Origin of the sequence: Methylobacterium ajmalii (assembly GCF_036448855.1) — a bacterium.
GTDB classification, from domain to species: domain Bacteria; phylum Pseudomonadota; class Alphaproteobacteria; order Rhizobiales; family Beijerinckiaceae; genus Methylobacterium; species Methylobacterium ajmalii.
On sequence record NZ_JAZFXT010000031.1, the window covers coordinates 1 to 115343 of the forward strand.

The window sequence follows — 115343 nt, forward strand, 5'->3', positions numbered from 1 at the left end:
GGGCTGTTCGCGGGCCCCCTTTTCCGCCGTGGGCGGCGTGCTGGGCTTTGACGTAGGTCGAGTCGAGGGCGGCCGCTTCGCCGGACCATCCGGCTTTGGCCAGGGCCTACAGCATGCCGGTCCAGAAGCGGCGGCGCGCCCATCTGTTGAAGCGGTTGTAGACGGTGGTGTGAGGGCCGTACTCGCTCGGGCAATCCTTCCAGCGGCAGCCGGACTTGATGACGTGCAGGATGCCCGACAGGATGGTGCGGTCGTCCTTGCGACGAGCGCCGAACTGGTTGGTGGGCATGAACGGCGCCATCGCCTGCCATTGTTCGTCCGACAGCCAGAACAGCTCTGCCATAGCCTCCTCCATCTGGGAGGCGATCCGAGTCACATTTCCCTCATCCTTGCAACGCCTTGAACGGGTTTAGACCCTAGAACTGGCTGATCGCCATGCCAGACGCCATCAGTACTATCACATCCCGAACATGGGCAAACGTGTCAGCGTAAATCGCCGTTGGTATCACTCCTCCCCCTCCACCAGCGACCATTCCCGCACCCGCGCCAGGTGGTCGTAATCCGAATACGCCTTGGCGTATTTCGGGTAGGGCCGCGACAGGTAGGAGGCCTCGCCGGCCATGAAGGCGCCGACGAGCTGGCGCAGGCCCGCGACATGGGCCTCGACCAGCTCGGGCAGGCTGCGCCCGTCGCCGCGCGGGGGCTTCAGGGGGGCGGGATCGAGGGGCGTCTTGCCGCCGCCGGCCCGGACGTAGAGGAGGTCCGGAGTCTCGGCGGCGGCCTCCAGGCCCCGGAAGGCGCCGGCCTGCAGCATCGCGGCTTCCAGCGGCAGCTGCGGCGAGAAGCCGGCAAAGACCTCGCGGGCGCTCGGCGGCTGGCCGGTCTTGAAGTCGATGATGGTGTGGCCGCCGTCGCGGCGGGTCTCAATCCGGTCGGCGCGGGCGCGCAGGGTCAGGACGTGGCCGCCCGGAATGGCGAGCGCCCAGCGCCCGCCGACCTCGGGCGCCACCCGCCTCAGGCCCGGGCGGCGCTCGGCCTCCCAGGCCAGGAACGCCTCGGCGAGGCGCACGAAGCGCGGCCACCACTCGGCGTAGAGCTCCGGATAGGCGTCGGAGATCGGCGCGAAGGCGTTGGCGGCGAGCGCGTAGAGGACCTCCTCGGCCTCGTCGAGGGCCGGCAGTCCCTCGGGAAACCGCTCGGCGAAGCCGCCCAGGACGGCGTGCACGATGGTGCCGCGGTCGCTGGCGCCCGGCTGCACCGCCACCGGCTCCAGGGCGTCGAGGCCGAGCACGTGGCGGGCGAAGATCCCGTAGGGGTCGCGCACCAGGGTCTCGATCTCGGTGACGCTGAGCGAGCGCGGAAACAGGGCCGGGTCGGGCCGGGGCGCCGGTCGGCGCGGCCGCGGCAGGACCGGGAGGTCGGCAGGGCCGAGGCCGGCATCGATGGCGGCGGCGAGCGACCGGAAGCGCTGCCCGCCCTTCACCAGGCTCTTCCAGGCCGCCTCGCCGGCGAAGGCGCGCAGGCGCTGCAGGAAGCGCGACGGCACCGTCGGCGCACCTTCGCGCTTGTGGGCGCGGGTGACGATCGCATCCGGGCAGCCGAGGGCCTGGACGAAGTCGTGCGCGGTCTGGCCGAGGCGCCGCTCCGGCGGGGCCAAGCCGACCCGGGCGCGCATCGGCCGGTTGAGGAAGGCGTCGGTCTCGGCCTTGGGCGGCCAGACGCCCTCGTCGAGGCCGCCGAGCACCACCCGGTCGACGGTGAGGAGCCGGGCCTCCAGCAGGCCGAGGATGCGCAGCCGCGGGTGCGGGCTGGCGTTGCGCCGCGACACCACCCGCTCGCGGGCGAGCGCGGTGAAGAAGGCCGGGTAGTCGGAGAACCGGCCGGCGAGCAGGCCGGGCTGGGCCAGCTCCATGTCGTCGAAGAGCGCATCGAGCACCGCTACCGAGGCGTCGGGCTCACCTTCCTCCTCGGCTGCGTCCTCCTGCCCGTCCTCCTCCGGCCCCGCCATGAGGAGGTCGCAGGTGGCGCGGTGGCGCTGCGCGATGGCGATCAGGTCGTCGGGCGCATCGTCCTCGTCGGCGGCGAAGTCGCGGAAGGCGACCGCGAGGCGCACCAGCAGGGCGTCGGCCGCCTCCCAGTCCTCGGGGGTGAGGCGCCGGCGCGGCCGGGGATCGTGCGGGCGCTCCTCGGTGCGGGCGAGCCGCAGCGCGTCGGCGATGCCGTCGAACCCCTTGGCCGGGGCGGGACCGCGCAAGACGCCGATCTCGAGCGCGCTCGCCGCGCGCTCCACCTCGGGGCGGGTCAGCCCGAGGCGCACCAGCGGATGGGCGAGGAGCGCCAGCACCCGCTCGGGCTTGGCGTCCAGCGCCGCGACGTCGGCGGCAAGGCGCGCGAGCCGCCCGGCCGGGCTGCGGGCCAGCGGTTCGCCGGCCGAATCGTCGGCGACGATGCCCCAGCGCCGGAGTTCCGCGGCGACGCGCAGCGCCAGCGCCCGGTCGGGGGTGATCAGGGCGGCGGTCCGGTCCGGCCGCTCCAATGTCTCCCGCAGCGCGACCGCGATGGCGAGCGCCTCCTCGCGCTCGTCGGCGGCCTCGACCACCCGGATCCCGGCGGTCCCGTCGCGGGCCAGCCGATCGCGGAACGCCGGGTCGAGATCGGCCCAGGCATCGGTCGTCTCGGCCGGGCGCAGGGCCTGGGACAGGAGGCCCGCCCGGGCCGCGGCGGCCGGGCTCGGCGTGCCGAGCGGCACGATTTCGGCGCGCTCGACCGCGAGGAAGTCCTTGCCGACCAAGCGGTGCAGCACCGCCTGCGGGTGGGCATGGGCCGCCGCCTCGCCGTCGCCGGCAGGGTCGATCGCGCTCCAGCCGGCCTCGTCGAGGTCGCGGTCGAGGCCCGGCAGCACCACGGCGCCGCGGGGCAGACCGGCGATGGCGGCGATGAGCCGGGCGGTGGCCGGCACCGAGCCGGTCGAGCCGGCGACGATCACCGGATCGGCCGGGCGCTCGCGCACGAGGCGCGCGGCCTCTGCCAGCACCAGGGCGCGGCCGCGCTCGACCGGATCGCTCACCCCGCGATCGGCCAGGATCTTCGGCCAGTGCTCGGCGGCGATGCGGACGAAATCGAGGGTGAGGGAGAAGTAGCGCGAATGCTCGGCCTCGACGGCGCCCGCGATGTCGTCCCAGGGCAGGCCCTCGACGGTGAGCGAGTCCATCAGTCCTTCGAGGTCGGCGGCGAGCCCGACCGCATCGGCCGGCGAGGACGGCACCCGGAACGGCACCTCGTCGCCGAGCGGCAGGAGCCCGCGGTCGACGGTGCCGGCCCAGGCCTGGACCAGGCGGGCGAGGATCAGCCGGCGCTCGAGGGCGGGGATCGGCGGGCGCAGGATCTCCTCGCGGCGCTCGCCGGGCGGCGCCGACAGGAGGTCGAGCTCGGCCTCGTCGGCCTCGCCGAGCGGCACCATCCGGGGGAGCAGCGCGGCCGGGCCGCATTCCCGGGCCAGGATCGCCGCCAGCGCCCGGGCGGCGCGGCGGGTCGGCAGGTAGAGGGTGACCGCAGCAAGCCCGAACGGCCCGCCGGCGAGGTCGCCGACGAGGCGGCCCGACAGCAGCGCCTCGGCCAGGGTATCGAGGAAGGGCAGCCCCGGCGGAATGGTGAAGACGTGGCCGTCCCGGCTCACGGAAGGGGTTTCGCGAAGGCCCTTGGTGCTGCCCTTGGTGCTGCTCTTCGTGCTGCTCTTGGCGCGGCTCATGGCTTGGTCTCGCGCATCAGGTAGCGCACGGTCTTCGTCCCGCCGTGGATGTCGGCGCTGCCGACCTCCGCGAAGCCGAGGGCGGCGTGGAAGGCGTCGGAGCCCGGGTTCGGCGGCAGGCGGTTGACCTCGCAGGCGATGCGGTCGTGGCCGGCCGCGGCGGCCCGCGCGAACAGGGTCCGGTAGAGCGCCCGCGCCAGCCCACGGCCGCGCGCCGCCGGGGCGGTGACGATCCGGTCGACATAGACGAAGCGGGGATAGCGCTCCCGGAACCAGCGGAAGTTGGGGCTGGCGTAGGCGGCGTCCTGGTCGAGGGCGATCAGGAAGGCCGACAGCCCCTCGGGCCCGGTCACGGCGGCGGCGAGAAAGGCCTGGTCGCGGAGCGCCCGCAGTGCCGCTTCGTCGAGATGCGAGGTTTCGGCGACGTGGGCGGCATTGAGCGCCAGCACCGCGCCGAGGTCGTCGAGGGGGCCGATCGAGAAGCCGGGGGGCATGACGGGGTCCGTGTGGGGGGCCGGCGGGGTCGCGGCCCCGGAAGACCCGTGCCTCTTCTTTTCCAAACCGTTCTGCACGATCGAGGGATGAGCCATCCACCAAGGACGGCCGCCCTCCTCCATCCGCTCACGGCTGCGCCGCGCTCGCCTTCACCCGCTCCTCGGCGTCGCGCAGCGCCTCCGGCGTGCCGACATGGAGCCATTGCCCGTCGAGGCGGAGCCCGAACAGGCGGTCCGCCTCGATCGCGCGGTCGAACAGCAGGTTGAGGGAGAACGAGCCCTCCGGCGTGTCGGCGAACAGCTCGGGCTTCAGGATCGCGACGCCGGCATAGACGAAGGGCGAGACCTCGCGCTCGGCCCGGCGGGTCAGCCGGCCCTCCTTGTCCATGTTGAAGTCGCCCGGGCCGTCATAGCCGAGGCTGGTGGCGGCGGAGGCGAGAAGGAGCAGCATGTCCATCCGCTCCGGGTCCCAGGCGGCGACCAGCCGGCGCAGGTTCGGCTGCGGCCCCTCGAGCCAGAACGAATCGGAGTTGAGCACCATGAACGGCGCCGTCCCGAGGAGCGGCAGCGCCTTCTTCACCCCGCCGCCGGTCTCGAGCAGCTTGTCGCGCTCGTCCGAGATGGTGATGGCCGGGCCGCCGCGGCGGCGCACGAGATGCGCCTCCATCAGGTCGGCGAGGTAGTGCACGTTCACCACCGTCTCGGGGATGCCGGCCTCGGCGATCCGGTCGAGGGCGTAGTCGACCAGCGACTTGCCGGCGACCTCGACCAGGGGCTTGGGCGTGGTGGTGGTGATCGGGCGCATGCGCTTGCCGAGGCCCGCGGCCAGCACGAAGGCGCGCGTCACGGCGGGAGGCGGGGTGTCGGTCATCGGTGCGGCGCTTCGTCGATCGGTCAGGATTCGGCCGGGCAGAGGCGCGGCAGGTGCTGCGCGTACCAGGCCCGGACGCCGGAAAGCGCCGGGTGGGCGAGGTTGCGGGCGAGGTAGCCCTCGATGCGCGGCAGGTGGGCGAGGTAGCCCGGCTTGCCGTCGCGCCGGTCGAGGCGGGCGAAGATGCCGAGGATCTTGGTCGCCCGCTGCGCCGCCAGCACCGCGTAGGCGCGGGCGAAGCCCTGCATGTCGAACTCGGCGTCGCGCATCCGGCGCTCGCGGGCGTAGAGGCCGAGCAGGCGCAGCTCGAACTCGGCGCTGGCATCGACCCGGGCATCCTGCAGCAGCGAGGCGACGTCGTAGGCCGGGTGGCCGAGCACCGCGTCCTGGAAGTCGATCACGCCGATGCGCTCGATCCCGTCGCGCTCGGGCAGCCAGATCAGGTTGGGCGAGTGGTAGTCGCGCAGGGTCCAGGTCCGCGCCTCGGATTCGAGAGGCTCCAGCGCCTCGCTCCAGGCGGCGACGAAGGCCGCGCGGGCGTCCGGCGCCAGCGGCGCGTTGGCGACGAAGGGCGCGTACCATTCGGGCAGCAGCTCTGCCTCGAACAGCAGCGCCTCGCGGTCGTAGGGCGGCACCTCGTGGTCGCGGCCCTCGGCCACCGGCAGCACCGTCGGCAGCGTGGTGCCGTGCAGGCGCGCCAGCACCTTGACCGCCTCGGCGTAGCGCTCGGGCCGCGGGCCGCCCTGGTCGACGACGGGCTCGCTGCCGAGATCCTCGAGGATCAGGAGGCCGGCCTCCAGGTCCTCGCCCAGGATCTTCGGGGCCGAGAGGCCGAGCGCCCGCAGGCCGCGATCCATCGCCACGAAGGCGTGCACGCTCTCGGCGAGATGGACGATGGCGCTGTAGGGCTTGCCGTCGCGCACCGGCGGCCCGTCGGCCTTGGGCGGCGAGATCATCAGCACCGCCTTGGCGCCGTCCGGGTTGGTCAGGCGCTCGTAGGCGCGGCTTGAGGCGTCGCCCTGCATGTGGGTGCGCTCGGCCTCGCCCCAGCCGGAGCGGTCGAGGAGCACGCGCAGCGCGCGGGCCCGCATCAGCCGGCCGCCCAGGCCCCCGCCGCCGATGAGGCGCACGAGCCGGGCGTCGTCGCCGAATTCGGGCTTGAGGGAGAGGTCGATGGCGAGCGTCGGGCCGTGGCGCGGCGGCAGCCGGTCGGGCCACTCGACGAGCGCGATCGCCCGCTCGGTCAGCTCGTCGAAGCCGAGCTCGACCAGCTCGTCGGGGCCGCGCAGGCGGTAGAGGTCGGCATGGACCACGGCCTGCCCGTTCCGGCCCTCGTAGGGCTGGACGAGGGTGAAGGTCGGGCTCGGCACCTCGAGCCCGGGGTCGCCGACGATGTCGCGGATGATCGCCCGGGCCAGCGTCGTCTTGCCGCCGCCGAGCCCGCCGGAGAGCGCCACCAGGTCGCCGGGCCGCAGGATCTCGGCGAGGAAGCGGCCGAGATCCTCGGTCGCGCTCTCGTCCGGCAGCACGATCTCCCAGGGTGTGCGCTCGGCCATGCCCTCCTGGTCCACTCCGCCATCCTCGCTCACGGGCCCGTCCGGGGCCAATCCCGTCGGTGATAGCGCATGAACCTTAAACTTTCCCGGCCCTTCCCGGGGGACCGCGACGATGCGCCCGGGGCGATCCTCGCGCGCGGCCTGTTCGGACCGCGCGGCCTATTCGGCCGCCGCCAGATGGGCCTCGCCGTCGCCGACCGGGAAGGTGCAGGTCACCCGGGTGCCGGTCCCGGGCGCCGACGCGATGTCGATGCGTCCGCCATGCAGCTCCACGAAGGAGCGCACGATCGAGAGCCCCAGGCCGACGCCGCGGTGGCGGGTGCCCAGCGTATGGCTCTCGAAGCGCTCGAAGACCCGCGCCATCACCTCGGGCGGCATGCCGCGGCCCTGGTCGGCCACCTCCAGCACCAGGCTCTCGCCGTCCTTGCGGGCGCAGACCCGCACCTGCTGGCCCGGGGCCGAGAAGCCGACCGCGTTGGACAGGAGGTTGAACAGGATCTGGCGGATGCGCTTGCCGTCGGCGACGAAGCTGCCGATGTCGGCCGGCACGTCGAGGACGAGGGCGATGTCGGCCTCCGCCAGCCGGTCGCCGATGCCCCGCACCGCCGCCGCGATCGTGGTCTGCACGTCGACCCGCTCGCGCGTCAGCTCCATCGAGCCGGCATCGATCGAGGCGAGGTCGAGGATGTCGTTGATGATGACGAGGAGCGCCGCCGAGGAGCGCATGATGTGGTCGGCGTATTCGCGCTGGCGCGGATTGAGAGCGCCGACGGTCTCGTCGCCGAGGAGTTCGGTGAAGCCGATGATGTTGGTGAGCGGCGAGCGCAGCTCGTAGGAGACGTGGTGCACGAACTCGTCGCGCAGCCGCGTCGTGCGCTCCAGCGCCTCGTTCTTGTCGGTCAGCGCCCGCTCGACGTTGACGCTCGCCGTCACGTCGATGTGGGTGAGCAGCGTCGCCCCGTCGGGGAGCGGCTCGGCGGCGCAGTCGAGCATGGTGCCGTCGGCGAGCGCCAGGCGGCAGGTCAGGCCGTGGCGGGCATCGACGAGGCCGGTCACCGCCTCGCGGATCTGGGTCCAGGGCTCCTCGGCCGGGCTCAACGTGCGGCAGGCCGCGATCACCTGGTCGATATGGGGCTGGACCTCCAGCATCTCCGGGGTGATGCGCCAGACCTGGGCGAAGGCCCGGTTGGCGAATTTCAGCCGCCCGTCGGTGCCGAACACCGCCACCGGCTCGCGCAGGGTGTCGAGCGTCTCGCTCTGCACCTGCATCAGGACGTTGTAGCGCGATTCGAGGTGGACCCGCTCGGAGACGTCCTCGAACAGGTAGGTCAGCCCCCCTTGCGGGTTCGGGTCGGCGAGGACGCGGAGCGTCCGCCCGTCGGGCAGGTGCCACCAGTTCTGCTGCGCTTCCGCCGCCCGGTAGGCGCCGAGCACCCCGGCCTTCCAGCTGCGGAAATCCGCCTGCTCGGGCAGCTTGCGGGCGTTGCGCAGGGCGTCGAGGATCTCGCCGTCGAGCGGCCGGCTCTCCAGGAAGCCGGGGTCGAGATCCCAGAGCTGGCGGTAGGCGGCGTTGTGGAAGATCAGCTGCTGGCGCGCGTCGAACATCGCCACCGCGGTGGGCAGCTGGTCGAGGGTGCGGACGTTGGCGTCCATCTGGCGCTGCAGGTCGGCGCGCACGCTCTCGAGCTCCGAGACGTCGACCGCGATGCCGACGGTGCCGGAATCGGTCGCCACCTCGGTGACGTCGAGGATGCGGCGCGCGCCCGCCACCACGGCCGAGACCCGGAGCGGGTTGCCGGCGCCGCGGGAGCGGCGGCGATCGGCCTCCTCGCGGGCGGAGCGCTCCAGCAGCTCGGCGCTCTCCCGCACCGCGTGGTCGACGTCGCCGGCCTCCGCGGCGGTGACGTAGGCGGCGTTGGCCCAGGCCAGGCGGCCGTCGCGGCCGCGGCGCCAGACCGGCTGGGGAATCGCGTCGAGGAGGCCGGCGAGCGCCGACAGCCCGTGGCGGGCCTCCTCCAGGGTGGCGCGCAGCTCGACCAGCTCGCGCCGCTCGCCGGTGAGCTCGCGCAGGCGCAGCAGCGCCTGGCCGCCGACCGCCTGGCCCTGCGCCTCGACGGTGCGGCCCTGGAGGGTGTGGACGGTGCGGCGGAAGCGCTCGCCGCGCCCGCACAGCGCCTCGACCGCGGCGTCGAGGGCGGCGGCGTCGGCGGGCACCAGCCAGGACCCGAAGGCGAGCACGCGGCGGGGCGAGCCGGCCCGGGCGGCCTCGGCGGTGATGCCGACGTCGCCCTCGATCCGCGGCTCGCCGCGGGCATCCCAGGTCACGACGACCTGCGGCTCGGAGCCGAGCAGCAGGTCGGCCCGGTCGTGGGCGCCGCGCAGCTCGGCGAGCTCGGTCGTCAGGGTGTGCTCGCGCCGGGTCCAGCGGGCCCGCTCGCGCAGGTAGAGCAGCGACAGGATGGTGGCGAAGATCGTCAGCCCGATCAGCACCGCGAAGCCGACGGCGTTGTGCGCGTGCAGCCCCGGGGCCGTCTCCGCCGCCTGGGCGGCGGCCGCCAGGCCGAGTGCGCCGCCCAAAATGCCGGCGCCCGCGCGGCCGCCGAGCCGCCGCGACGTTCGTCCAACCCCCATGACCCGTCCGTCTCCACGCGAACCGGCGCGCCGGTCCTCGACCGGACCGGCACGCCTTTGCGACCTCAACGCTACGCCTGATGAACGCCGGGACCGTCCGCGACCGCGAATCGGCACCCCTCACCACAGATTCGGCGCGAGCTTAGCGCGGCGCGGATTCGGCCCGGAAGGGGTGAATTGCGGCAAGGCCGACGATGGCGGCGCGGAGCACCGTCAAGAGCACAGAAATGCCACACTGGTGACAGAACAAAGAAAGAACATTCGATAGGTTGAAAAACACACAACCGTGAGCGACGAGCGTACACGCAAAAAGAAGAGCCCGGCCTCGCGGCCGGGCTCCCACCCCGTCATTGGATGACGACGCTGCCGATCAGTAGCGGTAGTGATCGGGCTTGAACGGACCGGAGGTCTTCACGCCGATATAGGCGGCCTGGTCGTCGCGCAGCTTGGTCAGCTTGACGCCGATCTTCTCGAGATGAAGCGCCGCGACCTTCTCGTCGAGGGCCTTGGGCAGAGTATAGACCTTCTTCTCGTACTTGCCCGGGTTGGTCCAGAGCTCGATCTGGGCCAGCGTCTGGTTGGTGAACGAGGCCGACATCACGAAGGACGGGTGGCCCATGGCGTTGCCGAGGTTCACCAGGCGGCCCTCCGACAGGAGGATGATGCGGTGGCCGTCGGCGAACTCGATCTCGTCGACCTGCGGCTTGATGTTCTGCCACTTCAGGTTCTTGAGACCCGCGACCTGGATCTCGTTGTCGAAGTGGCCGATGTTGCAGACGATGGCCCGGTCCTTCATCGCCCGCATGTGGTCGAGGGTGATGACGTCCTTGTTGCCGGTCGCGGTCACGAAGATGTCGGCGCGCGGCGCGGCATCCTCCATGGTGGTGACCTCGTAGCCTTCCATCGCGGCCTGGAGCGCGCAGATCGGATCGACCTCCGAGACCATCACGCGGCAGCCGGCGTTGCGCAAGCTGGCGGCCGAGCCCTTGCCGACGTCGCCGAAGCCCGCCACCATCGCGACCTTGCCGGCCATCATCACGTCGGTGCCGCGGCGGATGCCGTCGACCAGCGACTCGCGGCAGCCGTAGAGGTTGTCGAACTTCGACTTGGTGACCGCGTCGTTGACGTTGATCGCCGGGAAGAGGAGCTTGCCCTCGTTGGCGAGCAGGTACAGGCGGTGCACGCCGGTGGTGGTCTCCTCCGAGACGCCCTTGATCGCGTCGGCGAGGCCGGCGAACCAGCCCTTCGGCTTCTCGGCCAGCATGCGCTTGAGGAGCGCGAAGAAGATCTCCTCCTCCTCCGAGCCCGGCTTGTCGAGGAAGGCGGTGTCGCCGTTCTCGGCGCGCAGGCCGAGATGCACGAACATCGTGGCGTCGCCGCCGTCGTCGAGGATCATGTTCGGCATGCCGCCGTCATGCCACTCGAACAGCTTGGCGGTGTAGTTCCAGTAATCCTCCAGGGTCTCGCCCTTGATGGCGAAGACCGGGATGCCGGCGGCGGCGATCGCGGCGGCGGCGTGATCCTGGGTCGAGTAGATGTTGCACGACACCCAGCGGATGTCGGCGCCGAGAGCCTTCAGAGTCTCGATCAGCACCGCGGTCTGGATGGTCATGTGCAGCGAGCCGGCGATCTTGGCGCCCTTCAGCGGCTGGCTCGCGGCATATTCCTCGCGCACGGCCATCAGGCCGGGCATCTCGGTCTCGGCGATCGCGATCTCCTTGCGGCCGAAATCGGCCAGGGCGATGTCCTTGACGATGTAGTCCTGCGCGCTCGGCATTGGTCCGTCTCCCGTGTCGTCCGGTTCGACGGGGCCTATAGCAGCCGCCCGGCGGGGAGGCAATCAAGATATAAAGATGTCTTTATGCGAGCGGTTCGAAGCGGCCCGGCTCGCATCCCCGCCCGTGCTTGCATGCGTTTTGCAGACGTCAGGCGCGTAACGCGGCCGGACCGGCCGCGCGCCTGCCGGGGTTCATCGATGCGTCACGCCTCCCTTTCGCGCCGCCAGTGGCTCGCCGGAGCCTCCGCCCTCGCGGCGCTCGGGCCCACCGGCACCGCGCTCGCGCAAGGGGCAGCCCCCGCCGGCCCGGCGGGGGCGCCGTCCGGCAGCCTGACCTACGGCATCTCGCTGTTCGACCTGCCGCTCACCACCGGCCAGCCGGACCGGGGTGCCGGCGGCTACCAGTTCACCGGGCTCACCCTCTACGATCCCCTGGTCGCCTGGGAGCTCGACGTCGCCGACCGGCCGGGCAAGCTGGTGCCGGGGCTCGCCACCGCGTGGGAGAGCGACGCCGCGGATCGCCGCAACTGGATCTTCCGCCTGCGCGAGGGGGTCAAGTTCCACGACGGCTCAGGGTTCGACGCCGACGCGGTGATCTGGAACTTCGACAAGGTGCTGGACGCCAAGGCGCCCCACTACGACCAGCGCCAGGCCTCGCAGGTGCGCCCGCGCCTGCCCTCGGTGGCCTCCTACAAGAAGCTCGACCCGATGACGGTGCAGGTCACCACCAAGGCGGTCGACGCGCTGTTTCCCTACCAGATGCTGTGGTTCCTGATCTCGTCGCCGGCGCAGTACGAGGCGGTCGGGCGGGACTGGACCAAGTTCGCGTTCCAGCCCTCGGGCACCGGCCCCTATCGGCTGGCCGCCCTGGTGCCGCGTGTGCGGCTCGACCTCGTGCCGAACGAGACTTACTGGAACGCCAAGCGGATGCCGCGGCTCGCCAAGCTGACGCTGGCCTGCATTCCCGAGGACCTAGCGCGGGCCAACGCCCTTCTCTCCGGCAATGCCGACCTGATCGAGCTGCCCGCCCCCGACGCGGTGCCGCGCCTCAAGGGTGCGGGCATGCGGGTGACCGGCAACGACACGCCGCATGTCTGGAACTACCACCTGTCGATGCTGGAGGGCAGCCCGTGGCGCGACCTGCGCCTGCGCAAGGCCGCCAACCTCGCCATCGACCGCGACGGGGTGGCGGCGCTGATGGGCGGGCTCGCCACCCCGGCCGTCGGCCAGGTGCAGCCCTCGAGCCCGTGGTTCGGCAAGCCGGGCTTCCAGATCAAGTACGACGTCGACCAGGCCCGCAAGCTGGTGGGGGAGGCCGGCTACTCGCCCCAGAACCCGCTGCGCACGACCTTCATCATCCCGACCGGCGGCTCGGGCCAGATGCTGTCGCTGCCGATCAACGAGTTCGTGCAGCAGAGTTGGGCCGAGGTCGGGATCGCGGTCGAGTTCCGGGCGGTCGAGCTCGAGGTCGCCTACACCGCCTGGCGCCAGGGCGCCGCCGACCCGTCGCTGAAGGGCGTCACCGGCAGCAACATCGCGTACGTCACCTCCGACCCGCTCTACGCCATCCTGCGCTTCTACGATTCGAAGCAGGTCGCCCCGACCGGCGTGAACTGGAGCCACTACCGCAACCCGGAGGTGGATCGGCTCTGCGACGCGGTGCGGGCGAGCTTCGACCCGGCCGAGCAGGACAAGATGCTGGCGCGCATCCACGAGATCGTGGTGGACGACGCGGTGCAGGTCTGGGTCGTGCACGACACCAACCCGCACGCGCTCTCGGGGAAGGTAAAGGGGTACACCCAGGCGCAGCACTGGTTCCAGGATCTGACGACCCTGGGATAGAGGCGGCCCGGAACGCATCGGCCCGTCACACGGGCCGATGATCTCGCAGACGACGCTCGTCAGCCGCGCAGGGCGGCGTAACCCCGCCCTGCCACCCGGCGGTCGGCGTCGACCTCCGCGAGGGGACCGACGAACCGCGGCCTGCGCCGGTCCGCGAGCGCATGCACCGCCATTGTCCCGCTCCGCCCGCGCAGCCGGTACGAACCGAGCGCCTCGGCCTCGATCCCCTCCGGCAGGGCCGGCAGCCGCGCGAGGACGGCCTCCGAGATCAGCACGTCGCGCTTCGTCTCGCGGCACAGCCCTTCGAGCCGGGCGGTCGTGTTCATGACGTCGCCGAAATACGCGATCTTGTGCCGGTCGACGCCCACCTCCGCCGTCACCACGCTGCCGCCGTGCAGGGCCGCGCGCAGTTCGGGCACCAGGCCGAAGCGTGCGAGCCAGCTTGCCCGGTCGCGGTCGAGAACCTGGCGGATCGCGAAGATGCAGGCAACGCAGCGCGCCCGCTCGATGCCTCGCGCGAGCGGCCAGGAGACGATCACCTGATCGCCCACGTAATCGTCGACCTGTCCGCGATGCCGACGCACCGGCTCGGCGATCGCCGAGAAGACCGCCGTCAGCAGTTCCTGCGCGGCGACGTCGCCGTTTCGATCCGCGTAGGCCGTCGAACCGACGAGATCGAGAAAAAGGAAGACGCGCTCCTCCCTGACCGGGCGGTGGTAGCGCCCGAGAATGAGGTTCACGAACGTCTCGCCGCCGATCAGGTCGCGCACCCGCAGGACCGACACGATGATGGCCGACATGACCAGGGCGAAGGGAATGGTCGAGAGCTTCGGCGTGATCGCCCCCATGAGCGGCTTGTCGACGATGCCGAGCGTCCAGAGGAGCAGGCCGGTCAGCGCCATGCCGACGACGATCACCAGCACGAGGCTGATCTCGGCAGCGACGACGTAGGCCGGCGTGGGCAGCCGCCGCAGTCGCTCGCTGTAGCCGGCGAGGAAGACGCCGCGCTGGTAGGCGATGGTGAAAAGGCCGATGAAGGTCCCGTACAGGATGCCCGCGAGCGTCGGCCCGTCGCTGAACAGGAGCCCATGCAGGGCACCGAACGAGGCGCTCACGGCGGCGATGATGATCCAGAAAGTCGCGGTGCCGCTCGACATCGTCTTCCTCGACTCGGGAACGATGTTACATGAATGAACGAGCGGCAACGACGATACAACGATCATCGGATACTTGGCAGCAGCCGGTAACGCGGCCGGTGCGGCATCGCACAAGCCGCGTCGGGCGGAGGATCGAACCCCGGAGCGGCGGCGGGTCGTGTCCGGTACGGCCGGCCGACGAAAAAGGGAGATTGGTTCGCGTGCCGACGTGGATGTGGGTTCGCCGCGCGGCGAGAGAGACGAACCGCGCCGTCTGATAGGCGGATCCGTCCTCGCCGGACGGGCGTCACCCGCTCACCCCTGCCCGAACACCCGCGCCACATCCTCCTCCCCCATCACCCGGTACTGACCGGGCTCCAGGTCCGCCGGCAGGTCCAGCGCCCCGACCCGGTCGCGGTGCAGCGCCGTCACGTGGTTGCCGACCGCCGCGAACATCCGCCGGACCTGGTGGTAGCGCCCCTCCGTCAGGGTCACGGCGGCGCTCGTCGGGCCGTGGACCTCGAGATCGACCGGCAGGAGCGGCTTCTCCTCGCCCTCCAGCATCAGGGTGCCGGAGGAGAAGATCGCACCCTCGTCGCCGCGCAGGGGGCGATCGAGTGTCACCCGGTAGCGCTTCGAGACGCTGGCCTTCGGCGAGATGATCCGGTGCAGGAGCGCCCCGTCGTCGGTCAGCAGCAGGAGGCCGGAGGTCTCCTTGTCGAGGCGGCCGACGGTGGAGAGCGGCGGCTCGCGGCGGCGCCAGCGCGGCGGCAGCAGGCCGTAGACGAGCGGGCCGGCCTCCTTGTGCGAGCAGGTGACGCCGAGCGGCTTGTGCAGCATCAGCGCCACCCCGGGGAGCGGGTCGAGGGGCCTGGTCTGGACGGTGAGACGGGCCGGCAGGTCGGGATCGAGGGCGATGCGCCGGTCGGCGTCCAGCAGGGGTGCGGCGTCGAGCACGATCGTGCCGGCGCGAGCCAGCATCTGGATCTCGCGGCGCGAGCCGTAGCCGAGATTGGCGAGCAGCCGGTCGAGCCGGACCGACGGGACCTTGGCCTTCCCGCTCATCGCGTGCGGCTCATTTGCGCGCCTCGTGGATCTTGTAGCCCTGCGCGGCGGCCCGCTGCGTGACCTCGCGAAACACCTCGCCGAGCGTCGCCTCGTAGGGCAGATGGGTGTTGGCGGTGAGCCACAGCGTGCCGCCCGGCCGCAAGGCCGCGGCGGCGCGGCGGATGAAGGCCTGGCCCAGCGCCCGGTCCTCGGCGCCGCCGTCGTGGAAGGGCGGGTTCATCACCACGAAGTCGAGGCGCTCCGGCACCGCGTCGGCGGCGCGGGCATCGGCCCATGTCACCGTCACGCGCGGCTCGTCGACGTTGCGCCGGGACGCCTCGACCGCCCGGCGGTCGTTGTCGACGAGGGCGAGCGCCGTCACCTTGGGCGAGGCCAGCACGGCGTGGGCGAGGATGCCGAGGCCGCAGCCGAGATCGGCACCGCGTCCGGACAGGGCGGGCAGGGTCTCGATCAGCAGGGCGGTGCCGGGATCGATCCGGTTCCACGAGAAGATGCCCGGCTGCGTCCACAGGCCGAGGCCGTCGTCGCGCCGCGGCGCGCCCTCGGCGATCGCCGCGTCGAGCCCGGACGGCGCGTCGGGCCGAACCGTGCGGACGATCCGGTGATGGCTCTTGGCGCTCTCGTCGAGGCGGCAGCCGAAGCCCGAGAGTTCGCGGGCGAGCCGCGAGCCGCCCTTGTCCTTCGGGGCGAGCACGGTCAGCGCCCCGCCGGGGGCGAGGGCGCGCAAGGCCAGCGCCAGGGTGTGGCGCCGCTCGAGGGTGCCGGGCGGGGCCAGCACGGTCAGGCTGTCGAGGGCGCCGGGGGCGAGGTCCTCGAGGGACTCGCTCCCGGGGACCAGGGGGGAGAGCTGCACCGCGCCGTCCGGGACGGCGGCGAGGTCGGCGGGCGGATGGCCGTAGACGCCCGGCCGGGCGATCGGGTCGGTCACGTCAGCCGCGGGGGAATTCCAGGCCCATCTCGCGGTAGCGCTCCGGGTCGTCGGCCCAGTTCTCCCGCACCTTCACGAACAGGAAGAGGTGGACCTTGGTCTCGGCCGCCTCCGCGATGTCGATCCGGGCGGCCTGGCCGATGGCCTTGATGGTCTGCCCGCCCTTGCCGAGGACGATCGAGCGCTGGCTCTCGCGCTCGACGAAGATCGTCTGCTCGATCCGCACCGAGCCGTCGGGCCGGACCTGCCACTGGTCGGTCTCGACGGTCGAGGAATAGGGCAGTTCCTCGTGCAGCCGGTCGTAGATCTTCTCGCGGGTGATCTCGGCGGCGAGCATCCGCAGCGGCGCGTCGGAGACCTGGTCCTCGGGGTAGAGCCAGGGGCTCGGCGGCATCCGGCCGGCGAGTTCCCGGCGCAGATCGTCGACCCCGTCGCCGGTGAGCGCCGAGATCATGAAGATGCGCTCGAACTTCACCCGCTCGTGGAGCGCGGCGGCGAGCGCCAGCAGGCGCTCGCGGGCCATCAGGTCGATCTTGTTGAGCACCAGGTATTTCGGGCGCTTCAGGTCCGGCATCCGGGTGAGGATCACCTCGACCTCCTCGTCCACCCCCTTGCGGGCGTCGATCAGGAGGCAGACCGCGTCGGCGTCGGCCGCGCCGCTCCAGGCCGAGGTCACCATCGCCCGGTCGAGGCGGCGCTTCGGCGCGAAGATGCCGGGGGTGTCGACGAGGACGATCTGCGCGTTGCCCTCCATGGCGATGCCGCGCACCAGCGCCCGGGTGGTCTGCACCTTGCGCGACACGATCGACACCTTGGTGCCGACGAGGCTGTTGAGCAGGGTCGACTTGCCGGCATTCGGCACGCCGATCAGGGCGACGAAGCCCGCCCGGGTGTCCTTGGGCGGCGGCGCTTCGGGCGGCGCGGTATCGGGGGCGGCGGTCTCCGGCAGGCCGGGATCGTCGGTCTCGGGTGTGGTGTCGTCGTCGATCATTCTGGTTGCTCCCCGGGCTCGTCCCCGGTCCACAGCCCCTCGCGCAGCAGGAGCGCGCGCGCGGCCGTCTGCTCGGCCAGCCGCTTGGAGCCGCCGATGCCGAGGCCGGGCTCGGTCCCGGTGACCCGGGCCTCGATGTGAAATTGCGGCGCGTGGTCGGGCCCGGACCGTTCCACCACCACGTAGGTCGGGGTCGGCCAGCCTTGCGCCTGCGCCCATTCCTGGAGCGCCGATTTCGGGTCGCGGCTGCGGGTCCCCTCGGTCTGGCGGTCGGCCTCGAAGGCACGGTCGATCACCGCCTTGGCGGCGCCGTAGCCGGCATCGAGGAAGATCGCCCCCAGGATCGCCTCGCAGACGTCGGCGAGGATCGCGGCGTTGCGCCGGCCGCCGCCATGGACCTCGCCGCCGCCGAGGTTCAGGTGCGGCCCGACCTCCCAGGCATTGGCGACGATGGCGCAGCTCTCGCGCCGCACCAGGCTCGACAGGCGGCGCGACAGGTCGCCCTCGTCGGCGCCCGGCAGCGCGTTGTAGAGCCCGTCGGCCACCGCGAGCCCGAGCACCCGGTCGCCGAGGAATTCGAGGCGCTGGTAGCTGTTCTTCCCGTTGGTCGCGCTGACATGGGTCAGCGCCCGGATCAGCAGGTCGCGGTCGGCGAAGCGATGGCCGATGCGCTCCTCAAGCACCGAGAGGTCGGGCCGCCGCCGCATCCCGCGCTTGCGCCGCGGCGGGGCCTCGCCCGGCCCCGCGGTGCCGGAAACCGGGAGGGCGGCGTCGGGCTGGGTGTCGGCCCGCTCCGCGGGCTCGGCGTCGCTCACGCTCGGGCTCCCGTCAGTGGATCGGCTTGAACAGGCGGTTCCAGCGCACCGTCCACGGCCAGTTCCAGATCTGCCAGGCGGCCGCGCCCTCGTCGATCGAGAAGAAGATCACCTCGGCCCGGCCGATCAGGTTCTCGTACGGCACGTAGCCGACATTGCCGAGATCGCGCGAATCGGTCGAGTTGTCGCGGTTGTCGCCCATCATGAAGAAGTGGTTCGCCGGCACGGTGTAGACCTGGGTGTTGTCCCACAGGCCGCGGTCGCCGTCGCGCTCGATGATCTCGTGGGTGACGCCGTTGGGCAGGGTCTCGCGGTATTGCGGCACCAGGGTCGGCTGGCCGAAGGCGTCGGTGGTCGAGTAATCCGCGATGCGCTCGCGCTTGACCGCCCGGCCGTTGATGTTGAGCACGCCCTCGATCACCTGGATCCGGTCGCCCGGCAGGCCGATCACCCGCTTGATGTAGTCGGTGGCGTTGTCCTTCGGCAGCTTGAACACCACGATGTCGCCGCGCTTGGGCTCCGCGCCCCAGATCCGGCCCTTGGCCTCGAACGGCAGGTATTCACTCAGCGGCAGCGAGTACTTCGAGTAGCCGAGCGAGTACTTCGACACGAAGAGGTAGTCGCCGATCAGGAGGGTCGGGATCAGCGAGCCGGACGGGATGTTGAACGGCTGGAACAGCAGGGTGCGGACCACCAGGGCGATCAGCAGCGCCTGGACGCCGACCTTGACGGTCTCCTTGATCGAGTCCCAGAGGCCGGCATCCTTGCCGCGTTTCAGGTCCTGGTCCGTGCGTGCGCGATCCATGCTCGTCTCTCCGGCGGTCCGTGCAGAATACGCCTGGGCACCCGCCGAGGGCACGCGGCCGGCTTTTTGCGCGGTGCGGGGGGTCTAGACCAACGCTTGCCCGCCCGCAACGCGGCGCGGCGGAGTGGGCGAATCGGTCCGTTCGGCCTTGTCCCCCGGCGACGGCGTGCCGCTCAAGCGGGACTCTGCCCCTCGGGCAGCGCCTCGATGATCACGAAGGCCTGGGCGAGCGGGGGATCGTCGGTGAGCGTCACGTGGACCACCGGGCGATGGCCCGGCGGCATCAGGGCGGCGAGGCGCTCGGCGGCGCCGTTGGTGAGCCGCAGGGTCGGGCGGCCGCCCGGCAGGTTCACCACCTCCATGTCGCGCCAGAACACGCCGTGGCTCATGCCGGTGCCGAGCGCCTTGGCGCAGGCTTCCTTGGCGGCGAAGCGCCTCGCGTAGGAGGGCGCCCGGGCGGCGCGGCGGTCGCTGCGGGCCCGCTCGCCCTCGGTGAAGACCCGGTGGGTGAAGCGGTCGCCGAAGCGCTCGAGCGAGCGCTCGATGCGGCGGATGTCGCAGAGGTCGGAGCCGATGCCGACGATCATGCGGCGCTCGCGACGCGAGCGGCGTCCATCGCGGCCCGCATCGCCCGGATCGCCGCCGGCAGCCCGTCGAAGATCGCCTCGGCCATCAGCGCGTGGCCGATGTTGAGCTCGCGCACCTGGGGCAGGGCGGCGACCGGGCCGACGCTGTCGACCGTCAGGCCGTGCCCGGCATGGATCTCGAGGCCGAGGGCGTGGCCGTGCTCGGCGGCGCGGGCGAGGCGGGCGAGCTCGGCCCGCACCGCGCCCGCATCCCCGGCGATCACCGCCTCGCAATAGGTGCCGGTGTGCAGCTCGACCACGGGAGCGCCGAGCGCCCGGGCGGCCTCCATCACGTGCACCTCCGGCTCGACGAAGAGCGAGACCCGCACCCCGGCCTCGACGAGGCGGGCGATCGCGGGCGCGAGGTGCTGGCGGCCGCCGACGATGTCGAGCCCGCCCTCGGTGGTGCGCTCCTCGCGCTTCTCCGGCACCAGGCAGGCGGCATGGGGCTGCAGCCGCAGGGCGATGGCCACCATCTCGTCGGTCGCCGCCATCTCGAAGTTCAGCGGCCGGTCGATCTCGCGCCGCAGCCGCTCGACATCGGCGTCGCGGATGTGGCGGCGATCCTCGCGCAGGTGGGCGGTGATGCCGTCGGCCCCGGCAGCGATCGCCGCGTGCGCCGCCCGCACCGGATCCGGCATCGTGCCGCCGCGGGCGTTGCGCAGGGTGGCGACGTGATCGACGTTGACGCCGAGGCGAAGGGGCGAGGCGGGCATCGGGCGGGCTCCGGACAATGCCCGCGATGTAGCGTCGTCCCTCCGGCGCCGCCACCCGCACGCTTGGGCAATCTCCCTTGGGCAATCTCCCTTGGGCGATCTCCCGACCCGTCCGGCCCCGCCCGTAGAACAACACTCCCCCGCAATCCGTGCCGGACCGTGCGCATCCGCCTGGACAACCTCGCCCGGTGCGCCGCACTGTGCGGCCTCCGCGGCGCGGGCCCGCCGGTTCGCCCGGCGCGGGCCGCACCCCGCCGCGACAACCCGACGACCGATGCTCGGGCGGGCCGCGCGGCCCGCCCCGGAGGCCCACGATGTCTGCTCGACGGCTCGACCGCGGCGGTGACGCGCCCGCCCGGCTGCCCCTGCCGCCCCGCCCCCACACCTTCGCCGCGTTCGTCCCCCATCCCGGCGCGTCGCCGGGATCCGCGCGGCCGGAACTCCCGGCCTCGGCGGCGGTTGCCCGGGGGATGCGTCGCATGACCCTGCGAGAGGCCTGCTTGCCCGGAACCCTGCGGTTGATCCTGACGGCCTGCGCCGTGCTCTCGGTCGCCGGAGCGGCCCACGCGCAGCAGGGCTCGGCGCCCGCGGATGCCGGGAAGCCGCCGGCGGCGGCGCCCGCCCCCGCCGCGCAGCCTCCCGCCGTCCAGGCGCCCGTTCCGGCGGCACAAGCCCCCGCAAGCCCGGCGCCGGCCGCGCCCGCGAACCCGCCGGCCGCGACCCAAGCCCCGATGCCACAAGCTCCCGCGGCACAGGCTCCGGCCGCCCCTGCCGCGCAGGCGCCGGCGATCCCGCCCGGCACGCCGGCGACGGTCCTCGACACCCAGGATTACGACAGCGTCATCGGCAAGCCGGTGCGCAGCGCCGCCGCCGAGGACATGGGCCGGATCATCGACATCATCGTCGACCGGGACGGCAAGCCCCGCGCCGCCATCATCGATTTCGGCGGCTTCCTCGGCGTCGGCTCGCGCAAGATCGCGGTCGACTGGCGCGCCCTGCACTTCTCGGCCGACAACAAGCCGGGCCGGGCGGTGCTGCAGCTCAACCGCAACCAGGTGCGGGTCTCGCCCGAGTACAAGCCCGGCGACCCGATCGTCGTTCTGGGTCCGGCCGGTCCGGTGCCGAGCCCGGCGGCGCCCGCCCCGACCGCAGCCGCGCCCGCCGGCACCGCGACGCCCCCGGCGGCCGCGACGGCGCCGGCCGCCCCCACCCCCGACGCCGACCAGGCCGCGGCGCGCAACCCCCCGGACAAATGACGCGCCCGCGCCAGGCCCACCGCCGCACCCTCGCCCACCGTGACCGGGAGGTCCCTCGTTCCGAGATGCGACCGGACCCCCGCCAGGACCCGAGGCAGGATGCGTCGCGCCAGGACCCGCTCCGGACCGGCGCGGCGGTCCGGCGCGGCGAGAAGCCGGCGCCCTCGCCGACCAGCAGCCGCGGCCTCGACGCCTTCACGTTCTTCGTCGCCAACCTGCAGACGGGCTTCGGCCCGTTCGTGGCGGTCTACTTCACGTCCCAGAGCTGGACCCAGTCCGACATCGGGCTGGTTCTCACCATCGGCGGGCTGTTCAGCCTGTTCGGGCAGGTGCCCGGCGGCGCCTTCGTCGACTGGGTGCGCTCCAAGCGCTTCGTCGCCGCCCTCTCGGTGGCGATCATCGGCGCCTCCGCGGCCGGGCTGGCGCTGTTTCCGACCTTCCTGATCGTCGCGCTCTCGATGGCGGCGCATTCGATCGCGAGCTGCACGCTCACCCCGGCCATCGCCGCGATCAGCCTCGGCCTCGTCGGCCATGCCGGCCTGGGCGAGCGGCTCGGGCGTAATGCCCGCTTCTCCTCGATCGGCAACGCGCTCGCCGCCGCCGGCATGGGCGCCTGCGGCTACTACCTGTCGAGCGAGGCGGTGTTCTACGTCACGGCGGCGCTCGCCATCCCGACGCTCGCGGCCCTGTGGTTCGTCCGCGCCAGCGAGATCGACATGGTGCGGCCGCAGGCGCCCGAGGGCGGCCCGGCGCCGGGCGGCTGGGCGAGCCTCAAGCTGCTGCTCACCAACCGGGCGCTGCTGTGCTTTGCCGCCTGCATCACCCTGTTCTTCGTCGCCAACGCGGCGATGCTGCCGCTGGTGGGCAGCGTGCTCACGGTGCGGGCGAGCCACACCGCCACCATCCTGATCGCCGCCTGCATCATGGCGCCGCAGGTGGTGATGGCGCTGATCGCCCCGGCGGTCGGCCGGGCCGCCCAGGCCTATGGCCGGCGCCCGCTCCTCATCCTGGGCTTTGCCGCGCTGCCGATCCGCGGCCTCCTGTTCGCCTACACGGATGCGCCCGAATTGCTGGTGGCGGTGCAGGTCTTCGACGGGATCTCGGCGGCGGTGCTCGGCGTGATGGTGCCCCTGATCGTCGCCGACTGCACCCGCGGCACCGGCCGCTTCAACATGGCGCTCGGCGCCGTCGGCACCGCCATGGGGCTGGGGGCGGCGGCCAGCACCACCCTGTCGGGCTACATGGCCGATCATTTCGGCTCGCACGCCGCCTTCGTGGGCCTCGCTGGGGTGGCGTGCGTCGCACTCGTCCTCGTGGTGGCGATCATGCCCGAGACCCGCCGTGCAGCGGCGGCGCCGGGCACCCAGGATTGAACGGGCAGCATTGAACGGAGCGGACGGGCGCGCGGTGGGTGCGGTGCAGCGCCCGCTCAACTCCCGTTCAGGAACGACGGAGTACGACGGCGCGGCACCGTTTGCCTGCAACACACTCTTTGCCTGCAACACATGGCGACGCTTGCGCGTTGCGAGAAGCGGGTGGGGCTTGCGATAGGAGCGGGACGAGGGTGCGGCGGGGTTCTTGCATCCCGTTCCTCTCCCGACCGTGGGCCGCACGCGTGCGAAGAACCGGGATCGATCGCCACGATGGATGACCTCTGCGCGTACGCCAACCGGCCCTGGGCCTTCGTGGCCCGCTACCTGCGGCGCCGCATCGTGCCCCACGCGGCCATCCTGGTCGCGGTGCTCGGCGCCGTGGCCTGCTCGGTGAGCACCCAGTACGGCCTGAAGGGCGTCGTCGACGCCCTCGGCAAGGGACCCGAGAACAACCATCTGATCTGGCCGGCCCTGACCGTGCTGATCTGCTTCATCGCCGCCGACAACATGCTGTGGCGGGTGGCGAGCCTGATCGCCAGCTTCACCTTCGTGAAGGTGACGGGCGACGTCCGCCGCGACCTGTTCCAGCACCTGACCGGCCACTCGCCGTCCTACTTCGCAGACCGGCAGCCCGGCACTCTCGCCAGCCGCATCACGGCGACCTCGAACGCGATCTTCACCGCCGAGAACATGTTCGTCTGGAACGTGATGCCGCCCTGCGCGGCGGCGTTCGGCGCGATCCTCTACGTCGGCAGCGTCAGCGTCCCGATGGCGCTCGGCCTGCTGGTGATCTGCGGCGGCGTGGTGGTGCTGATGTTCCGCATCGCCGCCGCCGGCAAGCCGCTGCACCACGACTTCGCCGAGAAGGCGGCCTCCGTCGACGGCGAGATGGTCGACCTCGTCAGCAACATGCCGCTGGTGCGGGCCTTCTCCGCCTACAAGCGCGAGTTCGCCCGCTTCGACCAGACCATCGGCACCGAGATGAAGGCGCGCCGCCGTTCGCTGCTCTACCTCGAGCGCCTGCGGATCATGCACGCCCTCATCACCGTCGCCGCGGTGCTCGGGCTGCTCTACTGGGCGATCCAGATGTGGCAGGCGGGCAGCGCCACCGCCGGCCAGGTCGTGCTGGTCTGCACGCTCGGCATTACCATCCTGGCGGCGACCCGCGACCTCGCGGTCGCCCTCGTCGACGTCACCCAGCACACCGCCCGCCTGTCCGAGGCTCTGCGCACCCTGCTGCAGCCGCACGACCTGCGCGATCACCCGGAGGCCAAGCCCCTCGTCGGCGAGGGTGCGCGCATCACCTTCGACAAGGTTGCGTTCAACTACCCCGACGGCCGCGAGGTGTTCTCTGCCTTCGACCTCGACATCCAGCCCGGCCAGCGCGTCGGCCTCGTCGGCCGCTCGGGCGGCGGCAAGTCGACCCTGTTCACCCTGCTCCAGCGGTTCTACGACCCTCAGAACGGCCGCATCCTGATCGACGGCCAGGATATCGGCCGGGTGACGCAGGAGAGCTTGCGCGAGGCGATCACGGTCGTGCCGCAGGACATCTCGCTGTTCCATCGCTCGCTGCGCGAAAATATCCGCTACGGCCGGCCGGAGGCCACCGACGAGGAGGTGTGGGCCGCGGCCGAAGCCGCCCGCTGCACCGACTTCATCAACGACCTGCCGGGCGGCTTCGACACGATCGTGGGCGACCGCGGCGTCAAGCTCTCGGGCGGCCAGCGCCAGCGCATCGCGGTGGCCCGGGCCATCCTGAAGAACTCGCCGATCCTGCTCCTCGACGAGGCGACCTCGGCGCTGGACACCGAGTCGGAGGAGGCGATCCGCGAGGCGCTCGGCAACCTGATGAAGGGCCGCACCACCATCGCCATCGCCCACCGGCTCTCGACCCTGAAGGACTTCGACCGGATCGTCGTGCTCGACGGCGGCCAGGTGATCCAGGACGGCTCCCCCGACCGCCTCGTCCACCTCGACGGATTCTATCGCGACCTGATCCAGCGCGAGACGATCAAGCTGTCGCGCGAAGCGGCCTGACACCCGCGAGGCCGGCGCTCGTCCGGTCCCGCTTGCGACGGACATGAGCGTGGCATCCTCCTCCCGGTCGAGAGGCGGGTGCCACGCTTTTTTGTTGCGGTCGCGTAATCGGCCCCCATGGCGGAACGAACGCAAGCAACGGAATCGGCGTCCCATGCAGAGGCGACGACGTGCATATCCCTGGCCCGCATCCGACGTGCCCGGTTCAATCGAGCCGTCGCGATTTGTGCGGTGCGGTGAACCATTCGCCGCGTCGGCCGTTGAGTCCGTGTGCCGCCCACCGCCAGGCGCGCGTCAGCGCGCGGCGGCGGGCAACGTCCACTCCCGACAATCGAGGACCATCGATGCTGAAGACCATCACCTATGCGATGATCGGTGTCCTGGCCTGTGGCCTCGTGGTGGCCGTCGTCGGCGCCTCCGGGACCTTGCTGCCCGGCTAGGGCATTTTCCGACGAAGTGCAAACCGGTTCGTCGCAGACAATGCGACAAGACAAAGACTCAGAGCGCTTCGCGATTGCAGCGTGATCGTGAGGCGCACTAATGCTCCGAAGGGAAACTCGCCGCGAAACCGGCTCGGTCGTCTGCTGACGAGTCGCTCGCGCGTTAAAGCGTCCCACTCTCCCACAATCCCGATCGAACAACTCGATTGCGGTGCGAAGCCGGACCGACGTCACGAAATTGCAGAATGCGCCGATCGCCCATTCCCGTATCGACGGGACTGAGATCGGTGCCCTCCGCATGAGCCCTATCCCGGCACGAACGACGACGATCCTGCATTCAGGTCCCGCGGGCAATGACGGACAGCGCCGAGGAGGGACGTGACCCCCGTTTCTTCATCCACTTGGAACTGGAGACCGGCCCTTGACGGGACGGACGGAATGAAGCGGAAGCAATTTTCGGAAGAGCAGATTATCGGCATCCCGAAGGAAGCCGAGGCGGGTACAGTGGTGACGGAGCTTTGCCGCAAGCACGGGATATCGAGCGCGACCTACTATGCAGGGTAGGCGAAGTTCGGCGGCCTGGGTGTATCGGACGCGAAGCGGCTGCGGTCGCTCGAAGAGGAGAACGCCCGTCCCAAGCGGCGGCTCGCGGACACGATGCTGGACCATGCGGCGTTGAAAGACCTGCTGTCAAAAAGTGGTGACGCCTGTCGCGAAGCGACAAGCGGTCGCTCGCCTCCAGGCGACGTTGGGCATGTGCTGCCATCGGGGCGGACCGCACGAGTATGCGGTATCGGTCGTGCCCGGCGGATGATGGCGAGGTGCGGTCGCGGCTGCGCGAACTGGCGCAGCAGCGCCGGCGGTTCGGCTATCGATGGCTGCACATCCCGCCGATCTGCGTCGGTATCGGGCCGACGAAGACCCTCGCCAAGTTCGCCAACCACATCGCCAAGATCATCTCCGAACCAAGATCGTCCCCGAACTCGGAAGCGTGTGCGGCCGCTCGGACGAGGCGGAGCGCGCCGCCTGGATGGTCGGGGTTTCGGTGGGAGAAGGGGGGGGCATCGGGCGCGCCTCGCTGGCGCGGCTCGCCGCCATGGGCGTCGACACGTTGGCGGATCGGCGCGACCTCGATCCCCGAGCGGCGCGGGCCTCGCTGCCGGTGGTAGGCGAGCGCATCATCCACGAACTGCGCGGCCGCGCCTGCCTGCCTGCCGCTCAAGATCGTTCCGGCCCGGCGCAAAGGCTGCGCGGTCACCCGCAGCTTCTCCAGCCGAATCACCGAGCGGACGGCGCTTGAGCCGGCAGTGGCCGCGCACGCGACGCGGCTCGGGGAGAAGCTGCGACGCGACGGGCTCGCGGTCTCGGCCGTCACGGTCTTCTCCCACACCAGCGAGCACGACCGGAGCGACCCGATGCGCTCGGTCTCGACGGTGGTGCACCTGCCGGAGGCGACAAACGACGGCCGCCACCTGATCCAGGCGGCGCTCCACGGTGTGGCGAAGACCTGGAAGGAGCAGGGCCCGACGCCCTGGCGCTACAGCAAGGCGGGGCTGGTCACGAAGGATCTTGTGCCGCCGAAGGCGGCGCCTCGGCCGCTGTTCGGTGCGCTCGACCGGGGGAAGTCTGGGAAGCTGATGGCGGCCATGGACGCCTGCAACAGCCGGTTCGGGCGTGGCGCCGTGGTGCCGGCGCGGGCGGGCTGGTCGAGAAGCGCATCTGGTCGACGAAGTTCGAGATGCGCTCGCCGCGGTTCACGACGCGGTTGAATGAGGTGCCGATGGTTAGCGCGGCGATCCACGCCTGAACTAATCCAGCTCTATTACTGACCGCTCTTTGTCTTCGCGCTCACTCTCTGCGCGCGCATCCTTTAATGCGTTGACGTAATCGAATATAGGAACTTGGGATTGGGATTGCCCCGGATCGGTGGACACCGAGAGCTCTTTCGCGTGAGGTGTGTTTGCCATGCCGAGAACCCGTCCCCCGTACCCGGCGGAGTTCCGCCGCCACAGATGGTCGAGTTGGTCCGCGCCGGACGCGATCCGACCGACCTCGCCCGTGAGTTCGAGCCGTCGGCCCAAGCCATCCGCAACTGGGTGGCCGAGGCCGACCAACGGGAAGGCCGCCGGGAGGTGAAGCCTCCCGCCGTGGAGGCTGCCCTGTCGGCGAGTGAGCGCGATGAACTCCTTCGGCTGCGGCGCGAGAACCGTCAGTTGAAGCTGGAGCGCGACATCCTCTCTCGCGCGACAGCCTGGTTTGCGCGCGAGACCGGAGTTCTGCCGTCGGGATCTTCCGGTTCATGAGCGAGAACCAGGCGCACTTCCCGATCGCCGTCATGGCGCGCGTGCTGGGCGTCTCGAAGGCCGGGTACTACGCCTGGTCCGGCCGTCCCCTCTCGGCGCGGGCACAGGCGGACGAGGTGCTGCTCCGGCGTATCCGCACGATCCACCTGAGCTCGCGCCAGACCTACGGCTCGCCACGCGTGCAGGCGGAGTTGCGCGACCAGGGCGAGGCCCACAGCCGCAAGCGCATCGCCCGGCTGATGCGACAGGCGGGTCTCGTCGGGGCGTGCCATCGCCGCGGCGGGCCGGTGACGACGCGGCGCGACCAAGAGGCTCGGCCGGCCCCGGACCTGGTTGACCGCAGCTTTGCGGCTGATGAGCCCGACCGGCTGTGGGTCGCGGACATCACCTACATCCCGACGAGGGCCGGGTTCCTCTACCTGGCCATCGTACTCGATGCGTTCAGCCGCCGGATCGTCGGCTGGTCCATGGCCGATCACCTGCGAACTGAACTAGTATTGGACGCGCTCGAGATGGCTGTCGGCCAGAGGAAGCCGCGAGATGTGATCCACCACTCGGATCAGGGCTCGCAATATCCGTCGCTGGCCTTCGGCAGCCGCTGCCGCGAGGCGGGTGTGCGGCCTTCGATGGGCTCGGTCGGTGACGCCTACGACAACGCCATGGCCGAGATCTTCTTCTCGACCCTGGAATGCGAGCTCCTCGCCCGCCGGCGCTTCCACTCCCGACCCGAGGCCCGCATGGCCCTCTTCAGCTACCTCGAGGGCTTCTACAACCCGGTGCGGCGACACTCCGCCCTGGGCTACCGCTCACCCCTCGTCTACGAACAGGAGCACCGCCCAAAACCCGCAACCGAGATCCTGCTCAGCCAAGCCCCGTAGCCGTCCACAGAAACGGGGCAATCCCAATCCCAGAGCGGGGCCACCAGCCCATCGCTGCGCAAACCCAATACCAGCGTGGTGCTTACCCAGGTCCCATGCGGCACGGCCATCCGGCAGCGTTGATAGCGTGGTGCTCGCCCCCGCAGTCGCGCCATCTTGGTGGTGGCGCCCGTCTCGTCCACGAAGACCAGCCGGTGCGGGTCCAAGTCGAGTTGGTCCTCGAACCACGCCTCGCGGACTTCCTTCACGTCCGGGAGCTGCTGCTCAGCCGCATGCGCCGTCTTTTTTTATATGTCAGGCCATGGCGCGTGAGCAGACGAGAGATTGCGCTGAGCGAACTCTTGATCCCACGCCGGGAGAGACGTCCCTTCAACTCAGCCAAGGTCAGGTCGGGCGTCTGCGCAACCTGATCGAGGAGAACCGAGGCGTGCTCCTCTAGGGCGACGGATCGACGATCCCCGCCCATCGCGGCGGGCGACAGGCAGCCGTGGCGGTTCAGCCGGGCGCGCCAGCGGCTCGCGCTCGCGGCACTGACGCCGAACCGCTCGGCGACTTGCGCGCAGGACAGGCCCTGCTCCAACGCAGCAACAACGCGACGACGCAGATCGACGGAGAGGGCGGTGGGCACGGAGCCTCCTGAAAGCGTCAAGCCGTTGGTCACGACGCGGCGCCCTCCACATAAGAGCGTGACCATGCCCAACCAAGCGTCACAATTTCTACCTGAACGGAAAATGCTCTAGGTGGAAGGGGCGAGCACCGCCGACAGCGTGCTCCGGACCGACGAGCGCTCGCAAGCGCAGGGCTCGCTGATCCGGCAGTGCTACGGCGACGAGCCGGGCGTGGGCGGGGGTCGATCAGGCTGAAGATAGATGTTCGCGCTGTCATGTCCCAGCGACAGGAACGGTGAATGCCGTTGCATTCGACGGCTGACGCAAGGGTGTTCTTAACAAATCGGGGCGACTGGTCTGACCGATGATGCGGGGCAGGCCGGGGCGATGATCGGACGGGGATGGTATCGGCGGTCTGCCTGCCGGGTCGACGAGGCGGGAAACGTCGCGCTCCTCGTCGCGCTCCTCGCGCCCGTGCTGTTCGGCCTGATCGGGGTCGCCGTCGATTATGGCACCTGGACCCTGCAGCTCGCCACGCTGCAGCGGGCGGCGGACGCGGCCGCCCTCGCGGTCGTCTCCGACATGCAGGTCTCCGGCGCCGATGCCCGCCGGATGCAATCGCTGGCCGAGGCCTACATGAAGGGCGGCGTGAAGCTGCGCTTCGGCGACGGCCCGGTCGCCGTCGCGACCAAGCCCGTGACCCGCGAGCGTCCGGGCGGCCCCTTCGTCGAGGCCGGCGGCCGGACCGGGCGGGCGCCGACCGGTGTGACCGTGACGCTGACGCAGCGCAAGTCGGCGATCATGAGCCGCCTGGTGACGCCGCACCTCACCGACATGACGGTGACGGCGACTGCGGAGGCGGTCGGCGGTGCGAGGCTCTGCGTCGTCGGCCTCGCGCCGTCCGGCCGGCACGGGATCCATCTCGAGGACCAGGCGCGCATCGAGGCCGGGGATTGCGCGGTCTATGCGATGTCGTCGAGCCCCAGCAGCCTCGAAGGAGGCGACCAGAGCGTGGTGTCGGCGGCGACGACCTGCACCGTCGGCGGCTATGCCGGGCGCTCCTTCAACTTCCGGCCTCAGCCGATCACCGGCTGCCCGACGCTGAAGGACCCGCTGGCCGCGCGGCCGGCCCCGCCGGTCGGCCCCTGCCTCAAGCGGGATCTCGTCCTGCGCGACGGGGCGTTCACGCTCGAGCCCGGCACCTATTGCGGCGGGATCAGGATCGAGGAAACCGCCGACGTCAAGATGCTGCCCGGCATCTACGTGATCAAGGACGGCGCCCTGGTCGTCGGGCCCGACACCGACCTGATCTTCCTCACGACCGATTGCCTGCACCCGCGCGACGAGAGCACCAAGCAGGCGTGCCACAAGGCCTTGTCGATCCACCTGATCGGCTCCCTCAAGGGGGACGGCGTCGGGTTCTACTTCACCGGCGAGGTCCCGCGGAACAAGGCCGGCGGCACCTAGCCGATGGTCTTCCTGCCGCGCTCGCTCGTCGAGCTGACGGCGCCGCGGACCGGCGACATGGCCGGGCTGCTCTTCTTCGAGGACCGCCGGTCGCCGGACGGGCGCAACTTCGACATCCTGAGCGACGGCGCCCGACGCCTGGTCGGCACCGTCTACCTGCCGCGCGGGACCTTCTCGGTCCGGGCGATGCAGGTCGTCGCCGACCAGTCCGAGTACACCGCCATCGTCGCCCACCGCATCGCGCTGAGCCGCCAGCCCCGCCTCGTCGTCAACGCCCGCTACGGCGACACCGACGTGCCGGTGCCGCCGGGAATCGGCCCGAAGAGCGGCCAAGTCGGGCTCGCGCGGTAAATCCGGGGTCGCGCGCCGGGTCGTCGTTCGGCGGCTTGTCGCGGCTCGCCGGGCCGTGGCATGACGGGTGCCCGCCCATACGCCGCCCGGAGAGGGCGGCCAGGATGACGACCGTGTCCGTGACCAGCCTGAAGCCCCGCCCCGAGGACGTCGACGCGCTGATGCGCGAGATCGGCCGGCGCGCCCGCGCCGCCGCCCGTCGGATGGCGCTGGTCCCGGGCCCGGTGAAGGACGCGGCCCTGCGGGAGGCGGCAGCCGCCCTGCGCCAGGCCGCCCCGGCCATCCTGGCGGCCAACGCCGCCGACCTCGACGAGGGCCGGGCCAAGGGCCTGACGGCGGCCTCCCTCGACCGCCTGGCGCTGAACCCCGCCCGGGTCGAGGCGATCGCGGAGGCGCTCGAGAGCATCGCCGGCCTGCCCGATCCGGTCGGGCGCGCGATGGATTCCTACGCGCGGCCGAACGGCCTCCGGATCGACCGGGTGGCGACGCCGCTCGGCGTCGTCGGGGTGATCTTCGAGAGCCGCCCCAACGTCACCGCGGATGCCGGCGCGCTCTGCCTCAAGGCCGGCAACGCCGCGATCCTGCGCGCCGGCTCGGAGAGCCACCGCAGCGCCAGCGCCATCGCGCAGGCGATGAGCGAGGGCCTGTCCCGCCACGGCCTGCCGGCCGACGCGATCCAGCTCGTGCCGACGCGGGACCGCGCGGCGGTCGGCGCCATGCTCACCGGGCTCGACGACGCCATCGACGTGATCGTGCCCCGCGGCGGCAAGAGCCTGGTGGCCCGGGTCCAGGACGAGGCGCGGGTGCCGGTCTTCGCCCACCTCGAAGGGATCTGCCACGTCTTCGTCCACGCCGCGGCCGATCTCGGCATGGCCCGCGCGGTGGTGCGCAACAGCAAGCTGCGCCGCACCGGCGTCTGCGGCGCCGCCGAGACCCTGCTGGTCGACCGCGCCTGCGCGGCCACCCACCTCGCCCCCCTGGTGACCGACCTCCTCGAGGCCGGCTGCGCCGTGCGGGGCGACGAGGCGGTGCGGGCGGTCGACCCGCGGGTGGCGCCCGCGACCGAGGCCGACTGGCGCACCGAGTACCTCGACGCGATCATCGCCGTGCGGGTGGTGGACGGGCTGGACGCGGCGATCGACCACATCGAGACCTACGGCTCGCACCACACCGACTCGATCCTGACCGAGGACGGGGCGGCGGCGGAGCGCTTCCTCGCCGAGGTCGATTCGGCGATCGTCGCGCACAACGCCTCGACCCAGTTCGCCGACGGCGGCGAGTTCGGCTTCGGCGCCGAGATCGGCATCGCCACCGGGCGAATGCACGCCCGCGGCCCGGTCGGGGTCGAGCAGCTCACCACCTTCAAGTACCGCATCCGCGGCACCGGGCAGATCCGCCCGTGACGGCCCGACGACGGGAGCCCCGGGCCGCGCGGCTCCCGTGATCGTGCGGCTTCCGGCCCTGGCGCCGGGCCTGCGGATCGGGCTCTACGGCGGCTCGTTCAACCCGGCCCATGCCGGCCACCGGCACGTGAGCCGGCTGGCGCTGCGGCGCCTCGCCCTCGACCGGGTGTGGTGGCTGGTGAGCCCGGGCAACCCCCTGAAGGACCGCCGCCACCTGCCGGACGCCGCCGCCCGCGCCGCCGGCGCCCGGGCGGTGGCGGCCGATCCGCGGATCGCCGTGACCGATTTCGAGGCGGCCCTGGGCGTGCGCTTCACCGTCGAGACCATCGCCTTCCTGACCGACCGGTACCCGCAGGTGCGCTTCGTCTGGATCATGGGGGCCGACAGCCTGGCGAGCTTCCATCGCTGGCGCGGCTGGCGCGAGATCGCCGCCCGGATGCCCTTCGCGGTGATCGACAGGCCGGGCTACACCCTGAAGGCGATGGCCTCGCCCGCCGCCCGGGCGCTGGCTTCCTCACGCCTCGACGAGGCGGCGGCCCCGACCCTGGCGGAGCGGGCGCCGCCGGCCTGGCTCTTCCTGCATGGGCCGCGCAACGGCCTGTCCTCGACGGCGTTGCGGGCCGGCACGTTCCCGCCCGCGTCCTGAGCCGGCCTTTGTCCGGGATTCGCCGTCGGCGCGCTTGAAAATCCGCCATCGGTTCGCCACTGTCCGATTCTATTGGCATCGGCACCGCGCATGCCGCGGGCAAGATCGTCTCGTGGCGCCATCGGGTGCCTTCATCGACAGGGGCCGGCACTGAACGACGCAATCTCTCACGAAGCTCAGGCCAACGAGCTTCCCGCTGAGGCCCAGGTGCAGGATTCCCGGCAAGATTCCGGGGTCGTCGCGCCCGAGGCCGCGGACATGAGGTCGGTTGCCCTCGCCTGCCTCGAGGACATGAAGGCCGAGGAGACAGTCGAGATCGACCTTTTCGGCAAGACCTCCATCGCCGACGCCATGATCATCACCTCCGGCCGCTCGCAGCGCCACGTCGGCTCGATCGCCGACAAGGTGATCCAGGAGTTCAAGAGCCGCGGCTTCGGCGCTCCCCGCGTCGAGGGCATGCCGGCCTGCGACTGGGTGCTGATCGACGCCGGCGACATCCTGGTCCACATCTTCCGGCCCGAGGTGCGCCACTTCTACAATCTCGAGAAGATCTGGGGCGCCGACCGTCCCGCCGATCAGACGGCCCACCGCCTCGCAAACTAAGTCCGCAACGCAGGAAACGGACACGCCGCCATGCGGCTCGCCCTCGTCGCGGTGGGCCGCCTCAAGCGCGGTCCCGAGCGCGACCTCGCCGACGAGTATCGCGGCCGCGCCGATGCGCTGGGCCGCGGCCTCGGCTTCTCCGCCGTGCAGATGACCGAGATCCCGGAGAGCCGGGCGCGCCGTGCGCCCGACCGCTGCGCCGAGGAGGCGGTCGCGATCCTGGCGGCGGTGCCGGCGGGTGCCGCCACGCTCGTCCTCGACGAGGGCGGCAAGGCGGTGACGAGCACCGACTTCGCCGCGCAGGTCGGGGCCTGGCGCGACGGCGGCCGGCCCGGTCTCGCGATCGTGATCGGCGGGGCCGACGGTCTCGATCAGAGCGTGCGGGCGCGGGCCGACCTGATCTTCGCCTTCGGCGCCGCCACCCTTCCGCACGGTCTCGTGCGGGTCCTCGCGTTCGAGCAGCTCTACCGCGCGATGACGATCCTCTCCGGCCACCCCTACCACCGCGGCGCCCCGTGATCCGGGCCCGCCTCCCGACCGCCGCCCGGGCGGGCCTGCTGTCGCTCGCCGTGACGCTCGTCCCGTCCCCCGGAGCGACGCCGGTCGTCGCGCAGCCGGCCCAGCAGCCGGCGGCCGAGCCCGATCCGGTGGCGAGGGCCCAGGCCGAGAAGGAGCGCCGGGCCGAGAGCCTGCGGGCGATCGAGACCGCGCTCCAGGCCAGCGCCGAGACCAAGGCCAAGCTCGAGCGCGAGGTCGCGGAGATCAAGGGTGACGGCGCCCGCCTCAACCAGGCGCTGATCGACGCCGCCCGCAAGGCCCAGGAGGCCGAGGGACGCATCTCCGATCTGGAGGCCCGGCTGCAGACCATGGCGGGCAGCGAGACGGCGCTCCGCCGGTCGCTCCAAGCCCGACGCGGCGTGATCGCGGAGGTGCTGGCCGCGCTCCAGCGCATGGGCCGGCGCCCGCCCCCGGCGGTGCTGGTGCGGCCCGAGGACGTGCTGGCGGCGATCCGCACCTCGATGCTCCTCGGCGCCGTGGTGCCGGAGCTCCAGGGAGAGGCCGAGACCCTGGCCGGCGACCTCGCCGAGCTGGTGCGCCTGCGCGGCCTGATCGCCACCGACCAGGAGACCCTGCGGGCCGACATCAAGGGTTGGGGCGCCGAGCGCCAGCGCCTGGCCGCGCTCGTCGCCGCCCGCCAGGCCCGGCTGGGCGAGGCCGAGAGCGGCATCGCCGCCGAGCGCGAGCGCGCCGCCGGTCTCGCCGGGCAGGCCCGCAACCTCAAGGACCTGGTCGACCGCCTCGACGGCGACCTGGCGAGCGCGCGCCGCGCCGCCGGGGCCGCCCGGGAGGCCGCGGAGGCCGAGACCCGGGAGACCCGAGAGCGCTTCGCCGCGGCCGCCCTGCGCGATCCCGCGCGCCTCGGCCCCAAGGTGCCGTTCCCCCAGGTGCGCGGCCTGGTGCCGCGCCCGGTGAGCGGCGAGGTCGTGCGGACCTTCGGCAGCCCCGACGGGGCGGGGGGCACCAGCCGCGGCATATCGCTCATGACGCGCCCGCGGGGCGTCGTCTCCTCTCCGGCGGACGGGTGGGTGGCCTACGCAGGGGCGTTCCGCTCCTACGGTCGTCTCTTGATCATCAACGCGGGCGACGGCTACTATCTGCTCCTGGCGGGCATGGACCAGATCAACGTCGAGGTTGGTCAGTTCGTGCTCGCGGGGGAGCCGGTCGCCGTGATGGGAGACACGGGCTCCGCACCTTCGGCTGGAGCCGGTGGGCGGAACGATCCCGTCCTGTACGTCGAGTTCAAGAAAGACGGTGGCTCCATCGACCCGGATCCTTGGTGGGCCAAAGGGTCAAGCGAGAAGGTTCGCGGATAATGCGCAAAGTTTCCCTCGTCCTGTTCGGAGCCGTTCTGGGCGCCGGGACGGCCACGGTAGCGACCCAGACCCACCTCCTCTCGAGCACGAGCGCCGTCGCCGCGTCGGCCGAGACGTACCGTCAGCTCAGCCTGTTCGGCGACGTGTTCGAGAAGATCCGCACCGACTACGTCGAGAAGCCCGACGAGGGGAAGCTGATCGAGGCGGCCGTCAACGGCATGCTGACCTCGCTCGACCCGCATTCGAGCTACATGGACGCCAAGAGCTTCCGTGACATGCAGGTGCAGACCAAGGGCGAGTTCGGCGGCCTCGGCATCGAGGTCACGATGGAGGACGGCCTGATCAAGGTCGTGACCCCGATCGACGACACGCCCGCCGCCCGTGCCGGCCTGCTCGCCAACGACGTCATCACCCAGATCGACGGCGACCAGGTCCAGGGGCTGAGCCTCAACCAGGCCGTCGACAAGATGCGCGGGCCCGTCAACTCGCCGGTGAAGCTCAAGATCACCCGCAAGGAGGCCAAGGAGCCCCTCGAGGTCACGCTCAACCGCGACCTGATCCGCATCAAGCCGGTCCGCTCGCGCACCGAGGGCGGCGACATCGGCTACATCCGCCTGACCCAGTTCAACGAGCAGACCTACGACGGCCTGAAGGCCGCCGTCGACAAGCTCTCGACCGAGCTGCCGGGCGACAAGCTCAAGGGCTTCGTCATCGATCTGCGCAACAACCCGGGCGGCCTGCTCGACCAGGCGGTGATGGTCTCCGACGCGTTCCTCGACCGCGGCGAGATCGTCTCGACCCGCGGCCGCAACCCGGACGAGACCCAGCGCTTCTCGGCCAAGTCCGGCGACCTGACCAAGGGCAAGCCGATCGTGGTGCTGGTCAACGGCGGCTCGGCCTCGGCCTCCGAGATCGTCGCCGGCGCGCTCCAGGACCACAAGCGGGCGACCGTGCTGGGCACCCGCTCGTTCGGCAAGGGCTCGGTGCAGTCGATCATCCCGCTCGGCGGCAACGGCGCCCTGCGGCTGACCACCGCACGCTACTACACCCCGTCGGGCCGCTCGATCCAGGCCAAGGGCATCGAGCCCGACCAGGAGGTGCTGCAGGACGTGCCCGACGACCTGAAGGGCAAGGACGAGACCAAGGGCGAGGCCGGCCTGAAGGGCCACCTCAAGCAGAAGGATACCGAGGAGCGCGGTGGTTCCTCGGCCTACGTCCCGCCGGACCCGGCCAAGGACAAGCAGCTGATCGCCGCGGTCGACTTCCTGCACGGCGTTCAGAAGGGTGCGGCAAACACCGTGAAGCCCGCAACGCCGGCCCCGGCCGCCCCGACCCAGAACTGATGGGCGCCGGGTCGCACCGCGACCGGCACCCGTCTTAACGTCGCGTTTACCACGAAGGCCCGCAATACCGGTCGAACGACCGGTGCTGCGGGCCTTCCGCTTCTCACGCAGCCGCCCGGTCGCGGGACTGTAACGCCTGTGCCGCTCGCGTCCGACACCATCCTGACCCGTCCCCTCGGGCTGCGGGACGAGGCGACCGCCCGCGCCGCGCGCTGGCGCGCCGCCCTCACGCCCCGCACGATCGCCGCCGCGCTCCTCGGCCTCGGCGGACTCGGCCTCGCCGCCTATCTCGTCCTCGGCGACGACCCTCTCGCCGGCGAGCCCTACGCGGTCGCGACGATCGAGGTGCGCGCCCCGGTCGCGCCTCCGCCCGAGCCCGTCGTGCCGGTCCGCCCCGACTCCGCGCGCCCCGATTCGGGGAGCCGCGGTGCCGACGAGGTCGAGCGTGCCTCAGGCGTCGTGGTGAGCCGGCCCGACGGTACGTCCGCGCCCGATTCGGTGGTGATCCGGGTGCCGGGCGCCGGCCCGATCCAGCTCAAGCCCGCGCCCGACCCGCGCCTGAGCGAGCGCGGCCGCTACGGCGGCGTGCTGCCGAAGATCGGGCCCGACGGCGCCCGCGCCCTCGACGTCTATGCCCGCCCGGAGGCCGCCGGCCTGGAGCGGGGCGGGGCGGTGGCGGGCCGCATCGCGCTCGTGGTCTCGGGCCTCGGCATCGGCCAGGCGGCGACCCAGGACGCGGTGCAGCGGCTGCCGCCGGCGATCACGCTCGCCTTCGCGCCCTACGGCGCCGACGTCACGCGCCTGGCCGCCCGCGCCCGCGAGGCCGGCCACGAGGTGATGGTCCAGGCGCCGATGGAGCCCTTCGACTATCCCGACAACGATCCGGGCCCCCAGACGCTGCTGGCGGGGGCGAAACCCGCCGAGAACGTCGACCGCCTCGCCTTCGTGCTCGCCCGGGTGCCCGGCGCGATCGGGGTGATGAACTTCATGGGCGCGCGCCTCACCGGCGAGGCCGCCGCCCTCGATCCGGTGCTGCGCGAGATCGGCGGGCGCGGCCTCGGCTTCGTCGACGACGGCACCTCGCCCCGCTCCCTCGCCCGCGAGGTCGGCCGCAAGGCGAAGGTGCCGGTGGCCCGGGCCGAGATCGTCGTCGATTCCGTGCCGCGGCCCGACGCGATCGACCGCGAACTCGCCCGCCTGGAGGAGGCCGCCCGCAAGTCCGGTTTCGTCCTCGGCTCGGCATCCGCCCTGCCGCTCTCGATCGACCGCATCGCCCGCTGGGCGCGCGACCTCGAATCCCGCGGCATCCTCCTCGTGCCGGCGAGCCGGGCCCTGCGCCAGCCGTCGTGACCGGCGGGCGGCCCCGGGGCCCGGCCCCGCGCATGCCTGCCCCGCCCGGGCAAACCCCGTAATTTCCGCGGGGGCACGGTCCACAGGGCGGCAAATTGCTCTAAGGTCGCTCCCATGGCACCGCTTCATCGCCCCGAGACCGCCCTCGCCGGGCTTCCCTACCGCCCGTGCGTCGGCATCGCCCTGTTCAACCGCGAGGGCCTGGTCTTCGCCGGGCACCGGCGGCACGACTCGGCCGATCTCGGCGCCCATGCCTGGCAGATGCCGCAGGGCGGCATCGACGAGGGCGAGGCCCCGCGGGAGGCCGCCCTGCGCGAGCTCTACGAGGAGACCAACATCGCCGCCGGCTCGGTGCGCCTGCTGGCCGAGGCGCCGGGCTGGTACTCCTACGACCTGCCCACCTTCACCTCCGGCAAGCCCTGGAAGGGGCGCTATCGCGGCCAGACCCAGAAGTGGTTCGCCTTCGCGTTCGAGGGCGACGAGCGCGAGATCGACATCCTGCGGCCCGGTGGCGGTGCCCACAAGGCGGAGTTCGACGGCTGGCGCTGGGAGCCGCTGGCGAACCTCGCCGAGCTGGTGATCCCGTTCAAGCGCCCGGTCTACGACCAGGTGATCGCCGCCTTCGCCCACCTCGCGCGTCCGGCGTGACGGGTCGCGTGCGCCTGACCGGCCGGTTTCCCCACCCCTCGGGCGGGCCGGCATGACGCGCTGGTGGCTCGCGGGCCTGACGGTCCTGGTCCTGTGGATCGCCTACGGCATCTCGCCCTATGTCGCGCTCTACCGCCTGTCGCAGGCGGTGCAGGCGCACGACGCCCAGGCCGTGGCCCAGCGGGTGAACTTCCGCACCCTGCGGCTCTCCCTCACCCGGCAGGCGACCGCGGCGGCCCTCGACGCCATCGCGGCGCGGCGCGACCTCTCGGCCCGGGACCGTGCCATCCTGACCGAGGCGAGCGGGGCCCTGGCCGAGCCCCTGGTCGAATCCCTCGTCACGCCCGAGACCCTGATCGACCTCCTCGACGACGGCTGGCCGGTGCGCGCCGGCCTCGCGCGGCAGTCGGGCCCCGGCAAGCCCGCGCCCGACGCGCCGCCCGCCGGCGACGCCGCGCCCGACCAGGCCGCCCGCGACCCGGACGTGCCGGCGACGACCGGCGAGGCGGGGCGGCGGGGCGCGGGCCTCGGCCTGCACGCCTCGACCCTGTCGCAACTCTTCTCGCTCTTCCGCTCGTCCGAGCCGCGGGGATTTCGCGGGATGGTGGTGAGCTACCCGCCCGACCGGCCGCTCGAGAACCGCTTTCGCCTGCGCCTTCGCCTGCGCGGCTGGACCTGGCGCCTCGTCGACCTCGAGCTGCCCTCGGCCCTGCGCGAACGCATCAGCCAGCGGCTCACCGGTGCGATGCAGCGCTGAGGCTCACGGCCGGCGCATCCCCTTGATGCGCCGGATGCCCCTCCTCATATCTGGTTCCGGGCCGGCGGAGTTGCGGTCGGCCTCGACGGGTGCTGCGCTGGCGGGCCCGGATTGACCGAAGTGCCTCTCGCAACAGGGCTTCGCCGAGACCATGACGCGTCCTTCGCCGTTCGGGCATCCGTTCCTCCTGGGCTTCGACGAGATCGAGCAGGCGCTCGACCGCGTCGCCAAGGCGGCCAACGACGGATACCCGCCCTACAACATCGAGCGCCTGCCCCGCACCGAGCGCGAGCCGGAGCGGCTCAGGATCACGCTCGCGGTGGCGGGCTTCACCCGCGACCAGCTCGACGTGACCCTCGAGGAGAGCCAGCTCATCGTCCGCGGCCGCCAGGCCGACGACAAGAGCCGGACCTTCCTGCACCGGGGCATCGCCGCCCGGCAGTTCCAGCGCGCCTTCCTGCTCGCCGACGGCATGGAGGTGCTGGGGGCCGACCTGTCGAACGGCCTCCTGTCGATCGACCTCGCCCGGCCCGAGCCCGAACGCATCGTGCGACGGATCGACATCGGCGCGCGCGACGGCGACTGACCGTCCCCATATCGTCTTCATCGTACCGGCCAGCCGCTTCGGGGCTCTCTCGGCCGGTACCGTCCTGCCGCCTTTGAGAGGAGGGCGCATCATGTCCGACACCACCCTGAATCCCGACCTCGACCCGTCGGCGCTCGCGGCGCTCGGCGAGGGCCATGTGGCCTATGTCCGCGCCATGCGCTCGGAGGAGGTCAAGCGCCTCTTCCCCGAGGCGCCGGACCTCACCCCCGGCCTCGACCTGTTCGCCCTCCTGTCCGCGAGCGGCGCGCCGATCCTGCTCACCGACAGCCGCGACGCGGCCTTCGCCAATGCCTGGGCGCACGACCTCCAGGCGATGAGCGTCCATTAGCGAAGTCCGGAAGGCCGCCGCGGGCGCGACGGCCTTCCGCGCGGGCTACGCGGTCCGCGGCGCGATCCCCTCGACCGCCGCGACCAGGCGGTCGAGGTCGGCCGGGCCGGAGAGGCGGTGGTCGCCCTCCTTGACCAGGGTCACGACCACGCCCTTCTCGGGCAGCCGCTCGACGAGCCGCATCGCGTGGGTCCAGGGCACGTCCGGGTCGGCCATGCCCTGCAGGATATGCACCGGGCAGCCCGGGTCGATCGGCCGGTCCAGCATCAGGTGGCGCCGCCCGTCCTCGATCAGGGCGCGGGTCACCGGTGTCGGCTCGGGCGAGTATTGCGACTCGCGCTGCCACACCCCGTCCTCCATCACCTGCCGGCGGATCGCCTCGGGAAACTGCGCCCACATCAGCGCCTCGGTGAAGTCGGTGGCCGGCGCGATCAGCACCAGCCCCGACGGCTTCACCCGAGCGGCGGCGAGCAGCGCGATCCAGCCGCCCATCGAGGAGCCGACCAGGATCGGGCGCTCGGGCGCCAGGGCGGCCACGACGCCCCCGGCGTCGGCGAGCCAGTCCGAGATCGTGCAATCGGCGAAGGCGCCGTCCGACTCGCCGTGGCCGGTATAGTCGAAGCGCACGAAGGCCCGGCCCCGCGCCGCCGCCCAGGCGTCGAGCGCCTCGGCCTTGCTGGCGCGCATGTCCGAGCGGAACCCGCCGAGCCACACCACCGGCGGCCCGGCGCCGGGGCGCACCAGGGTGGCGAGGCGGCGCCCCCGCACATTCAGCATCGTGGCGGGGACAGGCAAGGGCACCCCCGGGGTCGCCTCCGACGTCGATCCCGCAATGGTTCCCGGTACGGTTCGCGATTTGGCGTCCTGCATCGGTGTTATCCCCGCTATTCCGGCCGCCGCCCTGGTCACGGACGGGCGGCGCCCAAGGTTTACCGATCCGCAACGGGGTCGGGCGACTTTGACCCATCGTCCCGGTGCGGATCGTGTCCGGCGGCTTCTACACCGGCGGCCGTCGGCGCACCCTCACTTCCTGCGTGGAGCAGGCACCGTCATGCCGCGAGCGCTGCGATCAGAACCCTGACCCGGAGTCCCATGCCGTCGAGCCAGGCCACGCCGTTCCCGGCCGCGAGCCACCCGTTGGCCGGCCGCACCGTGCTGCAGATCATCCCGGAGCTCGACGCCGGCGGCGCCGAGCGCACCGCCGTCGACGTGGCGGCGGCCCTCGCCGCGGCGGGCGCCCGGGCGCTGGTCGCCACCGAGGGCGGCCGCCTCGTCGGTGAGCTGCAGGCCAAGGGCGGCGCCTGGGTGCCGTTCCCGGCCCGCAGCAAGAACCCGTTCGCGATGGCGGTCAACGTCGGACGGCTCGCCCGCATCTGCCGGGCGGAGGGGGTCGAGCTGATCCATGCCCGCTCCCGCGCTCCCGCCTGGGTCGCGCTCGGGGCGGCGCGCCGCCTCGGCCTGCCCTTCGTCACCACCTATCACGGCAGCTATGCCGGCCGCTCGCCGGCCAAGCTCCTCTACAACTCGGTGATGGCGCGGGGCGACGTGGTGATCGCCAACTCGCACTTCACCGCCGACGCGATCCGCAGGCTCTTTCCGCAGGTGGCCGGCGACCGGGTGCGGGTGATCCATCGCGGCACCGACCTGTCCGCCTTCACGCCCGGCCAGGTCGCGCCGCAGCGGGTCGAGGCCCTGCGCCGGGCCTGGGGCGTCGCCCCGCACGAGCGGGTGGTGCTGCTCGCCGCCCGCCTTACCGCCTGGAAGGGCCACCGCGTGCTGATCGAGGCCGCTGCCGCGATGCGCGCCCAGGGCCTCGGCGACTTCACGGTGGTGCTCGCCGGCGATCCCCAGGGGCGCACCGGCTACCTGCGCGAGCTCGACGCGATGATCGCCGCCCACGGCCTCTCGGACCAGGTCAAGCGCGTCGGCCATTGCAGCGACATGCCGGCGGCCTACCGGGCCGCCTCGGTGGTGGCGGTGCCCTCGACCGAGCCGGAGGCCTTCGGCCGCGCGGCGGTCGAGGCCCAGGCGCTCGGCACGCCGGTCGTGGTCTCGGATCTCGGCGCCGTGCCCGAGACCGTGCTCGCGCCCCCGGAGGTGCAGGCCTCCGAGCGCACCGGCTGGCGCGTGCCGGCCGGCGACCCCCAGGCGCTCGCCGGCGCCCTCTCGGATGCCCTGCGCCTCGGCGCCAGCGCCCGCGACGCCCTGGTGCGCCGCGCCCGCCGCCACGTCGAGGCGCATTTCTCGCTGGAGATGATGCTCGCCGACACCCTGGCGATCTACGCCGACCTCCTCGGCGCGGCACCGGCAGGGGAGGGGAGGTAGACGCGGGCGGCGGGGAACCGGGCCGCAACCAAGTCCGCCTGCCGCGAGTTGACAAACCGGGCGATCTCGCCAAGGTGCTAGTGTACACCCGAGTATGCCCGCGCGGTGGTTCGGGGCCGCCCCTCAGGGGGATGCGGCCCACGGGCCGCCGCCGGACGACGTGACTGAGGAGATTGAAGCCATTCGCAGACCTATGAGAGCCATGCCGGCCCCGCAGAAGGACGGGCCGCGCGCGAACCGGGACATCCGCGGCGTCCGCGAGGTGCAGCTCATCGACGATACCGGGCAGAACCGCGGCGTCATGGGCTTCTTCGAAGCGCTGCAGGTCGCCGAGGAAGCAGGCCTCGACCTCGTCGAGATCGCGCCGAACTCCGTGCCTCCGGTCTGCAAGCTTCTCGACTACGGCCGCTTCCGCTTCAACGAGCAGAAGAAGCAGGCCGAGGCGCGCAAGCGGCAGAAGACCGTCGAGGTCAAGGAGATCAAACTCCGGCCCGGCATCGACAAGCACGACTACGAAGTCAAGATGAAGGCCGTGCAGCGGTTCTTCGAGGAAGGCGACAAGGTCAAGGTGACGCTCCGCTTCCGCGGTCGCGAGATGGCGCACCAGGACCTGGGTCTGCGCCTGCTCGAGCGCGTGAAGGCCGAGACGCAGGAGATCGCCAAGGTGGAGAGCGAGCCGCAGCTCGAAGGCCGCCAGATGATCATGATCCTGGCGCCGCGCTAACCAGCGCACGGCGCCTCGCCGCGCGTCTCGCGCGGCCGGGATCGGTTGACCGCTCCGGGCGCGGGCGTCTCCTTCGGAGAACCCGCGCGGGGAGCATCGAAGGGCCGGGCATGTCCCGGCCCATCGCTTTTTTGCGGGCTACTTCAGCAGCACCACCTGCGCGTCGCCGGTCCGGCGCACCACGTTGACGGTCACGTCCTGGCCGTGGCGGTGCAGCAGCAGGTCGACGTGGCTGTCGCCGAGCTTCAGGTTGCGGATCAGCACGTCGTCGAGGAAGGACGGCAGGATCGGGTCGCGGAAGCGGATTCGGTTGCGGTCGTGGCGCAGCTCCAGCCCGAGGCAGGCCGCCAGGAACGCGAAGGGCGCGGCCGCCGCCCAGGCCTGCGGGCTGCAGGCGACGGGATAGTTCGTCGGCCCGCGCTGCTTGCGCTGGATGAAGCCGCAGAACAACTCCGGCAGGCGCCGCCCCTCCTGGTAGAGCGAGGCGCCGTGCTGACCCTCGAACACCCGCGCCGCCTCCGCCTTCAGGCCGTAGCGGGCGAGGCCGAGAGCGACGAGCGCGTTGTCGTGCGGCCAGATCGAGCCGTTGTGGTACGACATTGGGTTGTAGCGCGCCTCGCCGACCGCGATGGTGCGCACGCCCCAGCCGTTGAACCCGTCCTTCGACATCAGCACCGCGGCGACGCTCTCGGCCCGCTCCGGATAGGCGATGCCGGTGAACAGCGCGTGGCCGGCATTCGAGGAGCGCACCGCGCAGGGGCGCTTCTCGCCGTCGAGCGCGATGGCGTAGGTGCCGATCTCCGGCAGCCAGAACTTTTCGTCGAAGGCCTTGCGCAGCCGCTCGGCCTCGCCCTTCAGCCGCTCGGAGAGCGCCTGGTCGCCCATCAGCGCCGCGAGTTTCGCCGCACCCTTCTTGGCGGCGTAGACGTAGCCCTGGACCTCGCACAGCGCGATCGGCCCCTGCGCCATCCGGCCGTCGGCGTGGAAGATCGAATCGTGGCTGTCCTTCCAGCCCTGGTTGGCCAGGCCCTTCTCGGTCTCGCGGGCGTATTCGACGAAGCCGTCCTTGTCCCGGTCGCCGTACTCGTCGATCCAGTTGAGCGCCGCCAGGATATTCGGCCAGATCTTCTCGATCGTCGCTTGGTCGCCGGTCTGCTCGTAGTACTGCCCGGCCAGCATCACGAAGAGCGGCGTCGCGTCGATGGTGCCGTAATAGAGCTTGAACGGCACCTCGCCGAGGATCGCCATCTCGCCGTTGCGGGTCTCGTGCAGCACCTTGCCGGGCTGGGCGTCGGCGGCCGGATCGACGGTGGTCGCCTGCGTCGCCGCGAGGTGACGCAGCACGCCCTTGGCGATCTCCGGGTCGATCCACAGCGTCATCATGGCGGTGATGATGCCGTCGCGCCCGAAGACCGTGCTGTACCAGGGGATGCCCGCATAGGGGTAGATGCCGTTCGGCGTGCGGCTCAAGAGCATGTAGAGGTCGGCCGTCGCCCGGCAGGCGGCCTCGTTGAACTGGTCGTTCGAGCTCTCGATCGTGGTGATGTTGGCGGTGGCCTTGCGCAGGTCGCGCCGCGCGTCGCGGTAGGCGAGCGCGAAGGTCATGCCCTCGCCCTTCGGGTGGCCCTCCTCGCGGCGCGGGTTCGGGTAGGCCGCGTGGGTGAACGGGAGCGCGCTGCCGATCACCGCCTCGCCCTCGCGGCCGAGATCGACCGTGTCGCAGATCGCCCGCACGAAGATCGAGGCCCGCCCGCCGGGGGCGAGCTTGACCTCGAACTCGGCCTTGTTCGCCTCGAGCCGCGCCGGCTTGGGGCCGAAGCGCAGGCGCGTGGTGCGCCGCCGCGCGTCGAGCCCGTCATAGGTGAACGTCACCTCGTCGGCGGCCGTCACCTCGACGCTGCGCTTGCCGCGATGCGCCCGGTCGCTGCCGCGGACCTCGAACAGGTCGCGAAAGTCGGCGTCGAAGCTCAGGGACACGCGCAGGTGGCGGGGCTTGGTGTCGTAGTTGCGCAGGCCGATGCGGTCGTAGCAGGTGCCGCGGAAGAGAAACTTGGTCCGCTCCAGCGCGATGATCTCGCGCGGGATGCTGGTCTCGTCGTTGGCGTCGAGCCGGATGTCCGGCGTCGTCAGGTCGACCGAGAGGGCGCCGTTGTCGTCCTGCACCACGGAGCCGAGCAGCATCGGCCGCTGGCCCTCGACGGTCAGCTCCAGCCGCGACAGGAAGCGCGTGTCCTGGAAGTACAGCCCCTCGGGCCCCGGGAAGACGCCGATGTCGCCGTAGCTGTCGAGCACCGCGAAGGCGTCGCCGTGCTTGAGCGAACGCAGCTGGCGCTCCACCAGCGAGGTCTGGGCCTCGATATGGTATTGCGGCAGCGTCTCGTCGTCGGGGGCGGTCGCGACCATCGGCACAGCTTCACTCCTGGGGTCTTCGCTGCGCGACGCGGGGCGGGGCGTCGCGGGGATCGGGGCGAGGTCTCGGGGCTCCGGGCGGAGCGCCCGGACGGCAGCGGGAGGCGGGACCCGCGGCGATTCGCGGGTCGGACCCCACGCTAGAGCGAATGTGGGCCATCGTGCGGCGGGCGCCAGGGGGATGCGGCGCGGGTTCGGCACGGATTTCGGGCAGCACGCTCCCGTCCCGGACAGCCGTGCGGCAAACGCTCCGGCCGCACCGGCCGGCGATGCATCGCGCAAGGCAAAGGCCCGGCCCCCTCGCGGGGACCGGGCCTCGTCGTCGTCAGAACGTCGCCGGGCGGATCAGACCGCGCGCAGCACCGGGTGGGAGACGCCGTTGGTCGCCCCGTTGAGGGCGGCCGGGGCACCGATCGTCAGGCCCGGGATCTTGATCGCGTCGAGGTCGCCGGCGAGCAGCGACTCGTAGGCGGCGACGTAGGAGCGGGCCATGACGCTCGCGGTGAAGCGGGTCTCGAAGTAGCGGCGCACGCCCTCGCGGCTCATCGCCTTGCAGGTCTCGACCGCCGCGATGGCCTCGTCCATCGACTCGACCACGACGCCCGAGACGCCGTCCTTGATGACCTCCGGCACGGAGCCGTTACGCCACGCGATCACCGGGGTGCCGGCCGACATCGCCTCGATCATCACCAGGCCGAAGGGCTCCGGCCAGTCGATCGGGAAGGCGAGCGCCAGGGCGTTGCCGAGGAATTCGTGCTTCTGGTCCTCGTTGATCTCGCCGATATACTCGATCAGCGGGTGATGGGTCATCGGCTCGATGACCTCGTCCCAGTATTCCTGGTCGGCCTTGTCGACCTTGGCGGCGATCTTCAGCTTCACGCCGGAGGCCTTGGCGATCTCGATCGCGCGGTCGGGGCGCTTCTCGGGCGAGATGCGGCCGAGGAAGGCGAGGTAGCCGCCGTCCTTCGGGTTGGGCGAGAAGCGGCAATTCTCCGCCGGCAGGCCGTGATGGATGGTCTGGAGCCAGTTGGCGTTCCCGGGCATCGGCCCGCGCTGGTGGTCGGAGATCGACACGAGCGGCATGCCCGTGAAGGTCCGGTAGACCGGCATGAAGTCCGGCACGTCGAGCCGCCCGTGCAGGGTGGTGACGCACTTGTGGTTGAACTCCTCGAACAGCGGGTACTGCAGGAGGTCGATGTGGAAGTGGATGACGTCGAACTCGTCCGCCCGCCGGCGCAGGTGGTAGAGCATGGCGAGGTGGCTGGCGACGTGGTCGCGGATGCCGGCGAGCCGCAGGCCCTCCGGGCAGCAGGCGACCAGCTTGGCGCTCGTCTCCGAGTCGCCGCTCGCGAACAGCGTGACGTCGTGGCCCTGGCGGACCAGCTCCTCGGTGAGCCACGACACGACACGCTCGGTGCCGCCGTAGAACTTCGGCGGAACGGCCTCCGCGAGGGGGGCTACCTGGGCAATGCGCACGAGGAAATCTCCTGAGACGCCAAACGGGCGGATCAACGTTGGCGGGGATCAAGCAGGATGGGGCCTGAGCGGCACATGAACGAAACCGCGCACCGGAGCTTATTGTTCCGGTGCGGCGCACAACGCCAGGGCGAGCCGGGCTCTGTTCCCGCCACACACAGGAGACGGTCGTCGCCGCCGCGACGATTGCGTGACGCCGCGGTCCCTGCTATGGCACGCGCCTCGCTGAACCGCCCGGCCGTGAGGGCTGCCGTGGCGGTTCGTGTCGCTCCACCATCGATCGATCGACGATCGTCGGGATCCGCCCCGTGGCGGGACTCGGGAGGTGGAGTTCGCGTCAGGAGAGCAAAATGCCCAAGCTGAAGACCAAGTCGGGCGCCAAGAAGCGCTTCAAGATCACCGGGACCGGCAAGGTCATGTACGCCCAGGCCGGCAAGCGCCACGGCATGATCAAGCGGACCACGAAGCAGATCCGCAACCTGCGCGGCACGACCACCCTGTTCGAGGGCGACGCCGCCAACGTGAAGAAGTACTTCCTGCCGAACGCCCGCTGAGAACCGGCTTCGACAAAGAAGACGCTTCGTCCCGCATCTGTTTCGTAGACATCCCAGGAGATCACCATGGCCCGCGTCAAGCGCGGCGTGACCAGCCACGCCAAGCACAAGAAGGTTTTCAAGGCCGCCAAGGGCTATTACGGCCGGCGCAAGAATACGATCCGGATCGCCAAGCAGGCGGTCGAGAAGGGCATGCAGTATGCCTACCGCGATCGTAAGAACAAGAAGCGCAACTTCCGCGCCCTGTGGATCCAGCGCATCAACGCCGCGGTCCGTCCGCACGGCCTGACCTACTCGCGCTTCATCGACGGCCTGGCCAAGGCCGGCGTGCAGGTCGACCGCAAGGCGCTCTCCGAGCTCGCCATCCACGAGCCGGCGGCCTTCGTCGCCGTGGTCGAGAAGGCCAAGTCGGCCCTGCCGGCCGAGCTCGTCAAGGCGGCCTAACGCGGTCGCCTCCCGGGCCGGCACCCTCGCGCGGGCCCTTCGAAGAGACCACCATCACGGCCCGCCCGCGCGGGCCGTTTTGCGTTGCGCGGGTCGTTTCCGGCGCCCCGGGTTGACGGGGCGGGGCGGCGCGTTGCAGGGCATCCGCGAGCCCGATTGAGCAGACCATGACCGATCTCACCAGCCTCGAAACCGATCTCCTCGCCCAGGTCGCCCATGCCGCCGACGAGGCCGCGCTCGAGGGCGTGCGCGTCGCCGCCCTCGGCAAGAAGGGCGCCGTCTCCGAGCTGCTGAAGACTCTGGGCGCCATGTCGCCCGAGGCGCGCAAGGAACAGGGCCCGCTGATCAACGGCCTGCGCGACAAGGTCCAGGGCGCGATCCAGTCGCGGCGCGAGACGCTGGCGGAGGCCGCGCTGACCGCGCGTCTCGCCGCCGAGCGGATCGACGTGACGCTGCCGGTGCGCGAGGGGCCGGAGACGCGCGGGCGCATCCACCCGATCACCCAGGTGATGGACGAGATCACGGCGATCTTCGGCGACATGGGCTTCTCGATCGCGGAAGGGCCCGACGTCGAGACCGACGACCTCAACTTCACGGCGCTCAACTTCCCCGAGGGCCATCCGGCCCGGGAGATGCACGACACCTTCTTCCTGCGGCCCGACCGGGACGGGAAGCGCAAGCTCCTGCGCACCCACACCTCGCCGGTGCAGGTTCGCACCATGCGCTCCGTGCAGCCGCCGATCCGGGTGATCTGCCCGGGCCGCACCTACCGGCACGATTCCGACCAGACCCATACCCCGATGTTCCACCAGGTCGAGGGCCTGGTGATCGACAAGCAGGCGAATATCGCCCACCTGAAGTGGGTCCTGGAAGAGTTCTGCAAGGCGTTCTTCGAGGTCGACAGCGTCAAGATGCGCTTCCGGCCGTCGTTCTTCCCCTTCACCGAGCCGTCGGCCGAGGTCGACATCCAGTGCTCGCGCAAGGGCGGCGAGATCCGCTTCGGCGAGGGCGACGACTGGCTCGAGATCCTCGGCTGCGGCATGGTCCACCCGAACGTGCTGCGCAATTGCGGCCTCGACCCGGACTCGGTCCAGGGCTTTGCCTGGGGCATGGGCATCGACCGGATCGCGATGCTCAAATACGGCATGCCGGACCTGCGCCCGTTCTTCGAGGCGGATGTCCGCTGGCTCGAGCATTACGGCTTCCGTCCCCTCGACATCCCGAGCCTGGTCGGCGGCCTGACCGGCTGAGCGCATCCGCTTCGCCTCCGGTGACGGGCGGGCCGGGTCGCTCCCGGTGATGCCCGTCTTCGTGCCCGACCGCCCTCCGCATCACGAAGACCCGGCTCGCCTGAGCCGAGAGGTTTAGCCCCATGAAATTCACCCTCTCCTGGCTCAAGGACCACCTCGACACCGACGCTTCCCTCGACGTGATCGTCGAGACGCTGACCCGCATCGGGCTGGAGGTCGAGCGCGTCGAGGACAAGGCGGAGGCGCTCGCCGCCTACCGCATCGCCGCCGTGCTCACCGCCGAGCAGCACCCGAACGCCGACCGGCTGCGGGTCTGCACCGTCGACACCGGCGAGGGCGCGCCCGTGCAGGTGGTCTGCGGCGCGCCGAACGCGCGGGCCGGCATGAAGACCGTGTTCGCGCCCCCCGGCACCTACGTGCCGGGCAAGAACATCACCCTGTCGGTGGGCGTGATCCGCGGCGTCGAGAGCCGCGGCATGCTGTGCTCGGGCGCCGAGCTCGGCCTGTCGGACGACCACGACGGCATCCTGGACCTCCCGGCCGACGCCGCCGTCGGCCAGGCCTACGCGGCCTTCGCCGGGCTCGACGACCCGGTGATCGAGATCAACCTGACGCCGAACCGCCCCGACTGCACCGGCATCCACGGCATCGCCCGCGACCTCGCGGCGGCCGGCATCGGCACGCTCAAGCGCGGGCAGCTGGCGCCGGTCAAGGGGGAGGGGGCCTGCCCGGTCGCCGTCACCCGCGACTTCGCGCCGGAGGACGCGCATCTCTGCCCGCTCTTCGGCCTCCGGCTGGTCCGCGGCGTCAAGAACGGTCCGTCGCCCGAATGGATGCGCCGGCGCCTGACCGCGATCGGCCTGCGGCCGATCAATGCGCTCGTCGACATCACCAACTACGTCACCTTCGACCGCGGCCGGCCGCTGCACGTCTTCGACGCCGCCAAGGTGAAGGGCGCCCTCACCGTGCGGCGCGCCCGCGACGGCGAAGAGATCGTGGCCCTCGACGGGCGGACCTATCGGCTCGACGACAACGCGATCGTCATCGCCGACGAGGCCGGCGTCGAGTCGATCGCCGGCATCATGGGGGGTGAGCATTCCGGCTGCGACGAGGGCACGACCGACGTGCTGATCGAGTCGGCCCTGTGGGACCCGCTCACCATCGCCCGCACCGGTCGCCGCCTCGGCATCGTCACCGATGCGCGCTACCGGTTCGAGCGCGGGGTCGATCCGGCCTTCGCCCTGCCGGGGCTCGATCTGGCGACGAAGCTCGTGCTCGACCTCTGCGGCGGTACCCCGAGCCAGGCCACCGTCTCGGGCGAGGTGCCGGACACCGACCGCATCATCGACTTCCCGTGGACCGAGGTGCGCCGGCTGTCCGGCCTCGACCTGCCGCGGCCCGAGATGAAGGTGACGCTGGAGTCGCTCGGCTTCCACGTCGCCGGCTCGGGGGATCGCGCCAAGGTGCTCTCGCCGTCCTGGCGCCCCGACGTCGAGGGCAAGGCCGATCTCGTCGAGGAGATCGTGCGCATCGCCGGCCTCGACCGGATCGAGCCCAAACCGTTGCCGCGGATCGACGCGACGGTGATCCGCCCGGTGCTGACGGTGATGCAGAAGCGCACCCGGCAGGCCAAGCGCGAATTCGCCGCCCGCGGCCTCGTCGAGGCGGTGACCTGGTCGTTCATCGCGCATGACGACGCGACGCTGTTCGGCGGCGGCAAGCCGGAACTGGCGCTGGCCAATCCCATCGCCGCCGACCTCTCGGACATGCGCCCGAGCCTGGTGCCGGGCCTCGCCCGCGCCGCGCAGCGCAACGCCGACCGCGGCTATGGCGACGTCGCCCTGTTCGAGGTCGGGCAGTGCTTCGCCTCCGACCAGCCGGAGGGCCAGACCACCAAGGCGACCGCGCTCCGCCGCGGCTCCGCCCGTCACGGCGGTGCCGGCCGGCACTGGGACGGCGCGGCAAAGCCCGTCGACGCCTTCGAGGCCAAGGCCGACGCGCTGGCGCTGCTCACCTCCCTCGGCGTGCCGACTGGCGGCCTCCAGGTCGTGGCCGGCGGGCCGGACTGGCTGCATCCCGGCCGCTCCGGCACGCTCCAGTTCGGGCCGCGCAACCAGGTCGGGTTCTTCGGTGAGCTGCACCCGCGGGTGCTCAAGGCCCTCGACATCAAGGGCCCGGTGGTGGTCTGCGAAATCACGCTGGACGCCCTGCCGTTGCCGAAGCACCGGCCGACCAAGATGAAGCCGGCCGCCACCCTGCCGGACTTCCAGCCGCTGACCCGCGACTTCGCCTTCGTGGTCTCCCGGAGCGTGGCGGCGGGCGACATCCTCAAGGCGGCGCAAGCCGCCGAGCGCAATCTCGTGACGGGCATCGAGGTGTTCGACGTCTACGAGGGCGCGGGAATCGGCGAGGACCAGAAGTCCGTCGCCGTGGCAGTGCGGCTCCAGCCGACCGACCGCACCCTCACCGACGCGGAGATCGAGGCGGTGAGCCAGAAGATCGTCGCCGAGGTGACGCGCAAGACCGGCGCGACGCTGCGGGGCTGAGCCCGACCAAGCCGGCGGCGCGCCCCGCGCCGCCGGGCGGCAGGAACGAGGAGGCGGGCATGGTGGACACCGATCTGGTCCGGGAGCTCTCGGCGGCGACCTACCTGCCGGAGAAGGCGATGGAGCGGGCGCTGGCGGCGCCTGGCTCGATCGCCGAGCCGGTCCTGGCGATCCTCGACCAGGCCGCCGACCGCGAGGGCGAGGCGCTGACCGAGCCCGAGCGCAGCCTGCTGTTCTGGGGCATCCACGTCCTGGCCTCGGCCCGCGACACCCGCATCCATCAGCCGCTGATGCGCCTCCTGCGCCGCGACGACGACGCGATCGCGGCAGCGCTCGGCGAGGATTACCCGAATACCCTCGCGTGCCTCGTCATCGGCTCGTTCGAGGGCGATGCCGAGGGACTGCTGGCGGCGATCGGCGGCGAGGCGCCGGTCGGCATCGCCCGGATGCAGCTTTTCCACGCGCTGGCGCTGCTCACCGTCGACGGGCGCATCGACCGTGAGGCGGCCAAGGCCTTCCTGGTCCGGTTCGATACCGAGCGTCTGGCCCCGCCCGAGGCCGAGGAGGTCTGGCAGGGCTGGGAGGACGCGGTCTCGCTGATCGGCTTCGACGACCTCGTTCCCCGCCTCAAGGCGGCGCGCAAGGACGGCCGCAACGCCGGCAACGTCATCGACTGGGAGACGGTGCAGGAGACCCTGAAGGAGGCCCGCCTGCGGCCGAAGAGTCGCGCGCGCTTCGACAACCTGCTGATCGGCCATCTCGACGACCCGGTCGGGGCGCTCGCCCACACCCGCGAGGGCGCACAGACCTTCCAGCCCGACCTCGACGAGGACGGTTTTCCGATCCCCGAGCGCAATCCCTACCGCGACGTCGGCCGCAACGATCCCTGTCCCTGCGGCAGCGGCAAGAAGTTCAAGAAGTGCTGCCTCGACAAGGTCGAGCAGGGATTCGCGGCCCTGCCGCCGCTGCCGCCGGGGCGCTGACTGCTGGCGGGTCCAGATAGCCGTCGCGCCCCGGCGGTACCCCGCCGGCGCCGCGCGACGCGGGCCAACCGGTCTTGCCATGTCATGACAACCGCTGCGGGAACGACTTGCTCCGGCGGCGGATCATATTTTATGCATTCTGCCCTGATATCAGGCAGGGGCGTGACTGGCGGATATCCGTTCTCATCCCGCAGATGCTCGGTCTCGCGCGCCGTGCCGGCCGCCTCGTCGGGCGAATTGATGTCGCGGCAGTCTTGCGCGATGATTTAGTCGTGGTTTGAAATGTCGCTGTTCATTTGTTGCAGCTTGCGACACATTTACGAAACGTTCCGGAATGTGCCGTAACGTCCATTCGATTGTAGTGGTCGATGGGACGGACGATCCGATGAGAATTCCCCTGCGTGCGCGACTGTACGGCGGTTTCGCGCTCCTGGCGGTGCTGGTCGCGGTGATGGGCGGTTTCTCGTACCGGCAGACCGACAGCCTCGACGACCTGTTCACGCAGAAGGCGCAGCTCGAGCAGGCGGCGCGCGAACTCTACACGCTGAACGGCCTGACCGACCGCTTCGCGGCCCAGAGCCTGAAGTACCGCACGACCCAGACCGACGAGATGGCGGCCGGGATGCAGGCGAGCCTGTCGGACGTCGCGCAGCTCGCCGAGGGGCTGATGCAGCGGGCGCTCTCGGAGGATCGGCGCGTCCTCTATGCCGGCCTGCGCGACCAGGCGAGCCGCCTCATCGCCGAGATGCCGCGGTTCGCCGCCCTCGGCGTGCAAATCCGCGAGAACAAGGCCGGCGTCTACACCTCCGGCGACGACCTGACCAAGGCCTCGGGCGCCCTCGTCGCCCAGCTGCGCGCGGGCGGCGACGATGCGGTCCTCGTCCAGGCGGTGGAGATCGAGCGGACCCTGCTGCTGTTCCGCGTGATGAACTGGCGCTTCCTCGCCACCACCGATCCGAAGACCCGCACGCTCTCGGCCGCGCAGTTCACCAGCGCCGAGGCGACGATCGCGAAGCTGAAGACCCTCGACCTCAGCCCGGCGCAGCGGCGCGACCTCGGGGCCGTGGAGGAAACGCTCCATCGCCTCAACCGCCACATCACCGCGGCGGCCGCGGCGATCCTGGAGAGCGAGGCCCTCTACGAGCGGACCCTGAAGCCCCAGGCCGAGGCGATCGCCGCCGCCGGCGGCGTCGTGCGCGGCAAGCTCGATGCCGCGCTCCAGGAGGTCGCGGCCCGCAGCAGCGAGACGATGGACTCCGCCAAGCGGGTGCAGGCCGGGCTCCTCGGCGTGATCCTGGCAATCAGCCTCGCGCTCGCGATCCTGATCGCCCGCGGCATCACCCGCCCGATCTCCGGCATGACCCGCGCGATGAGCCGCCTGGCCGCCGGGGAGACCGCCGTCGCGGTCCCGTCCCAGGACGCGACCGACGAGATGGGCGAGATGGCCCGCGCCGTCGAGGTATTCCGCCAGAACGCGATCGCGCGGATCGAGCTCGAGGCCGACCAGGCGGCGCAGGCCTCCGCCCGCCAGCGCCGCGCCGACCGGGTCGACGCCCTCGTCGCCGCGTTCCAGCAGCGGGTCGCCGGCTCGCTCGGGATCGTGACCTCGGCCGCCACCGAGCTCGACGCCACCGCCCGCTCGATGAACCAGGTCGCCGACGGCACCAACGCCCAGGCGGTCGCCTCCAGCGCCGCCGCCGAGGAGACCTCCGCCAACGTCCAGACCGTCGCGGCCGCCGCCGAGGAGATGGTCGCATCCCTGCGCGAGATCGAGCGCCAGGTGATCCAGTCGCGCGAGGTCGCCGGCCACGCCGCCCACGAGGCCGCGGCCACCAACGGCGCCATGGCGAGCCTCGGCAATGCCGCGACCCAGATCGGGGCCGCCGTCACGACGATCTCGGCCATCGCCTCGCAGACCAACCTCCTGGCGCTCAACGCCACCATCGAGGCGGCCCGCGCCGGTGACGCCGGCCGCGGCTTCGCGGTGGTCGCCGCGGAAGTGAAGGAGCTCGCCGGCCAGACGGCGCGGGCGACCGAGGAGATCGGCGGCCAGATCGCGGCGATCCAGGCCGCCACCGATCAGGCGACCACCGCCATTCGGCAGATCGGCGGCACGATCGCGGCGTTGAACGAGATCAGCGGCGCCATCGCGGCGACGGTGGTGGAGCAGACGGCGGCGACCGCCGAGATCTCCCGCAACGCCTCCGAGGCGGCACGCGGCACCCAGGACGTCTCGTCGAGCGTCGCCCGCGTGCGGTCGCTCGCCGACCAGACCGGCGGCGCCGCCTCCCAGGTGCTCTCGGCCGCCGCCGAGCTGGCGACCCAGTCGCTGACCGTCAAGCAGGAGGTCGACGGCTTCCTGGGCGAGATCCGGGCGGCGTGAGGACGGCGCGGGGCGGACCTACCGGTCCGTCCCGCTCAGCGGGTTGCCCGGGTCCCAGGCGTAGGACAGGGTCTCGAAGCGCAGGGAGCGGGCGTCGACCATCAGCAGGCGCCCGACCAGCGGCTCGCCGAAGCCCGCGACGGCGCGGATCACCTCCAGCGCCATCAGCGATCCCATCAGGCCTGCGAGCGCGCCGAGCACCCCGGCCTCGGCGCAGGTCGGCACGGAGCCCGCGGGCGGCGGGCTCGGGAAGAGGCAGCGATAGGTCGGGTTCGGCCGGCCGTCGGCTCCGGTCTCGTGGGCCCGGATCGTGGTGAGCGAGCCGTCGAACTGGCCGAGCGCCGCGGTCACCAGCGGCCGGCCGGCCCGGTAGCAGGCATCCGAGACGGCGTAGCGGGTGGCGAAGTTGTCCGAGCCGTCGGCGACGAGGTCGTAGGCGGAGATCAGCCCCTCGGCGTTCTCGGGGTTCAGCCGCAGGGCGTGGGTCTCGACCCGGACGTTCGGGTTGAGCCGCGCGATGGCCTCCGCCGCGCTCTCGACCTTCGGCCGGCCGAGATCCGGCGTGCCGTGGATCACCTGGCGCTGGAGGTTCGACAGCGAGACCGTGTCGTCGTCAACGAGCCCGATCGTGCCGATGCCGGCGGCGGCGAGGTATTGGATCAGCGGCGCGCCGAGGCCGCCGGCGCCGATCACCAGCACCCGGGCCGCCTTGAGCCGGACCTGGCCGGGGCCGCCGACCTCCCGCAGCACGATGTGGCGGGCGTAGCGTTCGATCTCGTCGGGGCTGAGCGCGGTCATGGGCCCTGGTTAAGCGAGAGGCGGGGCGCGGGGAAGGCCCCCGGGATGCGCGGTTCTCACGCGTGGCGTTCGGCGCTAGGGCTCGCGGCGATCCACTCCTCGCCTTTCTGCGGATGCGCCCCGTGACCGATGCCCATTCTCCCCTCGCCCTGGCCCAGGGGCTGATCCGCTGCCCCTCCGTGACGCCGCAGGAGGGCGGGGCGCTCGCCTACCTGGCGGAGATCCTGGCCGCGGCCGGTTTCACGGTCGAGCGGCCGGTCTTCTCGGAGCCGGGCACGCCCGACATCGAGAACCTCTACGCCCGCCTCGGCGAGGGGCCGTGCCTGCTGTTTGCCGGCCATACCGACGTGGTGCCGCCGGGCGACGTCTCGGCCTGGCGCCACGACCCGTTCGAGGGCGTCATCGAGGGCGGCGAGCTGTTCGGCCGCGGCGCGGTCGACATGAAGGGCGGCATCGCCTGCATGCTGGCGGCGGTGCTGGCCTTTCTCGGCCGGCGCGGGCCGGATTTCGGCGGCGCCATCGCGTTCCTGATCACCGGCGACGAGGAGGGGCCTGCGGTGAACGGCACCGTCAAGCTCCTCGACTGGGCGCGGGCGCGGGGCGAGCTTTTCGCCCACTGCCTGCTGGGCGAGCCGACCAACCCGGACGCGCTCGGCGAGATGATCAAGATCGGCCGGCGCGGTTCGCTGACGGCGAACCTCACCGTGCACGGGGTCCAGGGCCACGTCGCCTATCCGCACCGGGCCGAGAACCCGATTCCCGGCCTCCTGCGCTTGGCGCAGGGGTTGCTCGCCGAACCGCTCGATGCGGGAACGGCGCATTTCGACGCCTCGAACCTCGAATTCACCACGATGGATGTCGGCAATCCGGCAACCAACGTGATTCCGGCCGAGGTGCGGGCGACCTTCAACATCCGCTTCAACGACCTCTGGACGCCCGAGACCCTGGCCGCCGAGCTGGAGCGGCGCCTGGCCGCCGCCGCCGGCAACGCGGTGCGCTACAGCCTCGACGTCCGCCCGACCAACTCCGTCGCCTTCCTCACGCAGCCCGACGCCTTCGTCGAGCAGGTGGCGGATGCGATCGAGGCCGAGACCGGCCGCCGGCCGGCCCTCTCGACCACCGGCGGCACCTCGGATGCGCGCTTCATCAAGGATGCCTGCCCGGTGATCGAGTTCGGCCTCGTCGGGCGGACGATGCACCAGGTCGACGAGCGGGTGGCGATCGCCGACCTCGATCGGCTGGCGGCGATCGTCGGGCGGGTGCTCGACGCCTATTTCCCGCCGATGCTGCGACGCAGCGACAGGCTTGACCGGTCTTAGACGAAAGTTGAATCTGGCGGCCTCGATCCCGGAGGCCGCCGATGTTCCTGAGTGCTGACGAGGTGGCCCGCTCGCTGCGCGGCACCGCCGGGCTGATCGGCCGCCGGCCCGACGCCCTGCGCCATTTCGACGTGAGCGAGCGCGGCTTCTGGCGCTCCTTCGGGGCGGTCTGGCTCACCGCCCCGGCGGTCACGGTGGCGCTCGCCCTGGAGCGCGGGACCGGCACCGCGCTCTTTCAGCTCGACCACGTCACCCTGGCGGCGGTCGCCGGGATCGTCGCGGGGTTCCTCGCGGTGCCGGTGGCGATGATCGCGGTCCTGCGCCGTCTCGGCCGGACCCGGGCCTACGTACCCTTCGTGGTCGTCACCAACTGGTGCCTGGCGGCGGGGCTGACGGTGCTGGCCCTGCCGGGCTGCCTGCTGCTCCTCGGCCTCGCCACGCCGGGCCTCGCGGAGCTCTACGCCGCCGCCTTCGGGGTGGTGGTGCTGTGGCTGCACGCCCGCGCCACCCGGGCGATCCTCGGCCTGCCGGGGCCGGTCGCGGCTCTGATCACGCTCGCGTGCTTCGGGCTCGTCCTTGGCTTTGCCGCAGGGGCGCACGTTTTGGTGTAAGCGGAGTCCAGGCCGTGACGGCAGCGTTCAATGGCCGGCGGGCGGCAAGTAGCGGAAGGCGGCGATCATGATACCGATGCCGGCTGCGACCGATGTGCCGAGCTTCACCGTCATCTGCTGTTCCAGGAGTTTCATCTCGGCTCGGACATTGGCCGAGCCGAGGTCCACCTAGAGCACTTCACGATCGAGTTGCAATCGCGAAGCTCTCTATGTCTTTGTTTTGGCGCATTTTCTGCGACGAACCGGTGTCCACTTCGTCGGAAAATGCTCTAGTGGGAAAGACCTGCGATTTTGGCGTCCAGGCGAGCTTCGGTCTCCCGCAGGTCCGCCTTCACCGCAGAGATGTCTTCCCGCATGTCGGTCCGCAGCGCAGCCGCGGTCTCCCGCAGGTCGGCCTTGGTCGTGAGCAAAGCCAAATCCGTTTCGCACCCGTCCCTGAGCACGCCCGTGATCGCTTCGGCCTGATCTTCCGACAGGCCGGACGCCTTGAGACGGCGGACCAGGGCATAGGTACCGAAGGCAACCGCGGTCATGGTCGGGTGCCCGGCTCTCGTATCACCGACGATGTCAGAAACGTCGGACCCGGACACGCGGCGCGATGACGCTGGGTCAGACGAGGTCCGCCGGATAATCCACCCCGATCAACGTCAGCCCGCCCGAGGGCGCCAGCGGCCCGCAACGGGTGCGGTCGCGGGAATCGAGGACGTCGCGCACGCCCTGCGGCGTCAGCCGCCCGCCGCCGGCGAGCATCAGGGTGCCGACCATGCCGCGGACCTGGTGGTGCAGGAACGAGCGTGCCGCCGTGACGACGACGATCTCCTCGCCCTCCCGCGCCACGTCGAGCCGATCGAGGGTGCGCACCGGGCTGTTGGCCTGGCACTCCGCCGCCCGGAAGGCGGAGAAATCGTGCCGGCCGAGCATCAGCTGCGCCGCCTCGTGCATCAGGCCGGCATCCAGCGCCCAGGGCACGTGCCAGACGAAGCCGCGGGTGAGCGCCGGGGGTGAGCGGCGGTTGAGGATGCGGTAGCGATAGTGGCGCTTGATCGCCGAGTGGCGGGCGTCGAAGTCCGGGCCCACCTCGGCGGCCGCGATCACCGCCACCGGCTCGGGGCGCAGGTGGGCGTTGGCGGCGTCGCGCACGGTGTCGGTGCGCCACGGCTTGTCGAGGTCGAGATGGACGACCTGATGGGTGGCGTGCACGCCGGCATCGGTGCGCCCGGCGCAATGCACCCGCACCGGTCCGCCGACGAAGCGGGCGATGGCCTCCTCCAGCGCCTGCTGCACCGAGCGGTCGGCGGCCTGGCGCTGCCAGCCGGCGAAGGCGGTGCCGTCATACTCGACGACGAGCTTGTAGCGGGGCATCAGGCGAGGCGGGCGCCCGGGGCGAGCTGCCGGCCGCGGGAGAAATCCTCGAACGGCATGGCGCCCTTGCCGGCGGGCTGGACGGTGACGAGGCGTAAACAGCCCTCGCCGCACGCGACCGTGCCGGCGGCGTCGAGCAGCGTGCCGGGTTCGCCCGAGCCGTCCGCCCGGCGCGCCCGCAGTACCTTCACCCGCTCCGGCCCGCGGCCGAGATCGGCCATCAGGTAGGCGCCCGGGAACGGCGACAGGCCGCGGATCCGGTCGTAGAGGTCCTTGGCCGGCTGCGAGAGGTCGAGCCGTGCTTCCTCGTTGGTGATCTTGTGGGCGTAGGCGATGCCATCCGGGTTCTGGGCCCGGAACTGCAGGTTGCCGCGCTCGAGCGCACCGAGCGCCCGCGCCATCAGGTCGGCGCCGAGCGGCATCAGCCTGTCGTGCAGATCGCCGGCGGTCATGTCGGGGGTGATGCCCACCCGCTCCAGCATCCCGACCGGGCCGGTATCGAGGCCCGGCTCCATCTTCATCACGGCGACGCCGGTCTCCTCGTCGCCCGCCATCACGGCGCGCTGGATCGGCGCGGCGCCGCGCCAGCGCGGCAGCAGGGAGGCGTGGAGGTTGAGGCAGCCCAGGGCCGGCGCATCGAGGATCGCGGGCGGCAGGATCATGCCGTAGGCCACCACCACGGCGACGTCGGCCCCGTGGGCGCGAAACGTTTCCGCCGCCTCCTCGGTGCGCAAGGTCGTCGGCGTCAGCACGGGGAGCCCGAACTTCTCGGCGAGCGCCTGGACCGGCGAGGGCCGCAGGGCCATGCCGCGGCCGGCAGGGGCCGGCGCGCGGGTATAGACCGCCGCGACCTCGTGGCCGCCGCCGACGATCTCGGCCAGCGTCGGCACCGCGAAGTCCGGGGTGCCCATGAACACGACCTTGAGCGGCATGTCAGGCGGCTTCGCGCTTGGCCGCCTTGGCGAACTTCTTCATCACCCGGTCGCGCTTGAGCTTCGACAGGTGGTCGATGAACAGCACGCCGTTGAGGTGGTCGATCTCGTGCTGGAGGCAGGTGGCCAGCAGCCCGTCGGCCTCCTGCTCCACGGTCTCGCCGTCGAGGGTGCGGAAGCGGACCCGCACCCGGTCGGGCCGGATCACCTCGGCATAGTAATCGGGGATCGACAGGCAGCCCTCCTCGTAGGGGCGGGTCTCTTCCGATGACCAGACGATCTCGGGATCGAGGAGGACGAGCGGCTTGCGGTCCTCCTTCTCCTTCGAGGTGTCGATGGTGACGATGCGCACCGCCTCGCCGATCTGGATGCCGGCCAGCCCGACGCCGGGGGCGTCGTACATCGTCTCCAGCATGTCCTCGGCGAGCTTCCGCACGTCGCCGGTGATCGTGCCGACCGGCGCCGAGATCTCGCGCAGGCGCGCGTCCGGCAGGATGACGAGGGGACGGATGCTCATTCGGGCGCCAGCAAAGTCGGGGGGCCGGGCGCCGCAGCGGCGCCCGTGAAGTGTCCGGGAGATAAGGATTCGTCTCTCCGGGGTCAAACCCGATGTGGCGGCGCGGTCAGAACGCCGTGCGCTGCCGGATCGCCGCCGAGAGCGTGCCCTCGTCGAGGTAGTCGAGCTCGCCGCCGACCGGCACGCCGTGGGCGAGCCGCGTCACCTTGATCGGCAGGTGGGTCAGGAGCTCGGTGACGTAATGGGCGGTGGTCTGGCCGTCGACGGTGGCGTTGAGCGCCAGGATCACCTCGCGCATCTCCGGCGCGCTCACCCGCTCGACCAGGCGGCCGAGATTCAGGTTCTCGGGCCGCACCCCGTCCAGCGCCGAGAGCACGCCGCCGAGCACGTGGTAGCGCGCCGTCACGGCGCCCGAGCGCTCCAGGGCCCAGAGGTCCGACACGTCCTCGACCACCACCAGCATCGAGGGGTCGCGGCTCTGGTCGCGGCAGATCGTACAGGGATCCTGCGTGTCGACGTTGCCGCATTCGTGGCAGACGACGATCCGGTCGGAGGCGACCTTCATGGCGTCGGCGAGCGGCGCCAGCAGCGTCTCGCGCTTCTTGATGAGCTGGAGGGCGGCCCGCCGGGCCGAGCGCGGCCCGAGGCCGGGCATGCGGGCCAGGAGCTGGATCAGCCGCTCGATCTCCGGACCCGCGACGGCCTGGGGCATGGGGTGTGGGACTTTCGTGGTTCGTCTCTCCTCCCCCTTGTGGGGAGGAGCCGGAGGTGGGGGTGGTGCCGGATGAAGCTCGCGCTCTACGCGGCACCACCCCCACCCCTACCCCTCCCCACAGGGGGGAGGGGGAAAGACCCTAGAACGGCAGCTTCATGCCGGGCGGCAGCGGCAGGCCCTTGGTCAGATCCTGCATCCGCTCCTGGGCCGCCCGCTCGGCCTTGGCCTTGGCGTCGTTGAGGGCGGCGACGATCAGGTCCTCGAGGATTTCCTTCTCGTCCGGCACCAGCAGCGCGGGATCGAGGGTGAGGCCCTTCACGTCGCCCTTCGCGGTCATCGTCACCGAGACGGAGCCGCCGCCCGACGCGCCCGTGACCTGGACGCCGTCGAGCTCGGACTGAAGGTCGGCCATCTTCTGCTGCATGGCCTGGGCCTGCTTCATCAGTCCCATGATGTCCATGGCGGCGTCCTCGCGGTGTGAGAGAGAAGTACGTCGAACGGGATGTGGGGCGCCGAGGGCCCGCCGGCTACAGGTCCGGGTCGTCGGAATCCGGCGGCGGGATGTCGTCGGGCTCCGCCGGGTCGGCGGCCTTGTCGCGCACGTCGACGATCTGGGCGCCCGGGAAGCTCTTGAGCACCGCCTGGACCAGCGGGTGGCTCGCCGCGCCCTGGTGGCGGCTCGCGACCGCGGCCTTGGCCCGGGCGTCGAGCGTCGCCTCGCCGGTCTCCTGCGACAGGGCCACCACCCAGCGCCGGCCGGTCCAGGCATGGAGCGCGTTGGCGAGGTCGGTCGCCAGCGTCGCCCGTCCGCCCTCGGCGAGGCGCAGCTCGATCCGGCCGTCCTCGAACCGGACCAGATGCGCCTCGCGCTCCAGCGCCATCTTGAGGCCGATGTCGCGGCGCTCGTCGGCGAGCGCCACCACGTCCTCGAACCGGCGCAGGCGCGGGCCGGTCTCCGCCTTCGGCGCCGCCTGCGGGACAGGCCGGGGCTCCGGCGCCGACGGCACCAGGGTCGGGCGCGGCATCGCCGGGGCCGGGGCGGGCGCGGGCGGCATCTCGGCGCGCGCCTCCGGCAGGGCGCGCAGGGCCGGCGCGGCCGAACCCGTGGCCCGCAGGGCGGTGACCGGTGCGGGAGCCGCCTGCATCGCGGGCGCCGCCGCCCGGACGGGGGCGCCCGCCGTCGCGGAGGCGCCGGACGGGGCCGCGCCCGGCGCCCGGGCCGGCAGGGCGAGGCTGCCGCCGTCGCGGATCTGGCGCAGGGCCTCGTCGGGGGTCGGCAGGTCGGCGGCGTAGATCAGGCGCACCAGCGCCATCTCGGCCGCCGCGAGCGGCCGGGCCGCGGCCTGCACCTCGGGGATCGCCTTGAGCAGGATCTGCCAGGCGCGCGACAGCGCCCGCACCGAGAGCCGGTCGGCGAAGTCGCCGCCGCGCACCCGCTCGACCTCGCTGAGCGAGGTGTCGGAGCGCGCGGAGTCGGGCGCGAGCTTCAGCCGGGTGACGAGGTGGGTGAACTCGGCGAGGTCGGCGAGCACCACCGCCGGGTCGGCGCCGGATTCGTGCTGGGAGCGCAGCTCCGAGAAGGTCGCCGGCACGTCGCCGCGCATCGCCGCCTCGAACAGGTCGACGACCCGGGCGCGGTCGGCGAGCCCGAGCATGTCGCGCACCGTCTCGGCGGTGACGTGGCCGGCGCCGTGGGCGATCGCCTGGTCGAGGAGCGACAGCGAATCGCGCACCGAGCCCTCGGCGGCCCGGGCGATGGCGGCGAGCGCCTCGGCCTCGGCCGAGACGCCTTCCGCGTCGCAGATTTTTTGCAGGTGCGCGATCAGGGCCCCGGCCTCGACCCGGCGCAGGTCGAAGCGCTGGCATCGCGACAGGATGGTGACCGGAACCTTGCGGATCTCGGTGGTGGCGAAGACGAACTTCGCGTGCGGCGGCGGTTCCTCCAGCGTCTTCAGGAAGGCGTTGAACGCCTTCTCGGACAGCATGTGGACCTCGTCGACGATGTAGACCTTGTAGCGCGCCGAGACCGGGGAATACCGGATGCCGTCGATGATCTGGCGGACGTCGTCGATGCCGGTATGCGAGGCGGCGTCCATCTCCAGCACGTCGATGTGCCGGGATTCCATGATGGCGGCGCAGTGCAGGCCGAGCGTCGGCAACCGGATCGTCGGCCCGGCATTCGGGTCGTCGGGGAGCGCGTAGTTGAGGCCGCGGGCGAGGATGCGGGCGGTGGTGGTCTTGCCGACCCCGCGCACGCCGGTGAGCATCCAGGCCTGCGGGATGCGGCCGGCCTCGAAGGCGTTCGCCAGGGTGCGCACCATGGCGCCCTGGCCGATCAGGTCGTCGAAATCCTTGGGGCGGTACTTGCGCGCCAGGACCCGGTAGGCGGGGGCCGGCGGCTGGCCGGCGCTCTGCTTCGGCGCGGCGCCGAACCCGGGGAGACCCGGCTCGTCGATCGAGGGCGTGCCGGAGGTCTCGTCCATGCGCTCGCAGGGTCGTGAGGGCGGCCCCCGGAGAGGGGGCGCACGCGCTCCTGAAAGGGGAGGGGTGGGAGGCTGGACGAAAACCCGCTCGGTCTCGTTAGGGCTGCTTCCTTCCGGACCTGACCCGGTTGGCGAGTGAAACGTCCCTCGCCAACCTCCCGAGGCCTATATGGCGGGACGACGCCGGAAACGCAAGCGCGCTCCGGCGCTCCGGATTCCGCCGGTTCAGCGCGCCTTGCGCCAGGGAGCGTCGTGCTCCCAGTCGCCGGCCATGATCGAGCCGCAGGGCTCGATTTCGTCGACGATCTCGGCGAGGTCGTACTTGGCGATCTGGGCCCGTACCGAGGCGGCGTTCTTGTAGGCGCTCGGCAGCTCCGAGTGGTCGGGGACGCCGCAATAGGACCGGATGTCGAGGCCGCGAGCCTGCAGGGCCGCCAGCTCGGCGGCCAGCGCCTCGCCGTTCTCCCGCAGGTGCTGGGTGCGCGAGGCGTTGCGGCCGGCCCCGTGCGGGGCAAAGCCGAGCGACCCCCCGTGGTCGCGATGCCGTGCGATCAGGATCGGTTCGCTCATGTTGAGCGGGATCAGGGTGCGGCCGTCGTCGTCCGCAGCGTAGCCCGACCAAGACGGCGTCGCGCCCTTGCCGTGGTAGAACAGCCCGTCGTCGCGCCGGAACACGAAGTTGTGCTCGTTCCAGAACGCGTCCAGGACCTGGTTGCCGATCTCCTGGCGCACCATCGCGTGGATGATGCCGTGGTTGGCCTTGGTCCAGTTCCTCGCGATCTGGAGCGCCTGCCAGTAGGCCTCGCCGTCCGGGCTGTCGGCCTTGATCCAGGCGTTGTGCGCCGGCACGCGCGGGGCGACGATCCCGGTATGGCGCCGGGCCGCCGCCATGCCGCGCTTGTAGAGCTGCGCGCCGAGGCCGCGCGAGCCGTGATGGGTCACGAGCGCGATCCGGCCGCTCGACTTGAGCCGGCCGACGAAGGCGAAGTGGTTGCCGTCGCCCTGGCTGCCGAAATGCCCGAGCGCCATGTTCTCGAGGCCCTTCAGGAACGGGTTGTCGGAAAACGCCGCCTCGCCCTCGAAGACCGGCCGGATCGGCTTGTCCCGTCCCCCGGGCCCGAAATGCGTCACCCGCTGCACGGCGTCGAGCACCTTCGCGGGGTCGTCGTCGCGCTTGAACACCGTGACGGCGACCGAGCAGCAGATATCCGCCGAGTGGAAGCCGGGATGAATGGCGTCCTCGCACGCCACCACGCCGCCCACCGGGATGGTGCCCGGCTGCGTCCCCGACGGACAGGCATCCGGCATCACGGCACCGGCCTTGATCGTCGGCACGCGCATCAGGGCATCCATATGGGCCGCCACGGACGCGGCATTCGCCCGCTCGGCCGGGGTCTCGGCATCGAGAAACAGGCGGTAGGGCAGGCCGTTCGTGCGCATCAGCGTCTCGGGCGGCACCAGAGTCTGCAGCTGGGCGAAGATCGCATCGTCGCTCCCGCCGGCGGCACGCATGGCGTTGGCCGTCTCCAGCCCCTGCTTGAACCAGCGGCCGGGCTTGAAGCCCCAGGCGATCAGGGTCGCTCCGTCGATCACGGTGTCCTCTCCTGTCGTGACGGCCGGCGGCGCGGGCCCGGGCACCCGGGGCGGGCGCGATCCACCGCGACGGGCCCTCGCCGCCCGGACTTGCCCTAAGGTTAACCGCGATGCCGACCCGCGGCCACCCCGCTATCCGAGGGCGGAACGACCGTCGCGCGACCACGCAAGCTCCTGCGGTGCGGTCGGCGACGGTGTAAGAGCCTGCCACCGTCCGGGAGATCCGCTCGATGCGCTATCCGCTCCTCGCCCTCTGCCTCCTGTCCGCGAACGCCGCCGCGGCCGCTCCCTCCTACGGGCCCGAGCTCGAAGGATTCGACTATCCCTATCCGGTGAAGCGCCACGCCGTCGCATCGCAGGGGCAGGACCTGTCGATGGCCTACATGGACGTCGTGCCGGAGCGCCCGAACGGCGGCACGATCGTGCTGCTCCACGGCAAGAACTTCTGCGCCGCGACCTGGGGCGACACGGCCGGCGTCCTGGCGCGCGCCGGCTACCGGGTGCTCGCCCTCGACCAGATCGGCTTCTGCAAGTCCTCGAAGCCCGCCGGCTACCAGTTCAGCTTCCAGCAGCTCGCCACCAACACCCACGGGCTGCTCGCCTCCCTCGGCATCGCCAAGGCGACGATCGTCGGGCATTCGATGGGCGGGATGCTGGCCGCCCGCTACGCCCTGATGTTCCCCGAGGCGGTCGACCAGCTGGTGATGGTCGATCCGCTCGGGCTCGAGGACTGGCAGGCCAAGGGCGTGCCCTACCAGACGATCGACGCGGCCTACGCCGCCGAGCGCAGGACGAGTGCGGCGAGCATCAAGGCCTACCAGCTCAAGTTCTACTACGACGGCCAGTGGAAGCCGGCCTACGACCGCTGGGTCGACATGCAGGCCGGGCTCTATGCGGGCCCGGGCGCGGAGCGGGTGGCCCTCAACCAGGCCCAGACCTCCGACATGGTGTTCACCCAGCCGGTGGTGCACGAAGTCGACCGCCTGCGCGTGCCGACGGTGCTGATGGCCGGGACCAAGGACCGCACCGCGCCGGGCGCCAACCGGGCGACGCCGGAGATCGCCGCCACGCTCGGGCGCTACGACCGGCTCGCGCCGGAGGTGGCGGGGCGGATCAAGGGCGCCCGGCTGGTGATGTTCGAGGGGCTGGGCCACGCCCCGCAGGTCGAGGCGCCGGACCGGTTCCACGAGGCGCTGCTGCGGGAACTCGCGGCGCGCTGAGCCTCCCGCCCTACCCTCGCAGCAGCGCCGACAGATCCTCCGGCAGGTCGCCCCGCCGGGCCCGCTCGGCGAGGCACAGGAGCAGGGCGACGCTCGGCCCGTCGGTGATCGCGCCCGACAGGGCCTCGTCGAGGGCCGCGGCGAAGGGCAGGCGGCGCAGGCGCAGGCTCTCCTGCGGGTCGGGATGCGAGGGCCCGCGCGTGAGGTTCCAGGCGACGAAGCCCGGGACCCGCTCGCTCGAGATGCCCGGCGAGGCGTCGAGCCGCATCAATTCGAGCCAGGATCCGGCCTCGTCCCCGGTCTCCTCCGACAGCTCGCGCCGGGCCGTGGCCAGCGCGTCGTCGGAGACCGAGCCCGAGCCGCGCGGCAGCTCCCAGGTGAAGCGGTCGAGGACGTACCGGTACTGCCCGATCAGCGTCACCCGCCCCGCGGGATCGACCGGCAGCACCGCGACGCCGAACACCTTGAAGCGCAGCGCGACGTGCGGGTGCTCGCGGCCGGATTCGTGGCGCAGCTGGTCGAGGTCGACGCCGAGGTAGCGATCCTCGTAGCGGCGCTCGCGGGAGAGCGTCACCCAGGGGTTGGTGCGGTCGGTCATGCGCGGGTGTCATCCGTGGCGGTCCCGCATCCGTGCAGGATGCGGGCCGGCAACGCGGGGAGGGCGCGAAAGATCGCCGTCCCGGGCGCGATCACAGCGTCTCCAGCAGCCGCCGCATCAGCCGCAGGCGCGGCGCGATCGAGGAGATCAGGCCGTATTCCTGGAGCGTGTGCGCGCCGTCGCCGTCGATGCCGAGGCCGTCGAGGGTCGGGATGCCGAGCGCCGCGGTGAAGTTGCCGTCCGAGCCGCCGCCGGTGAGCGGCACCGCGCCGAGGTCGAGCCCGAGCTCGTCGCGGGCGAGCGCCTTGGCGTGGGCGTAGAGCGCGGCGCCGGCCTCCGCGTCGTAGGGCGGCCGGTTCATGCCGCCGGTCACCGTGACGCGGAAATCCGGCGAGGCGCGCAAGCCCAGGATCCGGCCGGCATAATCCTCGCCGTCGGCGGCGGTGACCACCCGCAGGTCGACGGCGAAGCGGCAATGCTGGGGCACGACGTTCTCGGCGGTGCCGCCGAGAATCGTCCCGACCGTGGTGGTGACGCCGCGGGCGTAATCGGTCAGCCCCTCGATCTCGAGGATCAGCCGGGCGGCCTCCCGGATGGCGTTGCGGCCGTCGGCGTGGCGGGTGCCGGCATGCGAGGGACGGCCCTCGACATGGACGTCGAAGCGGCCCACCCCCTTGCGCCCGGTCACCACCTTGCCGCCGTCGCGGCCGGGCTCGGTGACGAGCACCGCGGCGCTCGTGCGGCCGAGATCCTCGATCAGCCCGCGGGTCGATTGCGAGCCGGTCTCCTCGTCGCTGCTGAACAGGAAGGTGAGGGGGCGCCGCGCGAGGCCGCCCCGCGCCGCCGCCGCGAAGGCCTGGAGCGCCAGCCAGGCGCCGCCCTTCATGTCGTAGACGCCGGGCCCGTAGAGCCGGTCGCCCTCGACCCGCACTGGCAGGTCGTTCGCGAGCGTGCCGACCGGGTGCACGGTGTCGAGGTGGGACAGGACCAGGATGCCGGGTTCGCCGTTCCGGGGGCCGGCCCGCAGGATCAGGTTGTCGCCGAAGCCGTCGCGGCCCGGCACCCGCTCGGCGGTCAGCCCGAGGCCGGCGGCCTCCCCGGCGACGAGGTCCATCATCCGGTTGACGCCCTCGACCGAGTCCGTCGGGCTCTCCACCGCGAGCCAGCGCGAGATCGTCGCGACGGCATGCTCGGGCGACAGGTCGGTCGGATGCGGGGAGGGGGTCATCGGAGGCCTCGGTGGGAATGAACTAACAGCGCGGACGCGCCACCGCTTCGGCGCGCAGATTGCGGCGCAATCAAGAAGCGCGTCTCAGGTCTCCACCAGCCCGGTCGTGCTGCCCGAGGCCTCGGAATCCGGCCGTCCGTGCGGCAGGGCGAGGTATTCCTCCGAGCGCATCTCGATCAGGCGCGAGACCGTGCGCTCGAACTCGAACGCCTCGCGGCCGGAATCCGCCAGGTACAGCCCGGTCGGCTCGGCGGCGGCGGAGGCGAGCAGCTTGGTGCGGGTGTCGTAGAGCGCGTCGACCAGGATGATGAAGCGCTTGGCCTCGTTGCGCTGCGCCAGGTCCATCACCGGGATGCCGTCCACGATCACGGTGTGGAAGCGCTCGGCCAGAGTCAGGTAGTCGGCCGCACCGAGCGGCCGGGCGCAGAGATCCGCGAAGGTGAAGCGGGCGACGCCGCCGGCGGCCTCGGGGATCGCCACGTCGTGGCCCTTGACCTGGATCGCCGTCGGCCGGCCCTGCGCCTCGCCGGACAGGGCCCGGAACGCGCCCGTGAGGGCGGCCGCCGCCGCGTCGTCCGCCGGGACGTGGTAGACCGGGCTGCCGCCGAGCTTCTCCAGGCGGAAATCGGTGCGCGAATCGAGCCGCACGACCGCGACCCGCTCCTTGAGCTGGTCGATGAAGGGCAGGAACAGGGCGCGGTTGAGGCCGCCCTCGTAGAGCCGGTCGGGCTCGACGTTCGAGGTCGCCACCATCACGGTGCCGCGGGCAAAGAGCGCCGTGAACAGCCGCCCGAGGATCATCGCGTCGGCGATGTCGGTGACCGTGAACTCGTCGAAGCAGAGAAGCCGCGCCTCCGCCGCCAGGGCCTCGGCCACCGGGGCGATCGGGTCGTCGCCCCGTGCCGTGCCCTGCTTCACCGCCTGGCGGTGGCGGTGGATGCGCTCGTGCACGTCGCCCATAAAGGCGTGGAAATGCACCCGGCGCTTCGGGGCCGGGGCCTCCTCGTGGAAGAGGTCCATCAGCATGGTCTTGCCGCGACCGACGAGGCCCCAGACGTAGAGGCCGCGCGGGCCCGCCACCGGCTCGGGCTTGCGGCCGAACAGCCGGCCGAGCACGCCCGGACTCGCCGGCGGCGGCACCGCGGCGAGGTCGCGGATCACCCCGTCGAGGCGGGCGACGAGGTCGGTCTGGGCGGGATCGCGCTCGATCGCGCCCGACGCCACCAGGGCGTCGTAGCGGGCGGCGACCGGGCCGGCGGCGGCGGAAGCGGGGCTTTGGGTCACGGCATGGGGCTTATCCCGCGGGGCCGGCCCGCGCAATGCGGTGAGATCATGGCGGCCGCATGCGCCCGGGGCACGGCCGTCGTGCCGTGCAGCCCCGGAACGGCGTCCCTATCTGCTGCATTGCACAATCCCGGTTTCGGCCGGGGTGGGGAAACGCTCGAGATCGTGCCGTCCTTGTCCGGAGTGCACCTCGAGAATGCCAGACACCCGAAACATCCCCGCCGGCACCCTGGTCCGGCGCCTCTGGTCGAGCGACCGCGACGCGGTCGTCACGCTGTTTCGCGACCTCGACCCCGAATCCCGCTTCGACCGCTTCATGGGCACGGTGAGCGAGGCGGCGGCCGCGGCCTACGCCTCGCACGCCGTGTCCGCCGAGGGCCTGGTCTTCGGCGCCTTCGCGGATGGAATCCTGCGCGGCGTCGGCGAATTGCGGCCGACGGGCGCCTCCGCGGAGGCCGAGATCGCCTTCGCGGTGGCGCCCGGCCATCGCGGCCGCGGGCTCGGCGGCGCCCTCGGCGCGCGCCTGGCCGAGGCCGCCCGCAACGCCGGCACCCGGAGGATCCACCTGCGCTGCCTGCCGGGCAACCGGCGGATGCGGGCCCTGGCCCGGCACCTCGGTGCCGAGCTCCGCCTCGGCGGCCGGGAGGTCCATGCCGTCCTGGCGCTGAGCCCGCCGACGTTGTTCTCGCTCTGGCGCGAGGGCGTCGACGGCCTATTCGACGCGGCCGCCGCGGTCTCGGCCGCGTGGCCGACGGTGCCGCTCGCCTGACGGCCGCACGCCGCGGCTCCGGGGCGGGGATGGTGAATGAAATCCGAAATCAAGGCCGGATGCCGCCACCATCCGGCCCCGCCCGCGCCGGATTGTCCGGGTCAAACCGGATCCGAGACAGCAGGAGGGGAGATCCCGATGCAGCCCGTCCGATCCACCCGCGGCGACGAGACCGCCGCCCTCGAACGCTCCGTCGCGGCGGCGCTCCGCACCATCGCGGCGGTCCAGGCCGAGCGCAGCGCGCCGCAGGTCCGCTCCGCCCGCCTACGGCTCGCGACGATCTACGGCGTCACCCGCCTGCAGCGACGGCGCGAGCGCGAGCGCGCCGCCGGCTGAGTCCGGCCGGCGGTAGGCGCGCGACCCCGCGGCCGCCCTCTGTCAAGCCTGGCTGCGCGCCAGTTCCCAGCCCCGCTCGGCGAGCGCGATGCCGAGCGCGCCCTTCTGGCTCGCCTCGTCGCTCGACGCGTTGCCGGCCTTCGAGCGGGCCAGCACGCCCTCCAGGATCACCGCCAGGCGAAACAGCGCGAAGGCGACGTGGAACGGGGTGATGCCGTCCTTGCGCCCGGTCCGCTCGCAGTAGCGGCGCACGTACTCGTCCTGGGTCGGGATGCCCAGCGCCGGCAGGTCGCGCCCGAGCATGCCCCGGTAGGCGGTCGGGTCGGTGTTGTAGGCGATGCAGTTGTACCCGAGGTCGGCGAGCGGGTGGCCGAGGGTGGCGAGCTCCCAGTCGATGATGCCGATCACCCGCGGCTCGGTCTTGTGGAAGATCATGTTGTCGAGCCGGAAGTCGCCGTGGACGATCCGGGTCTCGTCGCTGTCGGCCGGGATGTGGGCCGGCAGCCACTCGGCGAGGCGGTCGATCGCCGCGTTCTCGCGGGTCTTCGAGGCGGTCCACTGCTTCGACCAGCGCTCGACCTGACGCTGGAAGTAGTTGCCGGCGCGCCCGAAATCGGAAAGCCCGATCGCCGCCGGATCGACGAGGTGGAGCCGCGCCAGCGCCTCGTTCATCCCGTGATAGATTCCGGCCCGCTCCTCGCGCGGCAATTCGGGCAGCATCGGGTCCCAGAACACCCGGCCGTGCAGCCGCTCCATCAGGTAGAACGGCGTGCCGATGACGGACGGGTCGGCGCAGAAGCCGACCGCCTGCGGCACCGGCACGTCGGTGCGCGACAGGGCCTGCAGCACCCGGAACTCCCGGTCGACCGCGTGGGCCGAGGGCAGGAGCTTGCCCGGCGGCTGCTTCCTCAGCACGTACTCGCCGGCCTCGGCCATCACCAGGAAGGTCGGGTTCGACTGCCCGCCGCGCATCTGCCGCAACTCGTGCAGGGCGCCCAGCCCCTGCTCCCGCAGGAAGGCCTCCAGGGCCTCGGTCGGGAAGCGGTGCGCCTCGCGCACCGGAATGGTCTCGGGCAGGTCCGACGGGGATGGGGCAGTCATGCGACCTTCGCGGCCTCTCGCGTGCGTTTCCGGGGCCGGACCTTGCCCCACCGGCGCGGCGGGGTCATTCCTGCACCGCAGCAATTCGGCGAAGCGGCGGTGTAGCCCACTGATTTCGCCGCATTTTCCGGCAATCGGGTGGGCAAGCGCACCGCCCGCGACTAGAGTTCCCGCATGATTCGCGCATTCCTCCTGGCCGCCGCCGGCCTGTCCCTCCTCGTCCTGCCTGCCGCGGCCAAGCCGAAGCCCAAGGCCGAGGCCGCCCCCGCCAGCCTTCAGGCGAGCCCGATCGGCACCTTCGGCGACTGGAACGTCTTCGCCGCCGGCGAGGGCAAGGCGCGCCTCTGCTACGCCATCAGCCAGCCGCAGGTGCGGCTGCCCAAGAGCCTCAAGCGCGATCCGGCCTATCTCTTCGTCACCGTCCGCAAGGGCGAGAAGGTCAACAACGAGGTCGCGGTGATGCTGGGCTTCGCGCCCAAGCCCGGCAGCGCCCAGGCCACCACGGCGGCGGCCAACGGCGCCGTGCCGAGCCCGAGCGCCGCCGATCCCAGCCTGACGATCGGCGCGGCCCGCTACGCGCTGGTGGTGAAGGGCAGCAACGCCTGGGTCCAGAACCCCGCCGACGAGAGCAAGGTCGTCTCCGAGATGGGCCGGGGCAAGAAGGTCGTCGTCAAGGCGGTCTCGCAGCGCGGAAACGCCTCGATCGACGAATACGCCCTCGACGGCTTCGGCGAGGCGATGAAGCGCACCCGCGAGGAGTGCAAGTAACCCCACAAGTAATGCCAACGGTCGCTTGAAGCCCCGTTGGTTCTGTTCACGGGATGGGACGGCCGAGAGGGTGACCCCTCCCCCTCTGTGGGGGAGGGTGCCCCGCTAGGTCAACAGTCTAATGCGTCGGCGTCCCAGCGCCTGTTTGACCGATCGACATATTCTGGACCGCCAGCAACTTCATCCTGAGGTGTTGGTCGATCAACGATCGACTAACCTCGAAGGAGGGCTCCAGAAGTCTCCGAGATCACCGGATCTCTCCTTCGAGGCTCACTGCGTTCGCACCTCAGGATGAGGTGGAGGGTAGGATGGAAAATCCACTCGCGATTGCGTCGTCACAAGTCAAACAGGCTTTCAGGCTGTTGGTATGTAACGTCCCGAGTCATCCATCCCAGGAAGCGGGCCGGCGAGGCCCGTCCGGACGAGCGCCTTAAAGCGCTTCACGATCGCGATGCGATCGCGAAGCTCTCTAAGTCTTTGCTTTGTCGCATTTTCTGCGACGAACCGGTTTCCACTTCGTCGGAAAATGTTCTAGTCGGCGAATTCCCGCTTCAGCCCGCGCCGCGTCCGGTGGCGCTCCAGCGCTAGGTCGATCAGGCGGGTCAGCAGCTCCGGATAAGGGATGCCGGAGGCCTCCATCATCTTCGGGTACATGCTGATCGAGGTGAAGCCCGGCAGGGTGTTGACCTCGTTGAGGTAGAACTCGCCGCTCTGGCGGTCGAGGAAGAAGTCGATCCGGGCCATGCCGCTGCATTCGAGGGCCTCGAAGGCCAGCAACGCCAGCGCGCGGACCCGCTCCATCTGCTCCGGGCCGATCCTGGCCGGCAGGTCGACGCTGGCGCCCTCGGGGTCGAGGTACTTGGCGGCGTAGGAGTAGAAGTCGTGGTGGGCCTGCGGGTTCAGCTCGCTGGCGACGCTGACGAAGGGCGGGGCGCCGTCGAGCACCGCCACCTCGACCTCGCGGGCATCGATGCCCTGCTCGACCAGGACCTTGACGTCGTACCGGAACGCGTCGGCGAGGGCCGCCGGCAGGTCGGCCCAGGCCTTCACCTTATGGATGCCGACGCTGGAGCCCATGTTGCAGGGCTTGACGAAGACCGGGAGCGTCATCGCGCGCGCGATGTCGTCGAGGGAGACCGCCCCGCGCTCGTAGGCGCTGCGGGTGAAGGCCCGGTAGGGGGCGATCGGAATGCCGGCGAGGCCGGCCAGCCGCTTGGTCACGTCCTTGTCCATGCCGACCGCCGAGGCCAGCACGCCCGAGCCGACATAGGCCGTCTCAGTCAGCTCGAGCAGCCCCTGGAGCGTGCCGTCCTCGCAGAGCGGCCCGTGCAGGACCGGGAACACCACGTCGACCTCCGCGCGCTCCGGCGCGCCGCCAAGGCTCGCCACGGCGGCGCGCCCGTCTGCGGCGGCGGCGAGGCGCACCTCGGGGCTCTCCGGCGGGATCGCCAGGGATTCGTCGCCGGTCTGGGTGATCCGGCGCAGATCGTGGCGCTGCCAGCGCCCGGCCTTGTCGATGCTGACCGGGATCACCTCGAACCGGTCCCGGTCGAGATGGCGGATCACGGAGGCCGCCGAGCGCAGCGAGACCTCGTGCTCGCCGGATCGGCCGCCGTACAGGACGGCGACTCGGGTCTTCTCGGTCATGCGCACACCCTCGGTCACCTGCAACCACGCCTGCCCGCCGCGGGGGATCGCGGGCGGGGGCCTGATTATCGCCTGGGGAAGATTTCAGAAACCCGAAGATTTCGGAAACCCTACGAAGCGGCGGGGCCCGCCCCGGCCGGCGGGCCGATCTCGTCCCGCATCAGGGCCAGGATGTTCTCCGTCACGGCGCCGGCCCGGGCCCGGTACAGGGCGCAGACGTCGGCGGTCGGGGCCGGACCGGCGAGGGGCCGGTAGGCGACGTCCGGCCGCGTCACGGCGCAGGCCGATTCCGGCACCAGGGCGACGCCGAGGCCCGCCGCCACCAGATTCACGAGCGAGGCCGATTCGACCACCTGCTGCACCAGGCGCGGCTCGAACCCCGCATCCCGGCAGGCCTCCCACAGGTCGGTGGCGAAGCGCGAGTCGCGCAGCCGCAGGGACACGAAGGGCTCGTCGCGCAGGTCGGCCAGCGCGATCGCCGCGCGGGCCGCCAGGCGGTGCCCCGCCGGCAGGGCGACGCCGACCGCCTCGGGCCAGGCCCGCACCACCGTCAGGGACGGATCCTCCGGCGGCCGGCGCAGGAAACCGAGATCGATGCGCTGCGCGTGGAGCGCCGCCGGCTGCTCGCCGGGCGGCATCTCGTGCAGGCGCACCAGCACGCCGGGATAACGCTCGCCGAAGAGCCGGATTAGACGCCCCAGCGGGCCGGCCAGGATCGAGCCGGTGAGCCCGATATCGAGGGTGCCGGTGCGTCCGGCCCCGACGGCGCGGACCTCGGCACAGGCTTCCGCGACCTCGCCCAGGATGCCGCGCGCCCGGGCCAGGAAGGCGGTGCCCGCGGGGGTGAGGGCGACGCTGCGGCTGGTGCGCCACAGGAGCGGCGTGCCGAGCTCGGCTTCGAGGTCGCGGATCTGCTGGCTGAGCGGCGGCTGCGACACGCCGAGCCGCTCCGCCGCGGCGGTGAAGCTCAGGGATTCGGCGACCGCCACGAAGTAGCGCAGGTGCCGCAGCTCCACGGCGACCGCTCCGGCAGCAAGGGGGAGGATGCTTCGGCGGACGGCCCGGCGGCCGATCGAGACGCGAAACGACTGGATCATACGCAACGCGATATTGGACGTCCAGCACGGGCGAGGGCAGGGGTTGGCGGCGCGGCCCCGCCGGAGCGCGAGGCTGGACAGGCCCGCGGACCGGCCATACCCGGGGCCTCGATCGGAGCCCACCGCCATGCAGCACGACCGGCCGCCCGCCGCCTCCGAGAGCCCCGGAACCTCCGAGACCTGCGGCGGCGCCGTGATGGCCCGCCTCGCCGAGCTGGCGCGCTTCAGCGCCGATCCCGACGGGCTCACCCGCCTCTACCTCACCCCCGCCCACGCGGCGGCGGCCCGGCAGGTCGCCGCCTGGATGGAGGAGGCGGGCATGAGCGTCCGGCTCGATGCCGCCGCCACGGTGGTCGGGCGCTACGAGGCCGCCACGCCCGGCGCCCCGACGCTCCTCGTCGGCTCGCACATCGACACCGTGCGCGATGCCGGCCACTACGACGGCAACCTCGGGGTGGTGGTCGGCATCGCCGCCGTGCGGGCGCTGCACGAGGCGGGCGAGCGCCTGCCCTTCGCGGTCGAGGTGCTGGCCTTCGGCGACGAGGAGGGCGTGCGCTTCCCCGTGACCCTCACGGGCTCGCGGGCGCTCGCCGGCCTCGTCCGGCCCGACTTCCTCGACGCCCGCGACGGCGACGGCATCACCCTGGCGCAGGCCCTGCGCGACTTCGGCGGCGATCCCGACGGGCTGCCGACGCTCGCCCGCGACCCGGCCTCGGTGCTGGGCTACCTCGAGGTCCATATCGAGCAGGGGCCGGTCCTCGAAGCGGCCGACCTGCCGGTCGGGATCGTCACGGCGATCTCGGGCGCGAGCCGCCTCGTCGTCACGGTCGAGGGCCGGGCGGGCCATGCCGGCACCGTGCCGATGCCCCTGCGCCGCGACGCGCTCGCGGCGGCGGCCGAGATGGTGCTGGCGGTCGAGGCCGAGGCGCAGGCCACTCCGGACCTCGTCGCCACGGTCGGCCGGATCGAGGTGCCGCGGGGCGCCGTCAACGTCATCCCGGCCATGACCCGGTTCAGCCTCGACCTGCGCAGCCCGAGCGACGCGGTGCGCCACGCCGCGCTGGCGCGGCTCGGCGCCACCTTCGCGACGATCTCCGAGCGCCGCGGCGTCGCGGTCACGACGGAATCGAGCTACGACGAGCCCGCCGCCGCCTGCGCGCCGGCCTTCCGGGACGCGCTCGCCGAGGGCATCGCCCGGCTCGGCCTGCGGCCCCTGAGCCTCCCGAGCGGCGCCGGCCACGACGGGCTGGCGCTGGCGGGCCTGTGCCCGATCGGCATGGTGTTCGTGCGCTGCGCCGGCGGGCTCAGCCACTCGCCCGCCGAATCGGTCGCCGAGGCCGACGTCGACGTGGCGGTGCGCCTGCTCGTCGACGTGCTGCGCCACCTGCGGCCGGAGGCCCTGGCCCGGTCCTGAGCGGACTTGCGTCGGCAGGCCAGCGCCTCGCCCGCTCGGGTTCTCGTGCTGCCGCAGATCTTCGGCGCCGAACCAGTAACCACTTCGGCGAGATCCGCTTAGCTTGGCGCGTCCCGGCCCCCGAACGCCCCGTCCTCCTCTCCCCACCACATCAGGAGATCCCCCGTGAAGGAACTGAAGATCAAGGCCGGCCCGTTCGACCTCGTCGGCCGTCTCGAGCTCGAGAAGGCGCCCCAGACCTGCGCCGCCTTCCTCAAGGCGCTGCCGTTCGTGAGCGAGGTCATCCACGTCCGCTGGAGCGGCGAGGGCGTGTGGATGCCCCTCGGCGACCTCGATTTCGGCGTCGGCTACGAGAACCACACCAGCTACCCGGCGCCCGGCCAGATGATCCTCTATCCCGGCGGCATCAGCGAGACCGAGATCCTGCTCGCCTATGGCGGCGTCCACTTCGCCAGCAAGGTCGGCCAGCTCGCCGGCAACCACTTCCTCACCATCACCACGGGCATCGAGCACGTCTACGACCTCGGCCGCATGACCCTGCTCAAGGGCGCCCAGCCGATCCGCTTCGAGGCGATGTGACGCGCTCCCCTCCGGCCGCTTCGGCGGCCGGAGGGGGTGGGCCCGGCCTCCGCCGAACGGGCCGGCCGGGCACCGGCAAGAAACCCTTGCGGCCGGCCCGCCCGCCCCGTACCCCTTCAGGCTTGCGGCCCGCCCGGGATGCCCGAAGGGGTGCCGGGCGGAGCGTGGGGCGCGAGAGATGAACCTGAAGCGGTCCTACCGCAGTCTCATCGGCGGCGTCTGGGCGGGCGTGCTGACGACCTGCCTCGGGCTCGCCACGGTCACGGTCTGGACCGATACCCGCGACTACGAGCGCACGATCCGCGACGCCCGCAGCACCGCCGAGGCGGTGGTGCAGGCCCTCGGCCAGGAGGCGAACCGCCTCGTCTCCTCGGTCGACATGCTGCTCAGCGCCGCCGCCGCCCGGGTCGACGCCCACACCTTCGGGGCGAACCCGAGCTACACCCGCCAGCTCCTGTCCGGCCTGATGGCTCACGTCCCGGCGGTGATGGGCGTGCGGGTGCTCGACGGCACCACCGCGGGCGTCCTGTACGGCCAGGGCGGCGTCGGCACCGAGGGGCGCCCGTCCGATGCCGAGCTCGTGCGCTCAGCCCTCGCGATGGGCCAGTCCGAGCTCGCGGTCGGCTGGCCGACCCGGATCGGGCCGGCCGATTCCTGGTTCGTGAGCGTCGCCCGCCTGGTGATGCCGCGCCCGGGCGAGACGCCGCTCGTCGCGGTGGCCGACCTCTCGCTCACCGAGCTGCAGCGGCTCTACGGCCGGCTCGACCTCGGCCCGAACGGCGCCATCGGGCTCCTGCGCAGCGACGGCGTGATCCTGGTGCGCCACCCCTACGCCCCCGACAAGGTCGGCCTGAGCGTCGCGGGCGGAGCCCTGATGCGCGCGGCCGCCGGCGTCGCCGGCGGTACCTACGACGGCAGTGCCTCGCCGATCGACGGCGTCTCGCGCTACGGCAGCTTCCAGCGCGTCGCCGGCGCCCCGCTCCTCGTCACCACCGGCGTCTCCAAGGACGAGACCCTGGCGGCCTGGCGCGAGGGCGTGCGCCAGGACGCCGCGGTGGTGCTCGGCATCAGCACCGTGCTGGTCGGCCTCGGCTTCGGGCTGACCCGGGCGATGCTGCGCCACCGCGACCTCGAGGCGGAGGCGAGGCGCGCCGCCGGCATGCTCTCGGCCGGGGAGGCGCGCTACCGGCTGCTCGCCGAGAACACCAGCGAGCTGATCGTGCTCGCCCATGACGACGGCCGGCGCAGCTACGTCTCGCCAGCGGTGCGGCGCCTCCTCGGCTACACGCCCGAGGAGGTCGTCGCGATGCGCCTGCGCGACTGCGTCCACCGCGAGGACCTCGCCCTCCTGGTCACCCAGGCCCGCCGCCTCGCCGCCGGCGAGCCGCAGGTCAGCGTGGTCTGCCGCGCCCGCCACCGGACCGGGGCGTGGATCTGGGTCGAGGGGGCGTTCCGGCGCATCCCGGGGGCGGCGCCGGGCGAGCCCGCCATCATCGCGACCTTCCGGGACGTCGGCGAGCGCCAGCGTCACGCCCGCGCCCTCGAGGAGGCGCGGATCGCCGCCGAGCGGGCGAGCCAGGCCAAGAGCGACTTCCTGGCCTCGATGTCCCACGAGATCCGCACGCCCCTCAACGGCGTCATCGGCTATGCCGACCTGCTGCTGGCCGACCGCACCCTGCCGGGCCGGCACCGGCGCTACGTCGACCGGATCGCCGCGGCGGGCGGGGCGCTGCTCACCGTCGTCGACGACATCCTCGACTTCTCGCGCATCGAGGCCGGCGGCATCGCCTTGTCCGAGGTGCCCTTCGCCCCGGCGGCGCTCGTCGACAACGCCGCCTCGATCGTGCGCGGCCTGTCCGAGCCCAAGGGCCTCGCCCTCGACGTCGCCCTCGATCCCGCCGTGCCGGACTGGGTCCGGGGCGATCCCGACCGCCTGCGCCAGATCCTGCTCAACCTCCTCAACAACGCCGTCAAGTTCACCCCCGCCGGCCGGGTCGCGGTGCGGGTCGAGGCGGAAGGGGGGAGCCTGCGTTTCTGCGTCAGCGATACCGGCATCGGCATCGCTCCCGAGCAGCACGGCCGGCTGTTCCAGCGCTTCAGCCAGGTCGACGGCTCGATCCGGCGGCAATACGGCGGCAGCGGCCTGGGGCTCGCCATCTGCAAGGGCCTGGTCGAGCTGATGGGCGGCACGATCGGCGTCGAGAGCCGGACGGGCGCCGGCTCGACCTTCTGGTTCCGGGTGCCGCTGCCGGCCTGCCCGGCCCCGGCCGCGGAGGCCGCGGAGGGCCGGCCCCGGCCGGTGCACCCGGCCCGCCTGCTGCTGGTCGAGGACGTGCCGATCAACCAGGACCTCGCCCGGGCGGTGCTCGAGGCGGAGGGCCACAACGTCGACGTCGCGGGCGACGGCGCGGCGGCGATCGAGGCGGTGCGGGCCAAGACGTACGACCTCGTGCTGATGGACGTGCAGATGCCCGGCATGGACGGGCTCACCGCCACCCGGACGATCCGGGCGATGCCGGGACCCGCCGGCACCGTGCCGATCGTCGCGATGACCGCCAACGTGCTGCCGGCCCAGATCGAGACCTTCCGGGCCGCCGGCATGGACGGCCATGTCGGCAAGCCGTTCAAGCGCGCCGAGCTCGCCGCGGCGATCGCCCGCCACCGCGCCGACGGCGGCGAGACCGCCCCGGTCCCGACGCTGGTCGACGTCGAGGCCTTCGCGGCGGCCCGCTCGCTGATGGGACGCGAGCGGATCGACGGCCTGCTCGGGATGCTGGCGACCGAGCTCGATCAGCGCTTCCGCTCCCGCAGCAGCGATCGCGCCGGGCTGGCCCACGACGCCCACGCGATGATCTCGGCCGCCGGCCTCCTCGGCTTCACCGGCCTGTCCGACCTCTGCCGCGAGATCGAGGAGGCCTGCCTCTCGGGCGCCGACCTGCCCGACCTGCAGCGCCGGATCGACGCGGCGCGGGCGGCGGCGCTCGACCAGATCGAGACCTTGCGGGCGGCCTGACCGCGATCCGCGCCCCGGGGTTCCTCCCCGCGCCCTCCCTCGGATGCCGACGCGGCCGTCATCCGGGAGGCGGGAGGGTGGAGCGGGTCTGTCAGCCCGCGCCGTCCCGCACCGCCAGATCGTGACGCACCGCCGCGGCATCGGCCACCCGGCCCCCCGCCGCCTCGATCGCCCGGCGCGCCGCCGCCACCCAGGCCCGGTTGCCCTGCGGGCTGCCCCAGGGCGCGTCCTCGAGCCCGACCCGGACATGCCCGCCCCGCGCCACCGCCGCCGGCACCAGCGGCAGGATGTCGACGCCGAGCCCCGCCACCATCCAGGGTGCGCAGGGCGCGCATTCGGCGAGCAGCGCCAGATGCGCGTCGAGATAGGCCGGCCGCGGCGGGAAGCCCCAGGCGAACTCGTCCGAGAACATGAAGCGGTAGACCGGCACCGGCGGGCGCGGCTCCAGGGCGGCGAGCGCCGCGCCCAGGCGGGTGAAGCCCGGCTCGTAGATGGCGTAGCCCGGCCGGATGCGGTGCGTGCGGGCGATGCGCAGGCCCTCGCGGATGTCGGGCATCGGGTTCTGGTAGAGGAAGCCGCTCTCCGGGGCCGACGCCTCGTCGTAGCGCAGGAAGGTGGTCGAGCCGGGATCGCACACCGCCCACTCGATCAGGCCGCGGCGGGCCAGCTCCTCGGTGTGGGCGTAGCGGCTCGCCGCGCTCGCGGCGTAGTCCGAGCCCGCCAGCGGGATCGTCGGGTAGACGATCACGTCGGCCTTCGCCCGGATGCCCTCGATGATGCGGGCATAGGTCTCCCAGGCGTCGTTCTGGCGCCCGGTGGCGGGATCGTAGGCGTGGACGTGGACGATCGCGGCTCCTTCCGCGGCGGCCGCCAGCCCGTCGGCCACCACCTCCGCGACGGTGATCGGGATGCCGGGCTGGCGCTCGCGCCCCCACGGCCCGTTGAGCGCCGCCTCGATCCAGATCTGCGCCATCGCGCGCCTCCCCCGCTTTTGCCGGCATCATGCGCCGGCCGCGCGCCGCTGTCTCCCGTGACGGCTCGGCTCTTGCAGACCATAAGGCGCTAACAACCCCGGGAGGATTCCGATGCCGACGCACCGCGCAAGCGCCACCTCGTTCGACGGGACGCGGTGAGCCGATGGAGCTGCGTTTCGACGACCTCTCCTCCCGCGACCGCTACCGCCTGCTCACCGCCCTGGTGACGCCCCGGCCGATCGCCCTCGTGACCACGCGCTCGGGCGCCGGCCTCGACAACGCGGCGCCGATCAGCTTCTTCCAGGTGCTCGCCGAGGAGCCGCCGGTCGTGGCGCTCAGCTTCAACCTGCGCTCCGACGGCACCCTGAAGGACACGCCCCGCGCCATCGCCGAGACCGGCGAGTTCGTGGTCAACCTCGTCGACGAGGCGCTGATTCCGGCGATGACCGTCTGCGCCGCCGAGTTCCCGCCCGGCGAGAGCGAGATCCCGGCCTCGGGTCTGACGCTCCTGCCCTGCACCGGCGTCGCGCCGCACCGGATCGCCGAGGCGCCGGCGAGTCTGGGCTGCCGCACCCACACGGTGATCGACCTCTCGCCCGAGCGCCGGATCGTCCTCGGGCAGGTCGTGTCGCTGCACGCCCGGGACGATCTCTTCACCCCGGACGGGCGCCACCTGCGCGACGGCGCCTTCCTGCCGGTGGGGCGTCTCTACGGCGACCTCTACGTCCGCACCGGGGACCGCTTCGCGGTGCCCCGGATCGCCTACGAGGATCTCACGCCCTGACCGCGTCCGGCACGCCGAACACTGCGAGCGTGGTCTCGCCGGCCGAGAGGCGCGTCTCCCAGCCGATCTCGGCCCGGGCCCGCTCCTCGGCCTTGTCGATCAGGCCCTCGGCGGCGTCCCGCGGGATCACCACGACGCCGTCGTCGTCGCCGAGGATCAGGTCGCGGGGATGGACCGTGGCGCCGCCGATCGTCGCGACCGCGTCGACGGTGCCGCCGTCCTTCGAGGCCGGGCCGCGCGCGGTGACGTGGCGGGTGAACACCGCGAAATCGCCCCAGCCGCCGAGGATGCCGGTGTCGCGCACCGCCCCGTCGGCGACGAGCCCGACGATCCCCTTGCGGCGCGCCGCCGTCGAGAGCAGGTCGCCGATCATCGCGACGTCGCTCCGTCCCCCGGCATCGATCACCACCACGTCGCCGGCCTCGGCCACCGCGATGGCGTGGTGGACGGCGCCGTAATCCTTCGGATCGCACACGGCCGTCACGGCGCTGCCGAGGAGCGCCGGTCCCCCGGCGATGCGCCGCAGCGGCCGGATCGCCGGATCGACCTGGGTGCGGCCCTCCAGGAGATCGACCACCACCGCCACCGGCACGGCGGCAAAGCGCGCGATCAGGTCGGCGTCGAGGCGGGGCGGGGTCTTCGCGATGATGCGGGTCGGCATGGCGTCTCCTCCTCGGCCGTCCTCGGCTGCGCGGCCGTCTCGGCCTTGTGCGCGTCTTGGCTTTGCGGCCGGTGCCCGATCTCTATAGGCTGCCCGTCAACGCGCCGACAGGCGCGACGACACGAGGGCCCCCGCGCGAGGGGCACCGGGGAGGAATGCGATGGGGGAGGGCGGATACGCCCCGGGCGTGCGGCGGCTCGAGGGCAAGGTCGCGCTGCTGTTCGGCGCCGGCTCGTCCGGGCCCGGCTGGGGCAACGGCAAGGCCGCGGCGGTGACCTTCGCGCGCCACGGCGCCCGGGTGGTCTGCGTCGACCTGCGGCGCGAGGCGGCCGAGGAAACCGCCGAGATCATCCGGCGCGAGGACGGGGCCGCCACGGCCGCCGCCTGCGACGCCACCGATTCGGCCGCGGTCGCCGCCCTCGTCGCCGAGGTGATGGCCGCGCAGGGGCGCATCGACATCCTGCACAACAATGTCGGCTACGCGCAGATGGGCGGGCCGATCGAGCTGACCGAGGCCGAGTGGCACCGCGCCCTCGACCTCAACCTCACCACCTGCTTCCTCACCTGCAAGCACGTCCTGCCGCACATGCTGGCGCAGCGCGCGGGCAGCATCGTCAACATCTCCTCGACGGCGGCGATCCGCTACACCGGCTACCCTTACGCGGCCTACTACGCCGCCAAGGCGGCGGTGAACAACTTCACCCTCGGGCTGGCGCTGCAATACGCGGGCGACGGCATCCGGGTGAACGCGATCATGCCCGGGCTGATGAACACCCCGCTGATCCACCACCAGATCTCGGGCCAGTACCGGGATGCCGACGAGATGGTGCGGGCCCGCGACGCCGCCTGCCCGATGGGCCGGATGGGCACCGCCTGGGACGTCGCCAACGCGGCGCTCTTCCTCGCCTCCGACGAGGCGGCCTACATCACCGGCGTGGCCCTGCCCGTCGACGGCGGCCTGACCGGGAGGGCGGCATGACGCATCAGGCCGCCTCCGACCTGCTCTGGGACCACTGGCGCGAGGGCCGCCTCCTCGCCGCCCTGCCGCCGGACCTCGCCCCCGCCGACCGCGCCGCGGCCTACCGCATCCAGGCCCTGCTGGAGCCGCGCAGCGCCGAACCCCTCTACGGCTGGAAGATCGCCGCGACGAGCCTCGCCGGCCAGCGCCATATCGGCGCCGACGGGCCGCTCGCCGGGCGGCTCCTCGCCGAGCGGGTGCTGCCGGCGGACGCTCCCGTCCCGCTCGCCGGCAACCAGATGCGGGTGGCCGAGCCCGAGGTGGCCTTCCGCATGGGCGCCGACCTGCCGCCCCGCGCGGAGCCCTACGCCGTCGCCGAGGTGATGGCGGCGGTCGACACCGCCCACCCGGCGATCGAATTTCCGGATTCGCGCCTGGAGGCGTTCGAGCGGGCCGGGGAGGCGGCGCTGATCGCCGACAATGCCTGCGCCCACCTCTTCGTCCTCGGCCTCCCGGCGCCGGAGGGCTGGCGCGCGCTCGACCTCGCCGCGATGCCGACCCGGATCGGCGCCGAGGGGCGGGCGCCCTATGAGGGCCGCGGCGGCAACGCCCTCGACGACCCGCGCCTCGCGCTCACCTGGCTCGCCAACGCCCTGTCGGGGCAGGGGCTGAGCCTGCGCCGGGGCGAGGTCGTGACCACCGGCACCACCACGGTGCCGCTGCCGGTCGAGGCGGGGGATGTCGTGCGGGCGGAGCTGGTGGGATTGGGGGAGCTGACGGTGCGGGTCGGGGTGTAGTCTTGGGCGCGCGAGGGTTGCAGCGGTGCGCGACCCTCGATCGGTCATCCGCTGGCGCCCCGTGCCGCGCTAACATCGATCATCATCCTCTGAAGCGATCCGAAGCCGGGCATCCATCGCAATAAAAAAAGGGGGGATGCGGGCTTGCCCGCATCCCCCCTGCTTCATCCCCTCCGGTCAGAACCGGCCTCAGGCCGCCTTCACCCCCTTCAGGAACACCGCCACCTCCCGCTCCAGCTCGCCGGCATAGCGCCCGAGCCGGTCGGCGGCGCCGAGCACCTCGGCCGCCGCCGCCCCTGTGCTGCCGGCCTCGCGCTGCACCGCGCCGATGCCGGTCGTCACGGCCTGCGTCCCTTGTGCCGCGTGCTGGACGTTGCGGGCGATCTCCTGGGTCGCCGCGCCCTGCTGGTCGACGGCGCCGGCCACGCCCTCGGCGATCTCCGACATCCGCTCGATCACGCCCGAGATCTCCCGGATCGCCTGCACGACGCCGCCGGTGGTGTCCTGGATGTGGCCGATCTGCTGGGCGATCTCCGCGGTGGCGCGGCTCGTCTGGCTCGCCAGGTCCTTGACCTCGGCGGCGACGACCGCGAAGCCGCGGCCCGCCTCGCCGGCCCGGGCCGCCTCGATGGTGGCGTTGAGCGCGAGCAGGTTGGTCTGGGAGGCGATCGAGGAGATCAGCGCCACGATGTCGCCGATCTGGTCGGCGGATTTCACCAGCCGCTGCACCGTCTCGTCGGTGCGGCGCGCCTGGTCGACCGCGTCGCGGGCGATGTCGGAGGACTGGGCCACCTGGGCGGCGATGCCGCCGATCGAGACCGAGAGCTCCTCGCTCGCCGCCGCCACCATCTGGACGTTGGCGAGCGTCTGCTCGGCGGCGCCCGCCACCTCGGCGGAGCGGCCGTTGGTGGTCTCGGCGGCCTCGGTCATCGCCCGGGCGGTCGCCTCCATGCCGGTGGCGGCCTCGCCCAGCGTCTCGGTCATTGCCACCACGTTGGCCTCGAACGAGCGGGTCACGGCCTCGAGGCGCGCGGCGCGCTCGGCCTTGGCGGCGGCCTCCTCGGCGGCGGCCCGGTCGGCGTCCCGCTTGGCGAGCAGGGCCTCGCGGAACACCCGCACGGTGGCCGCCATGGCGCCGATCTCGTCGCGGCGTCCCTGCGCCGGCACCTCGGTGGCGAGGTCGCCGTCGGCGAGCTTGCGCATCGCGCCCGAGAGCTGGTCGACCGGCCGGGTGATGCCGCGCCCGATCAGGAGGGCCAGCGCCGCCCCGATGGCGCAGGCCAGCGCCACGCCGCCGGCGAGCAGCCACAGCGCCCGGTCGCGCTCCGCCGCGAGCTGCGAGAGTTCGCCGGCGCCGATGCCCTCGGCGGCCGAGACCAGCTCGCCCGAGCGCCGGTCGAGGTCGGCGAGGATCGCCGCCTGCGCGGCGTTGGCCTTCACGATCTCCGGGATGCTGTCCTTGAAGCCGCGCACCTTGGCGCCGAGGTCGCGCAGGACGGCCTGGGCGGCGGCGTCGATGTCGCCGTACAGGATGGTCTCGGCGTGGTCGATGAGGGCGGCGGCGGTGGTGTCGAGGTCCTTGGCGGCCGCGGCATCCCGCGCGAGGATCAGGCGCTGCTCCAGGACCTGCGCCTCCTTGGCGGCGGTGATCGCCTTGCCGCTCGCGGTGAGCAGGCCGGTCGCGGAGGCGACCCGGTCCTGCTGGGTGCGCAGGGTGACCTGGGCGGCCGTCTGGGCGTTGTTCTGGGCCTGCTCGATCTGGCGCAGGCCGACGATCAGGCTGCCGAACAGCGGCGCGAGCTCCTCGGCGCGCTCGGCCTTGCCGCCCGGTCCCATCGGGCTTTCGATCTTGGCCTTGTACTCGTCGAGGGCCGCCAGCGCCGGCTCGACCGCCTCGGTCGAGGTCATGGCGCCGAGGCGGCGCAGCAGCACCGCGACGGAATTCACCTTCGATTGCAGCTCCAGCGCGCCGTCGTCGCCCTCGCCCGACAGGAAGCCGACCTGCAGCACCTGCATCTCGAGGGCCGAGCGGATCGCGAAGGCGACCACGACGCCGGTGCTGGTGGCGCTCTTCTGGTCGGCCAGGGCGCGGTCGAGGGCCTTGCCGGCATCCGCCAGCTGGCGCTCCTGCGCCGCGCCGATGCCGGCGGCGGTCGCCTGCAGCTCGGCGATCAGGGCGGCGTGGCGGTCCTGGAGCGAGCGCGTCTCGGCCTTCTGGCTGCCGAAGGCCTTGATGGCGGCCTCGAACCCGTCGAGGGCCGTGCCGATGCCGGCGGCGGAGGCGGCGGCCTTCGGATCGTCCGCAAGGCGGCCCGCGAAGGCGACCGCGCGCTCCCGTACCCGCGCGATCGCGGCCCGCAGGGCCTCCTCCCGGCGCGTGTCCTCGCTCTTCAGGGCCCGGTCGGTGGCCAGCGCGAGATCGCCGATCTCGCTCGCCAGCATCTGTGCGGCATTGGCCGTATCGACCCGCCGGGCGAAGCCCGTCAGGGTGTGCCAGCCGGTCGCCGCAACCGCGACCGTCAGCAGGAGGATGAGGCCGAATCCCCCGAATACGCGCGCCCTGATGGACATTCTTTTGTATCTCCACGTCGTGGAGACGCTAACTGGGAGTCCTGAAGCAATCCCTACTATACAGTCGCAACCAGGGATTGATCCACCGGTTCTCGATTTGTCGTCGCCCGGCCGCGGCGCGGCGGGGCGACGGTGTGTCAGGGTATCAGGCGGTCGGCCCGCAGGCGGCCGAACAGGTCGCGGAAGGCGTCGTCGGTGGGCTGGTAGTCGAGGAAGCCGAGGCGGCGGCTCTTGCCCATGTCGGTGACGACCTCGATCGGCCGGCCGAGATCCGCGTCGGTGTGCCAGGGCGAGGCGAGACGCTCGAGCCGCGGCTCGGCGAGGCCGTGCCTCTCCGCGATCTTCGCCCAGAGCGGGGCGTCGCCCTCCATCTGCCGCTCCAGCGGCCGGACCGTCCCGTCGAAGGGCGCCGGCTCGATCCCGAACCAGGCGGCGATCCGGCCCCACATCCAGCTCCAGCGGAAGACGTCGCCGTTCACCACGTTGAAGTCCTGGTTCCGCGCCTGCGGCGCCGTCGAGGCCCAGAGCAGGTGGCGGGCGAGAAGCCGCGCGTCGGTCATGTCGGTCAGGCCGTTCCACTGCATGGCCGAGCCGGGGAAGCAGAACGGCCGCCCGGTCTCGCGGCAGAGCGTGGCGTAGACGGCGAGCGTGGTGCCCATGTTCATCGCGTTGCCGACCGCCTTGCCGATGATCGTGTGCGGGCGATGCACGCTCCATGAGAACCCGTCGCGCTCGGCCGCGGCGAAGACCTCGTCCTCCTGCGCGTAGTAGAAGTTCTCGACCGGCAGCCGTCCCTGCTCCTCGCGGAACGGGGTCTGGGGCACCGCGCCCTTCCCGTAGGCCTCGAACGGCCCGAGATAGTGCTTGAGGCCGGTCACCAGCGCGGCGTGGCGCAGGGTGCCGGCCGGCCGCAGGGCGTCGAGGAGGTTGCGCACCATCGCGCCGTTGACCCGGATCATCTCGGCCTCGGTCGGCCGGCGCATCCAGGTCGACAGCACCAGGCGGGTCGGGCGGTGCGGGGCGAGCGCCGCCCGCAGGCTCTCCGGGTCCTGCAGGTCGGCGACCACGGGCGTCACGCCCTCCTGCGCGCTCGGGCTGCGGGCCAGCCCCAGCACCGTCCAGCCGGCCTCGCGCATCACCGCCGCGGCAGCGCTGCCGACGATGCCGCTGGCGCCGGCGATCAGCACGGTTTCCGTCATGTCCACGTCCTTTGTGAGAGCTTTCTCGCCGGGACAACGCGGGCGGGGCGGATGGGTCCCTTCGGGCCGTCCGGCCGGTAGCGCTCCCATCAATGGCGGTGGCCGGGGAACGGACCGCTCGAATGCGAGCGATGTCCTGAACCATGTCGCCATGCATCCGCGGTACGCTTCCGGCCTTGGGAGACTTCCGATGAACGACGCCCTCCGTACCGCGACCTCCGGCCTCCTGGCCGCATCCCGCCGGTTCGACATGGCCGCCGGGCGCCTCGCCCGGGCCGGGACCAGCCTTGAACCGGCCGGAAACGACCTCGCCACCGCCGCCGACTTGGTAGGCGCTCGCATGCAGGTCCGCCTCAACGCCGCGACCTTGAGGGCTGCCGACGACGTCGCACGCCGCCTTCTCGACGTGAGGGCATAACTTCCTCGCCTAAGCCGCGGAGGGGGTGGAGCCCCGCGCCCCGATCCGCGTTCCTCGATGCGGCAGCGGGGCCCGGGGCGCCCGGGCGTGCCGGCGGAGGCGCCCGTGGGTCAGCTCGTCACGGCGGATGAAGACACCGCATCGAAACCGGCGGCGCAGGAGCCGGCCGGGCGCCTGAAGCCCGCCCTGGTGCTCGGCGCCCTCGGCGTCGTCTACGGCGATATCGGCACGAGCCCGCTCTACGCGTTCAAGGAGGCGGTCCGGGCGGCCGGCCACGGCCAGGCCGAGCCCGCCGCGGTGGTCGGCGCGGTATCGCTGATCCTGTGGGCGCTCCTCGTCGTCGTGTCGCTCAAGTACGCGGTGCTGATCCTGCGCGCCGACAATCACGGCGAGGGCGGCATCGTGGCGATGCTGGCGCTGCTGGGCGCCCGCCACGCCGAGCCGCGCAGCCGGGCCGGGCTCCTCCTGGTCGTCGGCCTCGTCGGCGCCGCGCTGCTCTACGGCGACGGCGCGATCACCCCGGCGATCTCGGTGCTCAGCGCCGTCGAGGGGCTGAAGGTCGAGGCGCCGGGCCTCGCCCGCGCGGTGGTGCCGATCACCCTCGTCATCCTGGTCGGGCTCTTCGTGATCCAGAGCAAGGGCGCGGCCTTCATCGGGCGGATCTTCGGGCCGGTGATGCTGGTCTGGTTCGCGGTCCTGGCGCTGCTCGGCATCGGCGGCATCCTGCACGCGCCGCAGATCCTCGCGGCGCTCAATCCGCTCAAGGCGGTCGAGTTCCTGACCCATGCGGGCTGGCACGTCAGCTTCGCGATGATCGGCGCCGCCTTCCTGGCGGTCACCGGCGGCGAGGCGATGTATGCCGATCTCGGCCATTTCGGCGCCCGGCCGATCCGGCTCGCCTGGTTCGGCCTGGTGCTGCCGGCGCTGGTGATCAACTATTTCGGGCAGGGCGCCGTGCTGCTGGCCAAGCCCGACGCGATCGAGAATCCGTTCTATCACCTCGCCCCCGACTGGGCGCACTACCCCCTGATCGGGCTGGCGACGCTCGCCACCGTCATCGCCTCGCAGGCGATCATCTCGGGCGTGTTCTCGCTGACCCAGCAGGCGATCCAGCTCGGCTTCCTGCCCTTCATCCGCATCGTCCACACCGCCCGCGACGCGCAGGGCCAGATCTACGTGCCGGCGGTGAACTGGCTCCTCGCCGCCGCCACCCTGAGCGCCGTCCTGATCTTCGAGACCTCGGACGCGCTCGCCGGCGCCTACGGCATCGCGGTCTCGCTGCTGATGGCGATCACGACGTTGCTCGCCGCCCTCATCGCCCGGCGCTGGGGCTTCAACCCGCTGCTGGTGCTCGCGGTCAACGGCGTGTTCCTGCTGATCGACCTCGTGTTCCTGGCCGCCAACAGCGTGAAGGTGTTCGAGGGCGGCTGGTACCCGCTCGTGCTCACCGCCATCGTCGCCGTGACGATGCTGACCTGGCTCCAGGGCACGCGGCTGATCGAGGCCCACCGGGTCGGCGCCCGCCAGGACGAGGGCGCGTTCCTGGCCGCTCTGCAGGCGCAGCCGCCAATCCGCCTGCCCGGGGCGGGGGCGTTCCTGTCGGCGGCGACCAAGGGCATCCCGCTCCACATGACCCGGTTCCTGGAGCGCAGCCACGCCCTGCCGGCCCGCTGCACCATCGTCACCGCGCTCTACGAGGAGACGCCGGTGGTGCCTGCATCTGAGCGCGCCGAGGTGACCCGGATCGCCCCCGACCTCTACCGCGTCACGCTCCGCTACGGCTTCATGGAGGACGCCTCGATCCCCGACGGCCTCGCCTGCGCGGTCGCCCATCGCGGCCTGCCGGCCGACTTCGTCGAGGACGTCACGGTCTTCGTCGGCCACGAGACGGTCATCCCCAAGCGCGACCACCGCGGCATGGCGGCATGGCGCGAGACCCTGTTCGCCTTCATGATGCGCAACGGTGAGCGCACCGGCGCCTTCTTCTGCGTGCCGGCCCGGCAGGTGGTGGAGGTGGGGACGGAGATCGAGATCTGACGCGGATCCGGGGTCAAGGCGCCCGCCCGCTCGCGGGCCGCTCACCGAGCCTTGCGGCAAGGCGCAGCAGGTACCCATCCGGGTCCTGCACCAGGAACTGGCGCTGGCCGACCTCGACCTCGCCGGCCCGGTCCCACTTGTCCTCGACCGCCATGAAAATCGGCCAGCCCGCGGCCTTGAGCCGGTCCAGGATCGGCTCCACCGCCCGGACCCCGATCTCGAAATTGATGCCTCGGCCCAGAGGCGCCTCCAGCGACCCGGTCTCCCATTGCCGCGAGGCGGGGTGGCGCGTCTCCAGCATCACCTGCGCCCCGTCGAGGTCGAGATAGGCGAAGCCGTCCTCCGGCCGGTCGTAGGCGACGCGGAAGCCGATCAGGTCGACCCAGAAGCGCAGGCTCGCCGCGAGGTCGGCGATCAGGAGCTCCGGGGTCAGCCGCGCGAAGGTAAAGGCCATGTCCGTACCCCATCCCCGCCCGGCCATCCGCGCCGGTTGACCTCATGCTGCCGATCCGTGACGCTTGCCGCAACGGCGCCCGCAACGTGCGCCGAGGGAAACGCCGAGGGCGGCCGGCGGCCGCCCGGGGGAGGGGACATGAGCCTGTACCACAAGCTCGCCGCGCGGGCGGAAGCCGGGAATCCGGTGCGGATCGGGGTGATCGGGGCCGGCAAGTTCGGCTCGATGTTCCTGTCGCAGGCGCCGCGCACGCCGGGGCTGCACGTCGTCGGGATCGCCGATCTCGATCCGCAGCGGGCGCGGTCCGCGCTCGCCCGGGTCGACTGGCCGGCGGAGCGCTACGGCGCGAGGAGCGTCGCCGAGGCGCTGCGCGAGAGCACGACCTTTATCACCGACGACGCGGAAGGGCTGATCGCGTCCGACGGGATCGAGGTGATCGTCGAGGCGACCGGGCATCCGGGCGCCGGCATCCGCCACGCGCTCGCCTGCTGCCGGCACAAGCGCCACATCGTGATGGTCAACGTCGAGGCCGACGCGCTGGCCGGCCCGCTCATCGCCCGCCGGGCGGCGGAGGCCGGGATCGTCTATTCCTTCGCCTATGGCGACCAGCCGGCGCTCATCGCCGAGATCGTCGACTGGGCCCGCACGGCGGGGTTTCGCGTGGTCTGCGCCGGCAAGGGCACCAAGTACCTGCCGGTCTACCACGCCTCGACCCCCGACACGGTGTGGGGCCATTACGGCTTCACCGAGGAGCAGGTCGCGGGCGGCGACTTCAATCGGCAGATGTTCAACTCCTTCCTCGACGGCACCAAGTCGGCGCTGGAGATGGCGGCGGTGGCCAATGCCTGCGAGCTGACGCCCCCGCCCGCCGGCCTCGCCTTCCCGGCTTGCGGCGTCGACGACCTGCCGACCCTGCTGCGCCCGCGATTGGCCGGCGGCATCCTGCCGGTGGACGGGACCGTCGAGGTGGTGTCGTCGCTGGAGCGCGACGGCCGCCCGGTCTTCCGCGATCTGCGCTGGGGCGTCTACGCCACCTTCGAGGCGCCGTCCGACTACGTCCGCAAGTGCTTTGCGGAGTACGGCCTGAAGACCGACCCGAGCGGACGCTACAGCGCGATGTACAAGCCCTACCACCTGATCGGGCTCGAACTCGGCCTGTCGGTCGCCAGCATCGCGGTCCGGGCCGAGCCCACCGGCACCACGCGGGGTTTTTCCGGCGACGTGGTGGCGACCGCCAAGCGCGACCTGAAGGCCGGCGAGCGCCTGGACGGGGAGGGGGGCTACACCGTCTACGGCCGGCTGATGCCGGCGCGGGACTCGCTCGCGGCCGGCGGCCTGCCGATCGGGCTGGCGCACGGCCTCACCCTCATCCGCCCGGTCGCCGCCGGGCAGCCGGTCGCTTGGGACGACGTGTCGTTCTCGGGAGACGACCCGGCGATCCGGTTCCGGCGGGAGATGGAAGACGTGTTTCGCGGGGAGGCCGGCGCGGCCTGATCCGGGGCCTGGCGTCATTCCGTGCAGGAATGATGTCGGTCCGCAACGGTCTTGGACAGTGGGGCGCCGCGTCTCCAAGATCGCGGCCAAGATCGCAGGCGAAAGGTCGGCCGGGGCGCCGCCCCGGCCGACGCCGCACCGGGGGGCTCCTGCGTGAGGCTTGCGAGACGACCGGAGGAACGACCCCATGAGTCTCATCACCCTACGCGCGGATGCGCGGTCCGAAACCCCGCCCGCGGCGGTACTGGCCCCACCCGACGAGGCGGCGCGCCGGCGCGGCGTCGTCGCCGCGGTGATCGGCAACACCCTCGAATTCTACGACTTCACCACCTACGCGTTCTTCGCCGTCGCGATCGGCCGGACCTTCTTCCCGGCCGGCGATGCCTGGGTCAGCCTCCTCGCCTCGGTGGCGACCTTCGGCATCGGCTTCGTCACCCGGCCGATCGGCGGCGTCGTCATCGGCGCCTATGCCGACCGGGCCGGCCGCAAGCCCGCCATGATGCTGACCATCGCCCTGATGGCGGTCGGCATGCTGATGCTGGCGCTGACCCCCGGCTACGCGACGATCGGCATGGCCGCGCCGGTCCTGGTGGTGATCGGGCGCCTGATCCAGGGCTTCGCGCTCGGCGGCGAGGTCGGCCCCTCGACCGCCTACCTCATCGAGAGCGCGCCTGCGGGCCGGCGCGGCCTCTATGCCAGCTGGCAGATCGCCAGCCAGGGCCTCGCGACGCTCTGCGCCGGTACGGTCGGCGTGCTGCTGTCGCTGGGCCTGAGCCCCGACCAGATGCAGGACTGGGGCTGGCGGATCCCGTTCCTCCTCGGCCTGCTCATCATTCCGGTCGGACTCTACATCCGCCGGGCGATGCCCGAGACCGCTGGCGAGAGCGCCGGCCCCGCCGAGGCGACCACCGGTGCGGTGCTCGCCCGGCTGCTGCGGGACCACGGCCGCATCCTGGCGCTGGTCGTGCCGATCCTGCTCTGCGGCACGGTCTCGACCTATGTCGGCAACTACATGACCACCTACGCGATCACGACGCTGAAGCTGCCGGCGGGCCTCTCCATCGCCGCGACGGCGGTGGTGGGCGCCTGCATCCTGGTCTTCGCCGTGCTGGCGGGCCTCCTCTGCGACCGCTACGGTCGGCGCCGGGTGATGATCGTGCCGCGGGTCCTGCTGCTCGTCGCCGCCTATCCGGCCTTCCTGCTGATGACCCGGGTGCCCGGCCCGGCGACGCTGCTCGGCATGTCGGCGCTGCTGGCGGCCCTCAGCGCCATGAGCGCCGCCGCGAGCCTGGTGGCGATCCCCGAACTGCTGCCGCGCAGCGTGCGCAGCGCCGGCCTCTCGGTGGCCTACGCCTTCGTCGTCACGGTGTTCGGCGGCACGACGCAACTGGTGGTGACCTGGCTCATCGGTGTCACCGGCGATCCCCTCGCGCCGGCTTGGTACGTCATCGCGACGAGCGTGGTGGGCGTCGGCGCGATGCTCGCCACGCCCGAGACGAAGGAGGCGGCGCTCGCCGCATAGGTTGGTGCGTGGCGGCCCGGGCCAGAATCCGGTCGATGGTGGCCATAGGACAGGCCGCTCTCCGCCCACAATGACCATTTCGGATGCCGCGATTGAGTGTCGGAAAACAGGTATTTTACGACATACGAGATGCATACCTATGAAGGCACCAGCCTCCCACCGTTCATGTCCAAAGCTCTCACCTCGGGCCACGCAAAGCTATCTTCCTCATCGGATAAGACCTCGTGCATGATGCCATGATGCCAAGAAGGACCACTGCACGGGCCTACCAGCCAATGCCTGAATAGGGGGTGCCCGGTCGGACAGCCAGTTCGAGAATGAGGCGGCGGATGCCTATCATAATCCAACGGCTTGCTTGAGTTACGCTCAAACCCCGCTGCACGCTCACAAAATTGCGGTGGGTCAGGCGCTGCGGGCACGAGGGCGTGCTCGATGCGATGCAACGCTCAATCAGATGCCAAAGGCGATGATCCGTCGTTAAAACGTGAAGTATCCGTGCTTCGCGATAAATGCCTGAATAAGGGCAACACACTTCCTGATACAAAAATAGCACATCACAAATTATATTATTTTGATTTCCCAGTGAATGATGTAGATCTTATGATCTATAATTTATACTACATAGTGCCAATTATGCTAATTATGATATGAATTACGCGTGTGTAAATTTTCTTGCGAAGCTCATAAATTATTTATAGTGGGAAAATCCACGTTCTTACACCGCTTTCAACCCTCATATCATGCGATTAAATTGTGCGTCATAATATTTCTTTTTCACATATATCATAAAATACGTATTTTTAATACTATAAATTTGATATTTGTCTTAATGAGATAACCTGGTAGTATTTTATATATTCAATTATATATTGAAATATTGTTGATAATAACCCGCATTTGCTATCTCGCCTCTGAAGTTAAAGCATGAAAATTCTGCCAGATCCGCTATGAGTTGCATAAGTTGCGAGTCGGCGTAAAAGCAGTTAGCAATCTGGTTGCCACCTTTTGTGACTTGAGGGATTCCGATGCGCCAACGGGTAGTCATAATATTACCTTGCTTGGCCTTCCTCATAATTGTTGGATTTATGTTTTCATTTATATTTTTCACTTATGGCTCCTATTTGAATAGCGAAATAAGTGATCATTATTTTCAAGACGGTAAAGGCGCGTCTGATCAAGCACAAACATTTCATACTTCTATCGTTTTATCTTGTGGGGCAGTTCTAGGAATTTTTTCTAAGATAATTTTTGATTTACTTGAGGCATCAGATGATTATATAGATCACATACTAAGTAGTAAAATACATATGATACGGTCGTCTCTTAGGCTTGTATTCTACCCAATTATACTGACTCCTGTTGTTTTGATCGCATTATACTCAAGGATTGAAAATAATTCTAGCGATATAATCAGCTTTTTACTTTCTTATCAAAGCGGCTTCTTTTTTCAAACGGTACTCGGAAGAAAGACAATCCCACCTCTATCTACAGATTAAGGGTTTCTATTATGTGGAACATCTTGATAGTAATTATCTTTTCGATAATATCGTTAAAGGCCACCGATGCTTTCGCTCAGTTTGCAGAACTCCATCAAAAAGATCGCTTAGCTTCAACGCATGCTCCGATCGTACAAAATATGCTTGAGAGCACGCCAACCATTGCTTCGCGATTTCAATCCATACGTGTAAATCAGCCATACAAATCGGGTAGTTTGAATATATATTTAATAAATAATGATGCAGATTTTAGTGATATAACTGACCATACAACAAAAAGATATCTAAACAATATTCGAAAAAACGCTCGTGCCATACCTCCAGATAGCATATTTATAGATAACGACCTATTATCCATTCTTGCTTTTAATGCTCAGATTGATGTTTGGTACAGAGCTGAGTCTACTCGAATTGGTATTGACATGATTACAAAGAAAAAACCGCCTATGGACCGATCAAAAGTACTTTTTCTAGCGTCGCGCGCTGGGAGGATGGCCGGAATACTTTCAGATATTGATAGATATGATGCGCTGTTTTCCAAAAAACGTGACTTACCTGATCCGACGGTTCTTGGAACAGCTACGTCGATTGCAGGGCAGGTTTTTAATCTTCCAAACTCGAAATTCAGTAGTAATAGATTTCTAATTCAAGCATCTCTCGCTCCTCTTTTGTTCCATGAAGTTGGTCATTTAACGGCTGGAGCAGAAGGAGATTTTTATTCACTTATTGCTGATTTTTTTGATAGACGGGCACGAGAGAAGATTAAAATTATGGAACAAAAAGCTGATGAATTTTCCGTTCGTGCGATTGCGGATCTATACAATGCCCAAAAACTTTCAAATGAACCTTTGCTAAAAATGTATCAAACGGTCTATCTTCGTCAACCTGCAATAGCATCCATTAAATATATGAGAGATGACGCTATAATCAAGTTATTTGATGGCTATCGAGGTCTAAAATATGAAGATCTGTTTTTTGAAATTTATCATCGCGCATGTGGTATAGCTTATAACTCTTCATATGAAGATTCACGAAATATAATTTATGGGAAGTTTGGCTATGTTCCGATTTTGAGACTAAAAGAAAGAGAATTTATAAAGCAACAAGTCAACAAATATTTATCGTCTAGCACGCATATTCATGGGATTATTCGTAGCAATGCATTTTTTGAAATGCTTCAATCTATTACAACAGAAGATTTATCTGGACTTAGTTATTTATATAGCCGAATGCTCGATAGACTAATAAATGATGAAAAAGAACTTTTTCCTGGCTATTTTCCTGATAAAGGCCTTGGTGTTTCATCATCGGACGTTTTGTCGATACTTGGTGCCGCCAACGTTGAGATGGGCCAATCGTGCGAAAATTGCAAAGTCGGTGAGTTGAAGGATGGTTATGTCGAAGTACTAGGTGATGACAATAACCTCGGGGTTATTAGATTAATATATTATAACAACCCTGAAGCGGCAGACCGAGTTGATAGAAGTTTAGTCTTGCTATATACATTAATTGCTTCTATAAACAAAAATGTTAAGGAAGAGCGTCGCTTTATGGAAAAAATACTTATGGTCAATCGAATGGATAGTGATATTTGTGGATATTCTGATAATATTCAATCTCTTGGTGGTATAACAATTAAAATGCGAAGATCTTTTAGAGAGCGTGCGCACATGATAACAATCATGGCTGGCGAAGACGCCGATGAAAATTTTTTGATTGGGAAATATAGACCAAAGGATCCTCTGACTGAAGCCGGTATAAGAGGCATAACGCCAAATTTAGTTATTAGACCTCAAGAAATCTATAAATAGATAGTTGTTATATTAATTTTATAACAAAACAAATACTGAATATTGCATTGATATAATGGATATTCCATCAGTCCGGGTTAGATGTTTCTGACTCCAAGCGGTCATCCAGCTTGTAACGCTCGACTGTACGGAAAACATGTGTTTGACGGTGAAATGCCGGCCAGCCGGATAGCCGACCCATCTCCACCATGAGACCCGCGCGACAAACCCTGTCGGATTGATGCCGTATACGGAAACCTAGCTCGGAGGGTTTTTCGGACAGGCCGGCCGGGCACGTCCGGACGTCAACCGCCGATCTCCGCCCTCTGAAGCCGCTCGCATGGTCGAACCCTCCATGGTTGAGCCCTACACCTCGAACTCCCGGTCCACCGGCACCTGCATGCCGGTGACGAGCGCGTTCGTGGTGTTCGCCATCCCGATCACCGCCAGCAATTCCCCATACTGCGCCTCGGTCATGCCCTTGGCCCGCGCGGCGGCGGTGTGGGAGTGGATGCAGTAGCTGCAGCCGTTGGCGGTCGAGACCGCGATGTAGATCAGCTCCTTGGTCAGCGGGTCGAGGGCGCCGTCGGCGGCCATCACCTGCTTGAGGTCGGCCCAGGTCCGCTCCAGCACCGTCGGCTGGTTGGCGAGCGCGCGCCAGAAATTGTTGATGAAATCCGAGCGGCGCAAAGCCCGGATGTCGTCGAACACCGCCTTGACGCGGGGATGGCCCTCGGCCTCCGCGTCGCTCCACAGTCTCACGGTCGCCATGCCGGTTCTCCCGAGGAAACCGGCATGGTCGGTGAGGGCGCGGCCGACGTCCAGGGCGTCAGCGCCGGGCCGCCGCGTCGAACCCGTCCGGCACCCGGCCCGACGGCGTGGCGAGCGCGTAAGGCCCGCGGGCGAGGAACCGGCCCGAGCCGGGTTCCGCCAGCACCTGTCCGTCCCGCACCGCCACCTCGCCGCGCCGGATCGTCATCGTGGGCAGGCCCTTCAGGCGCATCCCCTCCCAGGGGGTGTAGTCGATCGCGTGGTGCAGGTCCGAATTGGTCAGCACCCGCTCGGCGTCGGGGTTCCACAGCACGAGATCCGCGTCGGCGCCGGGCGCCAGCGTCCCTTTCCGGCCGGCCAGCCCGAACAGGCGGGCGGCGTTGGTCGAGGTCAGGCGCACGAAGGTCGGCAGGTCGATCCGCCCGGCCGAGACGCCCTCGGAGAACAGCACCGGCAGCCGGGTCTCGATCCCCGGCACGCCGTTCGGGATCGCGTTGAAGGCCGGCATCCCGTCGGGCCGGGCCTTCGCGCCGCCCTGGCCGTAGCCGCTGCTGCCGGGATCGCGCTTGGCGGTGGCGAAGGAGAAGCCGCAATGGTCGGAGGAGACGACGTCGAGCGTCCCCTCGCGGATGCGGGCCCAGATCCGCTCGGATTCGCCGGGCGCGCGCAGGGCCGGCGAGCACACCACCTTTGCGCCCTCGAAATCGGGCTTGGCCAGGTCGTCGGTCGAGAGGGTCAGGTATTGCGGGCAGGTCTCGCCCCAGACCTTGACGCCCCGGGCCCGGGCCCGGGCGATTTCTTCGGCCGCCTCGTCGCAGGAGACGTGGAAGACCTGGATCGGCTGGTCGACGAGTTCGGCGAGCGCGATGGCCCGGTGGGTCGCCTCGCGCTCGACCACCGGCGGCCGGGCCCAGGCGTGCTGGAGCGGGTCGGTGAGGCCGGCTTCCAGCAGCGCGCGGATGCGCCAGCCGATGGCGTCGTAGTTCTCGCAATGCACCGTCACGAAGGCGCCTAAGCGTCGGGCGGTCGCCAGCACCTCCAGGAACTGCCCGTCGGTGAGCCGCAGGGGATCGTAGGTCAGGAAGACCTTGAGGCTGCGGATGCCGCGGGCCACCAGCGCCGGCACCTCCCGCTCCAGCACGTCGGGCGTCGGGTCGGTGATGATCTGATGGAAGCTGTAATCGGCCCGCGAGGCCCGCGCCCGGGCCTCGTAGCCGGCCGCGGTGGCGGCGATCGGGTGCCCCTTCCATTGCGGCACGAAGCAGATGAACGAGGTGGTGCCGCCAGCCAGCGCCGCGGCCGAGCCGCTCGAAAAACTCTCCTCCTGCACGCCGCCGTCCTCGGACGGCTCCTCGATGTGGCAGTGGGGGTCGAGGCCGCCGGGCGTGACGATCATTCCCCTGGCGTCGATCTCCTCCGCCCCGCGCCGGAGGTTCCGGCCGACGGCCGCGATCACCCCGTCGCGCACCCCGAGATCGGCCTCGAACACCTCGGCCGGGCCGGCCAGCGTCGCCCCGCGGACAACCAGGTCGTAGTCGAAATCGTGGCTCGGCATCGCGGTTCCTCCCCGCGGGCGGGTGTAGGAAGCGCCTCGAAACGCTGTCAATTCCGCCAGCGCGGCGACCGGCGCGGTTGCCGTCCGGTTGGGCAGGGGGCCCGCAATTCGGGCGGGGAGGGCGCCGGCCGTGCCCGGGCGGGAGGCACCTGACCCGACGGCCGGTTTGACAACCCGTCCGGGCCGGCGGACAACCGTCGCACCGCAGAGGTTCCGGCCGCGCCGAGCCGACGGGGATCCCGCCGGCCCGGCGCGCGCATAAAGGCGCCCGCGGCCAGACGCGTGGAGGAACCCCAATGACGATTCGCCAGGATGGCCCGAGCCGGCGCGGCCTGATGCTCGGTGCGGCGGCGGCCGCGGTGGCGACCGGGCTGCCCGGCCCGGCGGGCGCCAAGGCGCCGATGCTGCGCAGCCAGAGCCCCTATTTCTACCGCTTCGCCCTCGGCGACGCCGAGGCCACCATGGTCTCGGACGGCACCCTGCCGCTCGGCGACCCCCATGCCAACTTCCTCGGCCTGACCCCGGCCGAGATGGACGCCCAGCTCAACAGCAACTTCCTGCCGCTGTCGAACGCGGTGCTGGAGCAGAACATCCTGATCCTCAACACCGGCAGCAAGCTGGTGCTGTTCGATACCGGGATGGGCGCGCTCAAGCTGTTCGGGCCGACCACCGGCAAGCTGCTGACCACGATGCGCCAGGCCGGCATCGACCCCAACGACATCGACGCCGTGGTGATGAGCCACGCCCATGTCGACCATTGCGGCGGCTGCGTCGGCGACGACGGCAAGCCGCACTTCCCCAACGCCCAGTACTACATCTCGCAGGCCGATTTCGACTACTGGACCGACCCCGCCAAGGTGCCGGCGTCGTTCGGCGCCTTCCTCGACACCGCGCGCAAGAACCTGCTGCCGATCCGCGACCGGCTGGTCTTCGTCAAGGACGGCCAGGAGTTCCTGCCCGGCATCCAGGCGATCGCGGCGCCGGGCCACAGCATCGGCCACACGATGTTCATGATCACCTCGGGCAAGGACAGCCTTTGCTACCTCGGCGACCTGACGCACCATCCGGTGCTGCTGATGGAGAAGCCGCTGACCGAGTTCGCCTACGACACCGACCCGAAGCAATCGGCCCAGACCCGGCTCAAGATGCTGACCATGCTGGCCAAGAACCGCATCCCGGTGCTGGCCTACCACTTCGCCTGGCCGGGCATCGGCCACGTGGCGGAGAACGGGCAGGGCGGGTTCCGGTACTATCCGCAGGCGATGAAGATGGAGCTTTAGGAGCGGCGTCGGGGCCGGCGCGTCATGCGCGCCGGCTCACCCCGCCTTCGGCCGCGGCCCGTACGACTTGAACCGCTCCATCGCCTCCGTCACCTCGGCCTCGCTCAGGATGTGCGGCCGGCCGACCTGGAGCGCGACCGCGTATTGCCGGCACAGGGTCTCGAGCTCGACCGCGAGCCACAGGGCCTTGGCGAGAGTGGGCCCGGTGGCGATCATGCCGTGATTGGCGAGGAGGCAGCAGGTGCGGTCCTGCAGCGCCTCCAGGGCCCGCAGCGACAGCTCTTCGGTGCCGAACAGCGCGTAGCCGCCGCAGCGCACGGTCGGTCCGCCGGCGGCGGCGATCATGTAGTGGGCCGCCGGGATGTCCTTCCGGCACATCGCGAAGGCGGTGCAGTAGGTCGGATGGGCGTGGACGATCGCCCGGACGTCGGGGCGGGCCTGCAGGATGTCGCGGTGGAAGCGCCACTCGGAGGAGGGGGGCAGCGGGTGGTCGGACCGGCCGTCCATGCCCATCGGCACGATGTCGCCGGGCGTCATCTCGCCGTAGGGCAGCCCCGAGGGGGTGATGAGCAGCCCCTCGCCGAACCGCACCGAGACGTTGCCGGAGGTGCCCTGGTTCAGCCCCTGCTCCGCCATCTCGCGGCAGGCCGCCACGACGGCTTCGCGCAGATCCGCTTCGGTCTCAGCCATTCCTCGCCTCCGCCGGCGCCTCCGTCCCGTCCCCCGCCATAGCCTCCTGCCGGCGCCCGAGCCAGAGGCCGTTGACGAGCCAGGCGAGCGACAGGGGCACCGCCACGACCGAGAGCGCGGTGGCGCTCAGGCCGAGCCAGGCGACGAGGGCGTAGGACCAGGCGCCGACCTGGTCGCCGAGGCGGTACACCACCGTGTCGATGAAGGCCTTGGCCTTGTAGCGGTCCTCCCGCGGCAGCACCGTGAACAGCACCTCGCGCACCGGCCGGGCGATGGCGAAGTTGCCGGCCCGGCGCAGCACGCCGAACACCACCACGCTGGCGATGGTGGGCGCCACCGCCAGCAGCCCGAAGCCGAGCGCGCTGACGAGCGGCAGGATCGCCAGCGTCACCCCGACGCCGAGGCGCCTGACGATGCGCCCGGTGAGGAAGAGCTGCACGCCGAGCGTCAGCACGTTCACGGCGAGATCGACCGAGGCGAAGAACGTCGTCTGCGAGGCCCGGTCGGGGAAGCTGCGCTTCGCGATGCCGGCCTGCTCGAAGTACAGGAAGGTCGTGGTGATCGAGAACAGGAGCAGGAACAGGCAGATGCCGAGCAGGTAGGGCGACGCGAAGACCCGGCCGATCCCCGCGAACGGGCTGCCGCCGATCGCCTGCGTGGCCGCCCCGGGCTCGCGCGACAGCGCGTCGGAGACCCGCGACAGGCCCCGCATGCTGAAGACCGCGACCTCGAGGAGGGCGGCCGCCGCGAGGAGCAGGAACGGCGTGGGCACGTCCCGCGCCAGCACGGCGGTGACGGCCGAGCCGGTGATGGCCCCGAGCGTCGCGCCCGCCGCGATGAAGCCGAACAGCCGCTTGCCCTGCTCGGTGTCGAACACGTCGACGATGGTGGCCCAGAAGATCGAGACCACGAACAGGTTGAAGATCGACAGCCAGACGAAGAACACCCGGCCGATCCACACCGCCTCCTCGGGCCCGCTGCGATAGAGCACCACGGCGAAGACCAGGATGTTGGCGGCGAAGAAGCGGTAGGTGAGCGGGACGAAGCGGGACCGCGGCAGGGTGCGGACCAGCCAGCCGAACGGCACGTTGAGCACCAGCATGCCCACCAGCGTGGCGGTGAACAGCCAGGGCAGGTTCTCGAGCCCGCCGGCCAGCCCCATCTGGTCGCGGATCGGCCGCATCACGTAGTAGGACGAGAGCAGCGCGAAGATGTAGAGCCAGGCCCAGCCGAGAGCCGGCACCTCCTCGGGCCGCACGTCGGTGAGGCGCCGGAGCCAGGCCGGCACCTTCAGGCCGGCCTGCGCCGCGTCAGGGGTCATTCGGCGACCCCGAAGGCCTTGCGGGCCTCCGGGCCGGTGGCGTCGCGCTGGAAGCCGGGGCTGCCCATCTGGAACTTTTTCGCCGCATCGAGGCCGCCGACCACCACCGGGTCGAAGCCGGCATCGCGCACCAGCGCGGCCGCCACCGCCAGGGCCTGCGTGTCGTCGCCCGCGATCGGCACCGCCATCGGGGCGCCGCCGCGATGGGCGTTCTGGGCGAAGAGCCGGTAATTGGCGGCGTTGAAGGCCCGCACCAGCCGGGCACCGGGCAGGTACCTGGCCGAGACCGCACCGATCCCCTCGTTCTCGGCCTCCGTCGCCAGGTCGCCGTCGCGCGCCTTGGTGGCGTTGCCGGCATCCAGCACGACCTTGCCCTTCAGGGAAGCGCCGTAGGTCTTCCCGAGGTCCGGATAGGCTTTGTACGGCACCGCGATCAGCACCGCGTCGCCGAAGGCGAGGGCCTGCTCGACCGTGCCGGCCTTGGCGAGCGGCCCGAGCTTCTCCACCAGCGGCTTCAGGTCCTCCGGATGGCGCGAGGCGAACATCACCGGATGACCCGCCTTGACCCACAGCCCCCCGATGGTCCCGCCGATGTTGCCGCCGCCGATCACGGCGATCGGGATTTTCGCATCCTGGGCGAAGGCGTCCCCCGCGGACCCGGCGGCGAGCGCCAGGGCCATCGCTCCGGCGAGCAGCGTGCGACGATCACAGGCCATCGATGAACTCCTCCATCTTGCGGCGTAGGGCGGCGTCCGGCAGGCGCCCGCGTGCGGCGCCGAGATTGTCCTCGGCGTAGCGCAGCTGCGCGGTGCCGGGCACCGGGCAGGTCACCGCCTCGTGCGACAGGACGTACTTGAGGAAGAATTGCGGCCAGCTCCTGCAGTCGAACTCGGCGGCGAAGGGCGGCAGCTCACGGCCGCGCACCAGATTGAACAGCCGCTCGCGCCCGAACGGCACGTTGACCATCACGGCGATGCCGCGCTCGCGGGCCAGCGGGAGGATGCGCTCGGCGGCCTTGCGGGCATCGACCGCGTAGTTGACCTGGATCACGTCGAGTTTTTCGGTGTTCATCAGGGCTTCGAGATCGCCGTACTGCCCCTCGGCCCAGGTCGTGGCGCCGAGGTAGCGGATGCGCCCGGCCGCCTTCATCTCGCGCAGGAGCGGCAGCTGCACCGCCGGATCGATCAGGTTGTGGACCGCGATCAGGTCGATCCGGTCGGTGCCGAGGCGGCGGAAGGACTGCGCGATCTGCGCTTCTCCCGCCTCGCGCCCCCGCGCCGCCACCTTGCTGCACAGGAACACCCTGTCGCGCAGCTTCGTCTCGGCGAGGATCCGGCCCAGCACCTCCTCGGCCCGGCCGTAATCGGGCGCCGTGTCGATGACCGTGCCGCCGAGCGCGACGAACCGCGCCACCGTCTCGCGCAAGGGCGCCATCGCGTCCGAATCCGGCGCCACGTCGTAGCGCCGCGAGGTGCCGATGCCGACCGCCGGTACCGTCTCGCCGGTGGAGGGAATCGGACGCCGGATCAAGCCGGGCTCCTGCGCGAGAAGCCGGCCCGGATGCAGGCTCGCGGCCAGGGAGCCGGCAATTGAGCCGGCCAGCACGGCGCGGCGATGGGGCAGCATGCGGCGTCTCCTCGGTCGACCTGCCCGTCACGAGCTAGGGCGACGCCGCGCATCCACCATGCCCGGCCCGGACACGACCGCTTGAGGCCCGCCCACACCGCAGCGGGCGAGACCCGGCACGGATGAGGGGATGTGCCGATCGTTTTCCTCAACCGGCGATTGACAAGACTGGGATATGTAACCGTTATTCAGACGATTTCAAATAATGCTAAGAACACGTGCGGCCCGCTGTTAATCCCGATGGCGAAGCGTGGGCTCGCGCTTCTCGGCGCCGCCGACCCGCGCTCCGCCCCGACCATGAGACGTCCGATGCGCCTGCTCAAAAACCTGAAGATCCTCCCCAAGCTGGTCGTGGCCTTCGGCAGTCTCGTGGCGATCACCCTGACGGTGAGCGCGGTGAGCTACGCCAGCCTCCACTCGATCAAGGATCGGATCGCCTGGACGGACCACACGCAGGAGGTGCTCCACACGGTCTCGGCCATCCTCGCCGCGATGGTCGACCAGGAGACGGGCGTACGCGGCTACCTGATCTCGGCCGATCCGCAGTTCCTGGCGCCCTACCGCCAGGGGCGGACGACCTACCGGTCCGCCTTCGGCGAGGCCAAGCGCCTCACCGCCGACAACCCGGCGCAGCAGGCCCGCCTCGACGAGCTCGACCGCAGCGCGACCGCCTGGATGAGCGAGATCGCCGAGAAGGAGATCGCCCTGATGGCCGAGCCGGGGACCCGCGAGCGCGCTCGCGCCCTCCAGGCGAGCGGGTCCGGCAAGGCGATGATGGACGCCCTGCGGGCGAAGGCGTCGGAGATCCGCGCGGTCGAGGTCGGCCTGATGGCGAGCCGCATGAAGGAGCAGGAATCCTCCTTCGCCCTCGCCTTCGCGATGAACCTCGTCGGGATCCTCGCGAGCCTCGCCGTTGCCACCGTGATGGCGCTGATGGTGTCGCGCACTCTGGTGTCGCCCCTTCGGGCGATCAGCGCCGCGATGGGCCGGCTCGCCGAGGGCGACAGGACGGTGGTGGTCGCGGGCGTCGAGCGGGGCGACGAGGTCGGCGAGATGGCCCAGGCGCTCGAGGTGTTCAAGCGCAACGCCGTCGAGGCCGAGCGGGCGGCGGCCGCCAAGGAGATCGAGGACGAGGCGCGGATGCGGCGCGCCCGGGCCCTCGACGAGATGGCGCTGGACTTCGAGCGCACGGTCTCGGGGCTGACCACGGCCGTTGCCGGCGCCGCGACCGAGATGGAGGCGACCGCCCGCGCCATGACCGGGGTGGCCGAGGAGACGACCCGGCAGACCGTGACCGTGGCGGGCGCCGCCTCGCAGACCTCCGCCAACGTGCAGACGGTCGCCGCGGCGAGCGAGGAGATGACGGCCTCGATCCAGGAGATCGTCCAGCAGGTGACCCAGTCGTCCCGCCTCGCCGCCCGGGCAGTGGAGGATGCGGCGCGCACCAACGCGGCTGTGCAGCGCCTCGCCGGCACGGCGGAGCGGATCGGCGACTTCGTCGCCACCGTGTCGAGCATCGCCGGCCAGACCAACCTCCTGGCGCTCAACGCCACCATCGAGGCGGCGCGTGCCGGCGATGCCGGCCGCGGCTTCGCCGTGGTGGCGGCGGAGGTGAAGGACCTCGCCGGCCAGACCGGCAAGGCGACGGATGAGATCGGCGCGCGAATCGGCGAGATCCAGGGGGCGACCCGCGAGGCGGTGGGGGACATCCGCCAGATCGCCAAGGTGATCGAGGACATGTCGAGCTACGCCGCCAGCATCGCGGCGGCGATGGAGCAGCAGGGCAGCGCCGTTCAGGAGATCACCCGCAACGTGCAGCAGGCGGCGCGCGGCACCGAGGAGGTCACCGGCAACATCGTCGGCGTGCGCGACGGCGCCGGCCAGACCAGCGCCGCGGCGTCCCAGGTGCTCGGCGCAGCCCAGGACCTGGCGCGCCGGTCCGAGCGGCTGACCCACGAGGTGACGACCTTCCTGGCCCGGGTCAAGGCGGCCTGAGGGGCCGCAGCTCCCCGGTCCGGCCGTCAGGCGAGCCGGGCCGGCAGGTGCAGGAAGCCGCGGAAGCGCACCCGCGGCGAGCGCTCCGGCATCCCGTCGAGGCGGTAATCCGGAAAGCGCGCGAGGAAGCGGGGGAGCGCGATCCGGCCCTCCAGCCGGGCCACCGCCATGCCGACGCATTGGTGGATGCCGCTCGCGAAGGCGAGGTGGCGGTTGGGGTCGCGGGCGACGTCGAACCGGTCGGGGTCGGGAAATTGCGCCGGGTCGCGGTTGGCCGCGCCGATGCAGAGCGTGATCTGGGTGCCGGCCGGAAAGACCTGCCCGTCGATCGCGAAATCCGTCGTCGCGACGCGGTTGCCGAGCTGGTTCGAGCTTTCGAAGCGCAGCACCTCCTCCACCGCCTTGCGCATCAGCTCCGGCTCGGCGAGGAGCCGCGCCCGGGCCGCGGGATGCTCGGTCAGGAGGTGCAGCGCGTTGCCGATCAGGTTTGTGGTGGTCTCGTGGCCGGCATTCAGGATGAAGATGCAGTTCTGCAGCAGCTCCTCGGGCGAGAGCCGCTCGCCGCCGACCTCGCCCTGGATCAGCCGGGTGAGGATGTCCTTGTCCGGGTCGCCCGGATGCCGGCGCCGGTCGTCGACGAGGCGGTCGAGATAGGCCAGGAACGCGGTCACCGCCCGGTTGCCGTCCGCCTCGACCTCCGGCGGCAGGACGGGCTCGAGGGCGCCGAGGATCGCCAGCGACCAATCCCGCAGGGGCCCGCGCTCGTACCGCGGCACGCCCAGCAGGTTTCCGATCACCTCGACGGGGATCGCGGCGGCGAAATCCTCGATCAGGTCGATCGTGCCGCGCGCCGCAGCCCGGTCGAGGAGATCGTCGACCAGCGCCACGATGCCGGCCTCCATCGCGGCGACCGCCCGGGGGGTGAGGGCGCCCGCGATGATCCGCCGGACCCGGGTGTGGCGCGGCGGATCGTTGAAGACGAGGCTCGTGGTGTGGTGGCGGTAGAGCGGGGAGGGGGCCTCCCCCGCCCCCGACCCGGCTCCGAACTTGGCTCCGAACTCGACGGTCTTGTCCGAGCTGAAGGTCGCAGCGTCCTTGTAGACCCGCTCCAGGTCGGCGTAGCGCGAGAGCAGGATTTGTCCCTCGCCGAGCCGATGCACCGGGGCGTGCTCGCGCAACGCCGCGTAGACCGGATAGGGGTTCGCGATGAAGCCGTCCGGCAGGCGCCGGAGGTCGAACCCCTCGGCGAGGGCGGGGTCGCTCATGCGGTCCACGCCCGGGTCACCCGCGCCCGTTCGGCGCGCAGGCCGGGTTCATCGGCAGGAAGGCCTCCCCCTGCGGGATGGTGCGCAAGACCTCGTAGAGGTCCCACGGGCCCTTGCTCGCTGCCGGGTCCTTGGCCCGGTAGAGCACCGGATCGTAGAGGAGCCGCCCGTCGGCCCGCAGGGTGGCCGGGTGGTCGAAGAACGCCACCGGCAGGCTCCGCATGGCCGCGTTGGCGGCGACCGCCTCGTCGGTTCCGGCCTTGTCGACCGCCTTCAGGTAGTGGGTGACGGCAGCATAGATCAGCGCCTGGTTCTTCGTCGGCATCGCGCCGGTGCGGTCCTGGAAGCGCTTGGCGAAGGCCCGGGCGGCGTCGTTCTGGTCCCAGTAGAACGCAGACGAGAAGGTCAGGCCGCGCGCCACCGGCAAGCCGAGGCCCTTGATGTCGGTGACGTAGACGAGGAAGCCGGTCAGCGTCTGGCGGCCCCCGGTCAGGCCGAACTCGTCGGCCTGCTTGACCGCCTTGGTGAAGTCGTCGCCGACGCTCGCGAAGGCGACCACGTCCGCCCCCGAACTCTGGGCCTGGAGCAGGAAGGACGAGTAGTCGGCGGTGTTGATCGGGTGGCGCGAGGTGCCCACCACCTTGCCGCCGAGCGACTCGACCACCGTGGTCGCCTCCTTCTGCAGGGCGTGGCCGAAGGCGTGGTCGACGGTGATGAAGTACCAGGACTTGCCGCCCCGCTCGAACACCGCCCGGGCGGTGCCGGCGGTCAGCGCGTGGGTGTCGTCGGTCCAGTGGGAGCTGACCGGCGAGCAGGTCTTGGCGGTGAGGTCTGAGGTCGCTGCCGCGGTGATCATCACCGTGCGGTTCTTCTCCTTGGCCACCGCCTGGACGGCGAGCGCGATCGCCGTCACCGGCAGGTCGACGATGGCGTCGACCCTGTCGACGTCGTACCAGCGCCGCGCCAGGCTCGAGGCGACGTCGGGCTTGTTCTGGTGGTCGGCCGAGATGATCTCGACCGGCTTGCCCCGGACCTTGCCGCCGAAATCCTTGGCCGCCATCTCGGCCGCCGCCACCGAGCCGCGCCCGCCGCTGTCGGCATAGGGCCCCGAGAGGTCGGTGAGCACGCCGATGCGCACCACGTCGTCGGACATCTGCGCCGCGGCCGGCGCGCACAGGACCGCCAGTGTCAGGGCGGCCGCGCACAGGCCGGTGGTGAAACGGTTCATCGTGGTCTCCTCCCGGGCGCCCGCGTCGTTCCCGCGCGTGGTCGCCCGTTGTCGTCACTTATCCCTTCACAGCCGATCCGCGGCGGGCTGGCAAGGGCAGTTCTGCGGGCCGTTCCCCGTCGGGCGCCGAGCCCGATCTCTTCCTCTGCGGCAGAAGACGGCGCCCCACAAAAAAGAAAGACGGCGTCAATCAGGTCATGCGAGCTTGAGATGCGGTGATGCGCAGGATATCGCCGGAGACGGTCCAGACCCGCTCCAGGCCCGCTCCAGGCCCGGTGCGGGTCCGTGAAGGTCCGGCGCGGACGGTGCCGCACGACAGATCGGGGTCGACAGCATGCAGAAGCCCAACCCGCGCATCGGGCTCCTCGCCGACCTGCTCGACGGCCTCGATATCGGCCTGTGCGTCTTCGATGCCGACGATTGCGCCGTGGGCTGGAACCAGACTTTTCTCTATCTTTTTCCCGAGCATGACGGACTCGTCCATCTCGGCGAGCATTACGGCGAGAACCTGCGTCGGTTCTACGGCAACCGCCTGACCTCCGACGAAGCCCGCTACATCGACGAGTACGTCGCCAGCGGGCTCGCCCGCCACCAGGCCCAGAGCCGGCCGTTCGAGTTCGAGCATCGCGGCACCTGGCTGCGGGTGGCGGCCCAGACCATCCCGGGTCTCGGCCGGGTGCGGCTGTGGCGCCGGATCACCCAGGGTGCGGACGGCGTCGGCGCCCGCACGCCGGCGGAGGCCGACACGCCGGACGGCATCGTGGCGGCGAATGCCGACGGGCGCATCGTCTCGGCCAATCGGCAGTTCGCCCAGCTCTACGGCCTCGCACCGGGCGAGGCCGTCGGCCTCACCTTCGAGGCGGTGGTGGCGCGCGCCTGGCAGGACACCCACGGCGATGCCCCGCCCCAGCTTCTGGCCCATCTGCGCGAGGCCCAGCGCTTCGCCGGGGCGCCGTTCGAGGTGCCGCTGCCGGGCGAGCGCTGGATACGGGTGATCGAGCACGCCCGCGAGGACGGCCGCACCGGCGCGCATTTCGACATCACCGCGCTCAAGCGCGAGCAGGCGGCGTTGCGGGCCGCCGAGGCCGAGGCGCGCCGCAGCGCCAGCCACCTGCGCGGCATCATCGAGCGGATGCCGGCCGGGATGCTGGTGGTCGGCGGCGCCGGCGACCTGGTCGAGGCCAACCGCGCCTTCCTGCACGCCCTCGGCCGCGAGGCCGCCGACCTCGTCGGGCGGCCGCTCGCGGTCCTCGGCCTGCCCGAGGAGGCGGGCCTCCTCGACCGACTCCTCGCCGGGGCCGGCGAGGCCGGGGAGCCCGCCGTCTGCGAGATGCGCTTTCCCCGCGCCGATGGCGGCACGATGTGGGCCCGGGTCTCGGCGGTGCGCCTCCCCCTGCCGGCCGACCCCGCCTCCACCCTGCTCCAGGTCGAGGACATCACCGCCCGGCGCGAGGCCGAGCGGCGGATCGCCCACATGGCGGCCCACGACGCGCTCACCGACCTGCCGAACCGCACCCTGTTCCGCACCCGGCTCGACGCCCTGCTCTGGGACGGCCGGGCCTGCGCGATCCTGTGGCTCGACCTCGACCGGTTCAAGGTGGTCAACGACACGCTGGGCCACGCCGCCGGCGACGCGCTCTTGTGCGAGGTCGGCCGGCGCATGCGGGCGGTCCTGCGTGGCGAGGACACCCTGGCGCGGCTCGGCGGCGACGAGTTCGCGGTGCTCCTCGCCGGAGGGGATTCGCCGGCGGCGTCGCAGGTCGCCTCGCGCCTCGTCGAGGCGATGCAGGCTCCGATCGCCGTCGCCGGCCGGTCGATGCATGTCGGCGTCAGCATCGGCGTGGTGCTGGCCCCGGGCCACGGCGCGGACGCCGACACCCTGATGGCCCGGGCCGACCGGGCGCTCTACAGCGCCAAGGCCGCCGGGCGCAGCACCTTCCGGCTCTACGACCCGGCGATGGACGCGGCGGCGGCCGAGCAGCGCGGCCTCGAGCTCGACCTGCGCCTCGGCCTCGATCGCGGCGAGTTCGTCCTGCACTACCAGCCGATCGTCACCGCGGCCGAGCGGCGGACGGTGTGCCGCGAGGCCCTGGTGCGCTGGCACCACCCGACCCGCGGCCTCGTTTCGCCCGGGGCCTTCATTCCCCTCGCCGAGGAGACCGGCCTGATCGACCGCCTCGGTGCCTGGATCCTGCGCCAGGCCTGCCGCGACGCCGCGACCTGGACCGACGGTGCCCGCGTCGCCGTCAACGTCTCGGCCGCCCAGGTGCGCCACGGGCCCCTGGTGGCCGCGATCCAGGCGGCCCTGCGCGAATCCGGTCTCGGCCCCGACCGGCTCGAGATCGAGATCACCGAGAGCCTGCTCGTCGACGGCGACGCTGTCGACCTGCTCCTGGCGCTGCGCCGCCTCGGCCTGCGGATCGCCCTCGACGATTTCGGGACCGGCTATTCGTCCCTGAGCTACCTGCGCCGCTTTCCCTTCGACGCGATCAAGATCGACCGCTCCTTCATCGCCGACATCGCCAATCCCGGCACCGCCGCGATCGTGCGTGCCGTCGTCGGCATCGCCGCCCAGCTCGGGGCGACGGTCACCGCCGAGGGGATCGAGTCCGAGGACCAGTGCGCGGCGGCCCGGCGGGAAGGCTGCACCGAGATGCAGGGCTACCTCTTCGGGCGGCCGGTGCCGCTGGATGCGGCAGCCTGACGATCCGCCTTGCCGGCATCGTCGTCGGTGGGGCGCCAGCGCCGGCTTCCCCCCGGACTGGCCGCCGCCCCCCGTAGCGGTCTCACCCGATCGCCAGCGCCACGCTCCCCAGTCCCGGAAGCTCCGCCACGATCCGCGTCGGCGCCGTGACGAAGTCCGTGCCGGTGCAGGAGCCGGTGGTGACGACCTGCCCCGCCTTGATCCCGCCGAGGGAGCGCGCTCCCTCGTTGGCGAGCCAGACCAGCAACCGCACCGGATCGACCGCCGAGTTGCCGCCGACGTGATCGTGCAGGACCGTCCCGTCGATCGCCAGCCGCACCGGCTGGGTCACCGGGTCGAGGCCGTGCCAGTCGGTCAGGCCCGGCCCCAGCACCAGGACGCCGTGATTCTGCTGGTCGGCGCGCTGGCTGTGCGCGTCGACCGCGCCGAACGTCGCGAAGCGGGTATCGGCGATCTCGATCGCCGGATGCATCGTGACGACCGCCGCCAGCACCGCCTCGCGGTCGTAGGGCCCGGCTTCCGGCGGCAGGTCGCGGCCGAACCGGTAGGCGATCTCGGCCTCCGCCCCGATCACATGGAACAGCGAGGCCGGCAGCGTCTCCGCCTCGACGAAGATCGTGTCGGCGTGCAGCGCGGCCCGGGCCGGGGCGGCGGCGGGGCCGGGGGCTCCCACCTTCCAGCCGGCCACCGGGCCGAGGATGCGCGCGATCGCATCCTGCACCGCGTAGGCCTCCGCCTCGCTGCCGGGCCGCGCGCCCTCCGGCAGGGCGTCGAGGCGTTTCCCCGTGCGCCGTGCCTCGACGAGGGCGGCCGCGGCGGCGTCGATGTCGAACGGCATGGTACGCCTCCTCAATAGCCGAGCGCGCTGCCATCCTTGCGCGGGTCGGACCCCGCCGCGAGGACGCCGGCCTTGCGGTTGATCCAGATGATCTGGCCGCCGCCGATCGGGCCGGAGGCCGGGATGGTGCGGTGGCCGCGGGCCTGGAGGCCGGCGACGACGCCCTCGCCGAAGCCGGGCTCCATCTCGACCCCGCCGCCATAGGCGAAGCTGCGGGGAGCATCCAACGCCTCCTGCACGTCGAGGCCGCGGTCGATGATGCCGGTCAGGAGCTCGACATGGCCCATCGCCTGGTAATGACCGCCCATCACGCCGAAGGGCGCCACCGTCTCGCCGTCCCGCATCAGCATGCCGGGGATGATGGTGTGCATCGGGCGCTTGCGCGGGCCGATCGTGTTCGGGTGGCCCGGATCGATGCGGAAGGACAGGCCGCGATTGTGCAGCAGCACCCCGCTCTCCGGGGCGGTGATGCCGCTGCCGAAGCCCTGGAAGATCGAGTTGATCAGCGACAGCGCGTTGCCGTCCCGGTCGACCACGCTGAGATAGACCGTGTCCTTGTGGACGTGCTCCGGGTTGGGGAGCTCCGGCCAGATCACCGGCTCCTGGGCGCGGCCCATGTCGATGGCGCCGTGCGCGCTCGCCCGCCAGGCCTCGGAGAGGAGGTGCTCCACCGGCACCCGGTTCAGGACCGGATCGGCGAAGAGCGCGTCGCGGTGGTGGTAGGCCTGCTTACAGGCCTCGGCGAAGAGGTGGACCCGGTCGAGCTCGGACAGGCGGGCGACGTCGTGATGCGTCAGCACGTTGAGCATCATCAGCACCGCGAGGCCCTGTCCGCTCGGCGGGCATTCGTAGACGTCGTAGCCGCGGTAGCGCGTCGTCACCGGCGTGACGATCTCGGGCGCGGCGGTGGCGAAGTCGTCGAGGGTGTGCAGCCCGCCAAGGTCCCGCAGACGGGCCACGATGTCCTCCGCGACCGGCCCCTCGTAGAAGCCGCGCGGGCCGTGCTCCGCGATGCGCTTGAGCGTGGCGGCGAGCTTCGGATGGCGCATGATGGTGCCGACGCCGGGCGCCCGCCCGTCGATCAGGTAGGTCGCCGCCGAGGCCGGGTCGCCGGCGACGCGCTCGACGCTGCGCGACCAGTCGAGGGCGACCCGGGGCTGGACCGGGTAGCCGTCCTCTGCGTAGCGGATCGCCGGCTGCAGCAGCTCGCCGAGGCTGCGGGTGCCGTGGTCGTCCAGGAGCTTCGCCCAGGCGGCGACCGCACCCGGCACCGTGACGGCGTGGGGCGAGGTCGGCGCGAGGGCGATGCCGCGCTCGAGGTACCAGGCATCGTGCGCCGCCGCCGGGCTGCGGCCCGAACCGTTCAGCGCGATCGGCGCACGCGCGCCCTTCGGCGCGTAGAGGGCGAAGCAGTCGCCGCCGATGCCGGTCATCAGCGGGTCGACCACGCACTGCACCGCCACCGCGGCGATGCCGGCATCGACCGCGTTGCCGCCGGAGCGCAGGACCTCGATGGCCGCCAGGGTCGAGAGCGGATGGGACGTCGCGACGGCGGCGTTGGCGGCGTAGACGGGCGAGCGCCCGGGCGTCGAGAAATCCCTCACCGAACGGTTCCTTCCTGGTTCGTCTCTCGTTTCGCGCCGGCCGGTCCGCCCCACGGGCGAGAGCTCGACCGCGATGGGCCGCCATCCGGGCGGCTTTGTCTCCGCGCGGAGACGTTCCGGCCCCGCACGACGCGGTGATCCCAAACGGCGCCCGGCGTCAAGCAGGCTCTGACAAGCGGCGCCATAACACGCGGACCGATCGGCCGCGGGAACTGCAGCATCCGTGCCAGTCGGCCGGGCCCTGCGACATGACGCAATGCAGGCCCGCCCTGCTGGCGATGCCGGTTCCGTGCTATGGAGAGATGACGCGGGGCCGGTTCGGAAGGGCTCGCGCACCGCGGCGGCGACCGTTTCGCCGCATCGAGACGAGGTTCCAGGACTACGCCATGCAGGCTGAGATCCCCATGCGCCGCGTGACGGCGATCCGCTGCTATCCGTCCGGCGAGCGCGACGACCCCGACCAGCGCGTGCTCAACGTGCTCGAATGCGGCCACGTCGTCAGCTTCGAGGGCGCGAACGCGGTCTCGGCTCTGCTTGCCAAGCGCCAGCTCTGCCTG

Annotated in this window: 96 protein-coding genes, 1 other RNA gene and 4 pseudogenes (1 of these 101 running past the window's edge); 50 read left to right on the plus strand and 51 right to left on the minus strand. The window is 71.1% G+C overall.

From position 1 onward, the window contains the following. The 7 genes and pseudogenes from V3T34_RS15530 to ahcY all read right to left on the minus strand — a co-directional run. Window positions 1–343: pseudogene (locus tag V3T34_RS15530) on the minus strand (transposase); the annotation flags it as partial. A 162-nt stretch (window positions 344–505) separates the two neighbouring features. Then, window positions 506–3748: a double-strand break repair protein AddB gene (gene addB / locus V3T34_RS15535; protein ID WP_331369228.1), complete on the minus strand. Its 3243-nt coding sequence runs from the start codon at window positions 3746–3748 to the stop codon at window positions 506–508. Next, a complete protein-coding gene (locus tag V3T34_RS15540) occupies window positions 3745–4242 on the minus strand; it encodes a GNAT family N-acetyltransferase (protein ID WP_305077458.1) in 498 nt (165 codons plus the stop codon). The genes addB and V3T34_RS15540 overlap by 4 nt, the downstream gene beginning before the upstream one ends. Window positions 4243–4369: 127 nt before the next feature. Then, window positions 4370–5113: a nucleotidyltransferase family protein gene (locus V3T34_RS15545; protein WP_305077459.1), complete on the minus strand. Its 744-nt coding sequence runs from the start codon at window positions 5111–5113 to the stop codon at window positions 4370–4372. A 23-nt stretch (window positions 5114–5136) separates the two neighbouring features. Beyond that, on the minus strand, window positions 5137–6669 hold the full coding sequence (gene tsaE / locus V3T34_RS15550; protein WP_305077516.1) for a tRNA (adenosine(37)-N6)-threonylcarbamoyltransferase complex ATPase subunit type 1 TsaE: 1533 nt from the start codon (window positions 6667–6669) through the stop codon (window positions 5137–5139). A 159-nt stretch (window positions 6670–6828) separates the two neighbouring features. After that, complete coding sequence (locus tag V3T34_RS15555; RefSeq protein ID WP_060847224.1) at window positions 6829–9300, minus strand: sensor histidine kinase; 2472 nt, start codon at window positions 9298–9300, stop codon at window positions 6829–6831. A 370-nt stretch (window positions 9301–9670) separates the two neighbouring features. Continuing rightward, the gene (ahcY, locus tag V3T34_RS15560; protein WP_060847225.1) at window positions 9671–11077 is read right to left on the minus strand and encodes an adenosylhomocysteinase; all 1407 of its coding nucleotides are present in this window, start codon (window positions 11075–11077) and stop codon (window positions 9671–9673) included. A 198-nt stretch (window positions 11078–11275) separates the two neighbouring features. Here ahcY and V3T34_RS15565 point away from each other — a divergent pair, with 198 nt between their 5' ends. Further along, window positions 11276–12919 (plus strand): ABC transporter substrate-binding protein, encoded by a 1644-nt coding sequence (locus V3T34_RS15565; RefSeq protein ID WP_305077460.1) that lies wholly within the window; start codon window positions 11276–11278, stop codon window positions 12917–12919. 59 nt (window positions 12920–12978) lie between these two features. Here V3T34_RS15565 and V3T34_RS15570 read toward each other — a convergent pair whose 3' ends face one another. From V3T34_RS15570 to V3T34_RS15605, 8 genes are all read right to left on the minus strand, one after another. After that, window positions 12979–14190, minus strand: coding sequence for an adenylate/guanylate cyclase domain-containing protein (locus tag V3T34_RS15570; protein WP_305077461.1), 1212 nt, complete (start codon window positions 14188–14190; stop codon window positions 12979–12981). A 180-nt stretch (window positions 14191–14370) separates the two neighbouring features. Continuing rightward, window positions 14371–15120, minus strand: coding sequence for a pseudouridine synthase (locus V3T34_RS15575; RefSeq protein WP_305077462.1), 750 nt, complete (start codon window positions 15118–15120; stop codon window positions 14371–14373). A gap of 10 nt (window positions 15121–15130) precedes the next feature. Beyond that, complete coding sequence (locus V3T34_RS15580) at window positions 15131–16051, minus strand: class I SAM-dependent methyltransferase (protein ID WP_305077463.1); 921 nt, start codon at window positions 16049–16051, stop codon at window positions 15131–15133. A gap of 1 nt (window position 16052) precedes the next feature. Beyond that, a complete protein-coding gene (gene era / locus V3T34_RS15585; RefSeq protein ID WP_305077464.1) occupies window positions 16053–17042 on the minus strand; it encodes a GTPase Era in 990 nt (329 codons plus the stop codon). Next, on the minus strand, window positions 17039–17749 hold the full coding sequence (gene rnc, locus V3T34_RS15590; protein ID WP_091882050.1) for a ribonuclease III: 711 nt from the start codon (window positions 17747–17749) through the stop codon (window positions 17039–17041). The genes era and rnc overlap by 4 nt, the downstream gene beginning before the upstream one ends. Window positions 17750–17870: 121 nt before the next feature. Continuing rightward, window positions 17871–18662 (minus strand): signal peptidase I, encoded by a 792-nt coding sequence (gene lepB / locus V3T34_RS15595; RefSeq protein WP_060847231.1) that lies wholly within the window; start codon window positions 18660–18662, stop codon window positions 17871–17873. Between the two features lie 173 nt (window positions 18663–18835). After that, the gene (acpS, locus tag V3T34_RS15600) at window positions 18836–19249 is read right to left on the minus strand and encodes a holo-ACP synthase (RefSeq protein WP_305077465.1); all 414 of its coding nucleotides are present in this window, start codon (window positions 19247–19249) and stop codon (window positions 18836–18838) included. Continuing rightward, window positions 19246–20004, minus strand: a complete 759-nt coding sequence (locus V3T34_RS15605) for a pyridoxine 5'-phosphate synthase (RefSeq protein WP_060847233.1) — start codon at window positions 20002–20004, stop codon at window positions 19246–19248. The genes acpS and V3T34_RS15605 overlap by 4 nt, the downstream gene beginning before the upstream one ends. A gap of 479 nt (window positions 20005–20483) precedes the next feature. On the opposite strand from V3T34_RS15605, the gene V3T34_RS15610 reads away from it, so the two are divergent. The 7 genes and pseudogenes from V3T34_RS15610 to V3T34_RS15635 all read left to right on the plus strand — a co-directional run bounded on the left by V3T34_RS15610 (window position 20484) and on the right by V3T34_RS15635 (window position 28291). Next, entirely contained in the window at window positions 20484–21260 is a 777-nt protein-coding gene (locus tag V3T34_RS15610) for a PRC-barrel domain-containing protein (protein WP_305077466.1), read from the plus strand. Continuing rightward, entirely contained in the window at window positions 21257–22633 is a 1377-nt protein-coding gene (locus V3T34_RS15615; protein WP_305077467.1) for an MFS transporter, read from the plus strand. The genes V3T34_RS15610 and V3T34_RS15615 overlap by 4 nt, the downstream gene beginning before the upstream one ends. Window positions 22634–22903: 270 nt before the next feature. Then, entirely contained in the window at window positions 22904–24670 is a 1767-nt protein-coding gene (locus V3T34_RS15620) for an ABC transporter ATP-binding protein (protein ID WP_060847235.1), read from the plus strand. Window positions 24671–25548: 878 nt separating this feature from the next. Next, a pseudogene (locus tag V3T34_RS15625) lies at window positions 25549–25997 on the plus strand (transposase); the annotation flags it as partial. Continuing rightward, a complete protein-coding gene (locus V3T34_RS28580) occupies window positions 25985–26410 on the plus strand; it encodes a hypothetical protein (protein ID WP_407942717.1) in 426 nt (141 codons plus the stop codon). The pseudogene V3T34_RS15625 and the gene V3T34_RS28580, both read left to right, overlap by 13 nt. After that, window positions 26388–26917 (plus strand): annotated as a pseudogene (locus tag V3T34_RS28585) (DUF4113 domain-containing protein). Before V3T34_RS28580 ends, V3T34_RS28585 begins: the two are co-directional and overlap by 23 nt. 158 nt (window positions 26918–27075) lie before the next feature. Next, window positions 27076–28291 (plus strand): annotated as a pseudogene (locus tag V3T34_RS15635) (IS3 family transposase). Window positions 28292–28535: 244 nt separating this feature from the next. Here V3T34_RS15635 and V3T34_RS15640 read toward each other — a convergent pair. Continuing rightward, window positions 28536–28919: a helix-turn-helix domain-containing protein gene (locus tag V3T34_RS15640; RefSeq protein WP_305077468.1), complete on the minus strand. Its 384-nt coding sequence runs from the start codon at window positions 28917–28919 to the stop codon at window positions 28536–28538. Between the two features lie 367 nt (window positions 28920–29286). On the opposite strand from V3T34_RS15640, the gene V3T34_RS15645 reads away from it, so the two are divergent. From V3T34_RS15645 to V3T34_RS15705, 13 genes are all read left to right on the plus strand, one after another. After that, on the plus strand, window positions 29287–30366 hold the full coding sequence (locus V3T34_RS15645; protein WP_305077469.1) for a pilus assembly protein TadG-related protein: 1080 nt from the start codon (window positions 29287–29289) through the stop codon (window positions 30364–30366). A gap of 3 nt (window positions 30367–30369) precedes the next feature. Beyond that, window positions 30370–30717 carry a hypothetical protein gene (locus V3T34_RS15650; RefSeq protein ID WP_305077470.1) on the plus strand — a complete coding sequence of 116 codons (348 nt, stop codon included), beginning with the start codon at window positions 30370–30372 and terminating at the stop codon, window positions 30715–30717. Window positions 30718–30821: 104 nt separating this feature from the next. Next, entirely contained in the window at window positions 30822–32120 is a 1299-nt protein-coding gene (locus V3T34_RS15655; protein ID WP_407942711.1) for a glutamate-5-semialdehyde dehydrogenase, read from the plus strand. A gap of 37 nt (window positions 32121–32157) precedes the next feature. Next, window positions 32158–32766, plus strand: a complete 609-nt coding sequence (locus V3T34_RS15660) for a nicotinate-nucleotide adenylyltransferase (protein ID WP_060848387.1) — start codon at window positions 32158–32160, stop codon at window positions 32764–32766. 291 nt (window positions 32767–33057) lie between these two features. Next, the gene (gene rsfS, locus V3T34_RS15665; RefSeq protein WP_407942715.1) at window positions 33058–33369 is read left to right on the plus strand and encodes a ribosome silencing factor; all 312 of its coding nucleotides are present in this window, start codon (window positions 33058–33060) and stop codon (window positions 33367–33369) included. A gap of 30 nt (window positions 33370–33399) precedes the next feature. Beyond that, window positions 33400–33888 (plus strand): 23S rRNA (pseudouridine(1915)-N(3))-methyltransferase RlmH, encoded by a 489-nt coding sequence (rlmH, locus tag V3T34_RS15670; protein WP_060848388.1) that lies wholly within the window; start codon window positions 33400–33402, stop codon window positions 33886–33888. Beyond that, window positions 33888–35243 carry a murein hydrolase activator EnvC family protein gene (locus tag V3T34_RS15675; RefSeq protein WP_407942716.1) on the plus strand — a complete coding sequence of 452 codons (1356 nt, stop codon included), beginning with the start codon at window positions 33888–33890 and terminating at the stop codon, window positions 35241–35243. Before rlmH ends, V3T34_RS15675 begins: the two co-directional genes overlap by 1 nt. Next, on the plus strand, window positions 35243–36586 hold the full coding sequence (locus V3T34_RS15680; RefSeq protein ID WP_060848390.1) for a S41 family peptidase: 1344 nt from the start codon (window positions 35243–35245) through the stop codon (window positions 36584–36586). Before V3T34_RS15675 ends, V3T34_RS15680 begins: the two co-directional genes overlap by 1 nt. Before the next feature lie 138 nt (window positions 36587–36724). Continuing rightward, window positions 36725–37936, plus strand: coding sequence for a divergent polysaccharide deacetylase family protein (locus V3T34_RS15685; protein WP_305077472.1), 1212 nt, complete (start codon window positions 36725–36727; stop codon window positions 37934–37936). Between the two features lie 114 nt (window positions 37937–38050). Further along, a complete protein-coding gene (locus tag V3T34_RS15690) occupies window positions 38051–38584 on the plus strand; it encodes an RNA pyrophosphohydrolase (RefSeq protein ID WP_305077473.1) in 534 nt (177 codons plus the stop codon). Window positions 38585–38636: 52 nt separating this feature from the next. Then, a complete protein-coding gene (locus V3T34_RS15695) occupies window positions 38637–39341 on the plus strand; it encodes a DUF2939 domain-containing protein (RefSeq protein WP_305077474.1) in 705 nt (234 codons plus the stop codon). A gap of 151 nt (window positions 39342–39492) precedes the next feature. Continuing rightward, window positions 39493–39927: an Hsp20 family protein gene (locus V3T34_RS15700; RefSeq protein ID WP_060848394.1), complete on the plus strand. Its 435-nt coding sequence runs from the start codon at window positions 39493–39495 to the stop codon at window positions 39925–39927. Window positions 39928–40018: 91 nt separating this feature from the next. Then, window positions 40019–40276: a BQ00720 family protein gene (locus tag V3T34_RS15705; RefSeq protein ID WP_060848395.1), complete on the plus strand. Its 258-nt coding sequence runs from the start codon at window positions 40019–40021 to the stop codon at window positions 40274–40276. 45 nt (window positions 40277–40321) lie between these two features. On the opposite strand, the gene V3T34_RS15710 is transcribed toward V3T34_RS15705, so the two are convergent. After that, window positions 40322–41053 carry an alpha/beta hydrolase gene (locus V3T34_RS15710; RefSeq protein WP_305077518.1) on the minus strand — a complete coding sequence of 244 codons (732 nt, stop codon included), beginning with the start codon at window positions 41051–41053 and terminating at the stop codon, window positions 40322–40324. Window positions 41054–41368: 315 nt separating this feature from the next. On the opposite strand from V3T34_RS15710, the gene V3T34_RS15715 reads away from it, so the two are divergent. Beyond that, window positions 41369–42601 (plus strand): glycosyltransferase family 4 protein, encoded by a 1233-nt coding sequence (locus V3T34_RS15715; RefSeq protein WP_305077475.1) that lies wholly within the window; start codon window positions 41369–41371, stop codon window positions 42599–42601. A gap of 202 nt (window positions 42602–42803) precedes the next feature. Beyond that, window positions 42804–43325 carry a translation initiation factor IF-3 gene (gene infC, locus V3T34_RS15720; protein WP_063920055.1) on the plus strand — a complete coding sequence of 174 codons (522 nt, stop codon included), beginning with the start codon at window positions 42804–42806 and terminating at the stop codon, window positions 43323–43325. 138 nt (window positions 43326–43463) lie between these two features. On the opposite strand, the gene V3T34_RS15725 is transcribed toward infC, so the two are convergent. Then, window positions 43464–45728, minus strand: coding sequence for an amylo-alpha-1,6-glucosidase (locus tag V3T34_RS15725; RefSeq protein ID WP_082742632.1), 2265 nt, complete (start codon window positions 45726–45728; stop codon window positions 43464–43466). 351 nt (window positions 45729–46079) lie between these two features. Then, window positions 46080–47210: a glycosyltransferase family 4 protein gene (locus V3T34_RS15730; protein ID WP_060848399.1), complete on the minus strand. Its 1131-nt coding sequence runs from the start codon at window positions 47208–47210 to the stop codon at window positions 46080–46082. 350 nt (window positions 47211–47560) lie between these two features. Here V3T34_RS15730 and rpmI point away from each other — a divergent pair, with 350 nt between their 5' ends. The 6 genes from rpmI to V3T34_RS15760 all read left to right on the plus strand — a co-directional run bounded on the left by rpmI (window position 47561) and on the right by V3T34_RS15760 (window position 55370). Next, window positions 47561–47764: a 50S ribosomal protein L35 gene (gene rpmI / locus V3T34_RS15735; RefSeq protein ID WP_007561407.1), complete on the plus strand. Its 204-nt coding sequence runs from the start codon at window positions 47561–47563 to the stop codon at window positions 47762–47764. 66 nt (window positions 47765–47830) lie between these two features. Beyond that, a complete protein-coding gene (gene rplT / locus V3T34_RS15740) occupies window positions 47831–48208 on the plus strand; it encodes a 50S ribosomal protein L20 (protein WP_048428158.1) in 378 nt (125 codons plus the stop codon). Window positions 48209–48375: 167 nt separating this feature from the next. After that, entirely contained in the window at window positions 48376–49458 is a 1083-nt protein-coding gene (gene pheS, locus V3T34_RS15745; protein WP_060848400.1) for a phenylalanine--tRNA ligase subunit alpha, read from the plus strand. A gap of 122 nt (window positions 49459–49580) precedes the next feature. Further along, window positions 49581–52004, plus strand: coding sequence for a phenylalanine--tRNA ligase subunit beta (gene pheT / locus V3T34_RS15750; RefSeq protein ID WP_305077476.1), 2424 nt, complete (start codon window positions 49581–49583; stop codon window positions 52002–52004). A 59-nt stretch (window positions 52005–52063) separates the two neighbouring features. Continuing rightward, entirely contained in the window at window positions 52064–52987 is a 924-nt protein-coding gene (locus V3T34_RS15755) for an SEC-C metal-binding domain-containing protein (protein WP_305077477.1), read from the plus strand. 385 nt (window positions 52988–53372) lie between these two features. Next, on the plus strand, window positions 53373–55370 hold the full coding sequence (locus V3T34_RS15760; RefSeq protein ID WP_305077478.1) for a methyl-accepting chemotaxis protein: 1998 nt from the start codon (window positions 53373–53375) through the stop codon (window positions 55368–55370). 18 nt (window positions 55371–55388) lie between these two features. Here V3T34_RS15760 and V3T34_RS15765 read toward each other — a convergent pair whose 3' ends face one another. After that, complete coding sequence (locus tag V3T34_RS15765; protein WP_305077479.1) at window positions 55389–56168, minus strand: HesA/MoeB/ThiF family protein; 780 nt, start codon at window positions 56166–56168, stop codon at window positions 55389–55391. A 113-nt stretch (window positions 56169–56281) separates the two neighbouring features. Between V3T34_RS15765 and dapE the strand changes: the two genes are divergently transcribed. Next, a complete protein-coding gene (gene dapE / locus V3T34_RS15770) occupies window positions 56282–57487 on the plus strand; it encodes a succinyl-diaminopimelate desuccinylase (RefSeq protein WP_305077480.1) in 1206 nt (401 codons plus the stop codon). 41 nt (window positions 57488–57528) lie between these two features. After that, entirely contained in the window at window positions 57529–58098 is a 570-nt protein-coding gene (locus V3T34_RS15775; RefSeq protein WP_305077481.1) for a hypothetical protein, read from the plus strand. A 27-nt stretch (window positions 58099–58125) separates the two neighbouring features. Here V3T34_RS15775 and V3T34_RS15780 read toward each other — a convergent pair whose 3' ends face one another. The 10 genes from V3T34_RS15780 to V3T34_RS15825 form a co-directional block, all read right to left on the minus strand. Next, window positions 58126–58266, minus strand: coding sequence for a hypothetical protein (locus V3T34_RS15780; protein WP_305077482.1), 141 nt, complete (start codon window positions 58264–58266; stop codon window positions 58126–58128). A 101-nt stretch (window positions 58267–58367) separates the two neighbouring features. After that, complete coding sequence (locus V3T34_RS15785; protein WP_060848407.1) at window positions 58368–58631, minus strand: CCDC90 family protein; 264 nt, start codon at window positions 58629–58631, stop codon at window positions 58368–58370. A gap of 76 nt (window positions 58632–58707) precedes the next feature. Then, window positions 58708–59460: a tRNA pseudouridine(38-40) synthase TruA gene (truA, locus tag V3T34_RS15790; RefSeq protein WP_060848408.1), complete on the minus strand. Its 753-nt coding sequence runs from the start codon at window positions 59458–59460 to the stop codon at window positions 58708–58710. After that, entirely contained in the window at window positions 59460–60392 is a 933-nt protein-coding gene (gene fmt / locus V3T34_RS15795) for a methionyl-tRNA formyltransferase (RefSeq protein ID WP_305077483.1), read from the minus strand. The genes truA and fmt overlap by 1 nt, the downstream gene beginning before the upstream one ends. 1 nt (window position 60393) lies before the next feature. Further along, window positions 60394–60909 (minus strand): peptide deformylase, encoded by a 516-nt coding sequence (gene def, locus V3T34_RS15800; RefSeq protein WP_060848410.1) that lies wholly within the window; start codon window positions 60907–60909, stop codon window positions 60394–60396. Between the two features lie 106 nt (window positions 60910–61015). Beyond that, a complete protein-coding gene (gene recR / locus V3T34_RS15805; protein WP_058620712.1) occupies window positions 61016–61621 on the minus strand; it encodes a recombination mediator RecR in 606 nt (201 codons plus the stop codon). A 142-nt stretch (window positions 61622–61763) separates the two neighbouring features. Further along, window positions 61764–62084 (minus strand): YbaB/EbfC family nucleoid-associated protein, encoded by a 321-nt coding sequence (locus V3T34_RS15810; RefSeq protein ID WP_048431602.1) that lies wholly within the window; start codon window positions 62082–62084, stop codon window positions 61764–61766. Window positions 62085–62151: 67 nt separating this feature from the next. After that, a complete protein-coding gene (locus V3T34_RS15815; RefSeq protein WP_091888803.1) occupies window positions 62152–64107 on the minus strand; it encodes a DNA polymerase III subunit gamma/tau in 1956 nt (651 codons plus the stop codon). 63 nt (window positions 64108–64170) lie between these two features. Next, an RNA gene (ffs, locus tag V3T34_RS15820) (signal recognition particle sRNA small type) lies at window positions 64171–64267 on the minus strand. Window positions 64268–64332: 65 nt separating this feature from the next. Beyond that, on the minus strand, window positions 64333–65697 hold the full coding sequence (locus V3T34_RS15825; RefSeq protein ID WP_462677506.1) for an RtcB family protein: 1365 nt from the start codon (window positions 65695–65697) through the stop codon (window positions 64333–64335). A gap of 233 nt (window positions 65698–65930) precedes the next feature. Here V3T34_RS15825 and V3T34_RS15830 point away from each other — a divergent pair, with 233 nt between their 5' ends. Continuing rightward, window positions 65931–66920, plus strand: a complete 990-nt coding sequence (locus V3T34_RS15830) for an alpha/beta fold hydrolase (protein WP_305077485.1) — start codon at window positions 65931–65933, stop codon at window positions 66918–66920. A gap of 10 nt (window positions 66921–66930) precedes the next feature. On the opposite strand, the gene V3T34_RS15835 is transcribed toward V3T34_RS15830, so the two are convergent. The 3 genes from V3T34_RS15835 to zapE form a co-directional block, all read right to left on the minus strand. Then, on the minus strand, window positions 66931–67518 hold the full coding sequence (locus V3T34_RS15835) for an NUDIX domain-containing protein (protein ID WP_305077486.1): 588 nt from the start codon (window positions 67516–67518) through the stop codon (window positions 66931–66933). Window positions 67519–67609: 91 nt separating this feature from the next. After that, a complete protein-coding gene (locus V3T34_RS15840) occupies window positions 67610–68746 on the minus strand; it encodes a M20 family metallopeptidase (RefSeq protein WP_305077487.1) in 1137 nt (378 codons plus the stop codon). Window positions 68747–68830: 84 nt separating this feature from the next. Next, window positions 68831–70030 (minus strand): cell division protein ZapE, encoded by a 1200-nt coding sequence (zapE, locus tag V3T34_RS15845; protein ID WP_305077488.1) that lies wholly within the window; start codon window positions 70028–70030, stop codon window positions 68831–68833. 196 nt (window positions 70031–70226) lie between these two features. Between zapE and V3T34_RS15850 the strand changes: the two genes are divergently transcribed. Together V3T34_RS15850 and V3T34_RS15855 are read left to right on the plus strand one after the other, a co-directional pair. Further along, complete coding sequence (locus V3T34_RS15850; protein WP_305077489.1) at window positions 70227–70799, plus strand: GNAT family N-acetyltransferase; 573 nt, start codon at window positions 70227–70229, stop codon at window positions 70797–70799. A 138-nt stretch (window positions 70800–70937) separates the two neighbouring features. Then, window positions 70938–71135, plus strand: coding sequence for a hypothetical protein (locus V3T34_RS15855; RefSeq protein ID WP_060848418.1), 198 nt, complete (start codon window positions 70938–70940; stop codon window positions 71133–71135). A 42-nt stretch (window positions 71136–71177) separates the two neighbouring features. Here V3T34_RS15855 and V3T34_RS15860 read toward each other — a convergent pair whose 3' ends face one another. Further along, entirely contained in the window at window positions 71178–72236 is a 1059-nt protein-coding gene (locus V3T34_RS15860; RefSeq protein ID WP_331369229.1) for a phosphotransferase, read from the minus strand. Window positions 72237–72410: 174 nt separating this feature from the next. On the opposite strand from V3T34_RS15860, the gene V3T34_RS15865 reads away from it, so the two are divergent. Then, on the plus strand, window positions 72411–73004 hold the full coding sequence (locus tag V3T34_RS15865; RefSeq protein WP_060848420.1) for an invasion associated locus B family protein: 594 nt from the start codon (window positions 72411–72413) through the stop codon (window positions 73002–73004). A gap of 531 nt (window positions 73005–73535) precedes the next feature. Here the strand turns inward: V3T34_RS15865 and V3T34_RS15870 are convergent. Beyond that, complete coding sequence (locus tag V3T34_RS15870) at window positions 73536–74651, minus strand: D-alanine--D-alanine ligase family protein (RefSeq protein ID WP_305077491.1); 1116 nt, start codon at window positions 74649–74651, stop codon at window positions 73536–73538. Between the two features lie 110 nt (window positions 74652–74761). Then, window positions 74762–75667, minus strand: coding sequence for a LysR family transcriptional regulator (locus tag V3T34_RS15875; protein ID WP_305077492.1), 906 nt, complete (start codon window positions 75665–75667; stop codon window positions 74762–74764). 208 nt (window positions 75668–75875) lie between these two features. Here V3T34_RS15875 and V3T34_RS15880 point away from each other — a divergent pair, with 208 nt between their 5' ends. The 3 genes from V3T34_RS15880 (at window position 75876) to V3T34_RS15890 (ending at window position 80754) form a co-directional block, all read left to right on the plus strand. Beyond that, entirely contained in the window at window positions 75876–77162 is a 1287-nt protein-coding gene (locus V3T34_RS15880) for an allantoate amidohydrolase (RefSeq protein ID WP_305077493.1), read from the plus strand. A gap of 165 nt (window positions 77163–77327) precedes the next feature. After that, window positions 77328–77741 (plus strand): DUF3830 family protein, encoded by a 414-nt coding sequence (locus V3T34_RS15885; RefSeq protein WP_048450618.1) that lies wholly within the window; start codon window positions 77328–77330, stop codon window positions 77739–77741. Window positions 77742–77919: 178 nt separating this feature from the next. Further along, a complete protein-coding gene (locus V3T34_RS15890) occupies window positions 77920–80754 on the plus strand; it encodes an ATP-binding protein (RefSeq protein ID WP_060848421.1) in 2835 nt (944 codons plus the stop codon). Window positions 80755–80845: 91 nt separating this feature from the next. On the opposite strand, the gene V3T34_RS15895 is transcribed toward V3T34_RS15890, so the two are convergent. Next, window positions 80846–81727, minus strand: coding sequence for a 3-keto-5-aminohexanoate cleavage protein (locus V3T34_RS15895; protein WP_305077494.1), 882 nt, complete (start codon window positions 81725–81727; stop codon window positions 80846–80848). A 164-nt stretch (window positions 81728–81891) separates the two neighbouring features. On the opposite strand from V3T34_RS15895, the gene V3T34_RS15900 reads away from it, so the two are divergent. Continuing rightward, the gene (locus V3T34_RS15900) at window positions 81892–82512 is read left to right on the plus strand and encodes a flavin reductase family protein (protein WP_305077495.1); all 621 of its coding nucleotides are present in this window, start codon (window positions 81892–81894) and stop codon (window positions 82510–82512) included. Here the strand turns inward: V3T34_RS15900 and V3T34_RS15905 are convergent. Next, window positions 82502–83173 carry an RraA family protein gene (locus tag V3T34_RS15905; protein ID WP_060848424.1) on the minus strand — a complete coding sequence of 224 codons (672 nt, stop codon included), beginning with the start codon at window positions 83171–83173 and terminating at the stop codon, window positions 82502–82504. The two genes, V3T34_RS15900 and V3T34_RS15905, sit on opposite strands and share 11 nt — an antisense overlap. 160 nt (window positions 83174–83333) lie before the next feature. On the opposite strand from V3T34_RS15905, the gene V3T34_RS15910 reads away from it, so the two are divergent. Both V3T34_RS15910 and V3T34_RS15915 read left to right on the plus strand, forming a co-directional pair. Further along, the gene (locus V3T34_RS15910; RefSeq protein WP_060848425.1) at window positions 83334–84152 is read left to right on the plus strand and encodes an SDR family NAD(P)-dependent oxidoreductase; all 819 of its coding nucleotides are present in this window, start codon (window positions 83334–83336) and stop codon (window positions 84150–84152) included. After that, window positions 84149–84928: a 2-keto-4-pentenoate hydratase gene (locus V3T34_RS15915; RefSeq protein WP_305077497.1), complete on the plus strand. Its 780-nt coding sequence runs from the start codon at window positions 84149–84151 to the stop codon at window positions 84926–84928. Before V3T34_RS15910 ends, V3T34_RS15915 begins: the two co-directional genes overlap by 4 nt. Window positions 84929–85117: 189 nt before the next feature. Here V3T34_RS15915 and V3T34_RS15920 read toward each other — a convergent pair whose 3' ends face one another. Continuing rightward, a complete protein-coding gene (locus V3T34_RS15920; protein ID WP_305077498.1) occupies window positions 85118–87499 on the minus strand; it encodes a methyl-accepting chemotaxis protein in 2382 nt (793 codons plus the stop codon). Window positions 87500–87636: 137 nt separating this feature from the next. Then, on the minus strand, window positions 87637–88698 hold the full coding sequence (locus V3T34_RS15925) for an SDR family oxidoreductase (RefSeq protein WP_305077499.1): 1062 nt from the start codon (window positions 88696–88698) through the stop codon (window positions 87637–87639). A 190-nt stretch (window positions 88699–88888) separates the two neighbouring features. On the opposite strand from V3T34_RS15925, the gene V3T34_RS15930 reads away from it, so the two are divergent. Beyond that, window positions 88889–89116, plus strand: a complete 228-nt coding sequence (locus tag V3T34_RS15930; protein WP_060848429.1) for a hypothetical protein — start codon at window positions 88889–88891, stop codon at window positions 89114–89116. Between the two features lie 57 nt (window positions 89117–89173). Beyond that, entirely contained in the window at window positions 89174–91153 is a 1980-nt protein-coding gene (locus V3T34_RS15935; RefSeq protein WP_407942712.1) for a potassium transporter Kup, read from the plus strand. A gap of 13 nt (window positions 91154–91166) precedes the next feature. On the opposite strand, the gene V3T34_RS15940 is transcribed toward V3T34_RS15935, so the two are convergent. After that, window positions 91167–91607, minus strand: coding sequence for a bleomycin resistance protein (locus V3T34_RS15940; protein ID WP_305077500.1), 441 nt, complete (start codon window positions 91605–91607; stop codon window positions 91167–91169). Between the two features lie 138 nt (window positions 91608–91745). On the opposite strand from V3T34_RS15940, the gene V3T34_RS15945 reads away from it, so the two are divergent. From V3T34_RS15945 to V3T34_RS15955, 3 genes are all read left to right on the plus strand, one after another. Then, window positions 91746–93101 (plus strand): NAD(P)H-dependent oxidoreductase, encoded by a 1356-nt coding sequence (locus tag V3T34_RS15945; RefSeq protein WP_305077501.1) that lies wholly within the window; start codon window positions 91746–91748, stop codon window positions 93099–93101. A 187-nt stretch (window positions 93102–93288) separates the two neighbouring features. Next, a complete protein-coding gene (locus V3T34_RS15950) occupies window positions 93289–94623 on the plus strand; it encodes an MFS transporter (protein WP_305077502.1) in 1335 nt (444 codons plus the stop codon). A 1507-nt stretch (window positions 94624–96130) separates the two neighbouring features. Then, the gene (locus V3T34_RS15955; RefSeq protein WP_305077503.1) at window positions 96131–97930 is read left to right on the plus strand and encodes a hypothetical protein; all 1800 of its coding nucleotides are present in this window, start codon (window positions 96131–96133) and stop codon (window positions 97928–97930) included. Between the two features lie 345 nt (window positions 97931–98275). Here V3T34_RS15955 and V3T34_RS15960 read toward each other — a convergent pair whose 3' ends face one another. Together V3T34_RS15960 and hydA are read right to left on the minus strand one after the other, a co-directional pair. Continuing rightward, the gene (locus V3T34_RS15960) at window positions 98276–98680 is read right to left on the minus strand and encodes a carboxymuconolactone decarboxylase family protein (protein ID WP_305077504.1); all 405 of its coding nucleotides are present in this window, start codon (window positions 98678–98680) and stop codon (window positions 98276–98278) included. A gap of 58 nt (window positions 98681–98738) precedes the next feature. Further along, complete coding sequence (hydA, locus tag V3T34_RS15965; RefSeq protein WP_305077505.1) at window positions 98739–100235, minus strand: dihydropyrimidinase; 1497 nt, start codon at window positions 100233–100235, stop codon at window positions 98739–98741. A 296-nt stretch (window positions 100236–100531) separates the two neighbouring features. On the opposite strand from hydA, the gene V3T34_RS15970 reads away from it, so the two are divergent. After that, complete coding sequence (locus V3T34_RS15970) at window positions 100532–101515, plus strand: MBL fold metallo-hydrolase (RefSeq protein ID WP_407942713.1); 984 nt, start codon at window positions 100532–100534, stop codon at window positions 101513–101515. A gap of 36 nt (window positions 101516–101551) precedes the next feature. Here V3T34_RS15970 and V3T34_RS15975 read toward each other — a convergent pair whose 3' ends face one another. The 4 genes from V3T34_RS15975 to V3T34_RS15990 are packed head-to-tail and all read right to left on the minus strand — an operon-like array spanning window position 101552 to window position 105152. Beyond that, window positions 101552–102205, minus strand: a complete 654-nt coding sequence (locus V3T34_RS15975) for a class II aldolase/adducin family protein (RefSeq protein WP_305077507.1) — start codon at window positions 102203–102205, stop codon at window positions 101552–101554. Beyond that, a complete protein-coding gene (locus V3T34_RS15980) occupies window positions 102198–103526 on the minus strand; it encodes an NTP/NDP exchange transporter (RefSeq protein WP_305077508.1) in 1329 nt (442 codons plus the stop codon). The genes V3T34_RS15975 and V3T34_RS15980 overlap by 8 nt, the downstream gene beginning before the upstream one ends. Next, window positions 103523–104242 carry an NADPH-dependent F420 reductase gene (locus tag V3T34_RS15985; RefSeq protein WP_305077509.1) on the minus strand — a complete coding sequence of 240 codons (720 nt, stop codon included), beginning with the start codon at window positions 104240–104242 and terminating at the stop codon, window positions 103523–103525. Before V3T34_RS15985 ends, V3T34_RS15980 begins: the two co-directional genes overlap by 4 nt. Further along, entirely contained in the window at window positions 104232–105152 is a 921-nt protein-coding gene (locus V3T34_RS15990; protein ID WP_305077510.1) for an aldo/keto reductase, read from the minus strand. Before V3T34_RS15990 ends, V3T34_RS15985 begins: the two co-directional genes overlap by 11 nt. A 309-nt stretch (window positions 105153–105461) precedes the next feature. Between V3T34_RS15990 and V3T34_RS15995 the strand changes: the two genes are divergently transcribed. Continuing rightward, the gene (locus V3T34_RS15995; RefSeq protein WP_305077511.1) at window positions 105462–107147 is read left to right on the plus strand and encodes a methyl-accepting chemotaxis protein; all 1686 of its coding nucleotides are present in this window, start codon (window positions 105462–105464) and stop codon (window positions 107145–107147) included. Between the two features lie 26 nt (window positions 107148–107173). Here the strand turns inward: V3T34_RS15995 and V3T34_RS16000 are convergent, their stop codons facing one another. Both V3T34_RS16000 and V3T34_RS16005 read right to left on the minus strand, forming a co-directional pair. Beyond that, the gene (locus tag V3T34_RS16000; RefSeq protein WP_305077512.1) at window positions 107174–108412 is read right to left on the minus strand and encodes a cytochrome P450; all 1239 of its coding nucleotides are present in this window, start codon (window positions 108410–108412) and stop codon (window positions 107174–107176) included. Between the two features lie 16 nt (window positions 108413–108428). After that, window positions 108429–109640, minus strand: a complete 1212-nt coding sequence (locus V3T34_RS16005; RefSeq protein WP_305077513.1) for an ABC transporter substrate-binding protein — start codon at window positions 109638–109640, stop codon at window positions 108429–108431. Window positions 109641–109974: 334 nt separating this feature from the next. Between V3T34_RS16005 and V3T34_RS16010 the strand changes: the two genes are divergently transcribed. After that, window positions 109975–112344, plus strand: a complete 2370-nt coding sequence (locus V3T34_RS16010) for an EAL domain-containing protein (RefSeq protein WP_331369230.1) — start codon at window positions 109975–109977, stop codon at window positions 112342–112344. Window positions 112345–112426: 82 nt separating this feature from the next. Here the strand turns inward: V3T34_RS16010 and V3T34_RS16015 are convergent, their stop codons facing one another. Next, window positions 112427–113182, minus strand: a complete 756-nt coding sequence (locus tag V3T34_RS16015; RefSeq protein WP_060848444.1) for a 2-keto-4-pentenoate hydratase — start codon at window positions 113180–113182, stop codon at window positions 112427–112429. An 11-nt stretch (window positions 113183–113193) separates the two neighbouring features. Continuing rightward, window positions 113194–114786: a gamma-glutamyltransferase family protein gene (locus V3T34_RS16020; protein WP_305077515.1), complete on the minus strand. Its 1593-nt coding sequence runs from the start codon at window positions 114784–114786 to the stop codon at window positions 113194–113196. Window positions 114787–115172: 386 nt separating this feature from the next. Here V3T34_RS16020 and V3T34_RS16025 point away from each other — a divergent pair, with 386 nt between their 5' ends. Then, on the plus strand, window positions 115173–115343 hold the 5' portion of the coding sequence (locus tag V3T34_RS16025; RefSeq protein WP_139235002.1) for a hypothetical protein. The gene runs 48 nt beyond the window's last position; 171 of the gene's 219 nt are visible here — the first part of the coding sequence; it begins with the start codon at window positions 115173–115175; its stop codon lies off the right edge, out of view.

Coding starts and splice junctions, on each gene's coding strand:
- addB (WP_331369228.1), bottom strand. CDS start 3,748: ATGAGCCGCGCCAAGAGCAGCACGAAGAGCAGCACCAAGGGCAGCACC.
- V3T34_RS15540 (WP_305077458.1), bottom strand. CDS start 4,242: ATGCCCCCCGGCTTCTCGATCGGCCCCCTCGACGACCTCGGCGCGGTG.
- V3T34_RS15545 (WP_305077459.1), bottom strand. CDS start 5,113: ATGACCGACACCCCGCCTCCCGCCGTGACGCGCGCCTTCGTGCTGGCC.
- tsaE (WP_305077516.1), bottom strand. CDS start 6,669: ATGGCCGAGCGCACACCCTGGGAGATCGTGCTGCCGGACGAGAGCGCG.
- V3T34_RS15555 (WP_060847224.1), bottom strand. CDS start 9,300: ATGGGGGTTGGACGAACGTCGCGGCGGCTCGGCGGCCGCGCGGGCGCC.
- ahcY (WP_060847225.1), bottom strand. CDS start 11,077: ATGCCGAGCGCGCAGGACTACATCGTCAAGGACATCGCCCTGGCCGAT.
- V3T34_RS15565 (WP_305077460.1), top strand. CDS start 11,276: ATGCGTCACGCCTCCCTTTCGCGCCGCCAGTGGCTCGCCGGAGCCTCC.
- V3T34_RS15575 (WP_305077462.1), bottom strand. CDS start 15,120: ATGAGCGGGAAGGCCAAGGTCCCGTCGGTCCGGCTCGACCGGCTGCTC.
- era (WP_305077464.1), bottom strand. CDS start 17,042: ATGATCGACGACGACACCACACCCGAGACCGACGATCCCGGCCTGCCG.
- rnc (WP_091882050.1), bottom strand. CDS start 17,749: ATGCGGCGGCGGCCCGACCTCTCGGTGCTTGAGGAGCGCATCGGCCAT.
- lepB (WP_060847231.1), bottom strand. CDS start 18,662: ATGGATCGCGCACGCACGGACCAGGACCTGAAACGCGGCAAGGATGCC.
- acpS (WP_305077465.1), bottom strand. CDS start 19,249: ATGATCGTCGGCATCGGCTCCGACCTCTGCGACATCCGCCGCATCGAG.
- V3T34_RS15605 (WP_060847233.1), bottom strand. CDS start 20,004: ATGCCCGCCTCGCCCCTTCGCCTCGGCGTCAACGTCGATCACGTCGCC.
- V3T34_RS15610 (WP_305077466.1), top strand. CDS start 20,484: ATGACCCTGCGAGAGGCCTGCTTGCCCGGAACCCTGCGGTTGATCCTG.
- V3T34_RS15615 (WP_305077467.1), top strand. CDS start 21,257: ATGACGCGCCCGCGCCAGGCCCACCGCCGCACCCTCGCCCACCGTGAC.
- V3T34_RS15620 (WP_060847235.1), top strand. CDS start 22,904: ATGGATGACCTCTGCGCGTACGCCAACCGGCCCTGGGCCTTCGTGGCC.
- V3T34_RS28580 (WP_407942717.1), top strand. CDS start 25,985: ATGGCTGCACATCCCGCCGATCTGCGTCGGTATCGGGCCGACGAAGAC.
- V3T34_RS15645 (WP_305077469.1), top strand. CDS start 29,287: ATGATCGGACGGGGATGGTATCGGCGGTCTGCCTGCCGGGTCGACGAG.
- V3T34_RS15650 (WP_305077470.1), top strand. CDS start 30,370: ATGGTCTTCCTGCCGCGCTCGCTCGTCGAGCTGACGGCGCCGCGGACC.
- V3T34_RS15655 (WP_407942711.1), top strand. CDS start 30,822: ATGACGACCGTGTCCGTGACCAGCCTGAAGCCCCGCCCCGAGGACGTC.
- rsfS (WP_407942715.1), top strand. CDS start 33,058: ATGAAGGCCGAGGAGACAGTCGAGATCGACCTTTTCGGCAAGACCTCC.
- rlmH (WP_060848388.1), top strand. CDS start 33,400: ATGCGGCTCGCCCTCGTCGCGGTGGGCCGCCTCAAGCGCGGTCCCGAG.
- V3T34_RS15680 (WP_060848390.1), top strand. CDS start 35,243: ATGCGCAAAGTTTCCCTCGTCCTGTTCGGAGCCGTTCTGGGCGCCGGG.
- V3T34_RS15690 (WP_305077473.1), top strand. CDS start 38,051: ATGGCACCGCTTCATCGCCCCGAGACCGCCCTCGCCGGGCTTCCCTAC.
- V3T34_RS15695 (WP_305077474.1), top strand. CDS start 38,637: ATGACGCGCTGGTGGCTCGCGGGCCTGACGGTCCTGGTCCTGTGGATC.
- V3T34_RS15700 (WP_060848394.1), top strand. CDS start 39,493: ATGACGCGTCCTTCGCCGTTCGGGCATCCGTTCCTCCTGGGCTTCGAC.
- V3T34_RS15705 (WP_060848395.1), top strand. CDS start 40,019: ATGTCCGACACCACCCTGAATCCCGACCTCGACCCGTCGGCGCTCGCG.
- V3T34_RS15710 (WP_305077518.1), bottom strand. CDS start 41,053: ATGCTGAATGTGCGGGGGCGCCGCCTCGCCACCCTGGTGCGCCCCGGC.
- V3T34_RS15715 (WP_305077475.1), top strand. CDS start 41,369: ATGCCGTCGAGCCAGGCCACGCCGTTCCCGGCCGCGAGCCACCCGTTG.
- infC (WP_063920055.1), top strand. CDS start 42,804: ATGCCGGCCCCGCAGAAGGACGGGCCGCGCGCGAACCGGGACATCCGC.
- V3T34_RS15725 (WP_082742632.1), bottom strand. CDS start 45,728: ATGGTCGCGACCGCCCCCGACGACGAGACGCTGCCGCAATACCATATC.
- rpmI (WP_007561407.1), top strand. CDS start 47,561: ATGCCCAAGCTGAAGACCAAGTCGGGCGCCAAGAAGCGCTTCAAGATC.
- rplT (WP_048428158.1), top strand. CDS start 47,831: ATGGCCCGCGTCAAGCGCGGCGTGACCAGCCACGCCAAGCACAAGAAG.
- pheS (WP_060848400.1), top strand. CDS start 48,376: ATGACCGATCTCACCAGCCTCGAAACCGATCTCCTCGCCCAGGTCGCC.
- pheT (WP_305077476.1), top strand. CDS start 49,581: ATGAAATTCACCCTCTCCTGGCTCAAGGACCACCTCGACACCGACGCT.
- V3T34_RS15755 (WP_305077477.1), top strand. CDS start 52,064: ATGGTGGACACCGATCTGGTCCGGGAGCTCTCGGCGGCGACCTACCTG.
- V3T34_RS15760 (WP_305077478.1), top strand. CDS start 53,373: ATGAGAATTCCCCTGCGTGCGCGACTGTACGGCGGTTTCGCGCTCCTG.
- V3T34_RS15765 (WP_305077479.1), bottom strand. CDS start 56,168: ATGACCGCGCTCAGCCCCGACGAGATCGAACGCTACGCCCGCCACATC.
- dapE (WP_305077480.1), top strand. CDS start 56,282: ATGCGCCCCGTGACCGATGCCCATTCTCCCCTCGCCCTGGCCCAGGGG.
- V3T34_RS15775 (WP_305077481.1), top strand. CDS start 57,529: ATGTTCCTGAGTGCTGACGAGGTGGCCCGCTCGCTGCGCGGCACCGCC.
- V3T34_RS15785 (WP_060848407.1), bottom strand. CDS start 58,631: ATGACCGCGGTTGCCTTCGGTACCTATGCCCTGGTCCGCCGTCTCAAG.
- truA (WP_060848408.1), bottom strand. CDS start 59,460: ATGCCCCGCTACAAGCTCGTCGTCGAGTATGACGGCACCGCCTTCGCC.
- fmt (WP_305077483.1), bottom strand. CDS start 60,392: ATGCCGCTCAAGGTCGTGTTCATGGGCACCCCGGACTTCGCGGTGCCG.
- def (WP_060848410.1), bottom strand. CDS start 60,909: ATGAGCATCCGTCCCCTCGTCATCCTGCCGGACGCGCGCCTGCGCGAG.
- recR (WP_058620712.1), bottom strand. CDS start 61,621: ATGCCCCAGGCCGTCGCGGGTCCGGAGATCGAGCGGCTGATCCAGCTC.
- V3T34_RS15810 (WP_048431602.1), bottom strand. CDS start 62,084: ATGGACATCATGGGACTGATGAAGCAGGCCCAGGCCATGCAGCAGAAG.
- V3T34_RS15815 (WP_091888803.1), bottom strand. CDS start 64,107: ATGGACGAGACCTCCGGCACGCCCTCGATCGACGAGCCGGGTCTCCCC.
- V3T34_RS15830 (WP_305077485.1), top strand. CDS start 65,931: ATGCGCTATCCGCTCCTCGCCCTCTGCCTCCTGTCCGCGAACGCCGCC.
- V3T34_RS15835 (WP_305077486.1), bottom strand. CDS start 67,518: ATGACCGACCGCACCAACCCCTGGGTGACGCTCTCCCGCGAGCGCCGC.
- V3T34_RS15840 (WP_305077487.1), bottom strand. CDS start 68,746: ATGACCCCCTCCCCGCATCCGACCGACCTGTCGCCCGAGCATGCCGTC.
- V3T34_RS15850 (WP_305077489.1), top strand. CDS start 70,227: ATGCCAGACACCCGAAACATCCCCGCCGGCACCCTGGTCCGGCGCCTC.
- V3T34_RS15855 (WP_060848418.1), top strand. CDS start 70,938: ATGCAGCCCGTCCGATCCACCCGCGGCGACGAGACCGCCGCCCTCGAA.
- V3T34_RS15860 (WP_331369229.1), bottom strand. CDS start 72,236: ATGACTGCCCCATCCCCGTCGGACCTGCCCGAGACCATTCCGGTGCGC.
- V3T34_RS15865 (WP_060848420.1), top strand. CDS start 72,411: ATGATTCGCGCATTCCTCCTGGCCGCCGCCGGCCTGTCCCTCCTCGTC.
- V3T34_RS15870 (WP_305077491.1), bottom strand. CDS start 74,651: ATGACCGAGAAGACCCGAGTCGCCGTCCTGTACGGCGGCCGATCCGGC.
- V3T34_RS15880 (WP_305077493.1), top strand. CDS start 75,876: ATGCAGCACGACCGGCCGCCCGCCGCCTCCGAGAGCCCCGGAACCTCC.
- V3T34_RS15890 (WP_060848421.1), top strand. CDS start 77,920: ATGAACCTGAAGCGGTCCTACCGCAGTCTCATCGGCGGCGTCTGGGCG.
- V3T34_RS15895 (WP_305077494.1), bottom strand. CDS start 81,727: ATGGCGCAGATCTGGATCGAGGCGGCGCTCAACGGGCCGTGGGGGCGC.
- V3T34_RS15900 (WP_305077495.1), top strand. CDS start 81,892: ATGGAGCTGCGTTTCGACGACCTCTCCTCCCGCGACCGCTACCGCCTG.
- V3T34_RS15905 (WP_060848424.1), bottom strand. CDS start 83,173: ATGCCGACCCGCATCATCGCGAAGACCCCGCCCCGCCTCGACGCCGAC.
- V3T34_RS15910 (WP_060848425.1), top strand. CDS start 83,334: ATGGGGGAGGGCGGATACGCCCCGGGCGTGCGGCGGCTCGAGGGCAAG.
- V3T34_RS15915 (WP_305077497.1), top strand. CDS start 84,149: ATGACGCATCAGGCCGCCTCCGACCTGCTCTGGGACCACTGGCGCGAG.
- V3T34_RS15920 (WP_305077498.1), bottom strand. CDS start 87,499: ATGTCCATCAGGGCGCGCGTATTCGGGGGATTCGGCCTCATCCTCCTG.
- V3T34_RS15925 (WP_305077499.1), bottom strand. CDS start 88,698: ATGACGGAAACCGTGCTGATCGCCGGCGCCAGCGGCATCGTCGGCAGC.
- V3T34_RS15930 (WP_060848429.1), top strand. CDS start 88,889: ATGAACGACGCCCTCCGTACCGCGACCTCCGGCCTCCTGGCCGCATCC.
- V3T34_RS15935 (WP_407942712.1), top strand. CDS start 89,174: ATGCGGCAGCGGGGCCCGGGGCGCCCGGGCGTGCCGGCGGAGGCGCCC.
- V3T34_RS15940 (WP_305077500.1), bottom strand. CDS start 91,607: ATGGCCTTTACCTTCGCGCGGCTGACCCCGGAGCTCCTGATCGCCGAC.
- V3T34_RS15945 (WP_305077501.1), top strand. CDS start 91,746: ATGAGCCTGTACCACAAGCTCGCCGCGCGGGCGGAAGCCGGGAATCCG.
- V3T34_RS15950 (WP_305077502.1), top strand. CDS start 93,289: ATGAGTCTCATCACCCTACGCGCGGATGCGCGGTCCGAAACCCCGCCC.
- V3T34_RS15955 (WP_305077503.1), top strand. CDS start 96,131: ATGTGGAACATCTTGATAGTAATTATCTTTTCGATAATATCGTTAAAG.
- V3T34_RS15960 (WP_305077504.1), bottom strand. CDS start 98,680: ATGGCGACCGTGAGACTGTGGAGCGACGCGGAGGCCGAGGGCCATCCC.
- hydA (WP_305077505.1), bottom strand. CDS start 100,235: ATGCCGAGCCACGATTTCGACTACGACCTGGTTGTCCGCGGGGCGACG.
- V3T34_RS15970 (WP_407942713.1), top strand. CDS start 100,532: ATGACGATTCGCCAGGATGGCCCGAGCCGGCGCGGCCTGATGCTCGGT.
- V3T34_RS15975 (WP_305077507.1), bottom strand. CDS start 102,205: ATGGCTGAGACCGAAGCGGATCTGCGCGAAGCCGTCGTGGCGGCCTGC.
- V3T34_RS15980 (WP_305077508.1), bottom strand. CDS start 103,526: ATGACCCCTGACGCGGCGCAGGCCGGCCTGAAGGTGCCGGCCTGGCTC.
- V3T34_RS15985 (WP_305077509.1), bottom strand. CDS start 104,242: ATGGCCTGTGATCGTCGCACGCTGCTCGCCGGAGCGATGGCCCTGGCG.
- V3T34_RS15990 (WP_305077510.1), bottom strand. CDS start 105,152: ATGCTGCCCCATCGCCGCGCCGTGCTGGCCGGCTCAATTGCCGGCTCC.
- V3T34_RS15995 (WP_305077511.1), top strand. CDS start 105,462: ATGCGCCTGCTCAAAAACCTGAAGATCCTCCCCAAGCTGGTCGTGGCC.
- V3T34_RS16000 (WP_305077512.1), bottom strand. CDS start 108,412: ATGAGCGACCCCGCCCTCGCCGAGGGGTTCGACCTCCGGCGCCTGCCG.
- V3T34_RS16005 (WP_305077513.1), bottom strand. CDS start 109,640: ATGAACCGTTTCACCACCGGCCTGTGCGCGGCCGCCCTGACACTGGCG.
- V3T34_RS16010 (WP_331369230.1), top strand. CDS start 109,975: ATGCAGAAGCCCAACCCGCGCATCGGGCTCCTCGCCGACCTGCTCGAC.
- V3T34_RS16015 (WP_060848444.1), bottom strand. CDS start 113,182: ATGCCGTTCGACATCGACGCCGCCGCGGCCGCCCTCGTCGAGGCACGG.